67 protein-coding genes and 3 pseudogenes (2 of these 70 only partly in view) are annotated in these 82771 nt (G+C 60.5%); 37 read left to right on the forward strand and 33 right to left on the reverse strand.

Going from position 1 to position 82771, the window contains the following annotated elements; translation table 11 throughout:
• Positions 1–52, reverse strand: the 5' end (the start) of a protein-coding gene (gspI, locus tag RN01_RS07150) for a type II secretion system minor pseudopilin GspI (protein ID WP_080672737.1). It extends 359 nt beyond the left edge of the window; 52 of the gene's 411 nt are visible here — the first part of the coding sequence; its start codon is at positions 50–52; its stop codon lies off the left edge, out of view.
• On the reverse strand, positions 1–464 hold the 5' portion of the coding sequence (locus RN01_RS07155) for a GspH/FimT family pseudopilin (RefSeq protein ID WP_017514302.1). Its footprint begins 4 nt before the window's first position; 464 of the gene's 468 nt are visible here — the first part of the coding sequence; its start codon is at positions 462–464; the stop codon falls past the left edge of the window. The genes gspI and RN01_RS07155 overlap by 56 nt, the downstream gene beginning before the upstream one ends.
• Positions 465–489: 25 nt before the next feature.
• Positions 490–939, reverse strand: coding sequence for a type II secretion system major pseudopilin GspG (gene gspG / locus RN01_RS07160; RefSeq protein ID WP_038316725.1), 450 nt, complete (start codon positions 937–939; stop codon positions 490–492).
• Between the two features lie 158 nt (positions 940–1097).
• On the opposite strand from gspG, the gene RN01_RS07165 reads away from it, so the two are divergent.
• Positions 1098–1616 (forward strand): hypothetical protein, encoded by a 519-nt coding sequence (locus RN01_RS07165; protein WP_024569325.1) that lies wholly within the window; start codon positions 1098–1100, stop codon positions 1614–1616.
• Here RN01_RS07165 and gspF read toward each other — a convergent pair.
• The 4 genes from gspF to RN01_RS33820 form a co-directional block, all read right to left on the reverse strand.
• Positions 1597–2805 carry a type II secretion system inner membrane protein GspF gene (gene gspF / locus RN01_RS07170; RefSeq protein ID WP_017515592.1) on the reverse strand — a complete coding sequence of 403 codons (1209 nt, stop codon included), beginning with the start codon at positions 2803–2805 and terminating at the stop codon, positions 1597–1599. The two genes, RN01_RS07165 and gspF, sit on opposite strands and share 20 nt — an antisense overlap.
• A 14-nt stretch (positions 2806–2819) precedes the next feature.
• A complete protein-coding gene (gene gspE / locus RN01_RS07175) occupies positions 2820–4265 on the reverse strand; it encodes a type II secretion system ATPase GspE (RefSeq protein ID WP_039016658.1) in 1446 nt (481 codons plus the stop codon).
• On the reverse strand, positions 4262–6541 hold the full coding sequence (gspD, locus tag RN01_RS07180) for a type II secretion system secretin GspD (protein ID WP_024569326.1): 2280 nt from the start codon (positions 6539–6541) through the stop codon (positions 4262–4264). The genes gspE and gspD overlap by 4 nt, the downstream gene beginning before the upstream one ends.
• Before the next feature lie 956 nt (positions 6542–7497).
• The gene (locus RN01_RS33820) at positions 7498–7866 is read right to left on the reverse strand and encodes a hypothetical protein (RefSeq protein ID WP_128646578.1); all 369 of its coding nucleotides are present in this window, start codon (positions 7864–7866) and stop codon (positions 7498–7500) included.
• 63 nt (positions 7867–7929) lie between these two features.
• Between RN01_RS33820 and RN01_RS07185 the strand changes: the two genes are divergently transcribed.
• From RN01_RS07185 to RN01_RS07220, 8 genes are read left to right on the forward strand one after another with little or no spacing between them, the layout of a single operon-like run.
• Positions 7930–8835: a peptidylprolyl isomerase gene (locus RN01_RS07185; RefSeq protein WP_017512956.1), complete on the forward strand. Its 906-nt coding sequence runs from the start codon at positions 7930–7932 to the stop codon at positions 8833–8835.
• Positions 8836–8863: 28 nt separating this feature from the next.
• The gene (locus RN01_RS07190) at positions 8864–10474 is read left to right on the forward strand and encodes a ShlB/FhaC/HecB family hemolysin secretion/activation protein (RefSeq protein WP_024569327.1); all 1611 of its coding nucleotides are present in this window, start codon (positions 8864–8866) and stop codon (positions 10472–10474) included.
• A gap of 32 nt (positions 10475–10506) precedes the next feature.
• On the forward strand, positions 10507–12405 hold the full coding sequence (locus RN01_RS07195; RefSeq protein ID WP_017512954.1) for a DUF2341 domain-containing protein: 1899 nt from the start codon (positions 10507–10509) through the stop codon (positions 12403–12405).
• A gap of 12 nt (positions 12406–12417) precedes the next feature.
• Positions 12418–12825, forward strand: a complete 408-nt coding sequence (locus tag RN01_RS07200; protein ID WP_024569328.1) for a biopolymer transporter ExbD — start codon at positions 12418–12420, stop codon at positions 12823–12825.
• A 7-nt stretch (positions 12826–12832) separates the two neighbouring features.
• Positions 12833–13522: a TonB family protein gene (locus RN01_RS07205; RefSeq protein WP_017512952.1), complete on the forward strand. Its 690-nt coding sequence runs from the start codon at positions 12833–12835 to the stop codon at positions 13520–13522.
• A gap of 34 nt (positions 13523–13556) precedes the next feature.
• On the forward strand, positions 13557–15326 hold the full coding sequence (locus RN01_RS07210) for a putative porin (RefSeq protein ID WP_024569449.1): 1770 nt from the start codon (positions 13557–13559) through the stop codon (positions 15324–15326).
• An 8-nt stretch (positions 15327–15334) separates the two neighbouring features.
• Positions 15335–15991 carry a hypothetical protein gene (locus RN01_RS07215; protein ID WP_024569448.1) on the forward strand — a complete coding sequence of 219 codons (657 nt, stop codon included), beginning with the start codon at positions 15335–15337 and terminating at the stop codon, positions 15989–15991.
• A gap of 5 nt (positions 15992–15996) precedes the next feature.
• Positions 15997–16530 (forward strand): YbjN domain-containing protein, encoded by a 534-nt coding sequence (locus RN01_RS07220; RefSeq protein ID WP_024569447.1) that lies wholly within the window; start codon positions 15997–15999, stop codon positions 16528–16530.
• A 69-nt stretch (positions 16531–16599) separates the two neighbouring features.
• Here the strand turns inward: RN01_RS07220 and RN01_RS07225 are convergent, their stop codons facing one another.
• Positions 16600–17220 carry a hypothetical protein gene (locus tag RN01_RS07225; RefSeq protein WP_017513441.1) on the reverse strand — a complete coding sequence of 207 codons (621 nt, stop codon included), beginning with the start codon at positions 17218–17220 and terminating at the stop codon, positions 16600–16602.
• A 1203-nt stretch (positions 17221–18423) separates the two neighbouring features.
• Between RN01_RS07225 and RN01_RS07230 the strand changes: the two genes are divergently transcribed.
• Positions 18424–18873 carry a ProQ/FINO family protein gene (locus RN01_RS07230; protein ID WP_017513442.1) on the forward strand — a complete coding sequence of 150 codons (450 nt, stop codon included), beginning with the start codon at positions 18424–18426 and terminating at the stop codon, positions 18871–18873.
• A 70-nt stretch (positions 18874–18943) separates the two neighbouring features.
• On the opposite strand, the gene RN01_RS07235 is transcribed toward RN01_RS07230, so the two are convergent.
• Positions 18944–19333 carry a hypothetical protein gene (locus RN01_RS07235; RefSeq protein WP_017513443.1) on the reverse strand — a complete coding sequence of 130 codons (390 nt, stop codon included), beginning with the start codon at positions 19331–19333 and terminating at the stop codon, positions 18944–18946.
• 612 nt (positions 19334–19945) lie between these two features.
• Here RN01_RS07235 and RN01_RS07245 point away from each other — a divergent pair.
• From RN01_RS07245 to RN01_RS07255, 3 genes are all read left to right on the forward strand, one after another.
• Positions 19946–23608: a S8 family serine peptidase gene (locus RN01_RS07245; RefSeq protein WP_024569446.1), complete on the forward strand. Its 3663-nt coding sequence runs from the start codon at positions 19946–19948 to the stop codon at positions 23606–23608.
• 36 nt (positions 23609–23644) lie between these two features.
• Positions 23645–24940: a hypothetical protein gene (locus RN01_RS07250; RefSeq protein WP_133258082.1), complete on the forward strand. Its 1296-nt coding sequence runs from the start codon at positions 23645–23647 to the stop codon at positions 24938–24940.
• Positions 24941–25155: 215 nt separating this feature from the next.
• Positions 25156–25386, forward strand: coding sequence for a hypothetical protein (locus RN01_RS07255; protein WP_024570243.1), 231 nt, complete (start codon positions 25156–25158; stop codon positions 25384–25386).
• 413 nt (positions 25387–25799) lie between these two features.
• On the opposite strand, the gene RN01_RS07265 is transcribed toward RN01_RS07255, so the two are convergent.
• Both RN01_RS07265 and RN01_RS07270 read right to left on the reverse strand, forming a co-directional pair.
• On the reverse strand, positions 25800–27485 hold the full coding sequence (locus RN01_RS07265) for a tetratricopeptide repeat protein (RefSeq protein ID WP_024570242.1): 1686 nt from the start codon (positions 27483–27485) through the stop codon (positions 25800–25802).
• 154 nt (positions 27486–27639) lie between these two features.
• Entirely contained in the window at positions 27640–29433 is a 1794-nt protein-coding gene (locus RN01_RS07270; protein ID WP_063828815.1) for a hypothetical protein, read from the reverse strand.
• A 240-nt stretch (positions 29434–29673) separates the two neighbouring features.
• Here RN01_RS07270 and RN01_RS07275 point away from each other — a divergent pair, with 240 nt between their 5' ends.
• The 7 genes and pseudogenes from RN01_RS07275 to RN01_RS07310 all read left to right on the forward strand — a co-directional run bounded on the left by RN01_RS07275 (position 29674) and on the right by RN01_RS07310 (position 39191).
• Entirely contained in the window at positions 29674–29994 is a 321-nt protein-coding gene (locus tag RN01_RS07275; RefSeq protein WP_223277268.1) for a helix-turn-helix domain-containing protein, read from the forward strand.
• Positions 29995–30329: 335 nt separating this feature from the next.
• Positions 30330–31309, forward strand: a pseudogene (locus RN01_RS32885) (IS3 family transposase).
• Between the two features lie 733 nt (positions 31310–32042).
• Positions 32043–32294, forward strand: a complete 252-nt coding sequence (locus tag RN01_RS07290) for a hypothetical protein (RefSeq protein ID WP_017513501.1) — start codon at positions 32043–32045, stop codon at positions 32292–32294.
• A 185-nt stretch (positions 32295–32479) separates the two neighbouring features.
• Complete coding sequence (locus tag RN01_RS07295; protein WP_029700337.1) at positions 32480–33847, forward strand: DUF1329 domain-containing protein; 1368 nt, start codon at positions 32480–32482, stop codon at positions 33845–33847.
• 69 nt (positions 33848–33916) lie between these two features.
• Complete coding sequence (locus tag RN01_RS07300) at positions 33917–35743, forward strand: DUF1302 domain-containing protein (RefSeq protein WP_024570239.1); 1827 nt, start codon at positions 33917–33919, stop codon at positions 35741–35743.
• 63 nt (positions 35744–35806) lie between these two features.
• Positions 35807–38167, forward strand: a complete 2361-nt coding sequence (locus tag RN01_RS07305; protein WP_017513498.1) for an RND family transporter — start codon at positions 35807–35809, stop codon at positions 38165–38167.
• A gap of 31 nt (positions 38168–38198) precedes the next feature.
• Positions 38199–39191, forward strand: coding sequence for a YCF48-related protein (locus RN01_RS07310; protein ID WP_024570238.1), 993 nt, complete (start codon positions 38199–38201; stop codon positions 39189–39191).
• 436 nt (positions 39192–39627) lie between these two features.
• Here the strand turns inward: RN01_RS07310 and RN01_RS07315 are convergent, their stop codons facing one another.
• Positions 39628–41067, reverse strand: coding sequence for a TetR/AcrR family transcriptional regulator (locus tag RN01_RS07315; RefSeq protein ID WP_017513580.1), 1440 nt, complete (start codon positions 41065–41067; stop codon positions 39628–39630).
• Positions 41068–41298: 231 nt separating this feature from the next.
• Between RN01_RS07315 and RN01_RS33825 the strand changes: the two genes are divergently transcribed.
• The 4 genes from RN01_RS33825 to RN01_RS07330 all read left to right on the forward strand — a co-directional run bounded on the left by RN01_RS33825 (position 41299) and on the right by RN01_RS07330 (position 44987).
• Positions 41299–41445 carry a hypothetical protein gene (locus RN01_RS33825; RefSeq protein ID WP_017513581.1) on the forward strand — a complete coding sequence of 49 codons (147 nt, stop codon included), beginning with the start codon at positions 41299–41301 and terminating at the stop codon, positions 41443–41445.
• Between the two features lie 544 nt (positions 41446–41989).
• Positions 41990–43474, forward strand: a complete 1485-nt coding sequence (locus RN01_RS07320; RefSeq protein WP_017513582.1) for an FAD-dependent oxidoreductase — start codon at positions 41990–41992, stop codon at positions 43472–43474.
• A 10-nt stretch (positions 43475–43484) separates the two neighbouring features.
• Entirely contained in the window at positions 43485–44144 is a 660-nt protein-coding gene (locus RN01_RS07325) for a c-type cytochrome (RefSeq protein ID WP_017513583.1), read from the forward strand.
• 117 nt (positions 44145–44261) lie between these two features.
• Positions 44262–44987: a hypothetical protein gene (locus tag RN01_RS07330; protein ID WP_017513584.1), complete on the forward strand. Its 726-nt coding sequence runs from the start codon at positions 44262–44264 to the stop codon at positions 44985–44987.
• A 432-nt stretch (positions 44988–45419) separates the two neighbouring features.
• Here the strand turns inward: RN01_RS07330 and RN01_RS33830 are convergent, their stop codons facing one another.
• The gene (locus RN01_RS33830) at positions 45420–45701 is read right to left on the reverse strand and encodes a hypothetical protein (RefSeq protein WP_017513586.1); all 282 of its coding nucleotides are present in this window, start codon (positions 45699–45701) and stop codon (positions 45420–45422) included.
• A 398-nt stretch (positions 45702–46099) separates the two neighbouring features.
• On the opposite strand from RN01_RS33830, the gene RN01_RS07335 reads away from it, so the two are divergent.
• From RN01_RS07335 to RN01_RS07355, 7 genes and pseudogenes are all read left to right on the forward strand, one after another.
• Entirely contained in the window at positions 46100–46426 is a 327-nt protein-coding gene (locus tag RN01_RS07335; RefSeq protein ID WP_017513587.1) for a hypothetical protein, read from the forward strand.
• Between the two features lie 80 nt (positions 46427–46506).
• The gene (locus RN01_RS07340) at positions 46507–46989 is read left to right on the forward strand and encodes a transposase (protein ID WP_024570237.1); all 483 of its coding nucleotides are present in this window, start codon (positions 46507–46509) and stop codon (positions 46987–46989) included.
• Positions 46976–47332, forward strand: coding sequence for an IS66 family insertion sequence element accessory protein TnpB (gene tnpB, locus RN01_RS07345; RefSeq protein WP_017516151.1), 357 nt, complete (start codon positions 46976–46978; stop codon positions 47330–47332). Before RN01_RS07340 ends, tnpB begins: the two co-directional genes overlap by 14 nt.
• A pseudogene (locus tag RN01_RS32895) lies at positions 47296–47629 on the forward strand (transposase); the annotation flags it as partial. The gene tnpB and the pseudogene RN01_RS32895, both read left to right, overlap by 37 nt.
• 212 nt (positions 47630–47841) lie before the next feature.
• Positions 47842–48411, forward strand: a complete 570-nt coding sequence (locus tag RN01_RS34550) for a hypothetical protein (RefSeq protein WP_017516041.1) — start codon at positions 47842–47844, stop codon at positions 48409–48411.
• Entirely contained in the window at positions 48329–48511 is a 183-nt protein-coding gene (locus RN01_RS34555) for a hypothetical protein (protein ID WP_223277348.1), read from the forward strand. Before RN01_RS34550 ends, RN01_RS34555 begins: the two co-directional genes overlap by 83 nt.
• Before the next feature lie 61 nt (positions 48512–48572).
• Positions 48573–49340 carry a hypothetical protein gene (locus RN01_RS07355; RefSeq protein WP_133258057.1) on the forward strand — a complete coding sequence of 256 codons (768 nt, stop codon included), beginning with the start codon at positions 48573–48575 and terminating at the stop codon, positions 49338–49340.
• Between the two features lie 759 nt (positions 49341–50099).
• Here RN01_RS07355 and RN01_RS07360 read toward each other — a convergent pair.
• The 4 genes from RN01_RS07360 to RN01_RS07375 are packed head-to-tail and all read right to left on the reverse strand — an operon-like array spanning position 50100 to position 56492.
• Positions 50100–51548 (reverse strand): efflux transporter outer membrane subunit, encoded by a 1449-nt coding sequence (locus RN01_RS07360; protein ID WP_223277267.1) that lies wholly within the window; start codon positions 51546–51548, stop codon positions 50100–50102.
• Between the two features lie 36 nt (positions 51549–51584).
• Entirely contained in the window at positions 51585–52712 is a 1128-nt protein-coding gene (locus tag RN01_RS07365; protein ID WP_017514970.1) for an ABC transporter permease, read from the reverse strand.
• 3 nt (positions 52713–52715) lie between these two features.
• Positions 52716–55508, reverse strand: a complete 2793-nt coding sequence (rbbA, locus tag RN01_RS07370) for a ribosome-associated ATPase/putative transporter RbbA (RefSeq protein WP_024570234.1) — start codon at positions 55506–55508, stop codon at positions 52716–52718.
• A gap of 3 nt (positions 55509–55511) precedes the next feature.
• Complete coding sequence (locus tag RN01_RS07375; protein ID WP_024570233.1) at positions 55512–56492, reverse strand: HlyD family secretion protein; 981 nt, start codon at positions 56490–56492, stop codon at positions 55512–55514.
• Between the two features lie 495 nt (positions 56493–56987).
• Between RN01_RS07375 and RN01_RS35060 the strand changes: the two are divergent.
• Positions 56988–57244: pseudogene (locus tag RN01_RS35060) on the forward strand (hypothetical protein); the annotation flags it as partial.
• A 285-nt stretch (positions 57245–57529) separates the two neighbouring features.
• Here RN01_RS35060 and RN01_RS07380 read toward each other — a convergent pair.
• From RN01_RS07380 to RN01_RS07450, 15 genes are all read right to left on the reverse strand, one after another.
• Positions 57530–57835, reverse strand: coding sequence for a hypothetical protein (locus RN01_RS07380; protein ID WP_017515571.1), 306 nt, complete (start codon positions 57833–57835; stop codon positions 57530–57532).
• Positions 57826–59553 carry a patatin-like phospholipase family protein gene (locus RN01_RS07385; RefSeq protein WP_024570232.1) on the reverse strand — a complete coding sequence of 576 codons (1728 nt, stop codon included), beginning with the start codon at positions 59551–59553 and terminating at the stop codon, positions 57826–57828. Before RN01_RS07385 ends, RN01_RS07380 begins: the two co-directional genes overlap by 10 nt.
• Before the next feature lie 527 nt (positions 59554–60080).
• A complete protein-coding gene (locus RN01_RS07390) occupies positions 60081–61004 on the reverse strand; it encodes a hypothetical protein (protein WP_017515778.1) in 924 nt (307 codons plus the stop codon).
• A gap of 28 nt (positions 61005–61032) precedes the next feature.
• A complete protein-coding gene (locus RN01_RS07395) occupies positions 61033–62037 on the reverse strand; it encodes a YqaJ viral recombinase family protein (protein WP_024570231.1) in 1005 nt (334 codons plus the stop codon).
• 117 nt (positions 62038–62154) lie between these two features.
• Entirely contained in the window at positions 62155–63138 is a 984-nt protein-coding gene (locus RN01_RS07400; RefSeq protein ID WP_017514710.1) for a DUF932 domain-containing protein, read from the reverse strand.
• Between the two features lie 95 nt (positions 63139–63233).
• Positions 63234–63848 (reverse strand): hypothetical protein, encoded by a 615-nt coding sequence (locus tag RN01_RS32475; RefSeq protein WP_017514709.1) that lies wholly within the window; start codon positions 63846–63848, stop codon positions 63234–63236.
• Positions 63826–64335 (reverse strand): hypothetical protein, encoded by a 510-nt coding sequence (locus RN01_RS07410; protein ID WP_017514708.1) that lies wholly within the window; start codon positions 64333–64335, stop codon positions 63826–63828. Before RN01_RS07410 ends, RN01_RS32475 begins: the two co-directional genes overlap by 23 nt.
• 10 nt (positions 64336–64345) lie before the next feature.
• Positions 64346–64750 carry an antirestriction protein gene (locus RN01_RS07415; protein ID WP_029700334.1) on the reverse strand — a complete coding sequence of 135 codons (405 nt, stop codon included), beginning with the start codon at positions 64748–64750 and terminating at the stop codon, positions 64346–64348.
• Between the two features lie 108 nt (positions 64751–64858).
• Complete coding sequence (locus tag RN01_RS35005; protein ID WP_017514706.1) at positions 64859–65179, reverse strand: hypothetical protein; 321 nt, start codon at positions 65177–65179, stop codon at positions 64859–64861.
• Positions 65180–65548: 369 nt separating this feature from the next.
• Positions 65549–66325 (reverse strand): HNH endonuclease, encoded by a 777-nt coding sequence (locus RN01_RS32915; protein ID WP_160171256.1) that lies wholly within the window; start codon positions 66323–66325, stop codon positions 65549–65551.
• A 167-nt stretch (positions 66326–66492) separates the two neighbouring features.
• Complete coding sequence (locus RN01_RS34275; protein ID WP_024570229.1) at positions 66493–67368, reverse strand: glycoside hydrolase family 75 protein; 876 nt, start codon at positions 67366–67368, stop codon at positions 66493–66495.
• Positions 67369–68549: 1181 nt separating this feature from the next.
• Positions 68550–70529 (reverse strand): DNA/RNA non-specific endonuclease, encoded by a 1980-nt coding sequence (locus tag RN01_RS07435; protein ID WP_017513006.1) that lies wholly within the window; start codon positions 70527–70529, stop codon positions 68550–68552.
• Positions 70530–70540: 11 nt separating this feature from the next.
• Positions 70541–73654 (reverse strand): ATP-binding protein, encoded by a 3114-nt coding sequence (locus RN01_RS07440; protein WP_017513005.1) that lies wholly within the window; start codon positions 73652–73654, stop codon positions 70541–70543.
• Complete coding sequence (locus RN01_RS07445; RefSeq protein WP_024570228.1) at positions 73651–75465, reverse strand: serine protease; 1815 nt, start codon at positions 75463–75465, stop codon at positions 73651–73653. Before RN01_RS07445 ends, RN01_RS07440 begins: the two co-directional genes overlap by 4 nt.
• A 394-nt stretch (positions 75466–75859) precedes the next feature.
• Positions 75860–76210 carry a hypothetical protein gene (locus RN01_RS07450; protein ID WP_017515687.1) on the reverse strand — a complete coding sequence of 117 codons (351 nt, stop codon included), beginning with the start codon at positions 76208–76210 and terminating at the stop codon, positions 75860–75862.
• Between the two features lie 447 nt (positions 76211–76657).
• Here RN01_RS07450 and RN01_RS07455 point away from each other — a divergent pair, with 447 nt between their 5' ends.
• Complete coding sequence (locus RN01_RS07455) at positions 76658–76933, forward strand: cytochrome P450 (RefSeq protein ID WP_024570227.1); 276 nt, start codon at positions 76658–76660, stop codon at positions 76931–76933.
• 809 nt (positions 76934–77742) lie between these two features.
• Here RN01_RS07455 and RN01_RS32480 read toward each other — a convergent pair.
• A complete protein-coding gene (locus tag RN01_RS32480; protein WP_024570226.1) occupies positions 77743–78348 on the reverse strand; it encodes a M15 family metallopeptidase in 606 nt (201 codons plus the stop codon).
• 307 nt (positions 78349–78655) lie between these two features.
• On the opposite strand from RN01_RS32480, the gene RN01_RS07465 reads away from it, so the two are divergent.
• From RN01_RS07465 to RN01_RS07480, 4 genes are all read left to right on the forward strand, one after another.
• Positions 78656–78961: a hypothetical protein gene (locus RN01_RS07465; protein ID WP_017515626.1), complete on the forward strand. Its 306-nt coding sequence runs from the start codon at positions 78656–78658 to the stop codon at positions 78959–78961.
• On the forward strand, positions 78958–79857 hold the full coding sequence (locus RN01_RS07470) for a hypothetical protein (RefSeq protein ID WP_017515627.1): 900 nt from the start codon (positions 78958–78960) through the stop codon (positions 79855–79857). The genes RN01_RS07465 and RN01_RS07470 overlap by 4 nt, the downstream gene beginning before the upstream one ends.
• 481 nt (positions 79858–80338) lie before the next feature.
• Positions 80339–80626: a hypothetical protein gene (locus RN01_RS07475; protein WP_223277329.1), complete on the forward strand. Its 288-nt coding sequence runs from the start codon at positions 80339–80341 to the stop codon at positions 80624–80626.
• 9 nt (positions 80627–80635) lie between these two features.
• The gene (locus tag RN01_RS07480) at positions 80636–82735 is read left to right on the forward strand and encodes a bifunctional diguanylate cyclase/phosphodiesterase (RefSeq protein WP_024570352.1); all 2100 of its coding nucleotides are present in this window, start codon (positions 80636–80638) and stop codon (positions 82733–82735) included.
• Positions 82736–82771 lie beyond the last annotated feature (36 nt).

Genomic DNA, 82771 nt, shown 5'->3' on the forward strand with positions numbered 1-82771 from the left:
TGGACGACATAGCGGCCTGGCGCGAGCGTGACGATGCGCGCGGTGGCGCCATCGCGTTGCAGAAGGATATCGAGCGTCGGCTCCACGGCTTCACGCCCGAGCACAATGCGAGCGGCGCCGCGCTGAGGCGGTGCGCCTGACTGGGCTACCTGCAAGGCACCGAGCGGTGCTCCCCAACTGCCCGGTGTCAGTGTGTCGTCGCGAAGCGGGAGCCACCGCCCGCCCTCGAGAATCAGGAATCGCCAGGTCTGCGCATTTGCTTCCCAGGCGATGGGCGCGCCGCGCAGGCGCGCCTCGTCATGGGCGCCCTGTAGCTGCCAGATCAGTCGTTGCGCCTGCTGAGCGAGCAACTGGCGGGGACTTGGCTGCGCGTTGACGGCTACCATGCCACAGATGACGCCGATGATGACAATGACCACCAGCATCTCGAGTAGCGTGAAACCAGGCGGGCGCCTGGTCCACATACTCCGCCTGATTCGCCTGCCCGACCTATTCCCAGTTGCCGATGTCCGCATCATTGCCGCTCCCGCCAGGCTGGCCGTCCACACCGAGGCTGAATATATCGACTTCACCGTGCACGCCGGGGTTCAGGTACTGATAGGGATGGCCCCAGGGGTCCTTGGGCAGCTTTTCCAGGTAGCCGCCACCCTTCCAGTTATTGGGTACGGGCTCTACGCTGGGCTTGCTGACGAGCGCGGCAAGGCCCTGCTCAGTGGTGGGGTAGCGGCTGTTGTCGAGCCGGTAGAGCTTGAGTGCCTGGAGAATCGAGGAAATGTCCTGGCGGGCCGCAACGATGCGGGCCTCGTCAGGTCGGCTCATGATCTTGGGTACCACCAGCGCCGCCAGCACCCCGAGAATCACGATGACCACCATGATCTCGATGAGTGTAAAGCCCCGGGTGAATCGACTGCGCGCCGCGCATACTCTGTTCATGCCCATTCTCCGAAAGAAAGATGTCATCGAAGCACGGTACAACGCTTGGCAATGATGCCGCGCGTTATGGAGCCGCCCCAATGATTCTCTGCAGGGCAGGCGGCAGCGCAGTGACATTTCCTGAGCGGTTTTTGACATCGATTCTTCATGACCGGAGAGCATCTATGCGCAACCCGATCTCGCTGCGCTATCCCAGCCCGGTGCAGCTTGTGACCGTGGCGGCAGCCGTGGCCTGCGTAGCAGTTGTGGGCTGGCGCGCCGTGCGTATGGCTTCGGTGCCGGCGGCTGCGGCTGCGCCGTCAGTCGCGGCGGGCACGCCGGCTCAAACGGGGGAGGGCGCCACACTCTTCGGGGCAACGCCCGCAAAGGCTGGGCCCCGCGTGACGGTGGGTGGTGTCGTACAGGCAGTGGGCAGCAACGAAGGTGCGGCTGTACTGAGCATCGACGGTGGCACGGCGCGGCTTGTGCGTGTAGGCAAGGAGGTTTTGCCTGGTGTGGTGCTTACCGCGTTGCGTCCGCGGGCCATCGTGCTCTCACGGAACGGGGTCGAACAGGAGGTGACAATGGCGCCAGTATCGATGCGGGCGCTCAAATTCACGGACGCGACCTCCCCCGGCCGTGCGCTTGTGAGCAACGTGCCGCGGCAGGCCGCCCGCGGGGGTGCTAGCGCACCATCTGATTGATTTCCAGGATCGGCATGAGTACGGCCAGCACAATCATCAGCACCATCAAGCCCATGCCAAGAATAAGGGCCGGCTCCAGCAGACCCGTGATGAAGAGCGTCCGCCGCTCGAGCTGGCTCGCCTCACCCTGAGCGGCACGCTCAAGCATTTCCGGAAGATTGCCGGTGGCCTCGCCGGAGCGAATAAGGTGAATGAGTACCGGCGGGAACTGGTTGGCGTTGGCCAGCGCCCGCGCAAGCGACGTTCCCTCCCGCACGCGTGATATCGCGTCCTCGACAGTTGCGCGCAGCGCCACGTTGTTCAATGTCTCGCCGGCGGCCTGCAATGCGCGCAGAATCGGCACCCCTGCGCTGGTCAGAATGGCGAGCGTACTGGCAAAGCGCGCGGTGTTGTATCCGCTCACGAGCTTGCCCAGCAATGGCGCTGTCAGCAACCAGCTATGCCAATGATGGCGCGGACCAGGCCGGGCCAGGATCCGGCGGATCGCCCACCCGAGTGCCGCCACACCAAGGGCTGCCGCCCAGCCCCACTCGCGCGCGAAATCGCTGCAGGCAAGCATCACCTCTGTGATCATGGGGAGCTTTTGCTTGGTGGTCGTGAAGACTCCAACGACCTGAGGCACGACATAGGTGAGGAGGAAGACGACGATGCCGAAGGCCACGACCGTCACCACAGCGGGATAGGTGAACGCGAGTTTGATTTTCTGGGTGAGTGCATTGCGGCTCTCCACATAGTCGGCTAGCCGCGTGAGCACCAGACGGAGCTTGCCGCTATGCTCCCCTGCGGACACGAGCGCCCGGTAGATGTCGGGAAAGTCGCGCGGATGCTGCGACAGGGCGTTGGACAAGGACTGCCCGCCGATGACATCGGCACGGATGGCCCCAATCAGGTGACGCACGTAGGTGCGTTCAGCCTGGTCGGCAAGGGCCGACAGGGCGTCGTTCAGTGGCAGGCCCGCCGTTAGTAGGCTCGAGAGTTGGCGCGTGAAGAGCGCTTGCTCCTGGGCGCCCAGCTTGCTGGCAAAGAGCGACGTCTGGGTGCTCCTGGCAGCGGTCAGCGGGAGCACCTTCAGTGGAGTCAGGCCGCGCGTGCGCAGCTGGCCGCGCGCAGCTTTGGCACCTTCGGCATCCAGTACGCCGCGATGAAGCTTGCCGCCCATGTCGATGGCTTCGAACCGGAATGCCGGCATGGAGTGCTCCTCAGTCAGTCGCCGGTGACGCGCATGACTTCCTCGAGCGTCGTGTCGCCGGCATCGATCCAGCGCTGTCCGTCTTCGCGCATCGTCTGCATGCCGCCGGCAATTGCAGCGGCGCGTATGTCGGCATCGGACGCCTGTTGATGGATCTGGCGGCGCACGCCGTCATCGACCACCAGAAGCTCATATACGCCGGAGCGTCCCTGAAAACCCGTCGGCCCGCAGCGCTCGCAGCCCACCGGCCACCAGCGGCCGTCCTCATGGCGGCGGCATGCGGGGCATAGCCGCCGCACCAGCCGCTGCGCAAGTACACCGAGTAGCGATGAAGAGAGGAGATACGGCTCCACCCCCATGTCCGTGAGACGCGTAACGGCTGATGCAGCATCGTTGGTGTGCAGGGTGGCCAGTACCAAGTGGCCCGTCAGCGAGGCCTGCACCGCGATCTGCGCTGTTTCAAGGTCTCGGATTTCACCGATCATGATTACGTCCGGGTCCTGGCGCAATATCGCACGCAGAGCCTTTGCAAAGCTCATGCCGATCCGCTCGCCGACCTGCGTCTGGCCAATGCCGTCTAGGTCGTACTCGACCGGATCCTCGACCGTCATGATGTTGGTCGTGTCCGAGTCAAGCCGCGAGAGCGCGGCATAGAGTGTGGTGGTCTTACCCGAACCAGTCGGCCCCGTTACAAGCACAATACCGTGTGGTTGCTGAATCAGCTTGTCAAACCGGTCGAGCGTGACCCGGCCCATGCCAAGACGCTCGAGGTTGAGGCGACCGGCATCCTTGTCCAAAAGTCGCAGTACGGCGCGCTCACCATGGGTGGTCGGCAAGGTCGACACGCGAACGTCGACGGGGCGTCCTGCCACACGCAGGGTGATACGGCCGTCCTGCGGCAGGCGCTTTTCTGCGATATCGAGCTGGGCCATGATCTTGATGCGCGAAATGAGCGCGCCGTGCAGCGCCTTTCGCGGCCGCACGATGTCGCGCATCGTTCCATCGACCCGCAGGCGCACCACCGAGCTCTGCTCGAATGCTTCGATGTGGATGTCGGACGCCCCCTCACGGGCTGCCTGGGTAAGGAGCGCATTGATCATGCGGATCACGGGCGCGTCGTCCTCGGCTTCGAGCAGGTCCTCAACGGCTGGGAGTTCCTGCATCAAGCGAGAGAGGTCAACTTCGCCTTCCACTTCGCCCACCACCTGTGCTGCGGACCCTTCGTTGCCAGAATATGCCTGGGAGAGCGACTTGCGCAGGTAATCCACGGGCACACTGACCCATTCGTGTATGCCTAGGGTGCGCGTGACTTCTGCGATGGCTTCGGGCGGGGTTTCCGTGCAGATCCAGGCCGCCGGAGGTGAGTTCTCGCGGGAATACACCAGCATGCGTGCCGCACGAGCCCAGGCGTAGGGCACGAGCCGGGTCGAGACGTCGCGGGGCAGGGCGGGCGTGTTCATTGGATTTCTCCGTTGGCGTGAGAGCTCGGACTTTGGCTCTGGCGCGGTGGCGGGAGCGTGAGCGCGCTGTCGTCAGATTGGCCACGTGGTGGCACTTTGGGGCGCCGGTTGCCAAGCACGAGCGGCTGTGTGGGCGTGGCCTGCGACACGTCGGGCAATTGCGGTGTGTCGTCGTCGCGCACGAACCAGTTGTCGGTCAAGGCACGGGCGCCTTCGTTACGCATGTAGTCGTAGCGTGTCAGCACGACTCCACGCGCGGCTTCTGGCGTGCGCACGATCACGGGGCGCAGGAATACGATCAAGTTGGTCTTCTTACGCTGCTTGTTTTCGTAGCGGAATAGTCCCCCTATGAGTGGGATATCGCCAAGGCCGGGCACCTTCTCCACGCCCTCGTTGTAGGCATCCTGCATCAAGCCACCCAGCACGACGATATCGCCCGCGTCGGCCATGACCGAGGTTTCGAGAGCACGCTTGTTGGTAGTCGGGCCGTTCACGCCTCCAGCGGAGATTACGTCCGAGGTCTCCTGGTAGATCTGCATCTTGATGCTGTCGCCGTCCGTTATCTGCGGGCGCACGCGAAGCGTCAGACCCACGTCCTGGCGCTCGATCGTCTGGAACGGCGTGACAGACGCGGAGGAGCCGGTCTGCGCATAGGAGCCGGTCACAAAGGGCAGGTTCTGGCCAACGATGATGTGAGCTTCCTCGTTGTCCATCACCATCAAGTTCGGGGTGGAGAGAATATTGACGCCAGTGGTCTTCGAGAGCGCGCGCAGCAGGGCGTTCAGGCCAAGCTTGGTGCTCAGCACGCCAATATTCAGGCCCCCAGCGCCGGGCAGGCTCGATGCGAGTCCCGCGAGGATACCTCCGCCCTGGACAGTGCTATTGCCCATATTGACGATGTTCTGGCCATCGGTGCCGAAGTTGGTGCCGCCAAAGAAGCGTCCATTTTGCGTCTGCCACTGGATCCCGAGCTCTGCCGCGTTGTCGGACGTGATCTCCACGATCATGGATTCGACATACACCTGTGCGCGCCGCGTATCGAGCTCGTCGATCAGTGCGCGCAGGTTGCGGTATACCGGCTCGGAAGCGGTAATGAGCAGGGAATTGGTCGCCGGGTCGGCCTGGATGGTACCGCCAGTGGTAGGGAGATTCTGGTTGTTATTGGTGGTAAAGCCTTTACTGCCGAGTCCGCCAGTGGAGGAACCGCTGCTGCTTCCGCCAAGTCCGGAGGATGATGTGCCGGAACTGGTGGGCAGGGGTGGCATCGAAGGGTACGAGGCGTTGATCGAGCCGCTCGAGCTTGGCGTCGCCCCCGATGACTGGCCCCCGGCCGCCTGTTGCATGGACAGCGTGCCATCGGCTGCAACCAGGGCTCGCAAGGTCTGTGCAAGTGTGACAGCGCTCGCGTTCTTGAGCGGTACCATGTACATATTGCCTGCCCGCTTTGAGGGCCGATCCAGACGTTCGATGAGCGACTTGGCTTGCTGCAGGCGCTCCGCGCTGGGCGCGCGGATCAGTAGCGAATTGCTGCGAGGTTCCGCCATCACCGTCACGCGCAGGCTGTTTTCTCCACCAGTTGAAGATCCGCCGCTGCTGGCGTTGCCGCCAACGCTGGTACTGCTGCCGCCATCCAGCATGCGCTGCAGCAGTACGGCCACGTCGCTGGCTACAGCGTTTTCCAGGGGCAGCACTTCCACGTCGCCACCGGGAACGCCACGGTCCACGGCGGCGATGATCGCGCCAATGCGTTTAACGTTGTCGGCGTAGTCGGTGACGACGATCGTGTTGTTGTTCGGGTAGGCGTTGATCGTGTTGTTGTTGGAGATCAGGGGACGCAGCACTGGTACCAGGTTGTTGGCCGATTCGCGCGAAAGTCGAAAGACGCGCGTGATGATCTGCCCACCGCGGGCGGCGCCATCGCCGCCGGTTACGATCGGCATGCCCTGGAGCTTCGCGTCAGCCTCGGGGAGGACCTTGAGCACATTTCCATCCTCGACCATCGCATAGCCCTGCAGGCGCAGCGCCGCCTGAAGCATGCGCATCGCCTCTGACGTCGGCAAGGGCTTATCCGAGCCAAGCGTCAGCGTGCCCTTGACGCGCGGATCTACCAGCACGGACTTTCCATCTGCGCTGGCGACAGCCTGTGCCACTTGCGCGATGTCGGCATTGTCAAATTCGAGCGTGACTTGCCTGTCTGCCGCGCAGACTGGTGTGCAAAGGTGCAGGGCGATGGCGACGAAAATCAGTTTGCGTGTGGCAATTCGAGGTGGCAGCATGTTCGCGAGGACGGATTGCCGTCACGCTCTTGCTTGCTGCGCGCCCGGCCAGTCTTGATCGAGCGGTCAAGGTATCGATGCCCTGCGGCATCACTATGGCAGAAAGAGGGGAGGTTCTGCCATGGAAATATCACGCATGCGGATTCGGACCATTAAATCGTGAATTAAAGGCCATTGGACGCAAAGTGATGATGAAGAAAAGCGGGGGGAAGAAGAGGAAATGACTGGAATCTAAGACATTAACCCGAGAGCGTCGAGCAATTGAATAGATGACAGAAACTTTGGTCTCTGCCCGGTCGTTAAATTACCGGGGCAGTCGCCGAATTTAACCGTTTTCGCGCTCCGTAGAGCGCGGTACCTGGTCTGCCAGGCGTGCCTTGTTTTCGTCAAGTACCGTCATGATCTCTCGCCACCAAGCGGCAGACACCAGATATGCATGAGGTCGTTGGTGCTTCATTACCAGGACGGGCTGCTCCTGCGCGGCTTCGAGTGCTCTGGATGGGTTCGAACTGAACTTTGTAACGTTCATGACCCATTGGTTTTCCGTCATTGCTTTTATCCCACTTTTTATCAAGACGAAACGACTACAGCGGCACGCTGCAGTGGCGGATGGAGTCCATGGATGGAACGCGCGTGCCGCGAGCGGTAATGAAGGGTCCGTGGCAAAAAAATCGGACGTGAACATCGCTCTGGTTCTAACCGGCGGCGCAGACGCGGAATGGACTGGTATTGCGCTGCCTGGCCCCGCATTTCCCTGTGAACGCTATAGCTGCCTCCCGGAGGAGAAGCCTGTTTGATCCTTTGGGCCAGGTCGCGGTCGATGCTATTTGAGATACATGTCCGAATCGTTACACAATCTATGCAAACTGTGCCATTTCCATTACCCATCCAGGCTCAAGGTCGGCCACTTGCAGTGTCACCGCGTTGAGTCCCCCACTGCCGAGGGGATAAGCGCGTTATCGTCGCGGCCCTAAAGCTGGTATGAAAGTGGGCCGCTCTGGCGGGCGCTGTGCGTCGACCGATGTCCCGAACGTATTGCCCATTCGGTTTGCTGTCGCTGCGAAGTTGAAGAGCCCGAGCTGATTGGATGGCTTGAGCGCGTTCTGCTCGCTGAGTGTGACTTCGCCAGGTGCACGGCCTGGATGCATGCCTTGCGCCAGCCTCTCATTGAGGCAATCGATGGCGAGTGCACGCTGTCCGTTGACCTCCACACTCACGCACGAAGCCGAATGTTGCACATCAGCAATCTGCTCAGATTCCGCAACAACCACGTCACCGTGCGCCGCAAGAATCGCCGCTATTGCAAATCCAAGAAACTGTTTCAACGTTGTGCTCCGTGGTAAAGGCCAGGACCGCCGTTGAGCATACGCTACCGGAGGTCCGCCGCAATGCGCAAGGTCTTGCCCTTCATGTATCGCACGAGTGTGAGTGCGGGTCTGCTAATCGCAATGTTGTTGGCGCCGAGTGCGATGGCTGCCGAAAAAGTGGTGGCACGCAGCGGCAATGTCACTGTGACCCAGGATGAACTGGAGACGTTCCTGCGTTCTCTTGATGCGTCATCGCGCCAGAGATTGGTGGCAGACAAGCCCATGCTCGAGCGCGTAGTACAGAATCGCCTCGCACAAAAAGCAGTGCTTGCCGAAGCGGAGTCCAAGGGGTGGACCAAGCGACCCGAAGTGGCGGCGATGGCTCGTGAGGCTAGCCAGCAGATGGTGATGCGCAGCTACCTGGAATCCATTTCTCAGGCACCGCAACAGTATCCCTCCGATGCCGAGCTGCAGGCAGCCTACGACGCGAACAAGCGCGCCCTCACGGCGCCAAAGACATTCCACGTGGCACAGATATTCGTTGCCGCCGCCGGTGATGAGGCCGCTGTGAGCAAGGCGCGCAAGGATGCAGAGGAACTCGCAAAGCAGGCGCGAAGCGGAGACTTCGGCGCGATCGCCAAGGCGCGTTCGCAGGAGCCGCGCTCGGCCGCCAACGGCGGGGATACCGGTTGGGTGTCCGAGGCAGAGATGGTGCCCGAGATTCGCAGCAATGTAGTTGGCATGAAAGTTGGAGCAGTCTCTGAGCCCATTCGCACCCCCAACGGCTTTCACGTGCTGAAGCTACTGGAGGTACGTGAGGCGGGCCTACGCCCGCTCGCGGAAGTGCGTGACCAGCTGCGCGCAACGATGCGCCAGCAGTATGAGGCGGATGCCGTGCAGGCGAACATCGCGCAGAAAGTCAGTGCGCAAGGTGGCAATGCGGTGGACAAGGCAGCGCTTGACAGCGTGGTCTCCTCAGTGCGCTAACGCGCCAGTACCAACAAGAGGGTGGGGTATGAAAACGTCCCGCAAACACGGGATCGGGGAGCGCTCGTGCCTGTCGATGGCTGCGATGCTGCTCATCGTCTTGACGCAAGCCGGTGTTGCCAGCGCGCAAACAGCGCAGGCAAAAAAGGGCGCGCCGGCGCGCTTCGATGTCACGGAGTACGTGATACGCGGTAACACGGTGCTCAACGAAGTCGAGATCGAGGAATCGATCGAGCCATTCCTTGGACCAGCTCGCTCCGTCGAAGATGTTGAGGGCGCGCGCGCCGCACTGGAGAAGCGCTATCAGGAGCGCGGATTTCAGTCCGTGGTGGTGGAATTGCCAGAGCAGCGAGTGACCGCCGGCGTGGTACTGCTGCAGGTGGTTGAAACCCGCGTGGGGCGATTGCGTGTGGTTGGCGCCGAGCATTACTCGCCGGCCGCTGTGCGCGATGCCGTGCCGTCGCTCGCGGAAGGCGGTGTGCCGGATTTCAACGCAGCGCAAAAGGAGTTGACAGCGCTGAACTCGACGCCGAACCGGCACGTAGTGCCAATGGTGCGGCCTGGGTCCTTGCCGCAGACCGTGGATGTGGAACTGAAGATGGAGGACCACAATCCACTCAGTGCAAGCGCATCGCTTAACAATGACCACAGCATCGATACGCACGAGTTGCGTGCTTCGGCCACGCTTGGTCACGACAATCTCTGGCAGCTTGGTCATCAGGCATCGGTGACCTTCTTTGGAGCGCCACAGGCGCTCAGCGAGGCGCGCGTCTGGTCGTTCAGTTACCTGGCGCCGTTCCGGAATTCGCCATTCAGTGTGCAGGCCACAGGCTATACCTCGGACAGCAACGTTGCAACGGTTGGCGGCACGAGCGTGCTTGGCAAGGGTTATGCCGTTGGCGTGCAGGGCAACTACGCGCTGCCCCAGACAGGTGATTGGAGCGGATCGCTCGGGTTGGGCGTCGACTTCAAGGACCTCAAGGAAAAAGTCTCGCTGGGCGGAAGCAGCAACGAGGTTCCCATCCACTACGTGCCTATCACGTTCTCGTTTAACGGCTACCGATTCAGCGAATCCTCGCAAAGCAGCCTTGCCGTCTCGGCGGTGGCTGGCACAGGAATTGGGAGCGACAGCCAGGCTTTTGGCGCCAAGCGTTACCGCGCCTCGCCAAGTTTCATGTACCTGAAAGCCGATGGTTCGCATACGCAGAATGTGAAGGGCGGTTTGCAACTCTATGCACGCGGAGCGGCCCAGATCTCCACGGGTCCGCTCGTGTCGGGCGAGCAGTTTGCCGCTGGCGGCGCCACGAGCGTGCGCGGCTACTTCTCGGCGGAAGCTACCGGTGACGATGGCCTGCTTGGCACGCTCGAAGTGCGCACGCCCTCGTACGAGCACTATCTGTGGACCGGCGTAGACGAGTGGCGCATGTACGCCTTCTTTGATGCAGCGACGTTGCGCCTGCGCGATGCGCTACCCGAACAGCGCCGTAGCTACACGCTGCTCGGTGCAGGTGTTGGCACCAGCATCCGCTTCTACCGCTCGGTCACGGGCAAGCTCGATTTTGGCTGGCCGCTGCGGGATGCGCAGCGTACTCAGGCCGGCTCTCTCACGGTCAATTTCAATGTTCGCGCCAATTTCTAATGCGCCCGCAAGGTGCGCGATGGAGCCCCGTCATGCGTAAACTCCTTCTTCCCCTGGTACTCGCTGCAAGCTTGCTGCCGCAGGCAGCAAATGCGTGGTGGCAGCAGGATTGGTCCTATCGCAAACCGGTATCGGTCGATACCACGCCAAAGGGCGCCAATATCGCGGAGCCGCTTGGCCGTATGCCCGTGCTGGTGCGCTTGCACGCGGGGAACTTCCAGTTCGATGGCGTGCAGGAAAAAGGCGCTGACCTGCGCTTTGTCGCCGCTGACGACAAGACGCCCCTTAACTCCCAGGTCGAGCAGTTCGATCCGTTGCTAGGCATGGCGCTTGTGTGGGTCGACGTACCGGCGGTCGCGGGCGGGGCGCGTCAGGACCTGTGGATGTACTACGGTAATGCGAAGGCGGCGGCGAGCACCAGTGCCTCGCCGTTCGACGCGGATTACACGGCGGTCTATCACTTCGACGGGACGTCTGGCGCAGCGCCGACCGATGCGACGGCCTATCACAACAATGCCCAGGCCGGTGTGGCAGTGGGCGAGGGGCTGATCGGCCAGGCGGCAAAACTCGATGGCAAGAACGGCATCGCACTGCCGGCTAGCGAGTCGCTCAAGGTGGGCCCGGGTGGCGCGATGACGGTCGGTGCGTGGATCCGCGCGGAAGCGAATGCCAATGGCGCTCTGTTCGTGAGGCGTGACGCGGGAAACGCGTTGGTCGTCGGACTTGCGAACGGCGTGCCCTATGTTCGCCTGGGGCAGCAGCAAGCTGCCGCGCAGGAGGCACTTGGCGCCCAGCAGTGGACTCATGTGGCTGTGGCAGCCGGCAATGGCGACGTAGTACTTCTTGTCAATGGCAAGGAGGTTGCAAAGCTTGCTGCATCGCTGCCTGCGCTCACCGGGCCGACGACGGTCGGTATCGATCCTTCTGGCGATCAGCCGGGATTCGTGGGTGACATCGACGAGCTGCGGATCTCGCGCGTGCGTCGCCCGACACCGTTACTGGCAGCCGAAGCGGCAATGCAGGGCAGCGATTCGAAACTCGTCGCCTACGGTCCGGATGAGAAGCAGGCTGGTGGCGGCTTCGGAGAAATCGGCTTCATCCTGAACAATGTCCCGGTCGATGCATGGGTGGTGATCGGATTGCTGGCGATCATGTCGGTGCTGTCGTGGTGGGTAACCTATACGAAGGCGACCTACGTTGGACGTGTATCGCGCGCCAATGACGCGTTCATGGAGCAGTTCCGCAAGATCGGCCATCGGCTCGAGGCGCTTGCCGAATCCATTCCGGCCAATGCCACGCTGCAAAAGGCAGTCGCAGATTCGAGTCTGTATCGCCTCTACCAGGTCGCCGTGAATGAGTTGCGTACGCGCCGGGGCCAGGAAGGCACGCAGCGCGTTACCACCGAGACCATCGAGGCAATTCGCGCCTCGATGGACGCAACACGCGTGCGTGAGAACCAGCGCCTGAACCGAGGGCTCGTGCTTCTGACGATTTCGATTTCTGGTGGACCATACCTCGGCCTGCTCGGCACGGTGGTTGGCATCATTCTCGTTTTTGCTGCAGTGGCGCTTGCCGGCGAAGTCAATATCAACGCCATCGCCCCGGGTATTGCCGCTGCGCTGGTTGCGACGGTGGTGGGCCTCTTCGTCGCGATTCCTGCGCTCTTCTCCTACAACTACCTGCTCACGCGCAACAAGAACGTCAGCGCGGACATGGACGTGTTCGTCGACGAGTTCGTCACGCGCCTGGCCGAACTGCACGCGATGCCAGAGGGGGTGCTGGCCGAGGCTGAGGCCGAGGGTGGCGGGCACATGGATCGCTTTGTGGCCGAGCTCATGCGGCGCTTTGCAGAGGCCGGACTGGTGCCGGCCGTGCGTGGCAGTGGTAGCCCGAGCATGTCGCCGGCCGCACGAGCTGACGGGCGCGCTTAAAGGAGAACCACCATGGCCGCCGCTCACGACGACGACAAGCCGTACGACGACATCAATATTACGCCGCTGCTGGATCTGGCGTTCGTGCTCCTCATCATTTTCATCCTGATGACCACGGCGGCAGTGCAAGGCATCAAGGTCGATCTGCCTAAGGCGAGCGCATCGGCGAGCCTTTCCGAGCAGAAGGTCAAGGCGATCACGGTATCCGATTCGGGGCAGGTGTATCTGGATGCGATTCCGGTCACATTGCCTGAACTGGAGGACCGGCTGCGCTCGCAGAGGGCGCTCACCCCCGAATTCCCGGTCATTGTCAAAGGGGATGCGAGTGTGCAGTACCGCAAGGTCGTAGAGGTGCTGGATCTGCTGCGGCGGCTGGAATTGCAACAGGTGGGCCTGGTGACAGGCAAGCAGACGACCTGAGAGTGCCATGACATCGCTCTCGTCCACAACCGGCGCTGGCCGCAAACGAAAGCTGGCTATCGCAGTGCTGGTGGTGCTTTTGGTCGCCTTGGCCGGTTGGGCCATCTGGCACTGGTCTTCAGACAAGGCTGCGGCGCGCCGCGAGGCGCCGCGCCTGCCGCCGATGGTGGCTCTACCTCCACCCCCGCCGCCACCCCCACCGCCGCCCGAGCAGAAGCCGCCCGAACCCGTCAAAGAGCGCATGCAGGCGCCCGAGCCAAAACCGATGGAGCCAGCCAAGCCCGCGGAGGCCCCCAAGCCTGCCAATGACGCCCCTGAGAGCGTGACCATGAATGCCGATGCACAGGCCGGTGCCGGTGGCATCCTGGTCGGTAGTGGCGGGGGCATGGGTGCAGGGGGAGGAGGGGGCGGTCGCGCGGGCAATGCCACCTATGGGCAGTACCTCGCCTACGCGCTGCAGCGCGCGGTGCAGCGCGATCAGGCAACCGCCCGCCTGGCGTACCCCCAACTGCTTGTGAACCTGTGGCTCGATGAGTCCGGGCACATCACGCGCGTGGAGCTGGTGCGATCGAGCGGCGACGCGAAAACCGATGAGGCGTTGTTGAACGCGCTGCGTGCGATAGGCCGTGTCGACGAGAAGCCACCAGCGGGGCTGACGTTCCCGGCGCGCGTTGCGATGCAGGCACGGCGCCCCTGATGACATTGATGGATTGGATCTTGAGGAGAATGCAATGAACCAGGCAACGCGCGTGCACCCACCGGTGCTGCGCCCGCTCGCCGTGGCCCTGATGCTGGCGGCTTGCTGCCAGCAGGCGTTGGCCCAAAGCACGGCCCCCGCGGCCCCCGCGTCATCGGACGATGTGACGCAGAACCTGATTCGCCTTCTGGTGATGCGTGGCACGCTGACCAAGGAGGAGGGCGAGGCGTTGCTTGCGCAGGCCCAGGCCGCCGCACAGCGACCGAGTAGCGGTTCGGTCGCGACGGTGGCAGCGGCGGGTGCCGCTGCAGCGGGAGAGGCCGTCGCGACCCAACCGGGCGATCTCCGTGTGCAATATGTGTCGCCACGGGTGCGTGCCCAGATCCGTGATGAGGTCAAGCAGGAGGTCATTGCACAAGCCAAGGAAGAGCACTGGGCCGAGCCAAACACTTTCCCGGAATGGGTGTCGCGCATCACGGTGTCAGGCGACGTGCGCGCGCGCTACCAGGCTAACCTCTATGGCGGCGGCAATGCACCGGCGATCGACTACGCAGCGATCAATGCGAGCGGGCCGGTCAATATGAACAACGCGAGTGGCGTCTTGCCGCCGCTTATGAACACCACGGAGAATCGCACGGACTTGTTTCGTATCCGTGCGCGACTCGGGGTGACGGCAGCGATCTCGGATGACCTCACCGCAGGGATCCGACTGGCTACCGGGAGCAGCAATGGCCCGGTGTCGACCACCCAGACGCTCGGCGGTGGATTCGCGAAGAAGAGCATCTGGCTCGACCAGGCCTATCTCGACTACCGCTTCACGGATAGCTTCCGTGTGACGGCGGGCCGCTTTGCGAACCCGTTCTACTCGCTGGACAATGCTGACCTGTTGTGGTCGAACGACCTGAACTTCGATGGTATTGCCGGGCGGTGGCTCAAGCCGGTGGGCAACCGTGGCGTGACCGCGTTTGCCACGGCTGGCGTCTTCCCGATCAACTACAGTGACGACAATTTCCCCTCGAATAGCCCGAACAAGGCCAGCAGCAAGAACGAGTGGCTGTTCGCGCTGCAGGCGGGCGCCGAAGGCAAGCTTGGTGGCGGCGATCGCGTCAAGGGCGCTATTGCCTATTACCACTTCACGGGAATGCGTGGTGCGTTCTCGTCGCCATGCCTGACCTCGTCGCCGTCGTGCGACACCGACAATACGCGTCCGGCCTTCATGCAGAAGGGCAACACACTGTTCGCGCTGCGCAATAACGTACCGGTCAACGTCGACGACACATCGAACCCGCAGTTCTTTGGCCTCACGCAGAACTTCCGGCCGCTAAACCTGACGGCACAGTGGGATACGCATGTATTCAAGCTGCCATTTAGCCTGCAGGCCAGCTACGTGCGCAACCTGGCGTACGACAAGGACCGGGCATTCCAGAATCCCGCGGCATACCCGGCCAACCACTATGAAGGTGTGGATTCGTCGACGCCGCTTGCCGAATACAAGGATAAGTGGCGCAGTGGCCCGAATGGATATCTCCTGCGCGCGGTCTTCGGCAACCAGAACGTTCTGGCGCGTGGCCAGTGGAACTTCCTGCTGGGCTACAAGTATCTGCAGCCTGATGCCGTACCGGATGGTTTCACTGACCCTGACTTCCGACTGGGCGGCACGAACTCCAAGGGGTACTTCCTGGGTGCGGCCTATGGTATCGACAAGAATGCCTGGCTGCAGGCGCGCTGGCTGAGCGGGCGCGAAGTATATGGTGACCCGCTTTCCATCAACGTGCTGATGCTGGAGCTCAACGCCAAGTTCTGAGGGACATCATGGTACGAACCCGATTCGCTGCATGGGGCGCGGCGATTAGCCTGCTTCCCGTTGTAGCGCTTGCGCAGAACCAGGGCACGCTTGAAGAGCGGCTACGCACGCAACTGCGAACGCTCAATGCGCAGAATCAGCAGTTGCAAGCCGAGAAGGCGAGTGTGCAGAGTGCATTGCGTACGGCAGAAAGCGAGCGCGATGCCGCGCGCAAGGAACTGGCTGCAACGCAAGGCGAGCTCGACACGAGCCGGCAGCGGTCTCAGGGCTTGGCGGCCCGTCAGCGCAAGGTGGAAGAGGCTGCCGCCGCCCAGGCTCGTCAGGCCGATGAGAAGCGGGAGGCGTCGCAGCAGCTGGCGCGCACCCTGGAGCAGCAGTTGGCCACAACAACGCAGGAGCGCGCGAAGCTTGCTGACGGATTACGTGAGCGAGACGCGCACTTGCAATCTTGTAGTGCTATGAATGCTCGTCTCTTGGCTACCGGTCGCGAGATCCTCGATGTCTATGAGCACTTCGACGTTGCCGACGCGCTGGGTTACCACCAGCCCTTTGCGGGCGGTATGCGCGTCAGGCTCGAAAATGAAGCGCAGGCGTTTGGCGACAAGCTCTACGAGAACAAATTTGATCCACGCGCCGCAACCGGTGCACCGAAACTCTCTCAATGACACCCATGAACGACGCACCGATCAATACTACGGCGATCAACGCAACACTGGACGACACAAATTCGGTGAATGAGGCCCAGGCGGCTGAAACGCCGGAGGTTATTTCTTCTATCGACGCCAACGGACTGGCCGAGGCGATTCGTGCCGCCGGCTGCGCCGTGACGCCCATCGAGCGAGATAATCAGATCCAGCTCCATAGCGCTGGCCACGGAGTGGGTTTCCAGGTGGTGTGGGGTAATGCGGTGGAGGCCGGCGTCTATGCCGATTTCACGCTGAGCTGCGCGTTGCGCGTTGCTGGCGGTGAGATTCCCAGCGCAGTGTTCCAAGGCTGGCACCGCAGCAAGCGTTTCGCGCGGCTGGCCGCCCACGGCGAACTCATTGTCCTTGAAATGGATGTGACGCTTTTCGGAGGCATCACTCGAGGTCATCTTGAGTCGACGTTGCGGCTCTGGGTGATGATGGTGGGCGAGTTCCTACTGTACCTGCGAAGCGCGGCCGCAGAGGGTGAAAAAGCACCTGGTACCGCGGTGGCCGGCTAGAGCACCACAGCAGTTGGGCTGACGGCGAAATCCGAGAGCTTCCGGGAGTGTCCGGTGGCTCCCGGAGGATCAAGCGCTGGCGCGCTTGCCGATGTAGAGAATGCCGCCCGTCTCTGTACGACACACGGCCATCATGCGATCCCCGAGGCTGATCAGGTCGCCGGGTACAGCATTGCCGTATGGCTTACTGTTGCGCTTGCCGATCAAGCTGACGGACAGCGCATATCGGCCAGGGCTTTCGGTTGGCGAGATCTGCCCGGATACGATGCAATTGCCGGGAATGCGGCACGAGAACTTGCCTTCGTACGACACCGTCACGTCGACGCTTCCGGCCTCCTCGAGCGCATGCACATGGCCGTGGTACGTGCCCTGGATTGTATCCGTGGCAGACGTCGAAATTGGCTGTTCGCGCTGCAACATCATCGTTGCAGCGGCCTCGCCGTCGCGGTGAATGCGTACGTGCAGCATATGTGCGGTTCGTTCGATCGTGACATCCACATGACGCGTCATGCCTTCAAAGGGCAGGTACTCGGTGGCGTGGCCATGCTCGTCGACGTCGATGAATCCTGCTGGCAATCCGGGCTGCTCACCAAAAGCGAGGAGTCCCCTGTGAGTTGCGGGGTCGAACACCGCGATCGCAGCGCTGCCTTGCGCATAGATCTCGGGTGTTTGGGTGGCTGCGTCGGTCATTTGAGTTGTGCTCAGATCGGTTAGACGTTGAGACCAGGGCGGATGATATCCGTTCACAGATGCCATTCGAAACCAATTTGACGCACGACGCGAGTTAGGGTTGACACTGATCCAAGAAAAAATCGCATTGCGCTTGAGGAGTGATATTGATATTGGCAAATATGTCGATTGTGAGGACATATATTGGCTGTGTTCGGCACGCCATTGGCCTTACGAGTGTGTGTTTTAGTTTGAGCGTCATCTGCAAACTGCTGTGGTCGTTGCCGCGGCGGGGGTGTGCAATCGATGATTGCGTCGTGAACTGAGCAATCGGCTGGCGATGAGTGCGCCATTATGGTGCGGCGGCTTACAAGAGGATTGTCTCGTGCCCTCGCCGATGCGAAGCGTTATCGCCGCATCCGGCGAAACTGTTCGCTCCGCTGGCAGGCTGGTGTCTTTGTCAGGTATGGTTCGCCTTTCCGCTTGGCAGTCCCCAGGCCGCCGAGCGGCGTGGTATTAGCCTTGCTACGCTTGGGCCTGCACTTTTGATCGCAGTGGCTGGAATGTCTTAAGGCAATGGTGGTGAGTCGCAGAGACGCTATCGACAGCGCTCAGTCAGGTACCGACGATATGCGAACTCGACATCAGAGGTCGCATCGTTCAGCGCCTCTGAAGGTGATGTGCGGCATTTTTCGCAATAAAACTTCCATTGCCCAGCTGGGCCGTCAAAGGTAACGGTGCCGCGATAGCGACCGGCCGCTAGCTCCTCTACTAGGGTAACAATGCAGACGTTACCGCGTTGATGTGTCGTCATTGTGTAATTCCGTTATGTTTAAAATGAATACAGTGTATCAAGTGCGCTCATTCCGTACTATGTTTTGCATGAAAATGAGCCACATTGGTGGCCATATGACCGTAAGGTGACGAGTCAAAATTCATTCATGCAGTGTATTGGTGGATAGTGCGGCCGTTGCAACGCGTAATTGAAAGTGGCGCGAACGCGCTGGGGGCGCGAGGCCTGGTAGCGCGAGCTGTGCGGGTAGCCGCCAGTCAGCGCCACCGTCGGCCGCGAGCGTTGCACCATGGCATACTGGCGGCCGACCGCGTGTCCTTGCTTTGGTCGGAACCTTGAAGGGGGCGACGGACTTTGTGCTTGTCGAGTCGGCATTGCCTCCGGGTTGGAACCGGCGTTTAGTGCAGTTGACGATATCAGATGGATTTGTAATGGGTTTTGAACAATTGGCGGGTCTTCGCGAGCAGCTTCGGGCGCAAGCGCAACCCAAACCTCAGGAGGCTGCTCGGCCGGCCGCGGTGCGTCGTGAGCCCGTTGATCCGACTGTCGAGGCGATCCGGCGTCTACAGCGACATTTTCCGCTGGCATTCCCCAAGAGTCCTGCGGCCAAGGTGCCACTGAAGGAGGGCATTTTCGACGACTTGGCGCAAAGGCTCGATCTGTTGCGACTGACAAATGATGAATTGAGGCAGGCCGTTTCAACCTGGTGCCGAGGCAGTCGTTATTGGGTCTGCATGCTCTCGGGAGCCCAGCGGGTTGGCTTGCAGGGTGAGCCTGCCGGAAGTGTCACGGCGGATCAGGCGCGATTTGCGCGTACCTGTCTGGCTCGCTGGAAAGTCGAGCGCAGGAACGCAAAGCCTGCTGCGGCGGAGTCGGCGTAGAAAGCAAAGACCGAACGCCCCACGCAAGCTGGGGCGCCAGGCCTATTGACCTCGCGCTTCCTGGTACGTCCTATTCCTGGGTCAATCGCTCGACAGTCAATGTCAAGTGGCCGAAGTTGTTGAAATAGAAGCCGGGGACGTCATTAGCGTACGCAAAGAGACGTCCTTGCGCCGGTGATGTCCAGGTCTTTTCTTTCCCGATGACGAAAGCCGTATCGTCATGCTTGCCAATTGTTCCGATCAAGGTGAACCATTTCTGATTGGCAACCCGGCGCTTCGACTCAAACTGATGCTGAATGAGTAGGCTGTCGTAGCCATCTGCGTCAGTCCAGATGACGAGGTCGATCCAATGTCCTGTTGCATTGAATCGATAGACACCATCCGCGTCCAGATCGATCCCTGTATCGTTCCACGGCTCTCGTGCGCAAACCGTGATAGTGCGCGTGTCCCCGATCTGCATGTTTTGTCTCCATTTTACGAAGTCGGATTTGGCGCTTACCCGCTTGCCGCCTCGTGCGGCACGACCAAATATAGTCCGCGCTGTTAGTCATATCTCTTAAATATTTTTTCTGGCACTTCAAGTACGGCCACCGTTGGTATGTGCGGCGCCCCACATAACTCAACGATGTTCCACGAATTGGTCACACTCATGGTCTAGGCTAAATCCTCCAGTCACAAGCCTAGATGACCGCTGCGCATTGGCGGCGCTGGACGATGACTGACTTGTCCAACGCTGACTGGTCCAACGCTGTCCAACAAGAAGATTTGAATAATCGTGAAGACGAGGATCAAGGCCAATGCTCGGACGACACCTGTAGCCGTTCCGTGCTGGCGAGGCGCCTTCTAGACGCGTCCCAGGCGCTCCTGGCTTCGATGCAGAGGCTGTCGTCGCGAATTCAGATTCTACGGTTGCAACTCGCACGGGGCGGATTGGTGCCCCGTGAGTGGCTGTATGGCGCTGCCACGTCGGTGTTGCCCACGCTTGGCATTGCCTAGTTCGTTACGCCGTTCGCCTGATGACGATTGGTCGCCGCCACGGTGGCAGAAATCGCGAAAATACTGGAGGGGGAATATGACACAAGTACAACGCTTCCTGGTGAAGCTAAAGCCTGGTGCATCGCACGCAACGACATCCCTCGCACTGGATAGCGGGAAGATTCGCTTCACGGCGACGCGGCTATTTCAAAGTATCCCGAGTTCGCGCGTGGCCACTGTCGGACTGGCAGCGGCTGAATCGATAACGCCTGGCTCGGTTGGCGATTGGCATGTGCTGGAAGCAAGTTCGCCCGTTGATGCCCCTTCGCCATGGGACGTCTGCCATGCCCTTGTTGCTCAAGGATTGGGGGTCGACGGTGCCGGTATGGTGACCTTTGCGGAGCCCGATCTCCCGCAACGTTGGTATACCAATGCGCCAACCGAAGGGCAGACGCTGGCTGCCGCGAAAAGCTGTGCCGTCGAGCCGCAGAGCGACAAGTTTCCGCGGGGCGCGACGGATGACTGGTATCGCGATGGCGACCACACGGGGTTGGCATCTACGACGCAGTCTGCGACAGGAGCGGGTGTCCGTATTGCACATCTGGATACCGGGTACGATCCGGACCATCTCAGCAGGCCGGCAAACCTGGAAAAGGTTCTGGAAAGGAATTTTGTGGATGAGGACCGGCCGAATGACGCGACCGACCGGGCCTCAGGCATTGTCAACAATCACGGTCACGGTACCGGAACGCTCAGCATTCTCGCAGGGCAGCCCATTGGTGTGAATGGCATCCCTGGGGTGGCCCCAAACGCGAGCATCGTGCCCATACGTGTCGCGGACAGTGTGGTGCTGTTCTATAACAGCGCCATCGCCAAGGCACTGGACTACGTTCACTCACTGTGCAAAGCGGAGGAAACCTTTGTCCATGTGGTGTCGATGAGCATGGGCGGACTCGCGTCCCGAGCCTGGGCCGACGCGGTCAATGCGCTATACGAGTCGGGTGTCGTCGTGGTTACTGCCGCTGGCAACAACTACGACAATCTGCCAACGCGCCAGATCGTCTTCCCGGCCCGTTTCCAGCGGGTCATCGCCGCCTGCGGCGTGATGGAGGACCATACGCCATACGCCGATCTTGGCTTTGGCCGGATGGCGGGCAACTATGGGCCGCAGAGCAAGATGCGCACGGCCATGTCAGCCTACACGCCAAACATCCCCTGGGCTGAGTTTGGCTGCCCCCAGATCGTGAGTTTCAACGGTGCCGGCACTTCATCGGCAACACCACAGGTTGCTGCGACAGCAGCACTATATATCCAGCAGAACAAGGTAAAGCTGGAGACATTGGCAGAACCATGGATGCGCGCGCAAGCCGTGCGCCAGGCACTGCTCAAGTCCAATCCCACGCAAGAGCAGGGCTCGGAAAAGCTCGGGAATAGCGTTCTGAAGGCCCAGGAGGTTTTCGACATAGCTGTTCCCAATGCGGCGTCGCTCAAGATGGAGCCGCCGGACAAGGCGTCCTTCGCTTTCCTGCGTGTACTAACTGGCCTTGGGGTGCAGCAAGACTCTGAGCGGCAGGAGATGCTGGAGCTCGAGGCACTGCAGTTGTCGCAAACTGCGCAAATCGAGCAACTCTTACCGGATCCGAACGAGCTGGATGCGCTGACAGATGTGCAGAAAGCAAAGATCGCACACGCACTCTTTTCGCATCCACAGGCGTCCCGGGCGCTGCGCAGCGTTCTGCGGCCGATGATCGCCGGCGGGGCGACGACGGATGCGTCCAGTCCGTCCAGCCCGTCCAGTGCTTCCAATGCGCCAAAAGCGGTGTCCAGCGGAACTGCCAGATCGCAACACGCGGCCAAAGACCAGGCCTTTGGCCGCGACTATCCCACGCCAGCTGGCCGGCGCCTGCGGGTCTATGCCTATGACCCCTCGCTTGGCGAGAGCTTGCAGACGTTCACGATGAACGAGTCAGTACTGACGATCTACTGGGAGTCAGACCTTAAGCCGGGCCCGATCGGCGAGTATTTGGAGGTGATTGACGTCGACCCCGCAACTGGCGTTTGCTATCCCCCGGTTGATTTGAACGACCCGCGGCTACTGGCTGTCGACGGCATACGGCCTTCTGAGGCCAACCCGCGCTTTCACCAGCAGATGGTGTATGCGGTGGCCATGAAGACCATCGAGTTCTTCGAGCGCGGGCTGGGCCGCCGGGCACTTTGGGCGCCGCGCATTGTTGCGGTGAAGGGTAGCGATGAGCGCGAGAATGTGCACAGCGAATACGTGCAGCGCTTGCGCATCTACCCCCACGCACTACGCACGCAGAATGCCTACTATAGTCCCGAGAAGAAAGCGCTGTTGCTGGGCTACTTTTCGGGTTCGAATGACGATGAAGGTGGCGGTGCCGACCGGCAACTGGTCTTCACGGCGCTATCGAGCGACATCATCGCCCACGAGACCACTCACTCGCTACTGGACGGCCTGCACCGGCGCTTTCGTGAGCCAACCAATCCGGACGTACTGGCATTTCACGAGGCGTTCGCCGACATCGTCGCGTTGTTCCAGCATTTTGCAGTTGGGGGGTCGCTGCGCAACGAAATCGCCAGGACGCGCGGCAATCTGGACCATGAATCAATCCTTAGCCAGCTCGCGGTACAGTTCGGCAAGGCAACTGAGCGTCATGGCGCGCTGCGAGATGCGATCGCGATCGTGACGAACGACGACAAGGGCAACCCCGTCTGGCAAAGAAGGGTCCCTACCAAGACCGACTATCAGGCTGCAAGAGAAGACGGGGAGCCACATCAACTCGGTGCCGTGCTTGTTGCCGCCGTGTTCGATGCTTTCTTGCAGATATACAGCCGCAAGGCGATAGGACCCATACGCCTGGCGACGGGAGGCTCCGAGGTGCTGGCGCCGGGGGCATTGCCTGGCGATCTGGCCGACGCGCTTGCCGATGTCGCCGCGACCGTTGCGGGACAGGTGCTGTTGATGTGTATTCGCGCCCTCGACTATTGCCCGCCAGTGGATATCACCTTTGGTGACTTCCTGCGCGCGGTGATTACTGCGGACAAGGACCTTATACCCGATGATCCGCATGGTTATCGGATCGCCTTTGCGTATGCGTTCCGGGCGCGCGGTATCTACCCGGAAAGCGTGCTTACGATATCGGCTGACACGCTTGGCTGGGAATCGATTCCGGTGCCGTTGTCCACGCTCGATGAGGTCTTGTCCAAGCTGAACCTGCGCTGGGATCTGCAGACAGCAAGGCGAACGGCATGGGAGACGTCTCGCGAAAACGCCAGGCTTGTCCATCAATGGCTGACGGATCCATCCAAGGTGAGCGTTGCGGAGCTCGCCATGCTTGGCCTTGAGCGCGCTCCTGATTCGAATTACCAGATGGCGCTGAGTGACGGCACCACGATGACCATGGCGCTCCATGGCATCGAGGTTCATTCGGTACGACCGTTGCGGCGTGTGGGGCCGGATGGGCAACTGCTGTCCCAACTGGTCGTTGAGCTCACCCAGTCCGTGTATGCGAAAGATGGCACCGGTCTCAAGTTTCGCGGCGGATGCACGCTGATCATCGATATGAATGCGCGTGCCGTTTCGTACCTGGTACGCAAAAGGATGAATCAGCCAGCCCGGGTTGCCCGCCAGTATGCGTTCTGGTCGGCGCAGGACTCGGGCAAGGTGGAGTTCATGGATAACTATCGTATCCGGCAGCAATCGGCCGAACCATTCGCATTGCTGCATGGCGCGGTGTGAGTGTGTATCCGAAAAGCGGAATCATGAGGAGGGTGTATGGCTAGAGCCACAGTACGAACCTACCGCCACGGTCTGGGCGATTGTCATCTGGTTTCCCTGCATCGTGCGGATGGGCAACCGTATTACATCTTGATCGACTGTGGCGTCATCCTGGGGACGCCTGACGCCAAGGCAAAGATGACGTCGGTGATCGAAAACGTGCGGGACGAAACAAGTAATCATATCGACCTGCTTGTGGCAACGCACGAGCACTGGGACCATCTTTCCGGCTTCGTGCAAGCTGCTGACGCCTTTTCTGGCTTGTCTGTGGATCATGTATGGATGGCATGGACGGAGAATCCAGCCGATCCGGATGCGATGAAGCTGCTCGCAGACAGACAGCATGCATTGGCGATGCTGCGCGATGCTTCGCTGAGGGTGCAAAGCACTGGTTCTGGCGAGCTTCCCTTGTTTCACTCGCTGACCGAGTTCTTTGGCACGGCAACTCGAACGACGACTAGTGATGCGCTGAAGGCAGTTCGGGGTATGGCAAATGGCGCGTTGCGATATTGCGATCCCGCAGATGATCCGACTGCAGTTCCGGGCACCGATGCACGCATCTATGTGCTCGGCCCCCCACGGAATGTGGCCTTGCTCAAGCGATTGAAGGCTGGCAAGGCAGACAAGGATCAGACGTACGAACAAGCGCTGGCCGGCTTTGCGGCTGGAGCCGGGACTGCACTCAGTCCAAGCGATACGGAAGCTGGTGCGCCGTTCTCCGGTATCGATGGACTTAGCCTTGATGCGGCGCGCAACACGCCATTCTTCCAGAAGAACTATTTTTCGGCACCAGATTGGCGACGGATCGACACGGATTGGTTGATGGGGGCCGATGCGCTGGCGATTGCACTCGACAATCTGATCAACAACACGAGCCTCGTGCTTGCCGTAGAGCTCGGTCAGCGCGACGTGCTCCTGTTTGCTGCAGATGCTCAGTTCGGAAACTGGCTCTCATGGCAGGATTGCCGTTGGAACATTGACGGGGACACGGTCACAGGTCCTGACTTGATAGCACGCACTGTTCTATACAAGGTGAGTCATCATGGGAGTTCGAATGCGACCATGAAAGCCGACGGTGTCGAGCGCATGACGGCGCTGCAAGCAGCCATTATCCCGGTCGATCATGATATGGCTGTCAAGAAGGGCTGGGGGAAGCTTCCGTTTGGCGCGATTGAGCAGGCACTAAAAGATGGCACATCAGGCCGTGGATGGGTGTTGCGCACGGATCAGGCGGCGCCGGTGGGGGAGCCGCGCGTGCGATCAACGGACCTGTATGTCGAAGTCGATGTTTGACCAGGTGTGACCAATCCCGCGAGCATGGACCGAGGCAGGCTCGCTCGTTGTGCGCAGAGCGAACACGCGGCAGGTTGCCCTAGGGTAAAGTGTCGAAGAGGGCAATCTGGCTGTCAGTTGTGGCCTAGAGCGTGGCCTAGATCCGCCATCAGGCTTGGAATTTCGCCGAGTCGGCCCTGTTCATCGTGGCACCCGCACCAAGGAGGTCTGCACCTATGTCCAAGACGGGCAAAAAGCGTTACCTGAAAGCACTCAACCGGTGCCTCAAGAAGGAATCGGAAGGCAGGCTCGAGACGGTTTTTGTTTTCTACCCACCAGGTTCGAAGCCGAAGAAGGCGCAGGGTGTGACAGCAAGTGGGCCAGCCGATGCTCAGACGCTCGCCATAATGGATGCCGTGCAGGCGCGCGTGTTTGAGCGATTCGAAGACTCGGGGAAGTCTGCCTGACTGGACATCAGTACCAGTTCTTGGATCGTGAGGTTTAGGTTCAACACTGCGGGCGAGCGTATCGCGTTAAGTCCCTGGGGAGGTTTCCAACGCAAGTCTTCTGTTGGCGAGAACCTTGATGCGCTGCGGTGGCAGGTCAGGCTGCAGATTCATAGAAAAGTCAGAGCCACTCGCAAGTGGCTCCGGGAATCCCCGCGCCTTCCTGTCCATCCCGATTTGATCTTCAAGGCCAATGCTCTTCGGCATCAGGGTCCTCAACGAAGATCACAGACGAACACCAAGCTCCATGCACGGAAACTTCACGTGCGTTCATTTGCTCTCGTTATCACTCGGTGCGGGCAGGATGGCGTCTGTGTGTTTCAGGAATAAGACGTCCTGCGCCATCCTGATCCGCGGCCATTTCTTGACGTTGTTCATTGCGGTCTCGGGCCGGCAGACAGCATCGTCGCCACCTGGTTGACTACAGAACTCCAATCCCCAGGGCAATCCTGGCGCAGGAGCCGTGCTGACGGATACCAGCGGCTCGCGTGCGTGTCGATGCGCCAGCGCCAGTCGGCAGAGAAGGGCAGCATGACGAGGAGTGGTGCCTGCATGGCGCCGGCCAGATGAGCGATGGATGTGTCGACGGAAGCCACCGCATCAAGTTGCTCGATGAGGGCTGCGGTATCCGCGAGATCGGCGATCTGATCTTGGTAGACATGGATCCGGTCAGCGTAGGGGCTCACCTCGAGATACTGTCGATCCGCCTCCGACAGATCCGTCTGCAGCACTACCCAATCCACTGACTCCATGGCGAAGAGCGGCTCCAGCGTCGCCGCCGGGATCTGCCGGATGTCATAGGTGCGTCGGTGCCCCAACCATGCCAATCCAATCTTGCGTCTACCGAGATGGTTCAGCCTTCCGCGCCATTTCTCCCGGTAGGCATTCGGCACCTGTATGTACGGTGTGGCAGCCGGCGGGGCAGTCAGTGGCGCCCTCAATGGGGTGGCCGAGAGAGTCGCCAGCGACACGCCCAGAATATGAGGTAGGCTCATCAGTGGGCAACTGACATCGGCGGGCACCTCGGAATCCGCGTCGACGATCGTGATGTCCCACTGGGCGGCGAGCGGCTCGATCAGCGGAAGGATTGCCGGCTGGACTTGGAGAATCAGCTTGTCGGCCAGCGCACGCGCTGAGGGCACAAAGCGAATAAAGTGCACGGTGTCGCCCAGTCCCTGCTCGGCGTAGATGAGCAGCACCTTGTCTGCCAGGGGAGACCCATCCCAGCGCGGCGGTGCGGAGTCGAAATCCTTGTCGATCGCGCCTAGTCGCCATTCGTATTCAGGCAGCCCCCGTTCAAAATCCCCCGCCGAAAGCCATGCCAATGCGCGGTTGAGGTGCGCAGCGGCCCAGCCCGGATGCAGGCCCAGCACGCGTGTGAACGCCTCGACTGCCGCATCGTACTGCCCGAGGCCAAGTCTGCAACACCCCAGGTTGTACCAGGCCGGTGCGCATTGGTCATCCAGCGCAATGGCGGCTTCGAACTGGCCAATGGCGGACTCATAATCCTCAACCGCACACATCGATGTGCCGGCGCCCAGTCGTGCGGCGAGAGAGTCGCGGTTAAGCGCGAGTGCGCAGCGAAATGCGGCGAGAGCCTCGTGGGGCAGTTCCACCTCGTGCAGGGCACTGCCAAGCTGATTGAGCGCGAGCACGTCGCTCGGGTCTTGCCGCACCGCCAAGCGAAAGCTATCGAGCGCGGCATCGACGCGGCCGACAGCAAGGTAGGCCTCGCCCAAGCAGGCGTGGGCGGCGGTGAGCGTGGGCGCGCACGCAACGGCGCGGCCCAGCCAGTGGATCGCACGCTCGAGTTTGCCGTTCTGCTTGCATACGACCCCGAGATCGAAGAGCAGCATTGCATCATCCGGGCTGAGCCCAGCAGCACGCTGGAGAAAGCTCTCGGATAGCGAGACCTTGCCCTGCTGGTGATAGAGCAGGCCAAGCATGCGCAGGGCGTCGACGTGCTTGCTGTTCTTGGCGAGGGTGGACAGGTAGCGGGCTTCAGCCGTTCTCAGGTCGCCGCAGCCGTGCGCGCGAAGTGCTGCATTGAAGGTGTTCATCGAGCATCTCGGTAGAGGTGTTTTTCTGGTCTGCCCCTGGGAGCAGTCAAAAAGAAATGAACAAAAAAGAAGGGCGCCGGCGGTCGTGAGACCGCCGGCCGGTCAGTTGGTGATGCAGTTTCCTGACCAACAGGTGGATCAATGCGCGATGGCCCTAGTTCGCTGACATGCGTTGCGTGGATAGCAGCGGAGGTCTTGCGATCGGCGTAGTCAGGACGCTTGGCAGCGCGTTGGCGAACTGGATGGTGCGCTGACCATAGCCTGCCGGGAAGAGCAGGCCGCCGTGGAGCTGGCCATTGCGCACGGCCAGGACAAACTTGGCGCCTTGCGTGAGCGGCACGGGGGCGCCGGTCGAAGCAAGGGTTTGCGCATCCGCGCGCGCCATGTCGAACACCATGACATTGGGATTGCGCGCGTAGATCGACCATGTCGCATTGAAGATCACGTCGTCATCCGGCGTGCGCGGATCAAATTCGACGGTGATCCGGGCCTGGCCGCTCGGCAGAATCTCTGCGGTAGCCTGCAGGATTTGTGAGTCGACGATTGACAGGCCGACGAGCTGCTGCACCGAGGTGAGGGGGCTGGGCAGCTTGGCGTCGTTCTGCGGGACGTTCGGGTTGTACGGCGGCCGGCTCGGATCGTAGGGCGGCAGGTTGGGGCGCGTCGCGTATGTCGCGGCGCAAGCGCCGCCCTTCGAATACGGGAACTCGCAGAATGGATTGCCAAGACCCAGAGGCAGCACGACATAGTCCTCTGCGAACGACTTGATGCCCAGGTAGCCACTGGTGCGAGAGGGGAAGGGCGAGGCCAAGGCGGGGTAGACCGAGACATCCGGTCCAAACAAGGTGCCCGAGACGCCGAGCGTAGCCGGCTGGTTGCTCAGATCTACCCGACGCTCCTCAAACGTGACACCGATGCCGGTGGCCGGATCGTTGCCCTTGAGGGTCTTGCCGATCGACGTGAGGGTAACCGGGGCGCGCCAATCGGCCGGTGTCAGCATATCTGTCCAGGTCCCATCGCTCTTCAGGACAAACTGCGCGCGGGATTCCAAATAGCTGGTCGCTTTGTCTCTTGGCAGATCCGTCCAGATGGTGCCGCCGACCTGGCGGCTCTGATAAGTGGTCTGCAGTTTGGCACTGACAATCTGCTGGATGGCTTGCGTGGGGCCATCAAGAGTCGTCATGTAGGCGTCCACGAAGCTATAGAGCGGCGACGCCAGTACCTGGGATGCGTCGGCAAGCGTGTACACGGGTTTGGCAGCTTGGGCATCGACGTCAGTCTGGGTGACGGACACCACGTCGCCCTTCGCAATGATAGCGTTTAGCGTATTGCGTGCCGCTGCCGCGTCAACGTTGCCGTTGGCTGCAAGCGACGTGATCTTGTCTACGATCTGGCTCGCCTTGGCAAGCGTTGTCACATCGCCATTGGCGACATAGTCAGAAGCGGGATCGATCTGGGCACCCAGGAGCTTCTGTACGGCGGCAATAGCTTCTGCCTGGCTCATGCCGGCTTCCATCTGGGCGGCCACCATGGCAGTGAGGGGCGTCACATGCTGGTTCGCCGTGCCGCTCGCCACGGCCGAGAGAGTGAAGCTCGCCGGGAACTGGAAGCCTTGCGGGCGCGAGAGGTCGCGCGTCGACGCGCTGACCTGGGCGAGCAGGCGCTGGCCGGTAGCGTCGCCGTCGTAGGCAATGGCGAAGTTACCGTTGGCGTCGGTAGTCGCTGATGGTTCGCCGGTGTCGCACACTCCATTGGTGTTCAGGTCCAGGCAAACCAGCGCGCCAGCCAGATAGCCGTCGATGGCTTTGCCGGAGATGGTCTGGGTGGCGGGTTGCGGTTGGGAAGTGCTGGCGGCATGGGCTTGACCGTCGTTGCCGCTGCCGCAGGCGCTGAGCATTGTGGCGCAGGCCGCTGCAAGCATTGTGGGGGTGAATCTGATTCCGTTCATGAAGTTTCCCTGTCAAAGAAAGCTCGCAATCCTTACTTTTTCGGTGCGAGCATGGCGCTAGACCGCCTATCTGAGGAGATTCCCTCCGGCAAGTGGTCCATGGCGAGGCTGGGCCAGCGCTTGAGAGCAATACATGGGTGGTTCTTGGGGGCTTGCCCGGCCTTCGTTCTAGTGAAGATTTCGAATACTACCAAATTGGTAGTATTAGGTGTGGGCGAAACGAGGACGATTTTTGCTTTCATGGTTCAGAAGGCAGAAATGTCCGTACTTGCTCGACGACTTAAAGAAGCACGCCAACGTGCCGGTATATCTCAGGAGCGCCTCGGGATCGAAGCCGGGCTTGATCCCATGTCCGCAAGTGCGCGAATGAATCGCTACGAACTGGGCAAGCGCGTGCCAGCCCCAGAACTGGTGACTCGTCTGGCAGCCGTATTGAACGTCCCCGCCACATTCTTTTATGCCGCCGATGATACGGAAGCCAATCTGTTGCTGAAGTTTCACCGCCTGCGCAAGGATCAGCGGGCAGCCGTCCTTTCAGTCATCGACGAGCTTCTTCATTAGCACTGGGTTTGGCGGCTTGGGAATCAGGAGCTTGGTCACCAGCGCACGGCGTAAGTGTTCTCTTGCCGCTTCGCTAGGCAGATCGTCTGTCAGACTTGGCGACGGTCGCGCGGTTTTGCGCGGAGTCTTTGGTACTCCACGGCGGCTATCGTCATTGAACTCCTCCGGGAACTGTCCGATTAGATGCGCTCGCCGCGGTTGCGATGCGTCTCGTCCAGTGAGCGAAGAATCCACCCATCCCGGTTGTGCTCCTATGCCTCACAGATACAGACATGGGCTGCTGCCGACTCGGTGGACACCTTGTTAAAGTGTGAAGGTGAAACCGGAGTCGGCAGTTGGGAACGAGAAGAGCATTCAGCCGAGAGTTCAAGCTCGAGGCAGTCAAACTGGTCAAGGAGCGCGGCGTATCGGTTGCGCAGGCGGCGCGTGAGCTGGACGTGCATGAGAATGTCTTGCGCAAGTGGGTGCGGGAGGCAATGAGCGACCGCAGCACGCCTTTCCTGGTCCGGGCGTAATGAAGCCCGAGCAGGCGGAAATTGAGCGTTTGAAGAAAGAGAACGCCAAACTCAGGATGGAGCGCGATCTGCTGAAAAAAGCGGCGGCCTACTTCGCGCGGGAGTCGATGTGAAGTTCGGCTTCGTGGCTAAGCACCGAGGAACCTGGCCGGTGGGAATGATGTGCGGGGCGCTCGGTGTCTCGCGTAGCGGGTTCTACGCGTGGCTGGGGCGCCCGCCAAGCCAGCGACGCCAGGCCGACGAAATCTTGGGTGCCCACGTGCGCCAGAGTTTCCTGAATAGCGACCGGACATATGGAGCCCGGCGAATCTGGCGCGACTTGCTCGCGCTCGGAGATCGATGCGGCCTGCTCGCTGGAGCATCCATCGGCGATCGCCTGCCAGAACGGCCGTCGCTCTGATCGATGCAAAACTGGAGGCCGCCCAGGTGACCGCATCTTTGCACGTCCTGCCTGATCCGATCTTCGCTTCTTTGTGCTCATCCCCACCTCCTATAAGGAAGTGTTGCGACGATCGGTTGAATTCACCCAATATACGAGCGAGCACTTCCAGACCTTGCTCAAGGAGCAAGGCATCACTTGCAGCATGAGTCGTGCCGGCGAGGTTTGGGACAATTCGGCCATGGAAAGCTTCTTCAGTTCACTGAAGACCGAACGCACTGCCCGCAAGGTATATCTGTCCAGGGAGCAAGCGCGAGCCGACGTGTTCGATTATATCGAGCGGTTCTACAACCCGACGCGCCGACATTCGACGCTCGGCTATGTTGGCCCGATAGAGTTCGAAAACGCGCAAGAAGCTTAGGTCGGTGTCCACCGGACCGGCAGCAGCCCAAAAGGCGTTGTGCAGATTTTCGCCGAATCAAATCTATGACCGACCAGCTAAGACCCGATTTGGTGCCTTCGGGAAGCGGCCGTTTGACTCTAGGCGGGTACTGATGCCGTCAAGCCCTGACTTCTGCGAGATCCAATGCTTGCCGACAGCTCAAATTGGGATTCGCTGATTGATAGCTGGCTCATCGGGCGAGGTCAGTGTTGGATGCGCGTGTTGATCGCACGATAGCGGTGAAATATGAGCGCAAAGATTACAGCGGCGAAGCTGGACGCCGCTTGGCGAAGCACAGAGGGAACGCCCCGCACCGTTCAACTTGCCGCCTTCTGACGCCTTGATCCAGTTGCGCAGCGTCTGCCCCAGTTCGGGGCCATGGCGCTCACACGTTGCCCGTTCACCCGCCGAACGGCTCCAGCTTGAGCTTCGCCTGTATGTCCTCCCCTAGTACCTAGAACATCGTTTCCCTCCTTTGGGGCGGGCCCTGTCCATGAGGCGCTTGATTCGGTTGGTGTTTCCCCTACCTTCCGCGGTCTTGATTCTAGGCCGCCTCACCGTTACGATTAGGCCGTACAAACGTATGTTATGGGCCAATGATACGTATTGAGAGCTCGTCGGCAAGACACTCGCTGAACAGTGGTGCTCGAAGCATGTGTCGTGCTCCTCCGATGAACCTTTCTTTACGGCCGGCAGCGGCACCTCATAACCGATGCGGATTTCCCTGATCGCCACACGCTCGGACCGCGCTCTTTTTGGCGACGGCGCCATCTTCAGCGCGCCACCTGAGATGAGCGGCTCGGGCGACAACACAGCGAACGTTCTGTTCGCCGACGAGATCTCGCATTTGAAGGTGGGGCGATCCGTTCCGCGCAATCTGTTCCATCACGCCATATCTGAGCTAGGAGGCTCAAGTCATGACAGCAGCGAACACACGGCAATTGAGCACCCGCCTGATTTCTAGGCGTGGTGCGACGGCTAATCACTTGTCTCCGGCGACGCGCGTGGGCGGCACGTCCAGCCAGCTCAAGCACGGACTGAGTCCGGCGCCGATCAGTAGTTCCACATTGAAATCCCCATCGACTGACAGCGCGCTCGGGACCGTCTGACATGACAGGCCGCGAAGCGGGAGGAATTGGAAGGAAAACCATGATGAAGCAGCGCAGAATCGGAGCAGTGTCCATCATCGCGGCCACAGTGTGTTTGATGATCGGAACCACCGCTGTGGCGGAAGACCTCACGCCAGAAGGCGGCAACCGTGCCGCAAGCAAGGACGGCAGCGTTCCTGTCTATGCAGGCAAGCAGTCGCCAGACGCAGGGTGGGAGTGGGGGAAGATTCGGGGCGATTTCTGGAAGCATCGCAACGAGAAGCCGCTGTACTCAATCGATGCGTCGAACGTCGACAAGTACGCAGACAAGCTGACGCCCGGCCAAATATCGCTGATCAAGGAGAAAAAAGGCTACCGGTTGGACGTCTATCCGCCGCATCGCGAATGCCAGGTGCCGGACTTCGTCGCCCAGAACTCCAAGGCCAATCTCACGGGAGCGAAGCTCGATTCGACCGGCGAGCAACTGCAGACTGCAATGCTGCCGGGTATCGCATTTCCCCAGCCGAAGAACGGCGCTGAAGCGATCCTGAACTACCTGTATCGCTACCGCGGTGAGGGCATCGATTGGCCGAAGATGGTGAGCGTTGTCTCACCGCGTGCAGGTGGCAGCGATTGGATCGACGCGATCGCTCCGCAACTTATGTTCTATCCATGGGGCAAGGCGGGCAAAGCGACGCCGCAAGATGTCGATCAACTCAGCGCGGCAGCGTTCTTCAAGGTTGAATCTCCAGCGGCGCTGGCGGGGCAGGCGTTCGTACAGCGTCAGTATTTCAACAAGCCGTCGGAGACGTTCTACTACTTCCCGGGGCAGCGGCGTGTGCGACGGATGCCGGCCTATACGCACGACGCACCGCTTATCGGCATGGAAAACCAGTACTTGATCGATGAATCCAACATGTTCAACGGTGCCATCGATCGATTCAACTGGAAGCTCGTCGGCAAGAAGGAAATGATCGTACCGTACAACGCATTTGGCATGTACAAGTTCAAGGACAAGCTGCACGACGTTGCCACGCCTGAGGGCATCGCTGCCAACAGCAGGCGCTATGAAACGCACCGCGTCTGGATTGTGGAGGCAACGCTCAAGTCCAGCGCGCGCCACGTCGCGTCGAAGAAGGTCTTCTACCTCGACGAGGATAGCTGGCTGGCATTGGTTGGCGAGGACTACGACGCACAAGGCAAGCTGTGGAAGGTGAAGGAAAGCTACCCGATCCCGGTGTGGGAACTGGGTGGCACGTGCGACAACCAGCCGTTCGTGATGTACGACCTGAGCAACGGGCGCTACGTACTCGACCAATCGACGATTGGTCAGGGCAAGGACATTCGCTGGTATCAGCAGGTGAACGATCCGCGCTTCACGCCTGACTACTTTACCTCGGAAACACTGAGGGCGGTCAGCGAACGCTGAAGGTTGCCGCATGGGCGGGGCCGACGCAAATAGGAGGCATGCGTTGGCGTCAATTGGGTTGGGGGAAAGATGAAAACGATAAGGAATTTCCGGCAGACGACGATTTTGCTCGTCGCGCTGGGTGTAGTCACGTCAAGTGCGTATGGCTTCGATTTCACGGCGGGACCTGACGATGCCATCAAGGGTTCGCTGGTCAGCAACATCACCGCTGGTGCCGCAGTTCGGACGAAGACGCCGAGCTGCTCGTTGACCGGGGATCCGAACGCGAACGGCTGCGGCGCCGCGGCCAACGTCGATCAGTGGGGCGCCGGTGACAACGGTGACCTGAACTACAAGAAAGGGAAGCCGTTCAGCACCTACGTAAGTGCTACCAGCGAACTTCTGTTGACGATGCCTGGTCAAGGCCTCAAGTTCATGGCGCGCGGCACCGGCATGTATGACTTCATGGCCAAGAACACGGAGCGAACGCAGCTCACGAGCGACGCGCAGCAGCAGATCGTCTACAACGCGCAACTGCTCGACTTGTGGGCCCAGAAGGATTTCACGATTGCCAACCGGAACTCGCACCTGCGCCTTGGCAACCAGGTGATCAATTGGGGCGAGAGCATGTACGCCACGGGCGGCATCAACGCCACTAACTCGCTCGACTACCAGAAGCTTGTGATCCCCGGCACGCAGCTCAAGCAAGCGGTGTTGCCCGCGCCGATGTTGAGCTTCGCCGCCGATCTTTCCCACGGGGTGAGCACCGAGGCGTACTACCAGTTCATGTGGAACGGCAACCGCTTTCCGCCTGTCGGGTCGTACTGGTCGGTATCGAACGTCCTTGGCCGCGGAACCGAGCCGTTCACGGTCAATCCGAACAACTTCAACGTAAACGGTCCGAGCGCGGGAACCATCGCGGGTATGACGGGGCAGAACGCCCACGATCCGGCTACGCTCAACGCGATCAGCAACGGTCTCGTCAACGGCGAGTTTGCCAATTCGTTCGGCCTTCCCGTCTATAACAGACTGCCTTCGAAGTACAAGCCGCAGTTCGGTGTGAAGTTCAACTACGTGCCTCGCACCATCGATGCGAATTTCGCGTTCTACTACGAGAACTACACCGACAAGTCGCCGGTGCTGACCTCGTTTGCGAACAATACGCTGCAGTGGTCGAACCCCGCCAACCGTCAGCTCTTTGGCGTCAGTGCGAACTTCCCGTTGGGCCCCTGGGCGATCGGCACTGAGTTGTCGTATCGCCCCCGTGATGCCGTGGCGCTGTCGAGCTGTTATGGAGCGGGCGGTCCGCCTGACCTGAATGTGAATCCGGGCGGGGTCGACTGCCAGCAGTGGGCCGACAAGAAGAAGTTCCAGTTCGGCATCAACGGCTTGTTGGCGCTGACGCGCAGCGAGTATCCGTTCCTCAAGTGGATCGGCGCGGATTCGGGAACGTTGACGACAGAGCTCACGTGGATCTACTACCCCGGCCTGAGCTCGAGCGGCGTCACACGCACCGTCAACGGACAGCAGGTGTATCTGTTGCCCCAGGCGGGCTACCTGATCTGGCTGAACCAGAACTCCGGCGCAGGCTACCCGATCGGCATGAGCCAGGGTACGTCGAGTTCGGTGGGCACGACGATCGACTTCAACTGGACTTACGACGGCACGTTGATCCCCGGATGGCAGGTGACGCCTGGGGTGACGTTCACGGCCGGGCTCTATGGGTACACGCCGACGCTTTCGGCCAACTACCTGCAGGGTTTGAAGTCGGCAAACCTCTACATCCTGTTCAACCAGAACCCGACCAAGTGGCAGGCGGGCATCAACTACACCATGTTCTGGGGCGGCCACAACACGGTCGGCAACCCCTACTCGGATCGAAATTTCGTCGGCCTGTTCGTGACGCGGAATTTCTGACGGGGGCGCCCGCGAGAGGCGGCGCACAGGGTGCGCCGCCGGAATACCTGAAGGAGTAGTGTCGTGTTAAATCGTCTTGTCAGTGGTCTGGAAAGGACCTTCTTCGGCCACCGTGCGATCGTGCTCGCGGTGATCGGCCTGTTCACCATGGTGATGGCCGTATTCGCCGTGCAACTGCGCATGGACGCCGGTTTCGAGAAGCAGATGCCGATCGGCCATGAGTACATCCAGACGTTCCAGAAGTACCGGAACGATCTGCTGGGTGCGAACCGTATCACCGTCGTCGTGCGCGCGAAGAAGGGCTCCATCTGGACACCCGAGGGGCTGACGCGCCTGTACAAGGTGACCCAGGCGGTTACGTACCTGCCGAACGTCGACCGAATCGGAGTCCGCTCGCTCTGGACGCCGAATTCATTCGTCAATGAGATCACCGAGGAGGGCTTCCGCGCGGAGCCAATCATCTCTGGCACGATCACGCCTGATCAGTTGACGCCGGAGATCGTCGAGAGTGTGCGTCATGCGACAACGCTTGGCGGCTATATCGGCACGCTCGTCTCGCATAACGAAGACAGCGCGATGATCACCGCCGAGCTGAACGAGCGGGATAGTACGGGCAAAGTGCTCGACTATGTGGCGTTCAACCATACGCTCGAAGACAAGATCCGCAAGCCGTTCGAGGACGCTGGCTACGAGATCCAGATCATTGGTTTTGCCAAGCAGATTGGTGACATTGCCGACGGTGCAACGGCCGTGTTCGGCTTCTGCGCGATTGCGCTGCTGCTAACTGCACTCGCCGTGTACTGGTACTGCCATTCGGTGCGCTTCACGGTGCTGCTGATCGTCTGCTCGCTGTCCTCGCTGGTCTGGCAATTCGGCACGTTGAGGCTGCTGGGCTTCGGCCTGGACCCGCTGGCAGTGCTGGTGCCATTCCTGGTGTTCGCCATTGGCGTGTCTCATGGCGTGCAGCAGGTCAACTTCATCGTGCGTGAGATTGCGCACGGGCATAGCTCATTCGACGCTGCCCGCCACAGTTTTAGCGGATTGTTGATTCCGGGCGTGTTGGCACTCATCACGGCCTTTGTGTCGTTCATCACGCTGCTGCTGATTCCGATTCCGATGGTGCGTGAACTGGCGATCACGGCATCACTGGGGGTGGCCTACAAGATCGTGACCAACCTGATCCTGCTGCCGGTAGCCGCATCGTGCTTCAACTTCTCGAAGGCGTACGCCGACAAGTCGCTGTTGCGCGCACAGCAGCGCGCGAAGCCGCTGTGCGTGCTGGCGCGTGTTGCCGAACCAAAGTTCGCGGGCATTACCCTGGCGGTCACTGTGGTGGTGTTTGCGCTCTCCGCCTGGCAGAGCCGCGACCGCGTCATCGGCACACTGCAGCCGGGGGCGCCAGAGTTGCGTGAGGATGCGCGGTTCAACCTCGATGCGACGTCGATCGCGGGCAGCTATGACATGGGCCTCGACTGGCTTTCCTTCGCGATTGAGTCGAGCGGCAAGGCGTGCGACAACCCGGCAGTCGGGTTGTATGAAGACGAGTTCACGGCAGCCATGCGGACCGAGCCTGGCGTGGTGTCCGCACAGTCGTACTCGGGGATGCTGCGCACCTATAACCAAGGCTACAACGAAGACTATCCGAAGATGAACGTCGTGCCGATCGAACCGGAGAACTATGGCGCAGTGTCGGTGGACGTCGGACGCTTGAAGGGCTTCATGACGGCAGATTGCAGCATGACCGCCGTTCACTTGTTCCTGACGGATCACAAAGCGACGACGATCAACAGAATTCTTGGCGACGTCAAGCAATACCGTGCGTCGCATCCCTTCCCAGGCATCAGCATCCGTCTCGCGGCGGGTAACGCAGGCGTGCTTGCCGCCACCAATGACGAGGTGGAGAAGAGCGAACTGCCGATGATGCTGTACGTGTACGCAGCCATCGTGATCCTCGTGTTCCTTGCCTATCGAGACTGGCGCGCGATGCTGGCCTGCTGCGTGCCGCTGTCGGTAGCCACCTTCATCGGCTACTGGTTCATGAAGGAATTGAAGATCGGCCTGACGGTTGCCACGCTGCCCGTCATGGTGTTGGCGGTGGGTATTGGCGTCGACTACGCCTTCTATATCTACAACCGGCTGCAAGCGCACCTAGCCGGTGGGCAGAACATCGTCAAAGCCGTGGAGCACGCGATGCTCGAAGTCGGCGTGGCGACGATTTTTACCGCCATCACGCTGGCGATCGGCGTGGCGACGTGGAGTTTTTCGGCGCTCAAGTTCCAGGCGGACATGGGCAAGCTGCTGGCCTTCATGTTCCTTGTCAACCTGCTGATGGCGATGACTGCGTTGCCCGCACTCGCGTCCGTGCTCGAACGCTGGTTCCCCCGCCGCCAGCCAGCACGCGCGCCCGGCCTCTTCAGCCACTGATGCGCGAGAGCGTCATTATAGAGACTCAACCATGAAAAGAACTCTCGTTGCCATCATTGCGCTCTGCGGGGCCGCCGCGGTACAGGCGCAATCCGCCCAACTCGCTCAATCCGCTCACTCCAAGGGAGGGGTTGCGTCGTGGACCACCAAGCCTGCACATACGTGGGCCGCTGCGACTCACATGACGCTGTTGGACGCAACGCGTGCTGGCAAACGCATCGTCGCTGTGGGAGAGCACGGAATCGTTCTGCTGTCGGACGATGAAGGCAAGACCTATCGGCAGGCGCTTAGCGTGCCGCTCTCCGCCACGCTGTCTGCCGTCACCTTTGCTGATGACAAGCACGGCTGGGTGGTCGGGCAGTGGGGCGCGATTCTTGCTACCAGCGATGGTGGTGAAACTTGGACCACGCAGCGCATGGACACGACGGTTGACCAGCCGTTGTTCTCCGTGCTCTTTACGAACGACCACGACGGTATTGCGGTCGGCCTGTGGTCATTGATGCTCCAGACCCACGATGGCGGCAAGACGTGGACCAAGGTGACGCTGCCGAAGCCGCCGGACGGCGGCAAAACCGACCGCAACCTGTACCACGTGTTCGCTGATCGCCAGGGCACGCTCTACATCTCTGCAGAGCAGGGGATCGTGCTCAAGTCGATCGACGGGGGCGCGGACTGGAGCTACCTTGCAACGGGCAGCAAAGGCTCGTTGTGGTCGGGTGTTGCCATGCCCGATGGCCGGATCGTCGTTGGCGGGCTGCTAGGTAGCCTGTTCCAGAGCAGCGACAGTGGTGTGAGCTGGTCTCCGCTGAAAGCGGAAACAAAGAGTTCCATCACCAGTCTCGTCGCCGCCGGTAGCGTACTGATTGCTGTCGGACTGGATGGACTGGTCATGCAGCAGCGCGCCAACGGCGCGCCGTTCGAGGTGGCTCAGCGTCCGGATCGGGCTGCGCTGACCGCAGTTGTGATCGATGCAGGTGGAAAGCCGATTTTGTTCTCGAATGACGGCGCGCTGGCTGGGCCCTAAGCAGGTCTGTCGCCGCGTCGTTGACAGCGGGCAAGGTATCGATGGCCAAAAGTGTTGCCGGGGCACTTTCGGATCTTAACGTGTTGTCGCCATCATCGGCGCGGGGCTAGCTGAGCTGGCGGCCCTACGGATCGGACGTGCGCCAGGTGCGAATCATTCGTTGTGGGAGCGCTGGCGTCTCCTAGTTCCCGGTCATGCGGTTTCCTATGAGGTATTTCGATGCCGTGTCGGTACGGCATCATTTTTATTCTAAGAACGCGGGTTCTCTGCTCTTATCCGCTCTTTCGTTTGATGCGTGGAGGATGCCAGTCATTCGGCGCTCGGGAGGTGCGCAACCGCGTGCCGGATGCTCATACAACCACGATCTCGGGAGAGGCGCGGTTTCCGAACAGGTGGCCGGTAGACGTATCAGTCCAGCCGGCAAAATGCCTTTGCCCTACGCTACATTGCTTGTGGCAACGCGCCCCTGCGCGATGCGAGCCGTCATCGCCATCATCAGCTCGAATACGCGGTCCACGCTCACAGGTTGATTCTGCGCACCAAACTTCAGCACCGTCGCACCGTCCACTAGTGCTGTGATGAGTGTTGAGCGAGCGAGGCACTCGCGCGCGGTCGCCGACGGATCGATCTCCCGAATGAGATCGACGTAGATTCTCGGGTAGGTGGCGTAGCTGCTTGCCACAACTTCACGCGTGGTATCCGAATGCTGGGCCAGCGCGAACATCTCTGACCAGAGTCGATACACCATAGGATCACAGGATTCCTTGAAGCACTGCGCGGCGATTTCGCACACCCGTGTCAGTGCTGGTTTGCCGCTCGGCTTGCCAATCTCCGCGTAACGGTCCATAAAAGCTTGCCCCAGCGCGCCAACTGTTGTGCGAACCAGGTCATCATAGGTTGGGAAATAGTTCTGCAGCGCCGATGGCAGGATGCCAAGCTCTCTCGCCACCCGCGCCAAGGTGAAATTCGCATAACCTTCCGTCGCCAACAGATTGGCGGCGGTGGAGATGATCTCGTTGATCTTGATTTCTCTGCGCTTCCCTTGGGCCGTTGGCCGGTAATAGATTGCGTCTTCAGTCGACTGCCGTGCCCGTAGATCTGGTAGCCCTGGCTGAAGGTATCCATCAGACCGCAGGCCGTCGATCTGAGGGTCGCTGCTGACGTGAGCGTCACGAGTACGCGAACGGCGAAGAGGCGCCTCGCCTTCCAGCATCTGTGCCGAAGCGCTAACAACCATCTTTACCGCGCGCTTCGTCAAGCGAACGAACTCGATATAGTCTCTTCCCGGGTATTCGCCGTGGGAGGCGACCATCGCCATTCCATCCATCTGCGCGCCGATCACCGCGGCACGCACCTGGCACTCTTCACTAGTCAACGTCGGGTGAAGTTCTGACAGCAATTTCGCAAAGAGGCCTCGAAACTGCGTCTGCATATCGTTCAGCAGTTCCGCAACATAGGTTTCATGCCAAGCGAAAGCCCAGATCTCAACCATAAACTTCGGCAGATCGGTCTCGTTAATGTTCTGAAAAATACGATTGATCAGGGTGGTGCAACGTTGCGCGGCGCCGATACCCGGGCGACTCGCGATCGCCGTGTAGTCCCCCATCATTTGGCTCACGTATGTCAGGAGCGCAGCGCGTAGCAATTCTTCGTTTGTTCGAAAATAGTATTGAAGATTTCCATGTGTGATGCCAACGCGATCTGCTACGCGGCGCGTCGCGAACCCGGCATAGCCATCCTCCTGAAAGACTTGGCGAGCGGCACCAATAATCTCCCGAATGCGCTGTTCTCGATTTCGTCGTGGTGCCGGCTGCATGTCGGGCTTTGCTTCCTCGGAATAGTTAGGGATTGCTTGCTTGACCGCTCTCTGTTGCACGTCGGTTCTCCTGGAACTCACGCAAGAAGATTCCAGATTATAGGCCAGCCCGACGGGAAAACAGAACGGCGCTAGCCCGGCTGGCGGTTTGCCATGGGACATGAAGGTGCCGCGTGGGTAGAGTCCACTTCCTAATTTGCAGCGAAGGAGAACCAATCATGTTGGACAACGTCCATGCCGAGCCGACCTACCAGATCGCATGACATCCTCGCTAGCAAAACCGGCGCAGTGATGGCGCGCACCATCCGCAAGGCGTTTTTGTCCGGCAGTTTGCCAAAACTGCTGTGCTTCACCAGCGCGATCAACCGCGTGGTCGAAATTTTCCAATCTATCAGCGCCGACGCCGACGCCGACGGCGGTTTCGCGCCCATCAAATAGAGCCCCACTCAAACCAACGGAGGTCTAAGTCCGGCGGCCGTTCAAGTGGCCGCAGCGACCTATCTTGCTGCCAATGTCCACACCACCTTTGAAGGCGGGCGCGAGATCTGGGAACCCAAGTGGAGGATGACCGTAAGGTTGGTGTTTTCCCCTACCTTTTGCCGCCTTGTTTCTAGGCCGCTTAAACATTAAAATTAGGCCGTCGATACGTATTTTATGGGCCAGCGATACATATCACGAGATGGCTGGGGAGGCTGCAGGACGAGGTCACAGCCGCGGGAGATCTACTTGTTTGCTATGGCTCCCGAGGGAGGCCGCGCAATGTGGGGTATCCGTCGTTGTCCAGCTAGCCGGAGGTGCGCGCCGCAGTTCAGTTGCCGCATTCGCCAGCAATCAGCCCGCAGCCCGCAGCCCGTACATTGTTCATGTTTGATGAACTCAGGCATCGACGCATCCGCAGTGAGCAATACGTGCGCAGGTTTGCAGTCGACGTGCAATGGCACACACGAAAAATCACGACATTCATGGCAGTCACGGAAACACCATGGCAGAAAAATCCTCTCTAGATAGTTCAGCCAACCTGCCGCGCAGGCGATGGCTCAAACGCGCTGGCATTGCGGCCGCCGCAAGCAGTTTGGCCCTCGGCGTCCGGCAGGCGAATGCTGGTGCAGCTAAGGCCGAACAGAAATCGGATGATGTTCTTGACGTCGTCATCATCGGCGCGGGGCTGGCGGGCCTGACTGCTGCACGTGACCTGCAAGCGGCTGGCTGCAACTCTTTCTTGGTCTTGGAGGCACGAGACCGAGTAGGCGGGCGGACTCTCAACTACAACATCGAAGGCGGCTACGTATCAGAAGTTGGCGGCCAGTGGATCGGACCCGGTCAGACCGCCGTGGCGGATCTCGCCCGCCAACTGGAGGTCGGTACGTTCCCAACCTACTACGATGGCAAGACGGTCATGCTGGGCGGCGATGGCCGGGTGGAAATCGATCTGAAAGGGACGGTTGGCACGGACGAGGCGATCAGCGGAAAGCTTAGCAAGCTGTCGCGCGACGTGTCCTCGGGTGCCCCTTGGAAATCTCCGAAAGTTGGTGAACTAGACAAGCTTTCGGTGGGTGATTGGCTGGCCAATCAGAACATCAAGCCAGAAGATCAGATCGGTTGGAACTCAAGCATCGGCCTTTCCGGCGGGGCAATGCCAGCGAAGATGGGGCTCTTGCACTTCCTGTCAATGATCAACTCAGCGAACTGCGACTACTCGCAGCTCGACAGCATCAAGCACAGCGCGCAGGAGACGCGGTTCATCGGTGGTTCGCAAATCTTGAGCATCAAAATGGCGCAGCAACTGGGCGAAAAGATGCGCTTGTCGACGCCGGTGCGCCAGATTTCCGGCTGGGATCAAGATGTCGTCACACTGCATACGGACTACGGCGAATTACGTGCCCGAAAAGTCATTATGGCCATCCATCCTGCGCTGTGTCACCAGGTGCAGTTCGACCCGCCACTCCCGGAAAAGCGCGCCGCTTTGCAACGTGCCTGGCCCGCGCACTCACCCGCGCGTAAGACGGCCATGGTCTACCACCGTCCGTTCTGGCGTGACAAGGGTCTGAATGGACACATCTTCCAGGCCAACGGGCCCATTATCTGGGCCTACGACAATTCGCCTCCGGGTGGAGAAATCGGCGTCATCAATGCATTCACCTTGAATGCGACGCTGCCCTCGGAGTTGAAGGAGGCGCAACGCGTACAGGCCGAGATCTATGCGCAAGCCTTCGGCCGCGAAGCGCTGACCCCTATTGCGTACCACGACAAGGATTGGGGGCTGGACGATCCCTGGACGATCACCTGTGTTTCCGCCATCCCCCCTGGCTTCTGGAGTACTCATGGCGACGCCTTGCGTCCGCCCTGCGGCAATCTGATCTGGTCGGGTACGGAAACAGCCGATATTTGGGCGGGCTACATGGATGGAGCGGTGCGCTCGGGCCATCAGGCGTCTCTCCAGGTGCTCAATGCACTGCGTCGAGCATAAGGAGGCGGACATGAAGAAACGTATCTGGATTGGCGTTGCCGCCCTCACCGCCGCTCTGGCGCTGGCTTTCCTCGGCCCCGATCTGCTCGATCTCTATCGTCTGGATCGCTATATTGACGCATCAGCCAAGACGTACCAAGCCGACGGAGGCCCGTGGCCACACGTGAACGACATCTGCTTCAACTGCCACGGGGTCAAAGGCAATTCGCGTCATCAGCGCTATCCGAGCCTAGCGGGGCAGCCAGCCGCCTATCTGGAAACGCAGCTCAGAAATTTTGCAACCGGTGCGCGACGCAATCCGAACATGGGGCCGTTGTCGATGACGATGGATGATGCGCAGATCAAACACTTGGCGGATTACTTCTCCAAAGTGACGCCCATCGAGAACCGCTATTTCAAGCCGGATCCGCAATTGCGCGGAAAGGGGCAGCAATTGGTGGCGGACGGAAATTGCGCGGCATGCCACGGGGCGCAACTGATGGGGCATGACCAATTTCCACGTCTGGCCGGCCAAGGCTATGACTACATCTTGGCGCAGTTTGACGGGTTCGCCTCCGGTACACGCAATGAACCAACCGGCGTGATGAAGCGCATTGCTGAAGGCGCTTCAGTAGAAGACCGCAAGGCGATCGCCAGCTATCTCGCGAGCCTCGAACCGAAACAGCGTTAGCGTATCAAGTGGAATTGATCATTGGTATTGGAGTTGAATCATGGGAGCGCACGCAGAGCAGGGGAGGTCGCGTGAGCAGGGCTGCTCCCTACTGACATCGTTACTAGGAGAAACATAATGAATCACACCTCGCGAAACGTGATGCGCTTCACCGCATGGAGTGCCATCATCGGCGGCATTCTGGCTTACGCAACAGTCGTTCTGTCGACGATGGTGACCGGCCCGGATACCGGCATGGTGCTTCACGGCGCAATGATGCTGGCGTTGCCGGCTGACACGCGCGACCTCTTCCGCATGTCCATGCTCGCGGACGTGTTTGGCTTTTATCTGGCGGTTCTCGTCATTGGCGGATATTTCCTCCACGCCTTTCGAGAGGAATTGGGCGGGCTCGGCAACATGATGACGCTCGCTATCGGACTCTATGTTGTGCTGGGGATCAGCGGAGCGGCCATGCAACTGGCGATCTATCACCCGCTCGCCCATCTGTATGCGGGGGGAGACGATGCTACGAGAGCCGCAGCGGCTACCGCATGGACGACCGTCGCTAATTTGACTCAGAACGGATTGTGGTGGTGCGAGGGGCCCGTCGTGCTGTTCTGGGCGCCCATTGCGGCGAACCACCTGAAGAAAGCTGGTTGGAAAGGAGCGATCCTCCTCAAGATCGTCGGCTGGGCTTTTGGGCTGATCTTCCTGTTCGGCTTTTTCCCTGGCCTCGAAACACTCACGACCACTATCGAGATGGTTGCCGTGCTCATCTTGCCTTTGTGGATGATGTGGTTCGGTTGGCAGTTGTTGCGGCGCGTGGGAAAGCCCGTCGAAGCGAGCCTCGTTGCCGTTGGGTAATGGCGGCGCGGCAGCCGGCCAATACCAAACGCCCGCGGTACCTGCATGACGGCCTTGGCATCAGGACGCCTCGCCCATGCCGGAGAGCGGGCCGAAGATGCTCGATTCTGGATCCGAGATGGGGATGGCTTGCCGGTCCCGACCGAGCACCAAGGGCGAGATCTGCATTTCGATGCCTCAGGTAATGGCCCGTTACTGGCAACGCGCGGAGGATACCGGGGAGGTATTCTGTCCGAATGGACACCTGCGTACAGGTGACGTTGGCACCGTGGTGGGTCTACGTGCATTACCTGCATTGGCGTTAGTGGCTAAAGCGCAATAACAAGGTAGCCCGTGTAAAGGCTTTCCATGAGAGCCTTTATGCGAGAGCGTCAATGCGCAGCATGAGCTTGCGAGGCTCGAAAAAAGATCCTGCGAATCCCGCGGGGAAGCTTATGCACGCGCATGGGTAGGTGTGTCGGCGGCGGGGTGTCGACTCTTCGCCCCGGCGCTCTCGACCTCTTCGGCGAAAGCCGTTTTTTTCCAAGGCGGCTGGATATAAAGGCCGGACAAGGCCTCCGAAAATCGGAAACGCTGTTCGTCGCCCAGAATCCACGCAAATCTGAAGCTGCGCTGCTCAACCGACTCATGGCACGTTGGCCAGCCGACCGTCCGTTCACTGAGCCAAGGAGTTGCTTGGACGTCCAGGTGCAGATGCAGACGAACGAGGCTCATGGCCGAGAACTGCCTGTGGTAACTCGGAACCCGTGAGCCTAGGTTGGGGCGGGGCGTCCCTAGCCGGCGACCGGCATTGGGCGGGAGTTATATCCCGCCCTATCGCAACGGCGACGTCGGCGAAAATCGTCGAGCAGCGCTCGCGAGAACAGGCGCTGCGCTCCAATAGGAGGCGCAGCGAAGGCGTCTCCAAACGCGATCTGTGCAATGATTTTAGCGAGGGGCCTGACCGCAATCCGGTGTGAAGTGGCAACGGCCATGGAATTCACGCGATTCGACGAACTCGAAGGGTGCTCCTGCCATACCCCCCGAAAGGGTGGCGACGGCTGACCTCATTTGCCGGTATTTTCCCTCATGCGCAAAACTCGACGGCCTGCTGCCGTTGATCTGGAGACATTGTGGGTTTGAAGGCGTGGTTTCAGAGAGTCGCTCCAAAGCTCGACCCTCGCAGCATTGACTTCCGCGGAGGAAATACTACGTTCCTGGCGGCGCCCTATATCGGCGGCCTCATGACGCTCTGCATTATCGCCGCGGGAGCACTTGCATCGTTCTTTGCGGACCAGATCAAGGCAAGCATGACCTGGCCGCTTTGCAAGGAGAATTTCCCGGCCAACGTGGTGGCCTTTTGGCTGCTCTCGATTTTGAGCGGAGTCTTGTTCTCCGGCTCGCAGTGGGCACAGGCCCGCCGCGCGAAAGAGGTCAGCGACTCCGTCAATCATGCGTAAGCGCCGAATGTACCCCACGTAGCTTCGGCGGCCAGAATGGCTCAGGATTGTGCCCACGATTTTTTTCGTGGGCACAATTTATGGACACTGGCGATTTTGACTTTCTGCCGCTGCAAGTCACGCATGTTGGCAAGAATGGGAAGCGCAGCTACGACAGGAATGGCAAACGACGGCTGATCGCGGCGTGCTTGGAGCCCAATGTTTCGGTGGCAAGCATGGCGATGCGAGCTCAGGTCAACGCGAATCAGTTGTGGCGCTGGATCAGGCAGCACCGAGCCGAGGAAGCAGGCCACATCAGCACGGATGTTGGGACAAAGACAGCGATGCCGGCAGCCTTCGTTGCAGTTGTCGAGGGCCGGGACGATTTCCGCTCCAGTCATCCGTTGCAGCCACCGGTGCGGGAGTCGGTTCCGGCCTGCACCCAGCAACCCTCAACGCCGTTGGCTCGTCTATCGGCTCGCTTGCCAAACGGCGTGAGTGTTGAGCTCGAATGCGCAGCACATGACGCTGCGCTGGTTACCGCGATGGTCGACGCACTGAGCCGCTGCCATGTTTCGACTTGACGCTGATCTGCGAGTCTACCTGCATCGTGAGGCCGTGGATTTCCGTCTCGGCATCAATGGTCTGGTCGCCATGGTTGAGCAGTCGATGCAACTCGATCCGTTCGGACGGGCAGTGTTCGCATTTCACAACCGCAAGGCCAATCGCGTCAAGTTGCTGCTGTGGGATCGGAACGGATTCTGGTTGCTTCTGAAGCGACTGGAGAAGGACCGATTCGCCTGGCCCCGTAGGCAACAGTCGGTCATCGTTCTGACGACCGAGCAATTGCACTGGCTGCTCGATGGCATCGACATCGAGGCTGTGCGCCGGCATCCAGCTATACGCGCAATCAGTGGGAATATCTGAAGCGCTATGTTGTCGACGGACGGGCACCCATCGACAACAACGTCATCGAACGCGACGCCAGGCCCTTCTGTACGAGACGCAAATCGTGGCTCTTCAGTGACACCGAGGCGGGAGCGAAAGCAAGCGCCATGGTCTACAGCTTGGTACTGACGTGCCGTGCCTGCGACGTCGAGCCTTACGCCTACCTATCTGCGTCATGTGCTGACCGAACTACCGCAGCGCGAGTCCGACGCCGATATCAGCGATCTGCTGCCGTTTAACTTTGCCCGCAGCCAATCGCGGGGCAGCACCACATAACAGGCTGATCGACGGGCGCACGCCCAATTCGCCACTCAACACTCAGACACGGACTCCGCTGGCCTTCGCGACCACCGCAGTGTGGCTGCACTCGCCCGTATCCTGCAAGGAGTAGCGACCACCGGATTCAGTGTGCGAGAAACAGCGCTTACAATCATGCGATTGCCAGGCTTTCAACACTACCGGCCGAGAGTTTCCTGCCAGCCTATCAGGTGGCATTCCAGCAAGCGGGCCTCAACGCGTTTCTCGCGCTGCAGCAGATCTCCGACCAAAAAGAGAAGTTGGTTGTCATCGACTTTGCGATCCGAAACGTATTGGAGTCGATTGTGCAGACCGCGAGAAGTTTCGATGGGGCAAGGCCCGAGACGCAGTACTCCGGGAGCCTGATGCTGTTTCGACCAAGTCTTGTCGACATTGAAACCAAGACGCCGGTCTTTCAGTTTGATGGCTACGATGAGCGCCAGCTTGCGGGCTATCTGGAGCTGATGCCCGAGCTTTCGACGAGCAAGGAGCGCGCATTTGTCCCGCTCGTGCTGCCAGTCCACAAAGAGACAAAAAAGATGATGGACTATGAAGGCAAGGAGCGTTTCCGGGTCCTTCCAGGCGCACCATGGGCGTACCCATCTCAAGAGCGTCGGTGCAGAGGGGGCGCTCTCGACCATTACGCCGTACGGCCTGCCCCAAAAATGGTCCCGAGCAGTGCACGATCATCCCTCGGATGTCGATGGTTTTCTCTACATGTCTCGACACGTGAATACAGAAGAGGCGCTGGTGGTCTTTGAGCGCGCAAGGAAGAAACTGACGCTTAAAGATGCGGTAAGTTTTCTGGATTACCCTCATGCCGCTCGCGTGATGAAAAGCTTCAACATCCATCCTTTTTGAAGCGTGGACGGAGGCCGCTACCCAAGGGCCATGCGACATGGATGGGCCCAGAAGCAGGCAATTGCAACGCTTCCGTACTATGACGCCAGAAGAATACAGCGCCTTTCTGAAGAAGGCCTTCGATTCCTATCTCAAAGTCAGGCAGAGCACTGACTGTCTGGATCGAAACTATCTCCCATTTGACGCAGTGGAATTGGATGGCCCCCGATGGCGTGCGATGGGGGACGTGCTGATTGAAGATGAACTGCGGGCGCTGACAAACAACATGAACGCGTGGCTCGGCACGCTCAAGCGATGGCATGCCTGGTTGATCGTCGCGCGCGAATACGCCGAGGATGATCGGTGGGAACCCGCGCATGAGTTCCTCGGAACTATCGCGACCTATTGCCTGTTTCAGCCAAGCGCGATCCGCGATGCCTTCACGTTCGTGGTGACGAACGGCTTGCACCAGGTCTGTCTTGCGACCGACGCAGGCTACGAGGATCGTCTGCCTCTGGATCAAGCGCCCTGGGACAAGCCCACCTATCCGACGCGCAGAAAGAAGGAAGACCAACTGGCAAAGATTGCGGGGAGATGGCCCGAGGGCAATCTGCTGCTGGCGGGCCTGCGGCAGCTGGATGACAAGGCCACGCGCGATGCAACCTCAGATTTCCGCAATCGCGCAAGTCACAGCATCGCTCCCCACTTTTCCAGAGGATTCACACGTATGGTGACCCGGTCGGTTGTGCAGGCCACACGTATGGAGGAATGCGGTGGCGGCTACTTCAATGGCGTCTTTGTCCCTGGCAAGGTTGGCGTCAGCTACGGATTTGGGGGGCGGGGCCGCTGAATCTCGACCATGTGTTTGAAATCAACCTGAAGCAGTTCGACATCGCGGTCAGCTGCTTCGAGCACTATATCGCCCTCTTGATGGCGACCACTGGCGCTCGGCAAACCGCGTGACACAGCGCATCGCTTTAGGGCTTGGGTTAGCGCTGACGTCGCCGAGCAAGGCTGTGCGATTCAGATGGTGGACGGCAAGTAGCCTGGTTGACCACACTGACGCTTGCTTGGCTGGCCAGCTGGCCCCTACTTGCGGACGTAGGACGCGCGTCGCATTTCGAAGGCCTGTGGGGTGTGGTCCGGATGCGCTCGGGCCGCCCGTCGATGCTACGAAAGAGGCGCGCGCTACGGAATCAGCACCAAGTTCGATGGGCACGAGGCCCTGCAAAATGGCAGGCATGGCTGCGCACGACGTATGGCAGACCGACCAGGGGCCGGTGAGCATGACTTGGCACGGCCATAGAAGCTGCTCCCTCGTTTTCTTTATGACCGGCTAAGTCGCTCGGATGCCTTCTGAAGATGCAGACACTGTTATCTCGATGGATGGCAGATATATACCGTGATCGATTCGTTGATGCCACAATTGTTCGAAGGCGGCCGTCGACGTGGGCTGCTTCGATCAGACATGACATGGACGGGTATAAGGACGACGTGTAGATCGCAACGCGGCAGTTTTCCATGCGACTGTGTTGCTGCAAAGGCGAGGCGGGAAGTCCCCCTATCCACAGCGGAGTCGGATCAGCCGATTGGTATCCGAGCCGAGTGCTCAGCTATGCGTGCCCCGGTAATCGGAACCTGGTGCCTCTGGCCACCCGCCGCCCAGCGCCCGATAAAGCTGGACCGTGGCGAGGGCCTGCCCCGTCTGCGCCTGCAGCACTTCATCTTCTCGCTGTAGTGCGCCAATGCGGGCATCGAGCACGTCCTGGAGCGTGCGCCGCCCACCTTCGTATAGCCGCTGCGCCTGGTCAGCATTGCGCTGGGCAATAGCAAGGGTGCCTTCAAGCCGCTCGCTCCGTTGGTCAAGGCCATGGCGAACGCCGTAGGCGCTGTCTACCTCTTCCAGCGTGCGCAGCATAGTCTTATCGTGCTCGGCCAGTGCAGCTTGCAGCCGGGCATCGTTGGCCGCGATATTCGAGCGGATCCGCCCGGCGTTGAACAGCGGTAGGTCGACGCCGGCGCTCAGCAGCCCGCCGGTACCGCTGAGTGCGGGCACCCCGTCGACGCGGATGCGCCCATCCAGGCCGATGAAGCTGAGGTAGAAGCGCGGCAACAGATCGGCCTTGGCGCTGCCGAGCCTGGCTGCCTGCGCGCGCAGTAGGGCGGCGGTGGCGCGCACGTCGGGTCGACGCTCGAGCACGATCGACGGCAACTCGCCAGCGGGCACCGGTGGCACGCGGAAGGCCGCGGGCGCGGGCAGGGCCTCGGCTGACTGCGCCACCTTGCCCTCCAGTGCGGCCAGTCGACGCTGGCGTACCTCGATCTGACTGGTCAGCAGAGGTCGCTCCGCTTGACGCGCGGCGATCTGTTCGCGCACGCGCTCCACGTCGTAAGCCAGGGCCTGTCCGGCTCGAAAGCGCGCCTCCGTATAGCGCTGCAGCGCGCCCAGTGTGACCAGGCTGCGGTCGAGCAAGGCGAGCCGCCGCTGCAGGCCCTGCGCTTCCAGGTAGTTTTGTGCAACGTCGGCGGCGATGGCCAGGTGCACGCCGCGCCATTGCTCCTCGGCGGCCTGTGCCAGCGCCGCCGCCGCGGCGGCATCGCTGGCGCGCCGCCCGAAGACGTCGACCTCCCAGGACGCGCTCAGGCCAACGGCATAGGCTTCGAGGGTCGGCAAGCTATCCGGCGTCGGCGAAGGGCTGCGCAGGTCGCCCTCACCGCGCGCGGCGCCGGCCAGTGCGGCTACCGTGGGATATCGCGCCGAGTCGGCCACGGCTGCCATGGCACGGGCTTCCAGCACACGCGCCCGGGCCACCCGCAGGTCGGTGTTGGCGCGCAGCGCCGCGTCGATACGGCGGGTCAGGTCGGGGTCTTGCCAGTCCTGCCACCAACGCCCGAGGTCAGCCTGCGTGCCATCCGACGGCGGCACCATTTGGAAAGTGGCCGGCGTCGAGAGGGCGGGCGGTACATCTACGCTCACCGCGGTGCAGGCCGCCAGCATCACTGAGGCGGCAGATAGCACGGCAGCGCACAGGGGGAATCCAGTCCTCTTCTGTTTCACATCCTTGCTCCGATTCATGTCTGGGCCCTGCTGCTTTTAGCCTTGCTGTGCGAGCATGGCCCGAAAGCGCGTGAGCGCCAACGTCAGGAAGATTCCTCCGGCCGCCGTGACACCCAGCAGTTGCGGCCAGACCACGTCAACGCCTGCGCCCCGGAACAGGATTGCCTGCGTCAGCGTGACGAACTGCGTGGTGGGCAGCAACTGCACCACCGGCTGCATGGCGGCCGGCATGCTCTGCACCGGCGTGGCCGCGCCCGACAGAAGGTAGGCAACGGCGTAGGTCGGCACGGCCAGCAAGCCGAACTGCGGCATGGCCGGCGCCAGCGTGGCCAACCACATCCCCAGGGCCGTCACCGAGAACAGATACAGCGCGGTGCTGAGCGCGAACAGTGCCATCGATCCCTGCAGCGGAACCTGCAGCCATAGATTTACCACCAGCCATAGGGACAACAGGGAGACGAGAAAGATGACCGAGCCATTGGCGATGATCTTGGCGGCAGCGATTTCGCTGGCGCGCACCGGCATGACCAGCAGGTGCTCGATGGTGCCGTGCTCGCGCTCGCGGATCACGGCCGCACCCACCAGGATGATCGATAGCACCGTGATGTTGACCACGATCTGCATGGTCGAGGTGAACCAGTAGGATTCCGTATTCGGGTTGAACAGGACACGCGGCACGGCAATGGCTGGTAGTTGCGCCTGAATGTCGTGCGCGCGCAAGAAGGCGAGCGTCTCGCTGGTGAAGATCTCCTGCAGGTACGCGGTGCCCAGTCCGGCCTGCGTCATCGCAGTGGCGTCTACCAGCACTTGCAAGGCGGGCGCGCGGCCTGCCAGCACGTCGGCTTCGAAGCGCGGCGGGATCTCGATCGCGAATATGTAGCGGCCGCGGTTGAGCTCGGCATCGATATCGCGCCGGTCGATGTCGACCGGCGGCTTGAAGTAGGGCGGCTGGATGGCGTCGCGAAGGCGGCGCGAGAGGGCCGAATGATCGCCGTCGACGATGGCCACAGAGGCATTCGACACCTCGGCTTTGATCCCCTTGGCCACGGAATAGACCGCGAGGGTGAAGGCGAAGACGATCAGGATCATCAGCGTCGCATCGCTGAACAGGCTGAAGATTTCCTTGCGGCTGAGCCGCGCGACGTTCTTGAGCCATTGCCCCATCGCTTAAGCCTCCTGCTTGCGCAACAGGCATCGCGCACCGCCCAGGTAGGCCAACGCGAAGCCGAGCAGCGCCAGGTACATGGTGCCGAAGCTGTCCGCGCCCAACCCCTTGGTAAAGCTGCCCAGGCTGATGAGCTGGAACCAGGAGGAAGGGAAGCCCAGCCCGACCCAATAGCCGCTGCCAGTCAGCGTGGAGACGGGATAAAGCAGGCCGGAGAAGTTGACCGAGGGAATCAGGCACAGGATGGCGGCGCCAAAGATCGCGGCGACCTGCGAGCGCACGAACGTCGACATCATCAAGCCCAGGCCGGTCGAGGCCAGAATGAACAGCAACGCGCCGAGCGACAGGGCGAGGAAGGACCCCTTGAGCGGTACCTGCAGCAGCGTGACGGTCAGGGCCACCAGCGCCAGATAGGCCAGCATGGCTAGGCCGACGTAGGGCAACTGCTTGCCCACTAGGTACTCGCCTACGCTTGCCGGCGAGGCGTAGAGATTGGTGATGGAGCCCATCTCCTTTTCGCGCACCACACCCAGCGCCGTCAGCATGGTGGGAATCAGGATCAGCGCTAGCATGATGATGCCCGGGGTGATGGCATAGATGCTGCGAAATTGCTCGTTGTAGACGAAGCGTGTTTCTACCCTTAACGGCAGGGCGGGGGCCACCACAGGCAGCGTGCGTGCGCGTGCCTGCGCGAAGCCCAACAGCGTGGCGTTGACATAGCTACGCACGATGGCGCCAGGGAAGGGACTGGAGCCATCGATATGAAAGGCTACCTCGGGACGGCGCCCGGCCAGGAGGTCGCGACCGAAGCCCGAGGGGATCTCTACGACCAGCGATGCGCTGGCGGCGCGCAGCACATACCGCGCCTGTGTTTCATCGTACGCACTGCCCGCCGGCACGAAATAGCGTGAGCCGGCGAACTGCTCGAGCAGTTCGCGGCTGGCCAGGCTCTGGTCGCGATCGAGCACGGCAAAGCGTACATTTTCCACGTCAAAGGACACGCTCCAGGCCGCCGCCAACAGCAGGACGATCGGTCCGATGATGGCGAAGGCGAGCCGTAGCTTGTCGCGCGCCAGCTCGATGGACTCGCGTCGGGCGAAGGCCCAGATGCGGGCCAGGGGCGCCGCGACGACACGGCGAGGCGGCGGCTCCATGCCGCCACCTGGGGTTTGAATGCTGCCCGCCGGTCGCTTCGCCTGGGATTGTGCAGCGGAAGGCGTAGGGGTGGGTGCCGGCGGCGCGGCGGCCTTGGACTCGGCCTCTTCCAGGTAGGCGACGAAGGCATCCTCCAGCGTGTTGGCATGGCGCCGTTGGCGCAGATCCTCCGGTGTGCCGACCGCGAGCACGCGGCCGCGGTGCATGAAGGATATCCGGTCGCAGCGGGCGGCCTCGTTCATGAAATGGGTGGAAACGAAGATGGTCACGCGCTGCTCGCGCGACAGCTTTGCCAGGTGGCGCCAGAACATGTCGCGCGCGCCAGGGTCGACCCCGGAGGTTGGCTCGTCCAGGATCAGCACCTCAGGGCCGTGCAGACAGGCTGCAGCAAGTTGCAGCCGCTGGCGGATGCCCAGCGACAGGGCGGCCGGGCGTTCGTCGGCGTAAGGCGCCAGCTCGAATCCGGCCAGCGCCTGCGCGACCGCATCGCGGGCCTGCTCACCTTCCATGCGGTAGAGACGGGCATGTAGGTCCAGGTTCTGCTGCACCGACAGTTCCTCATATAGCGAGAAGGACTGGGACATATACCCGACGCGCATGCGGGTGCGCATGTCGGTGGCATCGATCGGCTTGCCCAGCAGCCGGGCGGTGCCGCTGGTGACGTCGAGGAGGCCAGTCAGCATCTTCATGGTGGTGGTCTTGCCGCAGCCGTTGGAGCCGAGGAAGCCGAAGATCTCACTGCGCTCGATGCGGAAGCTGACATGATCGACGGCGACGAAGTCGCCAAAGCTGCGCGTGAGGTCCTCGGCCTCGATCGCTGGCTCGCCGTCCTCCGGCGCATGTGGAGGGATGATCAGGCCCGTGGCGTCGCCGCGCCGCGCTGCCGGTAGCAGCGAGATATAGGCTTGTTCCAAGTCTTCGGTGCCCGCGCGCTGCAGGACTGCGGCGGTGCTGTCGCTGACCAGGATGCGGCCCTCATCCATTGCCACCAAGTGCTCGAAGCGCTGGGCTTCCTCCATATAGGCGGTGGCCACAATCACGCTCATGCCCTGGTGTTCGGCCCGCAGGTCCTCGACCAGGGTCCAGAACTGGCGCCGGGATAAGGGATCGACGCCAGTAGTAGGTTCGTCGAGAATCAGCAGGTCGGGGTTGTGCACCAACGCGCAGCACAGCCCGAGCTTCTGCTTCATGCCACCTGACAGCTTGCCTGCGGGGCGGTGAGGAAAGGGGGCGAGACCGGTCGCGTCGAGCAGCCGCCGGATGCGTGCGGCGCGCTCCCGCGCAGGGAGTCCGAACAAGCGCCCAAAGAAATCAACGTTCTCATATACAGACAGCGTGGGATAGAGATTGCGTCCCAGCCCCTGGGGCATGTATGCCACGCGCGGGAGGATGGATTCGCGCTGGGCGCGATTCCGCAGGTCGGCACCCAGTACCGAGGCCTGTCCCTGCTGGATGCGCTTGACGCCAGCGATGATGCCAAGCAGCGTCGACTTGCCTACGCCGTCGGGACCGATCAGGCCGATCGTGCTGTGGCCAGGCAGGCTTAGCGAGACGCCCTCCAGCGCTCGCGTGCCACCGTACCTGTGCGTCAGCCCCTCCACGCAAATGGCGCTGGGTTGCACGCCGCTGATGTCGCCCACGTCCTATTCCCCGCGCAGGGCCAGCGTTGCCGGCCAGGGCTTGGCAGGATCCAGCCGGACATAGCCATCGCCGGTCATACCTGCCTTCAGCCGCGCCGCGAGCTTTCGTGCCACCTCTACCGGCAACTGCAGCTTGATGCGGTACATCAGCTTGGCGCGCTCCCCCTCTGTCTCTACGTACTTGGGCGTGAACTGGGCCTCTGCGGCGACATATCCGATGCGGGCAGGAATGACTTCTCCGGGAAAAGCATCCAGCACAATACGGGCCGGTGCACCGATGGCCAACCGGCCAGCCTGGGGGGCAGGCAGGAAGACGGTGAAGTAGATATCGTCCGGATTGAGCAGCGAGACGACGCGTCCGCCCGGGGGAAGCACTGTGCCGATCTCCACAACGCGGTATTCGACACGGCCCGCCAGCGGCGCAAGCACCGTGGTTTCTGCCAGCACGGCTTTCAGGCGCGTGACCTGGGCATCCGATTCGGCCACGGTGGCGCGCGCCTCACCAAGTGCCGCGCGGGCGGCGTCGACACCAGCCTGCTCGCCGTCCAGCGCAATCCGCCGGCGGTCCCGCTCGACCGCGGACACCTGACCTTCATTGAATAGCTTGGTCGTCTCGGACCACTCAAGCCGGGCCAGGCGCTGGCGCGCAATGCGTGCATTGGTCTCTGCCTGCGCCCGCTGCGCGGCGTCGGCTGCCCTCGCCCGTGCGGCCGTTGCGGCCTCGAGCTGGGCGCGCAGTTCCGCGTCGTCCTGGCGTGCCACTATTGCTCCGGCAGCCAGCACATCGCCTTCGTGCACGGGCAACTCGATCACGCGGCCACCGTACTTGACGGCCAAATCGACCCGCGCCATCTCCAGTCGACCATTCGCGTGGGCGATTTCTGCCGGCCATCGCTCGCCCCGTCCGTACCTCCACCACAGAACTACAGCGGCGAGCAACACGATGAAAAGGGCCAGCAGGCCCCAGCGGAGTTTGTTCTTCATTTAACTGCTCGCTGAATCATTGGAGGAACTTGGAGTGCTCCGCACGCGACGGTGCTGCAAGGCGCGGCAGCTCCAGGAGGGCGATTAAGCAACATGCTACATCGCCTTGTGCGCTGCACAAGCCCCGTTTGTGGGGGAAGGGCTAGCAGGAACGACTTCTTTGATCATTCGCAAGGCTGTCGTAGAGGGATTCCTCGGTTTTCCGAGGGGCCATCGGGTCTTGACAGCGGGCTGCGCACCGCGCGGCGAAGTTCGCCAAGCAAGTGGTCCGCCGGCGCATCGGCAAGCCGCGAGGGGCGCAGGAGGCATCGAACCGGATCATTCGAGAAGCCCAGCGCGTGTACTTATTGCGCGGTACTTCATCGAAAAACGGCCCAACCAGCGTATGCTGACCGGGCCGTTTTGGTCAGGCTGGCATCTCAATCGGCGCCGAAGTGCCCATGGGTCAGTCGTGCTGGCGGCATTGCATCACGTAGATGATCTTGCCCTGAACACATTGCTGAGCGTATCGCGACCTACCTGAGGAGCGCGAAAACGGAGCGGCGGTTTCCCCTTGCTACGCACAACGCAAACATTCCGGTCTTTGGCGACGCAGCGTGGATTGGGATCTTCGCTGCGACGGACGTTTATGTCGAGATGCCGGCCGGTGCGCAAGGCCCCGTTGACGTGCCCGAGATTCGTGAGCGTGTTGCCGAGATCCTCGAAGGGGGACGGGAAGCCTTTCCCAACGCAGACCGAAGTACGGATTCTGAAAGAACGCGATGCTCAAGACGGAACTGTTGGAAAATCACGTTCGGGCAGGGCGCCCCTAGCCCGGGGGTGGCTATGGTGGTTGTTATGTTCCCCCGCATTATCGCAGCGGCGATGTCGGCGAAAAATTCTCAAGCAGCGCTCGCGAGAAGGCGTTGCGCTCAATAGGAGGCGTAGCCAGGGCGTCTTCTCCCACGTGCTCGATCCAATACTTCCAAGTTGCTGATCGGCAAAAAAAGAAAGGGGCGCAGTTTTGCGCCCCTTTTTTACCTTTCGAATCTTGTCGGTCAACCAACAACCACAACCATTTCACCAGCGACTTTTGCCTTCTCCCGAGCCGCATCCGAATCGCGGATCGCTTGGTCTACCTTGGAGCGCAGCATCGCCGCTCGCCCGCTCGGTAAGCGAGCGGGGCCCACAGTTTCGATGATCATCACTTCCGGCGCTGTTGCAGAGCCGACCACTAGCTTGACCATAGTGCGGGCAGAGTTGCGGGGATAAGTGCCTTTTTCGTTGCTTTCGGTGCTGCCAAAGTCCTTCTTGGACTCACCAAAGCGCTTGCCACCACGATAGCCGAATGTCTTTAGTGCCATGGTAACGATGTACTCCGTTGAACGGCCTTGTGAAGGCCACTTTGCTGAACATAATTTAGCACAGTGCTGTGCAAAATGCGCATGAAGGCATCGGACGCATCTGGGGCGATCGGAACGTGCAGGGCCAAGTCAAACTCGACAACTATTACGAGGGGTCGCAGCGGGCGGTTGTCTATTCTCGCAAGGGCGCCACTGCTATCCAGGTCGTAACAGGGGATCGTCAACCGCCAGAATTGGCCGGCCCATTCGTCGTCGTCTCCCCCTGTTCCCTGAGCGTAGGAATATTTGCCTGTCTCCCAAGCGTCGGTGATGTCTCCGTCGGGATCAGGTGGCACGCGAAATCCTCTTCCGTAAGCCGTTGCCAGGGAGCCATAGTAACCGCGGGGTCGGAGCGCCAATGCTACCTTTACCTGGAACGGCCCGGGAATTACCCAGACGTTAGAGGCGCTGTTGATTTTATCCATGAGCTCTGCGCGCAGATGCTCACATGCCAAGTCCAGAATCTCTGGATAAGTGGTCAGGTCCTCTTTGAGCCTTTCGCGAACGGCCGCTCTCGACTGGGTCACGGCCTGGCCGAGGCGGCTCACACCAGCATCGAAATCGAGCAAGTCGAGCTCGCATGCGATCGGAACATGGATAGCGTCCTCCACGCCCCGCATATCAAGCTCCATAGTTCCTGCAATCACTGAAGAACTGATTGCGCCAAGCCAGTGGCCTTCATGGGGCGTCTCGGCGGATGGCTTGGCAGGGACGATGCCAAATGCGATCGTGACGGCGTCTTCAACCAACTCACGCTCGGAGTCGAGGGTCCACACAGGAAGGTTCGAAATAAATCCGCCATCAAGGAAGCGCCGCTCGCGAGCGTCCTTATCGAAACCGCTGCCACGCGTGCACAAGAAGCTCCATGGTTGGAAGATTCCTGGCAGGCAGATGGAGGCCGCCACGGCGTCGGCCACGGGAACGTGGGGCGTCCTCTCACGAGAGAACACTTCCCCACATTTGTCAGACACATTCGTTGCCACAATACTGAGCGGCAGTCCTCCTGCCTTTGCAAGCTGCTCGAAAGTGATACCCTTCGAATCCCGAATCTTCAAGCCAAGCTTGTGTTCCAGCGCATGATCAATGAAGTCGCGTACGCGCTTCACGGTGGTGATCCCCTTGAGTAGGCGAGAAACAAGCGCAACCGCTCCGATGCACAGCAACACGCCCACAGTTTTTGCCAGGATCGGATAGTAAGCGTCGAGCCACGACAGGCCGGCGAACGCCAATATCAGACCCCAGATCGTTATTGGAAGAAAGTGAGGGGCGACCAGTCGGCACAGCCTGATGACCTGCCACGGACCCCAGCCAAAGAAGTCAACAGCCTTGTTGAAACCAAGGCGCGGGCCCAATGCGCTGAGGATGTGGGTTTTCGATTCTGCGTGGAACAGTTCGTAGCCCTGGTAGCCAGCTGCTGCAAGAGCGGCCACCATCGCACCTGCTGACGTTCCGGCCACGCCTTGGATGCTTAGTTTCTCGTCTTCAACCGCACTCAGTGCACCGACATGGACGATACCCTTTGCGCCACCGCCCTGAAAAACTAGGAAGGCCGGGGTTCTGTCATCTTCGGGAACGTCGATGTCAGACCCGTTCTCGCAATCGTGGAGCCCGGACTCGTCGTCATCAGGGGGCCTATTTTCCCAGAATGCGGTTGGACGTCGGAAGTCGCCCGGCGTCATAAGTTTGCTTTCAGGTCTTCTTCTCGACATTGAATAAACATGGAGGAATCTGGAATGTAGGCGCCGACGTCGCTGATGATCGCGGCCCAGCTTTGTACCGGACTATCATCGGCTCAGCGTGCCGAGATTGTAGGTCGTTTCGCGACAATCCGGGCACGCTCGTAGGGCTTTGAGTTTATGGGCCAAGCGTTCTAGATTGATTGCCCGTGTTCGCCTCTCTGGTTAGGAGCCTTCAATACGATCCGGTACATAACGAAAGGCGGAAGATCATCACGTCGACATTGACACTCTGAAGCCAGCAATGCATCCCTCGAATGTCGATGGTTTTCTCTACATGTCTCGACACGTCAATACAGAAGAGGTGCTGGTGATCTTTGAGCGCGCAAGGAAGAAACTGACGCCTAGTGACGCCGTTAGTTTTCTGGATTAGCCGGAACAACGATCGGCACCACAGATTGAACAAGGGGCGCCGGAGTCTGGCAGGCAAGGCCTGCCAGACTCCGATTCCGCCATCTTCTCGCTCTCCGCTAGCCGATTTCGACGGTTTGGGCTTTGTGCTCAAGTTTGTCGCGTAGCGCTCTTCCTTTGCCGGTGCCGCGTGGTTCGGCCGAGCCTAGGGCGCCGTCGTCCGAGGCCTCGGCGTTTCCACTGGCGGTGTCGTCGCTTGCGTCCACGATCTCGGGCAAGTCCTCTGGGCATTCTTCGAACGCGCCGCACGCGAGGCCGTCTCTTGCCGCAGCGTCAAGCGCCAGTTGATCAAAGCCCGCCGCCGCGCGGCGCCCATGGATCTCATGAGCTTCTTGGATTGCAGCAGCGAGGTTGCTGCCTGTGCGCGTAACAAGATCGACGTAGTAGATCGGCGTACGGAAGCTTTGGGCGGTTGATTTCCCGCGCAGCCTCAGCTCCAGCGGTAGGCTCGCCAAATGTCCACCGGAGGCCGCGTGATAGTAGCGAAGCCTTGCACACAGCGTCCGGATGGAGTTGTAAGACGTGGTGCGAAATATAAAGGTCCCTAGCTCGTCCTCATTGTCGATGACAACATTGAGCCGGGCAAAGGGCTTGCACCCGCGATCTTGCCCGAAATCGCAGGCATCTGCGCCTGGGCAGTCCATGGCTGTGACGCTGCCTTCGACAAGGCGCCGACATTTCTGGCCGTCACCCACACATACGGGCCGGCCGGATTCCCGGTCAAAGAGCGTATAGGCGGCGCGCAAACTGAGGGCGGGATCATTAAAGAGCAGGCGCACGGGTAGGGCGCGCAATTTGCCACCGGAGCCCTTTCTCAGCGCTTCGTCGAGCGGGTGGAGGATCCAGCCATCGCGATTCTGCAGTTGGCTGGTGAGAGTGAACTGGTCGTCCTTTTCTGGCAGACGCTTGCCATTTTTTTCGACCACACGACCGATTGATATCCGACCAATGACGGGTGGCGTGATTGCGAGTCCTTTGATCATGACTGGGATTCCCAAGGGGGTAATTGAATCATTCTGGGCGCACGAGAAACCGCCGCGTGCCAGGTTTTGTTGATGCGTAGCGCGTCCTGAATGCCGGGTTCTCCGCGAGAAGTCTTTCGGTATCAAGGCCATCCGAATCCTTGCTGCGCCGGTACAGCACTTCGCCCGTTTCAAAGCGGGCCCGGGAGGCCTCACCCATGGCGAGCTGGATCTCCTGCTTGAGCGCCGCAGCGGACTTCTCGCGCGTATCAATCTCTGCGCGAAGGGCAACTAGATCTGCGAAGGCGGAGCTCAGGCGGCGGTTCTCCGTGAAATCGAGGGTGGCGCCGTTGTCTGCGGGGAAAAGATGTCGCAAGGCGCGCTCGGCCGATTCGGAGCCGTCTGTTGGCGGCGGGGTGTCAGCGGTGACGAAATGCCAGAATCGAGCCTCGAGCTCGATGAGCCGGAAGATGAGCCGTTCGTCCCGCTCGATCCGATGCACTTCGAGTCGCTGCCCATTGAGCAAGACCGCGACGTGAGCGGCGCGCTTGCCAGTTACGGCAAGTTGATGCTGGACCTGGAGCTGGACGTATTCCGGTACGCCATCGCGCCACAGCCGGGCGCCAAACTCGGCCGCCGTCTTGCATTCGAGGATCTGCACGTCCGGTGCGCCTACGACCTCGCGATCGACGTTGGCCAGCATGAACGGCACCGAGGCATGGCGCAGCACTGCGTTCACGCGTCTCACGCGGTTGCCTGTCTCGCGCATATAGGCGGCGGCAACCACGGGCTCGAGCATCGTGCCCCAGTAGACGGGCTCGGTCGCGTCTTCAGAATTGGGAGCGGGCAGGTCCGCGTCACGGCCAGTCTTGATCATCCAAAGCTCGAGCTGGCTCATGTAGGGACTCAGGCCCACAGCGGCCGCGGCATCCGAGCCGCCAATGCCCGTGCGGCGCACGGCCAGCCAGTCCTCCCTGGCCAGGCCTTTGGTATCGACCAGGCGCAGGGCGGGACGTATGGCGCTACAAGTTTGAGGGGGATAGAGAGAGGTCATCATCGTGACTCCAAAAAAAGAAAGCCCGCCGCGAGTCACTCGCGGCGGGCTTTGTGTTCAGAAATGGCGCAAGCAAACTTGCGCTTGCGTTCGCAGAAATGGGTACGGCAAGGGTGCCTAGGCCACCAGCTTGAGCGCTTCGTCCCAGGCTTTTTGCTTGAGGGCGGCGCCCTGTCCGAACCAGGCAGCGTCAAGCCGATGGTCGGCGCTGCGGGCGCGCCGGTGGTGGTCGACAAACTCGGTGACGCTGTTGACCAGTCCCCAGGCTGTCCCATCGGACGAGGCGAGCTTGGCCCCCAGCCCCTTGCCGCTGTAGAGCTCCCAGATGCCTTTCATTGCTCGGTCATTGATGGCTACGGGCTCCGGGCTTGGCGTGCCCTGGGTTCGCTCGACGGCGGGGTACGCCAACAGACGCCGGAAGAATTGCTCGGCGGTATTGGCTCGGACTTTGCGGGCGGAGAGGGCCTTCATGCGGACCATGAACTCGTCCCAGGAGGAGATGGCGATGCCCAGCTGGCGCTTGACTGCATCCGCATCGAACTGGCTGCGGTGCGGGACCTTGACCGCGCCCGTGCTGTCACCCAATGCCACTGAGAGCGTGTTGTTGCACACGACGCGCACCGAAGTGAACTGGGCAGTTGTCGCGAGCGTTCCATCACAGGCCGTGGCAAGCAGCAGGTATCCGTTGACGGTGTCCTTGCCTGGCAGTGAAACGCCGTGGCCTGTGCGGGCCAGTGCCCATAGCTTCTTGCCCTCCTTGAGCACGCCGGCGGTCTCGAGCTCGTAGCCGCCAACCTCGGTGAGATCACGATAGAACTCCAGGATCTCGGCCGGTTGCACGACCTGATATCGACCCGACACGACCGAGAGCGGGGCATTGGTGTCGGAACGATAGAGGACCTTCTGCGAGGGGAACGGCATGGTGTGCGGGATGTCGGTGCCGTCATTGCCAGGCGCGAAGCGGACTTCTGTTTCTTCGATGCGCCAGTTCATGCCGGCGCGCTCGGCCCATACTTCCAGCGGCTGGTTGGGCGCGAGACGACTGCCCAGGCCGTGCCAGGGGGTGGCGTTTGTATAAGCCATGGTTTGAACGAGATGCATGGTGAAGCTCCTTTCGGTCGGTAGAAAGCAAAAAGCCCGGCACATGACCGGGCGGGGAAGGGGAAGGGAAAATGGGAAACTGCGAAGAGTTTGCGTCAGGGGTTTGACGCAGGGGGCAAAACTGTGACGCCGCTTCCCGCGGCGCGCTCGCGAACGAATGTACGAGGCAGCGCTGCGCGAAAGGGCAGGCCGGGTGCGCTACAGGTCAGTCGCTGCCCTCTGGACTGAAGAATCGTGAACTCGGTGGCCTGCCCGCGTGTACCAAAGGAGACGGGTTCGGCAAATCGCAGCACCGAACCGACAGCAAGGGGAGGGGCTGATTTGCGTTGCGCATGCCTGGCGCGACAGCTCTCGCGCCACGCGTTTGCGTTGAGGTTCTGAGTCGGGGTAAGACAATCGAGAATTCGCTCGGGGCAACGCGCCTCGTAGGGACCCATGTCCTCGCTCATGGTCTTGTAGCTGAAGTTGAAGGCCCCTGGGTACTGCGTCTTGCGCATGCGAACGAGGACGACCAGCGCAAAGACTTCGCGCTCGCCAGTCGTTTTGTGGACGCGCTCCACTGCGGCGTACCAGGTCGACGCCGCCACCAGGGCACTGTCGATCACGCGGTATCTGTGCGGAGCGTCGGTCGCCCATCGCGTGGTGCCCTGCCGCTCAAAGAACGCGGCGATGGACTCGCCCTTGGGTTTATGGGTGCTGATCCAGCCCATGATGACTCCTTGCTGTTGCGTTGTTGGTTGGGCCCGGCGACGCACCGGGGTGATGAAATACTGTCCAGTCGCCATAGAAGCGGGCGTCGTAACGGATGAGACCTTCCCGGATACTTAGCCAGCCGTCCGTCTGATAAAAGATGGTGTCGACGGCCGGATGGCGGCGAAGCGCCGGATCCCTGCGCAGTGCTTCGATCGACGGCGCCGGGTTTCCTGGGAGGTCGCGCCATGCGTCATTGCGTCGGTAGCCGCAGATGGGCGACTCTTCGGGGAACGCGAGCGCCCAGTTGGCGGCGTCTTCAAAGGCGAACTTGATTTCGCTCGCGTACGTGGTGTGGACATACCGCAGCGGCCCGAGCATAGGCCCGGGGTACCCCCACTTGTGCAGCACCTCGTCGGGTGTGTCCCGGCCATGGAAGAGGGCGAGGTAGAGCCCCGGGCGCAGGGTGGTGGGGTCGGTCTCGCCATAGATGGGAAGCTTGTCCATTGGCATGCGCTCAATCGATGAGCGCCAGGATGGCGGCGCTCTCAGGGTGCTCGAGCGCGAACTCGCGCAGCCAGTGGAAGTGTTCTCCGATGTGCGCCATGCCAGGGCGAAAGGCGAGATGGCTGAAGGTATAGAGGCAGGCGACGATGCCGGCGGCCTCGGCACTGATCGTTGCGTCACTGTCGTTCATCGCGTTAGCGAGGCGCAGCGTCTCTTCAGTGTGTGGGGCCATGAAGCAGCCGCCATTGGTCAGGTCGTAGAAGTCCCAGAGGCCACCCTGATAGGCCGGGCAGAGGCGGCTAAGCTGTGTGTAGATGCTGGCTTCGATCAGCATGGTGGTCGGCATGCCGAAGTGCCGGGGAAGAAAAGCGGGGCGTCCCTGGGTCGGGACCGCAATCTTGGTGATGGTGGTCATGGCTGTGCGAAAGATAGAAAGCAAAAAGCCCGGCATAACGCCGGGCCTTTCGGTAAAAAAGTGGTGGGCCGACGCAGCCGAAGCGGTCGTGGATGAACAGGTAAAGATCTACAGCTGGCGCGTGTTGAAGACGTGCTGGCAGTCCTGGCACGAGAAGTTGTCGAGCAACTTCTCGTCGATGTATTCACCGACCTTGGCGCCGGTGGCGCACCCGGTGATGCTGCCAATCAGGCCACCGAGGATGGCGCCGGCGATCGTGCCGACGGGGCCGGCAAAGGATCCGACGACGGCGCCGGCTTCGGCCCCGCTCACGGCGGCAGACGCGCCGCCCAGCGCACCGGCCACACCGCCGATGACGCCGGCGCCAGTGCGGGCGATGTCGCGCGATTCAACGCGCGTGGAATTGCATCGAGGGCAAAGTGGCGTCATGGGCAACTCCGGTGAGGCTCGGAGTGCCGTGTCAACAGGCAAAACAATCGGGATTGACGGGGGATGGGTATCACAGTGACTCCATGAAGTGGAAATTCGATGGGTGAACCGCCCGAACGCGCAGATCGTCGGGGATTCGTGTCAGTGATATGGGATTGAAATTTTCTGGATTCCGCCAGCGGCCACCCGTCGGCCTGGTGAACTTGAGGCCGGATGGGCAGGCTCACGGTTCGGCAGGCTAAAAATAGGGCTGCATACACCGGGACCTAGGGAAGGCGAGAACCAGAGGAGAGCTCAGGCGTCGAATCTGTGGACACCACGGAATTTCTCCGCCTCCGATCGGGGTCATAGTTGCGCGGGTCAGCGTAATCACCGGACCATATACAGTCCGTAAGCTTCACGTAGACACTCGTCGAGTTCGATAATTCGATGTTGATCATCGAGCTTGAGCAGGCCAGCGTCATAGGCGCGGTGAAGATCCACTCGCAACGGGATGCCATCTTGCGCTGCATTGTCGCCGCTCTGCCAACTCCTGCCTTCCAAATGCGCCGCCTCCAGCATCTCCGGAATATCGCATCCCGTGATAACGCAACGGGACTCGTGCAGTCCGAACACCGCTTTTCTAAATGCCTTTTGCTGCAAGCGCTGCTTCACCTGGACCATTGCGTAGGTCGGGCCGTCGCGCTGGTCGATGTGCGTATCCAGGTAACGACTCGTATGGCGACCGCGGACATCGCCGAAGAAAGAGGCCGGATCGAAGTACGAGTAAGTCATCGCGCCTTCTTGCTTCAGAATTTTCCTTAATCCTCGCTGACCAGGATTGTCAAGGTTCAAATCCCCAATCTCGAAACATTGAACATCACCAACAATCAGCGAAAAGATCCCGCTATCGGGTTCGCGTTCCCTTGAGCCAAGGTAGGCGCCAAGCCACAGTCGATTGTGGCGCTCGACGAAGTGAATAGCAAAACCCGAACCTGGTGACACGCGTGATGGTCGTCCAGGCCAGTATCCGTCGAGCATGTCCCCCGGATGTCGGGCACGCGGTCGATAGTTGCCCTCTGACTCGGGATGCTTGTTTTTTGTGACTACAGCGGGTGCGCCAAGCGCCAGTAAAATGCCAAGAATCTCGTCTGCTGTCGTGGACATCCCAACCATCATGATTCGCCTCGGTCTGAGTTCGCGAGCTTAGCCACTATTGTTAGTAGGTTCGCTACGTTGGCATTCTCCGCGCTCCGCGCTTTCGAGCGCCCGAAGCACGAGATCCTTGGGCAAGCAGTTCCTTGCAGTCATCGTCCGAGCAGACGATGGGGCAGTTATCGGAGTCCGCTCAGACCTGGGCAATTCGACAGCGCCGCGGCGCCGCCAGCTTGCTCGACAAGCTTTTTGCCTTCAGTGTCGATATCTGCCGCGCTCAGGGGCCAACGGCCCCGCAATTTATGCGCCGTGCCTGGGAAAATGAGTGTTGTCGCAGGGTCTGTGCTGTCGATCGGTGCGACGCTCTTGCCACCGTGCAGTGCAGCGAGTGCGGCGCGTGATGCCTCGCCAAGTTTGTTGCCCGGTCCAGTGTCGCCAACTACCGCGTACACGCTACGGCTTTTCCACACGACTACTGCAAGGTCACCCACAGCCCATGGCGTGTCTACGGGTAGTTTTATCTTTCCGGGTAATACAACGTAGGGCACTTTCGCGGCGTCGACATAGTCAGCTTGCACCCTTGATGTATCGGTGACACCCGGACGGCGCAACGCAGTGGTGGTCAGATAGTAATTGGAAGACTGCTTCCGGCTATCCAATTGTAGAATGGGAGTCCCGCAGCGCTTGTCGCTGGCCTGGCCGAAGCTACTAGGGTAGCCGCACGCACGAGGCTCTGAGGCAATGCCGTACCAGATCATGCAGAGTCGTCCCGGCCCACATTCCGGGAACCCGGCATCGCGGATCGCGATGTAGTCCTCCTTACACATCTGACTCCGATTGGCGCCACCGAGCTTGCCAACCGAACCACCGTCGCCATAGCGGTTGTATAGACGGTTGTCCACGAACTCCAGAACTGAGCCGCCGACACAGATGTGGTCCAGTCCCGGATCCGTGCTGGCGTCCGTGTTACCGCGGTGGTAGGCATTGGGGGCACCGTCGTCGTCGCGGGCAACCTGGGACGTGTAGGCGACGACATCGGGTTGGGTGCGGCGCATTGTCTTGGCATTGACGAGTAGCGGTGGCAACGTACTTGATGTTACTTGCGAGAGAGGGCACGTCTGAGCCCATGTCACTGACGCAGCTGGGCCGAGCGCGACTGCCAAGCCCACCGCGTAAGTAAGGCGCAGGCTCATCGACTGACGCCGCGAATGACCGAAGCGCAGATGTATGGATTCATGATCCGACCTCAGCCTATGCATCAATCTGATTTCTCCCCGAACTCGAAAAGGACGCGCCGGTAGTGTGCAAAGTCCGAAATTCCCGCTCGCAAAAAGTATAGGCGATAGATAAGTGGCGCCGGCGAAAGACGACAAGACCCATTTGCCAGCGCTTCTGTGTGATCGCCGACTGGGGCGGCGGGCAGCGAGCTTTGACAGTATGGCGACTGTCAGTGCAATGCTCCACCAGCGCTGGAGACAAGATCCAATGTCTTCAGGCAAGAGGGTGAGGGCAGAGCAATCAGGCGCGGACAAAAAAGAGCGGGGACGACAAACGTCGTCGCCGCTTTCAAAGATCAAGGAAGTTCCGAGTCCAATTCCCGCCAGCGCATGAAAGCCGCCGATGAGAATACGAGATAGGACAGAAGACACAACAAAGGACTGGTGTCTCATCTCGCGCCTGTCCTACCATTCGGGCGCTCCGGGAAGTGAAAGCGCCCAGAACAAGCAGGCACAAGGATCTCAGGCAGATTTTTCGTTCTCGTGAACGAAAATACGGAGATTGATCGCGCATTGGGTTCGCCGCGAGGTAACGTATATGGCATCGCCAGCGCGGTGGACGGCTACGAGACTTGACTGGTCTTCGCAGCCAGGTCTCTCTTTAAAGAGATACTATTGCGCGCAGGAACGATCCAATTCTGATGCCTCGGCTCCCATCTTCCGAAGTGCTGGCCGGCAATGCTTCGGGCCAGAACTATCGCAGCATCACAGCCAAAGCCCTTGACCGTCAGGTCTCCGCTGGGCAGGGTGCCAACTTGAATCTCACCGCCAGGAATCTTGTAGATACTCATCGCTTCTTCTTGGTGTGTTGATAGGGGAGATGATGAAAAATGCTGTGCGGTGGGGCCACTGGAAATGAACGAGGGTCTGCCAGTCCTGCGGACTGTGGACACCCAGACAGCGAAGCGGTGCCGAGGCGCCAAGGGTTGGATTGCGTCCCTCGGCGCCGCATTCTCGGCCTACAGAACCACGTCGGTCACTTCAACGATTGGCAAAAACACCGGTTCGCCGCGCTTGATTGCCTCGCGACCCTCGGTGGACTTGAAGAGAGGGTCGGCCTTGACATAGGCGCTAAAGTCATACCCTGTGGCCTCGGCCAGATCGGAGATTGCGACTTGGAACGTGCGATAGCCCCCCAGGACAAATCCCTCCAGGACCTCGGTGCGCGAACGCTTCTCGAGAAGGTCGCGGATGAGCTGGCCCTGGCTCAGGATATAGGCGGTCGCGTGCAGCGCCTTGTCCTTCGCATCCAGTGTGGCCACGAGCTTCCAGAACTCAAGCGGTGCGATCGCGCCGTCGATCTCGATTTCGTCGTCTTCGCTCTTCGGGTCTCGCAAGATGGGGCCGGTGAAGACGCAGGCCTTGAACCCGTAGGTCCTGGCGCTGTCCAGAATATAGTTCTCCAGGCCCTGCCAGAGCGCTTTGCCTTGATTCAGGCGGGAGTGCTGTGCGGCTGCGTTGACATAGTGAAAGGTGTCGTCATTGGCTTGTTGTGCGTCGGCGCCCCAATTCGGATCCTCGCGCCGCACCATATGGCCCCGGTCGATCTCGGGATCCCGAAAGTTCGTTGCATTTAGCTGCATGGATTTCGGAATGCGCTCATCGGCGAACCACCTGTCGGCGCTGCGCTTGATCCGCACAGTGGCCGTACCATCAATGTTGACGCCAGTGACCAGCGGCAACTTGAGCTCTCCGGAGTATTTCACGCCAAAGTGCGTGTAGCGCAGCTCATTTGCCTCGGGTGGACTGTCGCTCGGCTCGGCAAGGCCTTCTGCAAGATGCGTCGGCAGACCTGGCCAGGGCGTTGCTACTGCGCGCGCGCTGTCGCTCTTCTTGAGGAACTTCGTGTTAAAGCCCTCTCGACCCTCGAATTTCTCGGCAGTGTGGCTGCCATCCGTGGCCTCGTCTTGGCTCGCCTGTTGCGGGACGAAGACCGATCGAGCGCCCTTCAGCAATTCGCTGAGTGTCTTGGCGCTGACGGCGGTATTCTCCTTGCCGTAGACGCCCGAGAAGTGCAATCCGATGACTTTGCCATCGTCGAGCCGGATCAGGGGCGAGCCGGAATTGCCACCCAGACTTGTACAATCGTACGTCAGGACGCCTTTGCTAGGCGACTGGAGGATCTTGCCGGGTGCAAAGCGCTTGACCTCATACAGATCGCGGAAATAGCGCGCCTGCGCGTTGGCGTCATTGCGCGAGTCGTAGGCCGGATAGCCGATCAGAGCAACCAGATCGCCCTTTGCCACCTTTACCTTGTCACCCGCGAGCTGAAAGGGGCTAGGTAGCGAAAAGCTCGCCGCTTCAATCCAAAGCAGCGCCACATCCGCCGAAGTGTCGTCAGCCAGGTATTCAACGCGGGTGAGCTCGGCCGTGCGGCTGTTGTCGTCGACTTTGCTCTCGACTTCCTCACCGAAATCGATCGCAGCACCGTAGCGGGCCCCTGATGGCGCACGCACGAACACCGCGGAGCCGTCCGCTTTTCGGCGCGCCACAATCTGAGCCACATGGCGGTTTGTTACGACGAGCGCGCCCTTTTTCTTGTGTTCGATCACCCAGCCTGTGCCACCCCAAGCCATCTGATGGTTACGGAACTCAATGCGCCCGACCGAGGGGACCCACTTTTCGACGCGTTTAATGAGAGAGGGGGTTTCCTGGGGCAACTCCGGCATCGGCTCCAACACCACGGTGTTGTTCCGGATCAGCAGTGGTGGGCGTCCCACCAGCGCCACGATTGCCTCAAGGCCTTCGAGCGCAGTCACTCCCGCGACGGCAACCGATTCCAGCGCTTGCCCTCCACTCAGTGCGTCGACGCTTGACCTGGACATGGCGCTCATCAGTGAGCGCGGGAGTCGGCCAGCGTCAAACGCAGCCCGCACGGCCGTCTCCATCTCTGGCGTCAGCCGCCTTTTCAGCGCTTCGAGTCTGTCGTTGTTCATCATTGTGCGTCCCTTCAGAATTCGCGGTGCATGATCAACACCGCCAGGGGCGGCACAAAGGCCGCCGGCGCACCGCACGCCAGCAGTCGCCTGGTAATGAGCTCGGGCCCAGCGTTCTCCTCTTCAAGTCTCGCCACCTCAGCCTGCAGGCGCGGCAGTCGCCTGCGCAATATCGGTAGTAGCGCCTTTGTTTTAAGGGCCGTGGCCCAGAGATCCAGGTCTTCGTGAGCCCGGAGCCGAGAATCTGTAGCCTCCATGAGATCGAGCAGCCGCGATTGAATCGTTTCGTCAACGGGAGGCAGCCGCCGCCATGGGCCGTGCCGACGACCAATCGACCAGTTGCCCGCCATCGTTTTTCGCCAACGCTCGGCAGCGCGGCCGATCAGCCTGAGTTCGCTGTTGCGCCGCACGAACGAGATGGCTTCTGCCCACTCAGCGAACAGGCCGGCGCCAGTGAGCCATCCGATCTGGTTGTCCGAGCGGAGTCCGACGGGCCGCAACTGCCCGGCGCCGACAAGTCGATCGGCTGTGGCGAAAGTGTCCACAGAGAGTTCCGCCGCGGCGCGCAGCCAATCGCCCCCATCCGTGATCGACAGGTTTTCGGCAAAAGCCGAGTACGGCGTGAGCGTCGCGATCAGTTGCCCAAAGGACAGCTGATCCACGTCGCCAGACGCCACGCGGCGAAACTGCTGGTGGCCCAGTTCCTGGGCAAGCATCGCCTGGTCTCCCTTGGCGCCGGCCCAGCGCTCGTTGGCGGCTGCGGCCAGGTCGCTCTCCCTTGAGTCCACCCGGGGGAAGTAGAAGGGTTCGGACAGATTCGAAAGCAGCAGTGCGAGCGCACCGTGACGCGCGCAACTGTCCTTGGCAGACACCGCTGCGCGCTGGAGCTGCTCCAGCAACGGCCGCCAGTCTTGCCAGCCTTTGCGTAGTCGCTCAGGGGTGAACTCGGCGCGCATCTCCAGTCGCGCGAGGGCGAGCGGCTCCGGCAACCTGGCAAGGTCATCGTCGGTGTTGTCAAAGCGGTCGCGTTCAGCGAGCCAGCGACGCGCTTGTGCCCATTGGCCTGATCGCCACAGAAACGTGCGGATCGCATCGGCAGCCTCCGAACGGGCATCGAGCCCGCCGGCATGCACGATCCTGCGCACGATATAGGCGCCTTCTCGCCAGTCCTGGCGCTGCAGGACGGCCTGGATCTCGCGCGAAACATCGACCTCGTCATCCCACGAACCGCTCGCGGGCACCGAGCCGCGGAATTGGCTAGTGCGCTCGCCCCGAGTTGCCCGCACGAGATCGGCTGCAGCACGTGGCAGCTCTTCAAGCGCCTCAGCATCGAACTGAGCAGCAAGCTGAATTGGCACGATCGGCGTGTCCCGTCTTACGCGGGTCAACTGCAGGCGGTGGTACATCGCCTCGACCTGCGCCCACGACTCCGGCCGGGCCGCAAACCAGCGCATAGCCGCTGCGTCAACCCGCGCAGATTGCTTGGTCGCCGACTGATAGAGGAGCGGGAGCAGCAACATACGCATGTCACTACGGTGCTTCAGGAACCCCGGCGCGCCCGCATCATATTCAACCAGCCAATGGTGTGTCGCCAACTGGCGCAACAGCTCGTCGGCTCGCTCGGCAGTAATGCGCCCGAGTCCAAGTGTCGGGGCTAGTACCGTGCGGATGAGTTCTGCGTTGATTCGCCGCACGATGAGGCCTGGATGCGCGAGCCGCCTCAAATCTGGGTCATCGATGCGCGACAGGAGCATTCGGTAAAGGAAGGCGGCATCGATCTCGCTACCACGCTTGCGCTTGCGCAGGTGCTCGATGCCCGAGCGCTTGGCAACCTCGGCCGCAAGCCTTAGCTTCAGAGGATTGCCCTGTGCGAGCGCAAGTAGTTCGGGTTGAAGGTGTCGGGGTGCTTCCAGTATGTTCAGCAGGGCAAGTGCCGCGTCGTCCCTCAGCCCAGTCAGTTCGAGGCGCCTCACCCGTGCCGGCCCGCTGCTGGCTGTCGAACCGTCAACACTTGCGTCACCTATCTGTCTCAGGCTGTCAAGTGCGTCGCCTCTGCCCGCCGCGAGTACGTGCATGGGCTTGACCCCTTTGGCGACGAGGGCGTCAAGCCAGTCGAAGAGTGTCTCGGGATGGGTCTCGCCGCGTCCGCGCAGCACTTCGAGCGTGTCCAGCACAACCAGCACTGGCCTGCCTGCGGCGGCCACGGACTCGCCAAGCATTGATGCGAGCGGCTCGGGTAGTCCTCGGCGAAGGTTCAGTCGCGACCTCGCGCTCGGGTTCAGTTCCGAGATACGGCCGGCGTCGAGCCGCGCGTTCATGAGGCGGGAGCCGGCCTCGCCCAACTGCTCGCCCAGCTGGCGCGCGGCCTCCATGGTGAGGCCACGCTGATCCTGAACATCGAGTCCGGCTCGATCGAAGTCGAGCCGAAGGATCAGTGGCTGGTGGCTTTCAAAGTAGAGGCGCACAGACTCGGCGAGCAGCGTCGATTTGCCAATACCGGGCCCGCCGGTAATGAACAGGCAAGTCGTGGGAGGGGCGTCGACGGGATGCGAGAGCCACTGCGCGACTTGCGCGCACTCATCCTCGCGCCCGACAAAGCCACGCTCGCCGACGCGGCGTAGATTCTCATTCCGATGGATCTCGGCCAGCGCCGAGCGCGCGGGCTGAAGGAGGTCTCTGGCAGGCGCCGCCTCGCCGGCACGATCGAGAGCGATGATGACGCGTTCGAGCGCGATGATGAGGTGCTCGGAACTCACGGTGGTGGTGCGTGCAGCAAGGACGGCGCGGATGTTCGCGCGTGCGAGTGGTGGCTCGTCAAGTAGAACGGCCAGCAGATCCGCCGTTTCCGGATCAGGGTGCTTCGCGCGGCGTGCGGCCACCGCTGCGGCGAGCTGCGATGGGTTCAGCGAGTTGAGGAGGGCGTGACGGGCCGATGTTCGCATGAGCCAGCGTTCGCTGGCGCCAACGGGACTGGTGTCGCAGGACTCTGCCAGCGCTGTCGCGGCCATGACGAGACGGTCAACGCCCACAGGCGGCGCCAAGGAGCGAAGGGCTTCCTTCGGGATGAAGGGCCCGGAGAGCGCAGCGTAGAGCTGAACCTGATCTGGAAGGAGGTTGTCTGCATTCATTCGTTGCCTCCTTCGTCACGAAGCTGCTTCAGGCGCACCTGTACCCGGGAAGCGATCATCGCCCGATGCGTGCTGTCATAGCGGCCATTGACCGGATGGAGATCCATGAGCGCCTCCCGGGTCCATTCCTTCATGCGCTCAGGGCTAATCATGCAATTCATGTCGTCGGCTGCGGACTGGATGAGGTTGCGGACGTCGACTTCCATCACGTCGGATAGATACTCGACAATCAGCCCCGGCGCGCCCTCGGGATCGACGGCCGATGGTGTTTCGAACTGCGCTCCCGGCATTTGGATTGCCTCATAGCCCGCCAGGGCCAGGCGCAGGTGTTCAAGCCGCAGGGCCTGGTCCACGAAGGCGGTCAATGCCCAGCGGGACTCGTCACCGAACATTACCGACGGATGGTCAAAGAACACCCAGAGCCGGATGTTGAGTTCTGCCGCTTTCTGATCAAGCGCCTGGGCCAACCGGCGGCTGCGGTCCGCTACCACGGCCTCCGGAGCAGTCTGGTCCACGCCGACGCCGCTCATGGCCTCTGGCGCCTTGATGTCAATACTCGCGGCTGAGGCCCGGCGAGCGATTTCGTTCGGTAGATCGCGAACCAGAGCGTCAAAGCTGATACGGATCAGTCGGGTGTTGGGGCTACGCGCTACGAGCTTGTCCAGCATCTCGAAAGAGAAGGGTAGGCCCGACACGTCGTTCTGGAGGTCGACACGACGAATCCACAGGCCCCGCACTCGCGTCGGCCCCCGCATGGCGGCGTGATAGCCAATAAAGAACGTGTCGCGACCGACCACCAGCCCGCTCTCTGGCGTGCCATCAAGCGACCAGAGCTTCTCGGGTGTCTCATCGGCCGCGATCACGTCACGCACGATGCTGTCGAAGCGGACCAGCGGTACTAAGCGGCCACGACCTCGTGCCCGGCCCTGATGAATGCCTGCCAAGGAAAAGCTCGTGTCAAAGCAGCCCCCGCCCGATGAGCCACCGTGAGTGGCTGTGACGTTATAGCCCCATCGCGCCCTGATGTTGGGCAGCGCTCGCAGTTTGGCAAACTCCACGCCGCGCCACTCGCCTTCAGGGTGGGAAATCAATACGACGTCCGCCGGGCCGCGATACTCGTACGCCGGGGAAGCCAAGGGGGCGAACGTCAGGTGAATGCCAGCTGGCTCCTTTAGGCGCAGCAGCGCAACGTCGTGGCGGCCATCGACTTCCGCATCTGATTTTGGCGCACGACCTCGGTCCGGGGGCCACTCCATAGAACCGCAGCGAGACGTCGCACTTTGCAATACGACTGCGGCAATCGTGCGCCCGTCCGCAAGTACCACGTCGATTTCTGGGTGCTCGGTCACCGTATCGTCTGGCCCGGCGACGGCGATGACATGCCACGCCGTCAGTGCCGAACTCGGGCCGACAAGGATGCCGGAGCCTGCCACTGCACCTCTGACCCGAATCTTGCAGCGAAACGCGTCAACCTGGTCCAGAAAGGTGCTTAGCCTCTTTGGGTCGAACATCGAGTGCTGATAGTCGAGCGTCCAGGCCTGTATGGCCAGGCCGCGCAGGCGAAGCGCCGTAACGAAGGTGGGCAGGCAATCCTTGCTCTTGAGCCATTGCACCCAGAACTTTGCCCGGTCAGCGTTTAGAAGGTTCGCGGCGGCATCCAATGCGTCGGCGCTTGGCAGCTCGTCTTCGCGCCCAACGCGGATTTGTGCGAGTGCCTCGATGGCGCGCCCGCGCGTTTCCGGCTCTCGAATGGCATCTTCGATATCCTCTTCCTTAAACTCCAGTTCGCGAGGTGGCGCAGGAAAACTCATCAGACGCTAGTCTCCGTTACAGCTGTCGTTGGGAATTTCCGCCGAACCCCGGGCGCTTCGGCTTAAGGGGAATCGGCCAATTTGTCGGAGGTGACAAATTGGCTATTGGTGCCACTGCCATCATATCCCGAAGCACCGGCCACATTCAGGTGAGTGGAAACAAAAAAACTTGCGACGAGCGCGGGCTACGGCGAGCTCGATGCCCACCAATGGGACGTCGACCCGCACCTATATTTCGATCGATCTCACTGAATCGTCTACCCCCATCTGAGTAGAGGGGCTGGCAAGCACAAAGACCGAATTTGGACTGCAGGTGCGAGCAACGGATTTGAGCGCTGGGAGCCAAACTTGGACGGCGTCATCGATTGGCCTCCAGAAACTGTGCGTGTCGTACTCATGCGCAATTCATTGGCCTGACATCTCGTTCCATCTGCTCCTGTGCGCATGCTGTCAGCGCGGCTGTATTCAGTTCGCGTTTTGCCCGGTAGATGTACGCGACGACGCCCAAGGCCGTGCCGCGGTAGACCTTGAGCGGCGAGCCGATCTGCTTTCTCAGGGCGATGCATTCTTCTATCCAGATGCAGTAAATGCGCCAGGATGGGTGAATGGTGCCAGGCGGCGCACGCTTGAGCAATTCGTGATAGTCCGGCTCGTCGAGCCAGAGAATCGCAGGTGGGATGCTTGTCGTGCCGAAATCGGGTAAGAACGCTGGCTGGGACTTGCTGCCAGCCTGAGTGAAGGTCATGAGGCGCCAAAAAAAATAGCGGAGAGGGTAAGTGCCGTCGCCGCTTTCGGAATCAAACGGGGTAGCCTCACTCGAGCGCTCATCCGCGTTGACAAGCGTTGATAACGCGAGAGATAACGCCAAAATGGACGGATCGGTCGATTGTCCCACCTCGGAGCTTGAGTACCACGCAGGAACTCCGTTAGGGGGGAAATACGTCGAGAGGCCGGCCAGACGATCTCAGATGTATCTTTCTACTGTGTGACCAAGAATACGTAGATCCAGCGCTTGCATCGCGATGCGTGGGACGAAGTGATCGTCTTGTGATGTGACTGCTTGGCTAGCCAGCACCCCAGGCGTCTTCGAATAGTGGTCTGGGTGCGGCGACGCGCATCTTCGTAGCGCCGCCGCAGCCGTGAGGCGCTCAGCGATCCTAAGGGACCGGGGCTCGTGCGGAGACAGGATTTCGTGGTGAGCGATAGCAAGGATCTGCCGATGTTGGGGAATGTCACACATGAGACATTGCGCCTGTATCCGCCAGTTGGTTTCTGCGTGCGCGAGGCCGCGCAGTCGCAGTGCATTCGTGACAAGGATGCCGGCAAAGGATCGCCGATTCTGATCTCTCCCTGGCTATTGCATCGTCATCGTTTGCTGAGGGATACCGTTCCGCGTCTGGACGCACACCTCGTCGATTCTACGGATCTACGGAGAATCCGCAGCTTCGCCGACACGATGCAGCGTTAGTCTCTATGGTTTTGCCCGCACCCTGACGGATCGGTTGGGTTCGTCCTCCCCGTAGCCGATACACCGACCACAATTCTTCCAACTCGAGCTTAGATTCGAGTGACATTCCATCAATGAGTAGTATCAGCACACCTAGCAATCGGGTCCAGCACGCGAACAAGCTGATCCGCGTTATTGCCTCCCGTGGTCGACGGCATTTTTTCTGCAGCACCACGGGCCGCGTTGCGCAACTCGAGCTCGATACGCGCAATCGAGTCTGGCTGGTAGACGAGTGTACCGGCCAGCAGGTTTATACCCACGCGAAGGGCAGGTGGGGGGGGGGTCACCCACGGCGAATTGCTACGCAGACTGGTGGAGCACATGCGGAACTATGTCATCCGGGGGACACTCATCCCTCGGACGATTATTGCGCCGGTATGCCGAGACGAAAACGGAAATGACTTGTGGGACGGCGATGAGGCTTGCGTGCTGGTGCAGGCGGCGGCGTTTGATCTCCCCATCATTGCGCGGGATAAAGATAGCGGGCCGTGTTACGAGGGTGTGTGTCTTCAAGAATCGCTGCAACCGAGGCGCAGAAGGTGACGATCACAGCTGTCCCACAGCCTGTCCGGATGCAAGGCCCGGCACTGGCAGCGCGCGGGTTGTGGCACGGAGCACGATCGGAGCATCAAGGCCGCGGAAAACATCAAGCGAGGCGTCGGTGGCGCTCCACGTGTGGAACCGCCGGTCTCGAAAATCCGGAGTGGACGCTGAGCGTGCCCGGCTCATCGTCCATCCCGACTGTCTTGCTCGGATGGAACCGCGGGGAGCTAGCCAAAGCGCTTCTTCATCTCGGCGTCGATCTCCTTGAGCGTATATCCGTCTGCAGGGCTATCGTCGTGGGGAAGCTGTATGTGTGGCCAATCCTTGAGGCTTGTCCAGTAGCCGCCAGCGGTAAGACCGAGCTTGGTGGCTTCTTCCGCCAGTGCCTGGTAGCCGTTGACACCATTGATCTGAATTTCCGTATCCCAGACCGCCTTCCCCTGGACAACCCAGAAAAAATCAAGCGCTTGTCCCCATTGGTGCCATGAGAAACCCGGAATCGCGTTGGTGACGGGCTTTCCATACTGAGGGCCATCCCTCTCGATGCAGTGAGCCAGGAAATCTGCACCACTCTTTCTCAAGAGAGTGATTTTTTGATTCACCACTTCGATCGAGCGGGACTGTCGCCAAAGCCGACCCTGCTCAAACGGGTCACGCAGGCCTGCATTGGGTCGCATCTGTGCACCTCGTTGCATACATTTCTCTATCAACGAGAGCGCTTTTCCTTTGAGTATGGGGTCGAGCTTATCAAGATCCGCTGGCATGGTTTCCCCTTCGCGTTGCTCAATCGTCCCGGAAGGATAGGTGATCAAATCGATTTCGCTATCATCCATTGGCACGAACTGAAAATGCGCTCGACGTCGCTGAGAGGATGTCATTGCATCGACACATGCGAATGCAGAAGATATTTGACAGCTAAAAAATCACTAATGAGTATCAAGTAAGGGTTTATTTGTAATTTTTATGTCTAAAAATACGTAGAATGGCGGAAAAATAATTGTCAATTAACCCAAATGGGGGATAAATGATTCGAGCCGTTCTGTCGATATCGTCGCTGAATGCAAGTAGCGGCGACGCCGGAGACCTTCAGGAAAGCGGCCAGCTGGAGCTTGTGCATGAGATGAGAAACGGAAAATATCAATGTCTGATGAGCACAATACAAACCTCGCACAGGTTGCCAAACCTGCTGGTGGCGATACCCCTAAAGCTGAGATCAGCTACGACGGCAAGGATGTGAAGGTTTCGCTGGTGGGAGGATTGGCCATCTTGGCAGGTGTTGCTGTCCTGTTCTGCCTTGCACTCCTGTATTGGCACAACTCCGGCACGAAGGATCACAAGAGCGATGCGGCCAAAGGTGACGTCGGCATCGCGGTCGTCAATGGCGGAATCGGCGTATCGGCTGTCGGCGTCGATAAAAGCGGGCAAGCCAAGGGCGGTGAGAAATGACCAGCATCTCCAGGCTCGCTTCACTTCTCGCGATCCCTCTTGTTGTCGCAGTCAGTCCTGACGCTGGGGGTGTCACCGCACCCATCGGGAGTGCCACCACATCTGGCACCCGAAATCAGTCGACGGGGGTCAACTACGGCAAGATGCTGAACGCAAACTCCACCTACTACCTGAACGTTGACAACTCCACCCACAATTTCAACGTACACGGCAAAACAACGGAGGCCGAGCGGTTGGCACGCGTACAACGCGCGGTGCTCATGAATGAGAATGCCAGTGCTCTCAATATTACCGGTGCTGATGTTACGAAGTGGCTCGGTGATGAATCTCCATACATTTCACTGACACTGTCCAATCCTGTAAAAATGCCTGCGTTGGCGGTTTCAATGGCGGTGCTGGACATCAAAAGTGCCGGCACCTACCAAAAACTAAAGCCCTTGCCGGGGCTGCGACCGAGCACTGTGTTGCGAGAGGTCGGCAATAGCTACAGTGTCAATGCGTCGACTTCGGTGAAGCTGCCGGTCCTCGGGTTGCATGACCTGCCACGAGTGCTACCAGAGGTCTATGAACGATCTCCAGGCGCATGCTTGGAGGGGGTGTCGCTCGAGTTGGACGACTCGGCACTGAAGTCGGCAAGTAACCCTTGGCTAGCAAAGGGATTGTTCCGGCAGTATCAATCGGTCGGGATCCTTGTAGAACTCCGCTTCAAAGACATATTTGGCCAGGAGAGCCGCGGCACACGCTGGATTTTTGCAAAGTATCTGACTGGTTGGGCGCCGTCTGCAGCTTACTCCAGGGACGCAGATGGTCGTTGTGTTGAGAAGGCTCCCGAGGCTGATTCAGACCGCGATCGGCATGAGTCTGAACTGCAGGACGTAGCCCAGGGCGGATTCTAGCGCGGGCCCGTAGCTACTCTGACAACAGAGTTCTGGTTACTGCTCTGATCGCCAAGCAAAAGCTGTCCTATAGAAGGGCTACTGCAGCGCCGGACTTCGGGAGAGCGCTCTGACCGTCCCTCTAGTGCCTGCCTCCAGTAAGGTGAGCAAGCAGCGAGGCGGCTGGAGAGTTGCGCTGGCAAGCCCTAGCGTAGATATCAAAGCGATCGGGGTTTAGCGCGCTATGAGTTTTGCTGGCGTCGGCAGTCAATGTGACGATGTGCGCTGATCTGCCGCCTGAAACTTAAAATGCGGCAGATCTTTGCATCACACTTTCGATGGGTAGCATGTCCGGTGCATCGCGGGTAAAAACTGGGGGGCGATGATGACTCCCGGTAGGCTCGGAGCTTTCTTTGCTTTTACGAGGTTAGATGAGAAAGGTAGTGCCTAAATGGAGAAGCGGCGGCAAATCAGGCTACGGGCACACATCAAGGAATTCGTCATGCCCCCGATTACGGACGGCCTGGTGCTGGGGCGGGCATCGCCAATTGGTCATGTAGCCGTAGGACGGGCACTCAGTCTGCTCTCCACGACAGCTTTTGAACATGTTGAAATTCACGATGACGATGTCATCTCCGACGTCCTCGTGCGAAAGGCCATCCTCCGTAAGATTCCGCCTGATGAGCTCAAAGCGTTCATTCTGGAACAAATAAAGCCCGCCATGGGCGCCGAGGAAATCTTGCATCTCAGCCTTGAGGTCGAGCTGTTGTTAGAGCAGAAGCTCGGATAGGCGGCGCCGATGGATACTCTCCTTGTCGCGGATTGCCTAGATCCGACGGCGCTCCGTGTGACGCCAGACCAGCGCTATTGCGACTTTGCTGGACTCTCTTGCAACTCGCCCACAGTCTTCTCTGTATTTGACGATCACGGTGGCTTTCAAGGACTCGTTACAGATCTTCAGGCTAGTCTGTTTCCTGGCCGTATCTTCGCCGATTTGATTGTGCGCCGGCCGCCCCCGAGCGTACAGGCACGCGACAGCGCAATCGGCGTACTGAAGTTCATGCGCGACGGAGGACACGACAATTTGCCCGTATTCAACACCGGTGGTGGTGGATATCGTGGCGTCGTATCGATGATGTCGCTACTGAGTGAGCTGATGCGTCGAAGCGAGTCCTATCGTCTGGAGCGCGAGGCATTGGTTTCCCAACTGCGTGCCGAACTTGCAAACCGCCGTGTTCTAGCAAACATTCTTGAGTCGACAAGCGATGCGGTCCTGGTCTTTGACAGGGAACTTCGGACCCAGTATGTGAATCGCGCGTTCACAACAGTTGCAGGCTATGAGAGCCGAGCCGTTGTGGGCCTGAGTCCCAGGTTCTTGCGATCTGGACGGCATAAGCCGCGCTTCTATGCGACCATCTTGGCGTCAGTTCGAGAGCATGGGCGTTGGGAAGGAGAGGTATGGCTTCTACGCGCTGACGGATCAATTGCGCCCGAGTGGGTTACGGTCAAGACGGTACGGGATGAGCACGACGGCGTGCTGAGCTACGTGGTGATGCTCGCGGACATCTCGCAGCGAGAGAGTTTGCGCGCCCAGTACATGCATCTCGCGTACTACGACGGCCTTACTGGACTGCCGAATCGCCAGCTGTTTCAGGACCGTCTCAACCACGCGATCGAGCGTTCCGCACGTAACGGCACCGGATTCTCGCTGCTATTCATCGACTTGAATCATTTCAAGGACGTCAACGATACGCTTGGCCATTCCTTTGGTGATCGCTTACTGAGGGAGGTGGGAGATCGATTCAAGCGCCTTGTGAATGAGAGAGATCTCGTCGCACGCTTGGGCGGTGATGAGTTTACATTCATCCTGCATGACACCGGCAAGCCCGATCACGTTGATGTCATGGTGCGGCGCATTTTTGATGAGTTGATCAAGCCGATAGCGCTCGATGGTGTCCAAAGCTATGTGTCGGCGAGCATCGGGGTCAGCCGTTATCCAACGGATGGCGCTACAGCGGAGACGCTCATTATGAACGCCGATGCGGCCATGTACAGTGCGAAGGAGGACGGCATCGGTGCGTGCCATTTCTTCTCCAGTGTGCTCCACGACCGGATGCTCAAGAGGCTTGACACATCCAATGCACTACACCGGGCGCTGGAGAACAACGAGTTTTCTTTGGTTTGGCAGCCGCAGGTATCGCTGGAAACCGGAACAATTATCGGCGCTGAGGTGTTGCTGCGCTGGAAGCGTGACGGCAACAAGTTCATTCCGCCAGCGGAGTTCATTCCGATCGCTGAGGAGGTTGGACTAATAGGGGCCATCGGTGATTGGGTGTTGCGCGAAGCGTGTCGACATGCCGTGCAGCTTGAGACTTTGCCCATCAGTCCCGATTTTCGAGTTGCTGTGAATTTCTCCCCGATGCAGCTCAAATGGCACAAGCAGGAATCGGTGCTGCGTACGATCGAGGAGTACGGGCTGGATTGCAGGCGCTTCAAGATGGAGCTGACCGAGAACTCGCTATTCGTGCACAAAGACGGACTTCTCGAATTTGTACGCGAGCTTGGCAATGCGGGGGTGCAGATCGCGATCGATGATTTCGGGACCGGCTACAGTAACCTATCGAGTCTTAAACACCTGCCGGTGAGCGAGCTCAAGATAGACCGTTCATTCATCCACGACATGCATACGTCGCACAACGACAGGCAGATAGTGCAGACGATGATTGGCATGGCGCACATGCTCGGGCTACGTACTGTTGCAGAAGGTGTCGAGCATCCATGGCAGGTAGCAGTTTTGGGTGGGCTCGGCTGCGATATTTGTCAGGGCTATCTATTTAGGGGTATTCGGAAAAGGCTGTTGATTCGGTGTTGTAGGTCAGCATCTACATTTCAATTTTGATTTCGTAGATTGCTGTTGACAGCCTGCATTCTTGGC

It is taken from the genome of Cupriavidus sp. SHE, assembly GCF_000812445.1.
Taxonomy (GTDB): Bacteria; Pseudomonadota; Gammaproteobacteria; order Burkholderiales; family Burkholderiaceae; genus Cupriavidus; species Cupriavidus metallidurans.

Bases quoted from the DNA above. Each gene is read 5' to 3' on its own strand.
- gspG (WP_038316725.1), bottom strand. From the start codon at position 939: ATGGGCATGAACAGAGTATGCGCGGCGCGCAGTCGATTCACCCGGGGC.
- RN01_RS07165 (WP_024569325.1), top strand. From the start codon at position 1,098: ATGCGCAACCCGATCTCGCTGCGCTATCCCAGCCCGGTGCAGCTTGTG.
- gspF (WP_017515592.1), bottom strand. From the start codon at position 2,805: ATGCCGGCATTCCGGTTCGAAGCCATCGACATGGGCGGCAAGCTTCAT.
- gspE (WP_039016658.1), bottom strand. From the start codon at position 4,265: ATGAACACGCCCGCCCTGCCCCGCGACGTCTCGACCCGGCTCGTGCCC.
- gspD (WP_024569326.1), bottom strand. From the start codon at position 6,541: ATGCTGCCACCTCGAATTGCCACACGCAAACTGATTTTCGTCGCCATC.
- RN01_RS07185 (WP_017512956.1), top strand. From the start codon at position 7,930: ATGCGCAAGGTCTTGCCCTTCATGTATCGCACGAGTGTGAGTGCGGGT.
- RN01_RS07190 (WP_024569327.1), top strand. From the start codon at position 8,864: ATGAAAACGTCCCGCAAACACGGGATCGGGGAGCGCTCGTGCCTGTCG.
- RN01_RS07195 (WP_017512954.1), top strand. From the start codon at position 10,507: ATGCGTAAACTCCTTCTTCCCCTGGTACTCGCTGCAAGCTTGCTGCCG.
- RN01_RS07200 (WP_024569328.1), top strand. From the start codon at position 12,418: ATGGCCGCCGCTCACGACGACGACAAGCCGTACGACGACATCAATATT.
- RN01_RS07205 (WP_017512952.1), top strand. From the start codon at position 12,833: ATGACATCGCTCTCGTCCACAACCGGCGCTGGCCGCAAACGAAAGCTG.
- RN01_RS07210 (WP_024569449.1), top strand. From the start codon at position 13,557: ATGAACCAGGCAACGCGCGTGCACCCACCGGTGCTGCGCCCGCTCGCC.
- RN01_RS07215 (WP_024569448.1), top strand. From the start codon at position 15,335: ATGGTACGAACCCGATTCGCTGCATGGGGCGCGGCGATTAGCCTGCTT.
- RN01_RS07220 (WP_024569447.1), top strand. From the start codon at position 15,997: ATGAACGACGCACCGATCAATACTACGGCGATCAACGCAACACTGGAC.
- RN01_RS07225 (WP_017513441.1), bottom strand. From the start codon at position 17,220: ATGACCGACGCAGCCACCCAAACACCCGAGATCTATGCGCAAGGCAGC.
- RN01_RS07230 (WP_017513442.1), top strand. From the start codon at position 18,424: ATGGGTTTTGAACAATTGGCGGGTCTTCGCGAGCAGCTTCGGGCGCAA.
- RN01_RS07235 (WP_017513443.1), bottom strand. From the start codon at position 19,333: ATGCAGATCGGGGACACGCGCACTATCACGGTTTGCGCACGAGAGCCG.
- RN01_RS07245 (WP_024569446.1), top strand. From the start codon at position 19,946: ATGACACAAGTACAACGCTTCCTGGTGAAGCTAAAGCCTGGTGCATCG.
- RN01_RS07250 (WP_133258082.1), top strand. From the start codon at position 23,645: ATGGCTAGAGCCACAGTACGAACCTACCGCCACGGTCTGGGCGATTGT.
- RN01_RS07255 (WP_024570243.1), top strand. From the start codon at position 25,156: ATGTCCAAGACGGGCAAAAAGCGTTACCTGAAAGCACTCAACCGGTGC.
- RN01_RS07265 (WP_024570242.1), bottom strand. From the start codon at position 27,485: ATGAACACCTTCAATGCAGCACTTCGCGCGCACGGCTGCGGCGACCTG.
- RN01_RS07270 (WP_063828815.1), bottom strand. From the start codon at position 29,433: ATGAACGGAATCAGATTCACCCCCACAATGCTTGCAGCGGCCTGCGCC.
- RN01_RS07275 (WP_223277268.1), top strand. From the start codon at position 29,674: ATGGTTCAGAAGGCAGAAATGTCCGTACTTGCTCGACGACTTAAAGAA.
- RN01_RS07290 (WP_017513501.1), top strand. From the start codon at position 32,043: ATGCGGATTTCCCTGATCGCCACACGCTCGGACCGCGCTCTTTTTGGC.
- RN01_RS07295 (WP_029700337.1), top strand. From the start codon at position 32,480: ATGATGAAGCAGCGCAGAATCGGAGCAGTGTCCATCATCGCGGCCACA.
- RN01_RS07300 (WP_024570239.1), top strand. From the start codon at position 33,917: ATGAAAACGATAAGGAATTTCCGGCAGACGACGATTTTGCTCGTCGCG.
- RN01_RS07310 (WP_024570238.1), top strand. From the start codon at position 38,199: ATGAAAAGAACTCTCGTTGCCATCATTGCGCTCTGCGGGGCCGCCGCG.
- RN01_RS33825 (WP_017513581.1), top strand. From the start codon at position 41,299: ATGGCGCGCACCATCCGCAAGGCGTTTTTGTCCGGCAGTTTGCCAAAA.
- RN01_RS07320 (WP_017513582.1), top strand. From the start codon at position 41,990: ATGGCAGAAAAATCCTCTCTAGATAGTTCAGCCAACCTGCCGCGCAGG.
- RN01_RS07325 (WP_017513583.1), top strand. From the start codon at position 43,485: ATGAAGAAACGTATCTGGATTGGCGTTGCCGCCCTCACCGCCGCTCTG.
- RN01_RS07330 (WP_017513584.1), top strand. From the start codon at position 44,262: ATGAATCACACCTCGCGAAACGTGATGCGCTTCACCGCATGGAGTGCC.
- RN01_RS33830 (WP_017513586.1), bottom strand. From the start codon at position 45,701: ATGAGCCTCGTTCGTCTGCATCTGCACCTGGACGTCCAAGCAACTCCT.
- RN01_RS07340 (WP_024570237.1), top strand. From the start codon at position 46,507: ATGGACACTGGCGATTTTGACTTTCTGCCGCTGCAAGTCACGCATGTT.
- tnpB (WP_017516151.1), top strand. From the start codon at position 46,976: ATGTTTCGACTTGACGCTGATCTGCGAGTCTACCTGCATCGTGAGGCC.
- RN01_RS07365 (WP_017514970.1), bottom strand. From the start codon at position 52,712: ATGGGGCAATGGCTCAAGAACGTCGCGCGGCTCAGCCGCAAGGAAATC.
- RN01_RS07375 (WP_024570233.1), bottom strand. From the start codon at position 56,492: ATGAAGAACAAACTCCGCTGGGGCCTGCTGGCCCTTTTCATCGTGTTG.
- RN01_RS07380 (WP_017515571.1), bottom strand. From the start codon at position 57,835: ATGGCACTAAAGACATTCGGCTATCGTGGTGGCAAGCGCTTTGGTGAG.
- RN01_RS07385 (WP_024570232.1), bottom strand. From the start codon at position 59,553: ATGACGCCGGGCGACTTCCGACGTCCAACCGCATTCTGGGAAAATAGG.
- RN01_RS07390 (WP_017515778.1), bottom strand. From the start codon at position 61,004: ATGATCAAAGGACTCGCAATCACGCCACCCGTCATTGGTCGGATATCA.
- RN01_RS07395 (WP_024570231.1), bottom strand. From the start codon at position 62,037: ATGACCTCTCTCTATCCCCCTCAAACTTGTAGCGCCATACGTCCCGCC.
- RN01_RS07400 (WP_017514710.1), bottom strand. From the start codon at position 63,138: ATGCATCTCGTTCAAACCATGGCTTATACAAACGCCACCCCCTGGCAC.
- RN01_RS32475 (WP_017514709.1), bottom strand. From the start codon at position 63,848: ATGGGCTGGATCAGCACCCATAAACCCAAGGGCGAGTCCATCGCCGCG.
- RN01_RS07410 (WP_017514708.1), bottom strand. From the start codon at position 64,335: ATGGACAAGCTTCCCATCTATGGCGAGACCGACCCCACCACCCTGCGC.
- RN01_RS07415 (WP_029700334.1), bottom strand. From the start codon at position 64,750: ATGACCACCATCACCAAGATTGCGGTCCCGACCCAGGGACGCCCCGCT.
- RN01_RS35005 (WP_017514706.1), bottom strand. From the start codon at position 65,179: ATGACGCCACTTTGCCCTCGATGCAATTCCACGCGCGTTGAATCGCGC.
- RN01_RS32915 (WP_160171256.1), bottom strand. From the start codon at position 66,325: ATGTCCACGACAGCAGACGAGATTCTTGGCATTTTACTGGCGCTTGGC.
- RN01_RS34275 (WP_024570229.1), bottom strand. From the start codon at position 67,368: ATGCGCCGCACCCAACCCGATGTCGTCGCCTACACGTCCCAGGTTGCC.
- RN01_RS07435 (WP_017513006.1), bottom strand. From the start codon at position 70,529: ATGATGAACAACGACAGACTCGAAGCGCTGAAAAGGCGGCTGACGCCA.
- RN01_RS07440 (WP_017513005.1), bottom strand. From the start codon at position 73,654: ATGAATGCAGACAACCTCCTTCCAGATCAGGTTCAGCTCTACGCTGCG.
- RN01_RS07445 (WP_024570228.1), bottom strand. From the start codon at position 75,465: ATGAGTTTTCCTGCGCCACCTCGCGAACTGGAGTTTAAGGAAGAGGAT.
- RN01_RS07450 (WP_017515687.1), bottom strand. From the start codon at position 76,210: ATGACCTTCACTCAGGCTGGCAGCAAGTCCCAGCCAGCGTTCTTACCC.
- RN01_RS32480 (WP_024570226.1), bottom strand. From the start codon at position 78,348: ATGGATGATAGCGAAATCGATTTGATCACCTATCCTTCCGGGACGATT.
- RN01_RS07465 (WP_017515626.1), top strand. From the start codon at position 78,656: ATGTCTGATGAGCACAATACAAACCTCGCACAGGTTGCCAAACCTGCT.
- RN01_RS07470 (WP_017515627.1), top strand. From the start codon at position 78,958: ATGACCAGCATCTCCAGGCTCGCTTCACTTCTCGCGATCCCTCTTGTT.
- RN01_RS07475 (WP_223277329.1), top strand. From the start codon at position 80,339: ATGCCCCCGATTACGGACGGCCTGGTGCTGGGGCGGGCATCGCCAATT.
- RN01_RS07480 (WP_024570352.1), top strand. From the start codon at position 80,636: ATGGATACTCTCCTTGTCGCGGATTGCCTAGATCCGACGGCGCTCCGT.